This window comes from Rhodanobacter sp. T12-5, from assembly GCF_008329435.1.
In the GTDB taxonomy this organism is placed as follows: domain Bacteria; phylum Pseudomonadota; class Gammaproteobacteria; order Xanthomonadales; family Rhodanobacteraceae; genus Rhodanobacter.
Genome location: NZ_NPKN01000005.1, coordinates 171819 through 287161, shown reverse-complemented (window position 1 = coordinate 287161; position 115343 = coordinate 171819). Strand labels below are relative to the sequence as shown.

Sequence of the window (115343 nt, the reverse complement as noted above, 5' to 3'; positions counted from 1 at the left end):
CTGTATCCGGACAGCTGGAACGGCGCCACCCACCCGAGTGGCAACCAGACCGGCCATATCGACTTCGACAACGAAGCGCAGGGTGCGGTGCAGAACCCGAACCGTCCGGGCGTGGGCGGCTTTGCATTCGACACCAGCAGCCACAGCAGCGGCAGCGAAAGTGGGACAACGCGCGGTACGGAGTCCGGTGGGCTGGGCTTCGTCGAACTCTCGGCAAATGACCTCTACGCCGACCTCAGCGGTACCGTGACCACCACGCGCTGGGTGGTCGTGGATGCGACCAACACCGCCGGCCTGAGCGGCAATGCGTTCCAGAACGCGTCGGGCAACATCGGCATCAACGTCGCCTCGGGCAGTGGCAATCAGCAGGCGAACAGCCTGGCGATGGCCGTTGCACAGCCCGGCGCGGGTGGCACGGGTGGCGGCGAATAACCGCCATCGCAATGGTACAGGTGGTCGCCTCAAGCGACCGACGAGGGCGGTAGTCCGGTGGCATTGACGCCGGATACCTGTGGAACCCCCCGGCCCGTCCCCTGCGGGCCGGGGGTCTTCCTCGACAAGGAATCACCATGCGTCATCTGCTGATTGCCATCGCACTTTTTTCGCTCACCCTGGTCGGCTCGATCGCGCGTGCCGGCGAGGTACGCTTCGATGGCGTACTGCCCAACGGCGGCCTCTACGTCGGCCATGTCGAGAGCATGCAGGAAGGGCGCTACCGGAATATCGTGCGCCAGCACACCGACTACAGCTGCGGTGCGGCGGCACTCGCTACCATTCTTCGCTACGCCTATCACCTCAACGTGGACGAGAACACGGTGATCCAGGGCATGATGGGCGTGGCCGATACGAACCTGGTCAGGCAGCGCGGTTTCTCGCTGCTGGACATCAAGCACTACGTGACCTCGCTGGGCATGCGTGGCCGCGGCTACCGCATCAACGAGGCGCGCCTGCGCAGCCTGCATGTGCCCGGTCTGGTGTTGATGGACGTGCGCGGCTTTCGGCATTTCGTGGTGCTCAAGCAGGTTCACCACGACACGGTGGAGCTTGCCGACCCGATCCTCGGGAACCGCAGCATTCCGCTGGCCGACTTCGTCAAGGCGTGGCCATCGCGCGCGGTTTTCGTGGTGATCGGCAACGACTTCGACCGTCACACCGTCCTTTTGCAGCCCACCGATCACGCCAGCGCGCGTGCGCTGTTTGCCCGTCAGGGTTCGATCACCGATGCCGAATTGCTCGACTTCGGTTTCACCCATGCCGATCTTTTTTAGGAACACTGCCATGAAACACACCCGGCTCTGCCTGCTCAGTTCCGCCGCCCTGGCGCTCGGCCACTGGGGTGCGCCGGCCATGGCCACGACTGTCCCGGCAACCAGCAGGCTGGAGGAGATCGGCGATGCGGAAATGGGCGACATGCGCGGCCGTTACACCGTGGGCGACAACGCGGTTGCCTGGTTCGGCGTGAAGATGATCTCGACCTGGCAGACCGCCACCGGGCAGGTTCTGCAAGGGACGCTTGCCTTGAACATGGACTTCACCCACGACCATATGAAACCGCAGATCAGCTTCGAACCGATCGTGAGCATCACCCGCGCGGATGCTCCGCTACCGGCCTCCGCCGGCGTGGCCACGCCGTCAGTCCGCCATGTCGACGGCGCAGGCTTGGCCAACGTCGGCGGCGTGGTGCAGAGCGTGCAGGTTGCCGGCGATGGCAACCTCGCCAGCAACGTCACCCGGCTGACCGTCAGCGACGGCGATGCCGCCCCGGCCGGCGTCAGCACCGGCACACCCAGCGGTGCCGCGATGGCGGTCAGCGGCGGCAGCCGCGCCGTGGCGAGTTTCGATGGCAACAGTGCCAACCTGTTGCTCAGCATCGACGGCCAGGGCTCGGTCGAGCAATGGATCCGCAACGGCAGCGTCGGCCAGAGCGTGCAGCTCACGGCCGACAACCAGCTGATCAACAACCGCATGGAGATCGAGCTGGTCCGACAGACGGTAGCAGCCAACACCCAGCTCGCACAGAATGTTGCGCAGGCAATCAACCAGGCGCAAGGCATCGGCCTGCATTGAAACGGAGGTTCGTTCGTCGCTTGCTTCACCTCAGGGGAAAGGACATGGATACGCACCGGACATTACTCGCCAGCGCGACGGCCTGCGCGCTTCTGCTCGGCGCACCGCTGGCGGCCGCGCAGGATACCGCCGCCAGCGGCGCGGACCAGCAACAGATCAACGCGCTTGTCGACCAACTGCAGACGCTGAAGAGCAGCTACGCGCAGGAAGTGCGACGCCTGCGCGAGCTGGACATGCAGGTGCAGGCATTGCAGGCGCGCCTGGCCGGAAAGACAACACCCAACGCTGCGCTGCCCGCGCTTGCCACGCCGGCCGTTGCCGCGCCGGGCAACGACAACACGACCGGCAACGCGGCCAGCCAGGCCGGCAGCATCGCCGATGCCGAAAAAGCCAGGGAACAGACGCCCACGCGCAGCATGCAGGACGCACTGCAGCAGGAGCATGCCGTATTCGACCGCAAGCTGACCTTGGAAAACAGCCTCAGCTACAGCCACTACGATCGCAAGCAACTGACCCTCAATGGCTTCCTCGCGCTTGATGCGATCTTTCTCGGCAACATTGCCATCGAGGACGTCAAATCCGACTCGCTCACCTACAATTTCGCGGCGCGCTACGGCGTGAGTCCGCGACTCACAATGAACCTCGACGTGCCTTATCTGGCCCGGCAGACGGCCTATCTGAAAGGCGGTGCGGGCGGCTCTGCGGCAGCAATTGCCGAAGAACAGACCCGCGGCAGCGGCATCGGCGACGTCAGCCTGAGCGCGAACTACAAGCTGTTCGCCGAAACCGCATCCCGGCCGGATACCGTGCTGACTCTCGCCGTCACCGCACCGACCGGCCGCGCACCCTACGGCATCGACTGGAAGGTGCTGGAGCGTGGCGACGACAAATTCATCCGCTTCGCGGTGCCGCAGAAGCAGCCGACCGGCAATGGTTTGTGGCAAGCGAACATCGGCGTGTCGGCAGTGAAGACGATGGATCCCGCGATCGTGTTCGCCAACGTTGGCTATATCCACTCGTTCCCGCGTCGCTTCGGCGACATCGATACCGATCCGCAAACGCGCAGCCCGGGCGAAGTGAAGCTGGGCAACTCCTACTACTTTGGCGCCGGCGTGGCTTTTGCTTTCAATGAGCGCACCAGCCTGAGCCTTTCCTTCAGCGACCGGTTCAGTGCCAAGGCGTCGCTGCGCAACGGCAAGCTGCCCTGGACCAAGGTGATCGGAAGCGACGCCAATGCCGGCACCTTCAACCTCGGAGTGACTTATGCGCTGAGTGCGCATACAACCCTGGTCACCCTGCTGGGCGTCGGCCTCAGCCCCGACGCGCCGGATTACAGCCTCACCTTCAAGATTCCCTACATGTTCTGAGTCACCGGCCGCGCGCCGCCCTTCTCCGGCCGCAGTACTCCGAACGGGGCGCCTTCACGCAACTCGTCCAGCGCGATGTGGTGTTTCTTGCACAGGCGGTACACGGTGACCCGCGATACGTTGAGCCGCCGTCCGCATTCGCTGATGTTGAAGTGGCTCTCGCGCAGGCACTGCAGAACCGCTGCGCGTTCGGCCGATACGCGCATCAGATCGAGATTCGAGCGACCGATGGCAGGCAACGTTCCTTGCAGATCCAGATCGGCGGCGCTGATCAATGAACCTTCGGCGACGACAGCGGCACGTTGCACCCGGTTGAGCAGCTCGCGCACATTGCCCGGCCAGGCAAAATCGCGCATGGCCTGGCGCGCGTCGCCGCTGAAAGTGCGGGCGCGGCTTGGATGCCGCAAGCGGAAAGCGTCGAGGAAATGTTGCGCCAGGAGCTCGGCGTCGCCCTTGCGCTCGCGCAGCGCCGGCATGTGCAGACGCAGGACATTGAGGCGATAGTAGAGGTCCTCGCGAAAGCGCCCTTGCGCCACGGCCAGTTCCAGGTCCACATGGGTGGCGGCCAATACCCGCACGTCGGGCTTGATCGGCTGGCTGGAGCCCACGCGCAGCAGCGTGCCTTCCTGCAAAAGGCGCAACAGGCTGGTCTGCGCATCGAGCGGCAGGTCGCCGATCTCGTCGAGAAACACCGTGCCGCCGTCAGCCGCTTCGAAATGGCCGATGCGCCGCGCATTTGCGCCGGTGAAGGCGCCGCGCTCGTGCCCGAACAATTCGGATTGCACCAGATTCAGCGGCAACGCCCCACAATTGATCGCCACGAAGGGCCGCTCGCAGCGCCGCGACAAACCGTGCAGCGCGCGTGCGGCCACCTCCTTGCCGCTGCCGGTTTCGCCGGTGATCAGCACCGGCAGGTCTACCGGCGCGTACTTGCGCAGGCTCGCCATGGTTGTCCGCATCACCGGGCTGATCGCACCGACGATCCCGGGAACATCGGCTTTCTCGACGGCTGGCGACCAGCCGCAGCCGATCTTCGTGAGCGTCCCGATCAGCCGCTTCATGTCGACCGGCGCGGTGAAGAAGGCCGCACTGGCGCGCAGGATCCGTTCCACTTCGGGTGCATCGGCGGAAGTTTCCTGCACGACCACGGCAAGCCATGGCAACCACGGATACTCATCCATCAAGCGACCCATGGATTGGACCGTATCCGAATCGCTATGCCGCAAATCGGCCATGGCCACCACGACGTCATCGCGGCGCATGCCTACACCGTCCCGCGTCGCCACGTCGCCAATCCGTGTACGCCAACCGGCCTGAGCCAACGAGGCACACTCCTCGGCCGTCGGCTGTCCGAACCAGACGACGCAACGTCTGGATACCTGCTCGCTAGTCATGACCGCCCCCTGTCCTTCCAATGCGGTTCGGGGACGAGACACCTTGGGCAGGTGATGGACCCCCGATACTTCACGGCCGGATATTCCACCCGGCTTGCTACTGAAATGTGAACCAGATCACACAATACTCCGCGTGCGCGAGAGTTGCGTGAAGACGCTCAAGTATCCACTCGTCGCTAACCCCTTGCAATCGCGAGGTTTTTATCGTCCAGAGAAACCAGCGGAGACCGAGCCAGGCTGTCGGGTTTGCCGTACACGCCAAACCGGTGCCTCGGCGCCACGTCAGTCCAGGAACAGATCCGGCAGCAGCGGCACGCCCGGCTGCACCGCGTAAGTTTCGAAGTCGCTGACGCCGGCCTCGCGCAGGACCGTCTCGTCGATGGCGAAATGGCCGGTGTAGTCGCGCGACGGGCGGGTCAGGATGACGTGGGCGGCATCGGCGACGATCTCCGGCTTGCGGCAATGTTCGGCCTTCACGCCCTCGATCATGCCGATCGCCGCGGTGGCGATCACCGTACGCGGCCACAGCGCATTCACCGCGATGCCCAGCGGCGCAAACTCCGGGCTCATGCCCAGCACGCACAAGCTCATGCCGTACTTGGCGATGGTGTAGGCGGTATGCGGGGCGAACCATTTCGGATCGAGGTTCGGCGGCGGCGACAGCATCAGCACATGCGGATTGGCCGCCTGTTTCAGATACGGCAGGCAACTCTGGGTAACCAGGAAGGTGCCGCGGGTATTGACCTGATGCATCAGATCGTAGCGTTTCATCGGCGTGTCGGCGGTCCCGGCCAGCCAGATCGCACTGGCGTTGTTGACCACGATGTCGATGCCGCCGAAACGCTCGGCGGCCTGCGCTGCGGCGGCACGCACCTGCGTTTCCTCGCGGATATCCACCTGCAGGGCCAGCGCCTTGCCGCCGGCTTCCTCGACGGCCGCCGCGGCGGTGTGGATGGTGCCGGGCAACTTCGGATTCGCCACGCCGCTCTTCGCCGCGATCACGATATTCGCACCGTCACGTGCGGCCCGCAGCGCAATCGCCAGCCCGATGCCGCGCGAGGCACCACTGATGAACAAGGTCTTGCCGGCGAGATTGCCCATGCCCATCGACTCCGTCGCAAAAGCCGAGTTTACGATGCCGGCGTGCTCAAAGATTCATGGCTTCTGGAAACGCGGCAGGATGTCGCGCAACTCGGCCAGCCGCTGCACCGGATCGGTCAGTTCGAGCATGTGCTGCTGCTCGGCGACATCCAGCGGCAGCAGCTCGGCCAACCGAAAACCCAGCCAACTGGCATCGTCGTAGGCGCTGCGCGGGGCGTGCCGCCACTGCGGCGCCATCGTCTCGATCAGCCGTTCGAGGATGCCCTGCAGCAACGCGAATTCCACAGGCACCTGCTGCTCCGGCTCGGCGGGCCAGACTTCCACATCGCCACGCAGCATTCCATCGGAACGCACCCGCGTGCGGGCGACGCGAAAGCGCGGGCCACCTTCGGCGACGATGCCCAGCAAGCCGTTCTCGTCGCGATGAAAATCGGTGATCCTCGCCACCGTGCCGATCGCTGCCGGCGTCGCCGGTGCACCGACCTCATGTCCGTCAAGGATCAGGCATGCACCGAAACCGGTGCCATAGCGGCTGCACTCGCGCACCAGGTCGAGATAACGCGGCTCGAAAATGCGCAATTGCAACTGGCCGCCGGGGGTCAACACGGAGGCAAGCGGAAACAACGGCATTTCGATGAGCGGCGACTGGGCGACCATGTGCCCAGTGTAACCAGTGCCAGGCGGGCAGACACCCGAGCGCCGTGGTCTACATCACCGGACCATGCGTGTTGCTTCCTTCACATGGCGGCGTTTTGCTCGCACTTCCAGGGATGGCCCTGTGGGCATCCACACGTACGTCCACGCCCCCTGCTTTTCGGCACCGGTGTCTGATTGGCCGCATGCAGGGAATATCCCGGGCGATCGTCCCGCTTGGACAGGCCAACCGCTGAATCAGCGAGCCTGCGCAAGGGCATCGACGAACCGGCGCGGTGCCGCTTCGAAACCGCCGTTGGACATGAAGATCACCTGGTCGCCCGGCTGCACCTGGGCCTGCAAGATGGCGATCAGCGCATCGACCGTCGGTGCCGTCGTACCTCGCCCGTCCAGCGCCGCGATGACCTGGCCGGCATCCCACGGCAACTCGGGCCGGTGCAGGAACACCACCACGTCGGCATCGGCCAGCGACGGTGCCAGCGCTTCGGCGTGTGCGCCCTGGCGCATCGAATTGGAGCGCGGCTCCAGCGCCACCAGGATGCGGGCCTTGCCGACCTTTGCGCGCAGCCCGGCCAGGGTGGTGACGATCGCGGTGGGGTGGTGGGCGAAATCGTCATAGACGCGCACACCGTTCACCTCGCCGACCCGCTCCATCCGCCGCTTGACGCTCTCGAAGCTGGCGAATGCGGGCAGCAGCGCTTTCGGATCGGCACCGGCGGCGTGGGCCGCGGCCAGTGCGGCCAGCGCGTTCATCACGTTGTGGTTGCCCAGCAGCGGCCAGCGCACTTCGCCGATCAACTCGCCATCGCGTTGCACGCTGAAAACCGAACCGTCGGCCTCGCTCAGCGTGGCCTGCCAGTTGCCGCGGCCTATGCCGAACGTTTCCACCGGCGTCCAGCAACCCATGGCCAGCACTTCGGCGAGACGCTCGTCGTGCGCGTTGACGATCAGCCGGCCGTTGCCCGGCACGGTGCGCACCAGGTGATGGAACTGGCGCTGGATCGCCGCCACGTCGGGGAAGATGTCCGCATGGTCGTATTCGAGGTTGTTGAGGATCGCGATGCGGGGGCGGTAATGCACGAACTTGCTGCGCTTGTCGAAGAACGCGGTGTCGTATTCGTCCGCTTCAATGACGAACGGCGCAGCCAAAGGCTGCACGACACGCCCTTCTCCCGCCGGGGGAAGGTGGCGCGCAGCGCCGGAAGAGGGACTCTGGGCGGCGTGCGGCCCTACTCCCCCCAGCCGCGCCGACACCCCGAAATTCCCCGGCACTCCGCCGACCAGGAACCCCGGTGTCATCCCTGCGCTTTCCAGCAGATGCGCCAGCAGGCTGGTCGTGGTCGTCTTGCCGTGCGTACCGGCCACCGCCAGCACGTCGCGATCGGCCAGCACCGTCTCGCCCAGCCACTGCGGCCCGGAGACGTAGCGCAGGCGCTGATCGAGCATGTATTCGACGGCAGGGTTGCCACGAGTCATCGCGTTGCCGACCACGACGAGATCCGGTGCCGGTTGCAGATGATCGGCCGCGTAGCCGCTCATCAGGCCGATGCCGAGCGCTTCCAGTTGCGTGCTCATCGGTGGATAGACGTTGGCGTCGGAACCTTCGACCGTGTGGCCGAGTTCGCGCGCCAGCGCGGCGACACCGCCCATGAAGGTGCCGCAGATGCCGAGGATGTGCAGACGCATGTGGGCGATCCCTTGAAAACCGCTCGCGCAGGAGCGGAAATGCTCAGCCGTTCGCCGTGGCCGATTCGCTTCGCAGCGCCTGCTTGACCCGCGCGGTGACCTCGCCCAGCTCGCCGACGCCATCGACGATCTGCAGCTTGCCACGGCGGGCATAGAAGTCCGCCACGGGCGCGGTCTGCTCGGCGTAGATCGCCAGGCGCTTGCGCACGGTGTCGGGGTTGTCGTCGGCGCGGCCTTCGGCCTTGAAGCGGATCTCGCAGCGGCCGATGATCACCTCGCTGGGCACCTTGAGCTTCACCACGGCATCCAGTGGCTGGCCGATTTTCGCCAGCAATTGATCAAGCGCGTCAGCCTGGGCCAGGTTGCGCGGATAGCCATCGAGGATGAAGCCGGCTTTCGCGTCATCCTGCGCCAGCCGGTCTTCCAGCATGCCGAGCAGGATATCGTCGGAAACCAGCTGGCCGGCATCCATCACCGCCTTGGCCTTCAACCCCATGGGAGTGCCGGCCGCCACGGCAGCGCGCAACATGTCGCCAGTCGAGATATGCGGCACACCCAATTCCGCCTTCAGCAGGGCAGCCTGCGTGCCTTTGCCCGAGCCGGGCGCACCAAGTAGGACGAGTCGCATAATGCTCCACAAGTTTGGCGGGCTGCCGCACACTGCAGCAGCCCGCCAGATTCCCAGAATTGACCGTCAAATTAGCGGCTGCACCCGATGCCGTCAAACAGCGCCCTTTGCCTGTGTCCGCCAAGTGCCTGTCGCCAAAAGGATTTGCGGCCGACCAACGCCCCCACCAACCCATCGAGGATAGCCATGAGCCCGACCCGCCGCCCGCCAGCCATCACCGGCAACCTGTTGTACGCCCAGTCCGGCGGTGTCACTGCGGTGATCAACGCCACCGCCGCCGGCGTGATCGAGGCCGCCCGCAGCAAGGGCGTGAAGGTGTACGCCGCGCGCAACGGCATCCTCGGCGCGTTGCGCGAGGACCTGATCGACACCTCAAGGGAATCGACCGCCGCGATCGCCGCGCTGCGCCACACCCCCGGCGGCGCGTTCGGCTCGTGCCGCTACAAGCTGAAGTCGCTGGAGGAGAACCGCGCCGAGTACGAGCGGCTCATCGAGGTGTTCCGCGCGCATGATATCCGCTGGTTCCTCTACAACGGCGGCAACGATTCGGCCGACACCGCGCTCAAGCTGTCGCAGATCGGCAAGACGCTCGGCTACGACATCCGCTGCATCGGCGTGCCGAAAACGGTGGACAACGACCTGGCCGTCACCGACTGCTGCCCCGGCTTCGGCTCGGTGGCGAAGTACACCGCGATATCCACGCTGGAGGCCAGCCTCGATGTCGCCTCGATGGCCGAGACGTCGACCAAGGTGTTCATCCTCGAAGTGATGGGCCGCCACGCCGGCTGGATCGCCGCTGCCGCCGGGCTCGCCGGGGAAGGCGTTGACGCGGCACCGCACATCATCCTGTTCCCCGAGAACGCGTTCGACGAAGCGGCGTTCCTGGCCAAGGTGGAGGCCACCGTGAAACGCGTCGGCTGGTGCACCGTGGTCGCTTCCGAAGGTGTGCGCAATGCGTCCGGACAGTTCCTCGCCGAAGCCGGCACGCGCGACGCGTTCGGCCATGCGCAGCTCGGCGGCGTGGCACCGGTGCTGGCAGCGTTGGTGAAGGAAAAACTCGGTTACAAATACCACTGGGCGTTGCCCGACTACCTGCAACGTTCCGCGCGCCATGCCGCGTCGAAAGTCGATGCCGAACAGGCGTATGCGGTCGGCAAGGCGGCGGTCGACTACGCGCTGGCCGGCATGAATGCGGTGATGCCGGTGATCGTGCGCAGCTCCGACGCGCCCTATCGCTGGAAGCTCGAGCCGGCCGCACTGGCGAAGATCGCCAACCGCGAGAAGAAAATGCCGAAGAACTTCATCACCCGCGACGGCTTAGGCATCACCGCCGCGGCACGGCGCTACCTCGCTCCGCTGATCCGCGGCGAAGCACCACTGCCGTACGGCAAGGATGGTCTGCCGAAATACGTGCAGCTGAAGAATGTGGCGGTGGCGAAGCAGCTGGCAGGTTTCACGCGCTGAACTCGTGGCAGCCACTTGCTGAGTGCCACCTGAAACCGGACGCAGCGTATCGGGCTGCGTTCAGCCGCACATTCCTACGATCCGCCGTGTCCCGTCGCTCGCCGCCTTGTTGCGGCACGATGCCCACGGAGGAGACTGGAGATGAAACTCGTCAACCGCCTGCTCATTGCACTCGCCCTGGCCACCACCGGCAGCTTCGCGCTCGCAGCCCCGGGCCACGGCGATCACGACCGGCATGGTCAGGATCATGATCGCCGTGGCCATGATCGTGGATACGACCGGCACCACGACGATCGCCGCGGGTACGATCATCGACGCCATGACCGGCGCGATCATGACTGGCGCGATCGTGACGGCTGGCGTCATGACGATCGCCGCTATGGCTACGACCGTGGCTATCGCCACGCCGACCGACGTTATTACTCGCGTCACGGCCATTGGGAGCGCGGCCACCGATACTACGGCCCGACCTACGTCGTGCGTGACTACGGCTACTACCGCCTGCGTCCGCCACCGCGCGGCTACCACTGGGTACGTGCGGACAACGACTATCTGCTGGTCGCCATCGCCACCGGCGTCATCCTGGACATCGCGCTGCAGTAAATCCGCCGTCGCATGAACCGCCGAGGGCCATGCATTCGTGCATGGCCCTTTTCGCTGCATGGCGCTGCGCCGCACAACAGTCCGCGCAACAACCTCTGCCTATACTCCCCGGGACCGCCCATTCCGGACGGCCACTTACAACCCATGGGGAGGCTCCGATGCTGCAGCAGTATGGCTGGTGGATCGTTCTGGCGTGTGCGGTGGTGGCGGTTTTGTATGGCGCGTTCTCCGCGCGCTGGATCCTGGCGCAATCGCCGGGCAACGAGCGGATGCAGGAAATTGCCGCGGCGATCCAGGAAGGCGCACGCGCCTACCTCAACCGTCAGTACACCACCATCGGCATGGTCGGCGTGGTGTTGTTGCTGCTGATCGGGTTCTTTCTCAACTGGCCGACCGCGATCGGCTTCCTGCTCGGTGCGGTGCTGTCGGGGGCGGCCGGCTACATCGGCATGAACGTCTCGGTGCGCGCCAACGTGCGCACCGCCGAAGCGGCGCGGCGGGGCTTGAGCCCGGCGATGGACGTGGCGTTCCGCGGCGGCGCGATCACCGGCATGCTGGTGGTGGGCCTCGCCCTGCTCGGCGTCGCCGGCTACTGGCTGGTGCTCAACCGCATGGGCATCACCGGTGAAACGGCCCTGCATGCACTGGTGGGCCTGGCGTTCGGCAGCTCGCTGATCTCGATCTTCGCGCGGCTTGGCGGCGGCATCTTCACCAAGGGTGCAGACGTCGGTGCGGATCTGGTCGGCAAGGTCGAGGCCGGCATCCCGGAAGACGACCCGCGCAACCCGGCGGTGATCGCCGACAACGTGGGCGACAACGTCGGCGACTGCGCCGGCATGGCGGCGGACCTGTTCGAAACCTATGCGGTGACGGTGATCGCCACCATGCTGCTGGGCGGCCTGATGTTTGCCGACAACCTGCAGGCGATGCTGTACCCGCTGCTGCTGGGCGGCGTGTCGATCATCGCCTCGATCATCGGCACGCTGTTCGTCAAGGTGAAGGAAGGCGGCTCGATCATGGGCGCGCTGTACAAGGGAGTGGTCGTGTCGGCGGTACTTTCGGCGATCGCGTTCTGGTTCGTCACCGGCTCGCTGCTGCCGCAGGGGCTGACCGCGGGCGACGGTCATCTGATCACCTCCGGCCAGCTTTTCTGCTGCTCGCTGATCGGACTGGTCCTGACCGGCGTGATCGTGTGGGTCACCGAGTACTACACCGGCACCCAGTTCAAGCCGGTGCAGCACATCGCCGAGGCATCCACCACCGGCCATGGCACCAACATCATCGCCGGGCTGGGCGTGTCGATGAAATCGACCGCGCTGCCGGTGATCGCGGTCTGCGCGGCGATCTGGGGTGCCTACCACTTCGGCCAGTTGTACGGCATTGCGATCGCCGCCACGGCGATGCTTTCGATGGCCGGCATGATCGTGGCGCTGGATGCCTACGGCCCGATCACCGACAACGCCGGCGGCATCGCCGAGATGGCCGACCTGCCGCCGGAAGTGCGCGGCGTCACCGACCCGCTGGATGCGGTCGGCAACACCACCAAGGCGGTGACCAAGGGCTACGCGATCGGCTCGGCCGCGCTGGCCGCGCTGGTGCTGTTCGCCGACTACACGCACAACCTCGACGCGATGGGCGCGACCCGGGCACTCACCGCCGGCATACCCTACACGTCGCTGACGTTCGACCTGTCCGACCACATGGTGATCATCGGCCTGCTGATCGGCGGTCTGATCCCGTACCTGTTCGGCGCGATGGCGATGGAAGCGGTCGGTCGTGCGGCCGGTGCGGTGGTGGTCGAGGTGCGCCGGCAGTTCCGCGACATCCCCGGCATCATGGCCGGCACGGCCAAGCCGGAGTATTCGCGGGCGGTCGACATGCTGACCAAGTCGGCGATTCGCGAAATGATCGTGCCGTCGTTGCTGCCGGTCGCCGTGCCGATCGTGGTCGGCCTGCTGCTGGGCCCGAAGGCGCTCGGCGGCGTGCTGATCGGTACCATCGTCACCGGCCTGTTCGTGGCGATCTCGATGACCACCGGCGGCGGCGCGTGGGACAACGCCAAGAAATACATCGAGGACGGCCACCACGGCGGCAAGGGTTCGGAGGCGCACAAGGCCGCGGTCACCGGCGACACCGTCGGCGACCCGTACAAGGACACCGCGGGTCCGGCAGTGAATCCGTTAATCAAAATCATCAACATCGTCGCACTGCTGCTGATCCCGCTGCTCTAGCCGAAGCGACTCGCGCTCGGCACCACCAAACAGAAATCCCGCCTGCATGGCGGGATTTTTGTCTGGCGCCGGCGCAACGCGAGTCAATCCGACTTTAGTCACGGGCGGCCGTACGATCGTGCGGTTACGCTCGACTGAAAGCGGGCCACGCCCGCCACGTCCATCAGGTTCACTCGCGCACACGGGGAGCACACGATGAAAGCGATCTGGCTGACGCTGGCACTCGGCGTCACACTGGCGGGCATGAACAACGCCCACGCCCGCGACAAGACACCCGCACCCGCTTCCTCGACGTCCCCGTCCAGCGACGATCCGTTCCTGTGGCTGGAGGACATCCGCGGCACCCGTTCGATGGACTGGGTGAAGAAAGAGAACGCGGTCACCACCAGGCAATTTGTCGACAACGCCGAGTTCACCAGGACCCGCGACGGCATCCTCGAGGTGCTCGATTCGGACGCACGCATTCCGTACGTCAGCCGGATGGGCAGCCATCTCTACAATTTCTGGCGCGACAGGACGCATCCGCGCGGCATCTGGCGGCGGACCACGCTGGCCGAGTACCGCAAGGCGGAGCCGAAGTGGGAGGTGCTGCTGGACATCGACGCGCTGAACAAGGCCGAAGGCAAGCGCTGGGTGTTCAAGGGCGTGCAGTGCCTGAAGCCGGCGTTCGAGCGCTGCCTGATCTCGCTGTCGCCCGATGGCGGCGATGCCGTGGCCGTGCGCGAGTTCAACATCCCGCACAAGAGCTTCGTGAAAAACGGCTTCGAGCTGCCGGTAGCCAAGACCGAGACCGGCTGGATCGACGACAACGCGATCTACGTCGGCACCGACTTCGGCCCCGGCTCGATGACCGAATCGAGCTATCCGCGCATCGTCAAGGAATGGAAGCGCGGCACGCCGCTGTCGGCTGCCACCACGGTGTACGAAGGCAAGCCGAGCGACCTCGCGATCAGCGCCTATCACGATCGCACGCCGGGTTACGAACGCGATTTCGTTTCCGTGGCCAAGGATTTCTATCACAGCGAGTTGTACCAGCGCAGCGGCGGCACGCTGATCCGCGTCGAAGTGCCCACCGACGCCAATGCCGATGCCCACCGCGAATGGCTGCTGGTGCAGACGCGCTCGCCATGGACGGTCGGCGGCACCACCTATCCCGCCGGTGCACTGCTGGCAACCCGGTTCGACCATTTCATGGCCGGCCAGCATCACTTCACCGTGCTGTTCGAACCGGACGCGCATACCTCGCTTGATTCGTACGCCTGGACGAAGAACCACCTGATCATCAACCTGATGGACGACGTCAAGAGCCGGCTGGAAGTGCTGACGCCGCCGCAGATGGCGACTGCCGACGGCAGTTGGCGGCGCGCGGCGATGCCCGGCGCGCCGGCGATGAGCACGATCAGCGTACTCGATACCGACCCCGACCACAGCGACGAATACTGGCTCAACGTCAGCGGCTTCCTCACCCCGTCGTCGCTCGAGCGCGGCATGCTGGATAGCGTCGCCGCGGAAACAATCAAGCAGGAGCCGGCATTCTTCGATGCTTCCAGATTCACGGTCAGCCAGCACTTCGTGAAGTCGAAGGACGGCACCCGCGTGCCGTATTTTGAAATCGCCCCGAAGGACATGAAACCGGATGGCTCCAACCGCACCCTGCTGTACGGCTACGGCGGCTTCGAAGTTTCGTTGCAGTCGCACTACAGCGGCAGCATCGGCCGCGCCTGGCTGGAGCGCGGCGGCGTCTACGTGGTCGCCAACATCCGCGGCGGCGGGGAGTACGGCCCGCAGTGGCACCAGGCTGCGCTGAAGGCGAACCGCCCGCGCGCGTACGAGGATTTCGCCGCGGTGGCCGAGGATCTGGCCAAGCGCGGCGTGACGTCCGCGCAGCATCTCGGCGCCGAAGGCGGCAGCAACGGCGGCTTGCTGATGGGCAACATGCTGACGATGTACCCGCAGCTGTTCGGTGCGATCGCCTGCGAAGTGCCGTTGCTGGACATGAAGCGCTACACGCACCTGTCCGCCGGCGCGTCGTGGATGGCCGAGTACGGCAATCCGGACACCACGGACTGGAACTTCATCAAGACCTTCTCGCCCTACCAGAACGTGAAGAAGAACGGCGACTACCCGCCGGTGCTGTTCTACACCACCACCAGCGACGACCGCGTCGGTCCGGTGCAGGCGCGCAAGATGGCCGCGAAGATGCAGGCGATGGGCCTGCCGAACGTGTGGTTCTACGAGAACCTCGAAGGCGGCCATGGTGCCGGCGCGGACAACAAGCAGTCCGCGCACATGCATGCGATGGCGTACGACTTCCTGTGGGATCAGCTGAAATAGGCCACCAACGGATTCATGCCGTAACCGTGAGCCGGCCGTTGCCGGCTCATGTCATTCAGGCGACCGGCGCAGGCCGTGAAGTAAGCTTCCCGACTCGCCATCGCCCACCTCGCCGCCATGCACCCACGCACCACCACGATCACCCCCGAACTGCGCGAATGGATTCTCGCCACGACCCGCGCCGGCCACGGCGTGCCGGACGTGCTGCAGCTGATGAAGGACAGCGGCTACGATCCACGCCAGAGCCGCAGCATCGTCGCCGAAGTGCTGAAGCTGCCGTTGGCGACGCTGCAGGCGAGCACCGACAAGGGTGCGCCGAAAGGCAAGCGCACTCGGCATCCCGAGGCTCCCGAAGTGATCGTTGGCGGGCATGCCGTCGGCGTCTCGCTCAGCGTGGACGCACCGGCCCTGCGCGTGCTCGACGGCCTGCTCACCGAACACGAATGCGCCGAGCTGATCGAGCTGGCGCGGCCGCGGCTGCAGCGCGCACTCACCGTCGACAGCGACGGACAGCACCAGATCGATCAGCGGCGCACCAGCGAAGGCATGTTCTTTGCCCCGAACGAACTGCCGCTGATCGGCCGCATCGAGCAACGCCTCGCCGAGCTGCTTGGCGTACCGGCGAATCACGGCGAAGGCCTGCAGATCCTGCATTACCTGCCGGGCCAGGAATACGAGCCGCACTTCGACTGGTTCGACCCCGAACAGCCCGGCTACGGCGCCATCACCGCCGTCGGCGGCCAGCGCATCGCCAGCGTGGTGATGTACCTCAACACCCCCGAACAGGGCGGCGGCACGGCGTTCCCCGAGATCGGCCTGACCGTCACGGCACGCCGCGGATCGGCCGTGTATTTCGCCTATGAAGGCGGCGACCGCAGCTCGCTGCATGCCGGCCTGCCGGTATTGCAGGGCGAAAAGTGGATAGCCACCCGATGGTTGCGCGAGCGTCCCTACAGGAAGCCTGAACCGGCATGATCCACGGCGGCCGGCGCATCGCGGTTGCTGCGATGCAGCAGCGTTTGGCGTATCCTTGCAAGTCAACTTTTCCCTCCGTACCAAGGACATTCCATGGGTCTGCATCTTGTCTCCGCCGGTCGCAACGTGCCGGACGAAATCAACGTCGTCATCGAAATCCCGAAGGATGCCGAGCCGGTCAAGTACGAAGTGGAGAAGGAAAGCGGCGCGATTTTCGTCGACCGCATCCTCTCCACGCCGATGCGCTACCCCTGCAACTACGGCTACGTGCCGGGCACGCTGGGCGGCGACGGCGATCCGCTGGACGCGCTGGTGATCCTGCCGCTGTCGCTGATCCCCGGCTCGGTGATCCGCTGTCATCCGGTCGGCATGCTGAAGATGAGCGACGAGGCCGGCAGCGACGAGAAGCTGATCGTGATCCCGTCACCGAAGGTATTTCCGGGCTACGCGCACATCAGCGACATGAAGGGCGTCTCGCCGCACTGGCTGGAGCGCATTGGCCACTTCTTCGAGCACTACAAGGATCTGGAGAAGGGCAAGTGGGTCAAGGTCGAAGGCTGGGTCGGCGCCGACGAGGCGAAGGCCGAAATCGTGGCCGGCATCGAGCGTTACCAGGCGAGCAAGCCGAAAGTGTGACCGGGGCGATCGACGGCGCGCCACCGGAACCCGTGGCGCGCCGTTTTCGTGTCTGCCTTGCCGTCGTGTTTCAGCCGCGCTTGAGCAGTTCGCGCAGGTCGATCAGCGCCGCATTGGCGCGCGAGACGTAGTTCGCCATCACCAACGAATGATTCGCGAAGAAGCCGAACGGCGAGCCGTTCAGCACCATCGGGCTGTGCAATGGCCTTTGCGCGTCCTCCAGTTCGCGGATCACCTGCTGCAGGCTGACATCCGCGTGTTTGCTGCGCAGGATCGGACCGAAGTCGTGCTGAAATGCCTTCAGCTGTTCCAGCAGGGTCGAGGTATAGCCGCGCGCTTCGTAGAAGTTGTCGTCGACCTTCGTCCATGGCGTCTTGACCATGCGACCGCCATCCGGCGCGCGAACCGTGCCGGCAATGGCCGGCTCGGCCGAGGCGTCCACGTCACCGACACGGATCTGGCCCACGCTGGCCGACAATCGCTGCGACAGCGAGCCCAGCCGCGACGAGGCCAGTTGCAGGTAATCGGCCAGATTGTCGGCGCGCGCGTAGAAGTGCGCGTTGCTGCCCTCGGCATCGCCAAGTCGCCCCAGATAGCCGTCCAGATGTCCGATCGCCTTGCGGTACTGGCTCTCCGAACTGGGCAACAGCCAGCGGTCGTTCGGGCTGTTGAGCAGCGGATCGGCCTCGGCCAGGTCCTTGTCCTCGGTCGACTGCGTCTGCGAGCGGCTGAAATCGTTGCGCAGCGCGCGCACCAGGTCCCGCGAAGCGGTCAGCGAGCCGAATTCCCAATTGGGGATGTTGTCCATCAGCACACCGGGCGGCAACTTGTCGTTGCTGAGGTAGCCGCCGCGCTTGTCGAGCAGCGTGCGCACCGAGGTGATCAGGGTGACCGTGGTAGTCGCGCCCACGCTGACCGGACGCTTCAATTCCCGCATCTGCGCCTGGGTCGCGGCCACCGGATCGAACAGCGGCGGCTCGGTATCCCACCACCACATCAATGCCGCCACGAACAACACCACCAGCGCGATCAGCGCCAGCACAGCACGGCGCATGCCGCGCCGCGGCAAACTCGACGTGTCCTGGGTTTGCATCGGGGCAACTCCTGAAGGGGTGATGCAAGCTTACATGCGGCCATGCATGCGTCGTGAACAAGTTGCGCGCAATCAGCGCTCCCACGGCGGATGCTCGCCGAACCGCTCGGCCAGGAAATCGACGAACGCACGCACCCGCGGCGGCACCAGCCGTCGCTGCGGCATCACCGCGTGGATGCCGGTGGTGGCGATGGGAAACTCCGGCAGCAGCACCTGCAACTGGCCGCTGCGCAGTTGCTCGTGCACGTGCCAGACCGAATGCATGGCGATGCCGAGGCCTGCCACCACCGCATCGCGCAACATGACGCCCTGGTTGCTCTCGAAGCGACCCTGCACCCGCTGCACGACCTCGCGGCCCTTGCGGTCGCTGAAGCGCCACACGTCCTGCCGGCCCTGGCTGCCGACCAGCAGCAGGCAATCGTGTACGGCCAGATCGGCCGGCGTGCTCGGCGTGCCGTGGCGTTGCAGGTAAGCCGGTGATGCGCACAGCACGCGCCGGTTGGTCGCCAATTGGCGTGCCACCAGGGCGGAATCGCCCAGCGCGCCGACACGGATGCCTAGGTCGAAGCCGGAGCCGACCAGGTCCACGACCTGGTCGTCGAGATTCACGCTGAGTTTCACCCGCGGATGCATGGCGAGAAACTCCGGAAGCAGCGGAGAGATGTATTGGCCGCCGAATGCAGCCGACATGGTCACCCGCAAGCTGCCGCTGACTTCGGTGGCGCTGCGGCGCAGGCCGCCGGTGAGCGATTCCAGATCCTCCACCAGCGCGCGGCCCTGCTCGGCCAACTGCATGCCTTCGGGCGTGGCGTGCAACCGGCGCGTGGTCCGGTGCAGCAGGCGCACGCCCAGCTCGCGCTCCAGCCGCTTCAGGCGCTGGCTGGCCACCGCCACCGAGAGGTCGAGGCTGCGTGCGGCCGCGCTGATCGAACCCAGATCGAGCACGCGCAGGAACAGGGCGAGGTCGCCGATGCGGTCCATGACTATCAATTATTCGTTGACAATGATTAGCTATCTTGGTGGTTTTTGACGAAAAGGCAAATCCTTAAGCTGGCGCATCGTTTCCTCAGGATGGTCGCCATGCACTCCCCTACCGTTCGCCCACGCACCCCGCTGGCGCTGTATGCGCTGACCGCTGGTGCGTTCGGCATCGGCACCACCGAATTCGTGATCATGGGCCTGCTGCTGCAGGTCGCCGCCGACCTGCACGTGAGCATTGCCGCTGCCGGCCTGTTGATCTCCGGCTATGCGCTGGGCGTGTTCGTCGGCGCGCCGCTGCTGACCGCGGCAACCAGCCGTCTGCCGCACAAGACCGCGCTGGTCGCGCTGATGATCATCTTCACCGTCGGCAACCTGGCCAGCGCGCTGGCGCCAAGCTACGCGATGCTGATGCTGGCACGGGTGATCACTTCGCTCGCCCACGGCACCTTCTTCGGTGTCGGCGCGGTGGTGGCGACCAACCTGGTGGCGGAGGACCGCAAGGCCTCGGCGATCTCGATCATGTTCACCGGGCTGACCGTGGCGACCCTGCTCGGGGTGCCGGCCGGCGCCTGGCTGGGCCTGCACTTCGGCTGGCGTGCCACGTTCTGGGCGGTCACGGCGATCGGCGTGCTGGCCACCGTGATCATCGCCGCGCTGGTGCCGACCGATCGTGGCGAGCACGCTCCGATGAAGTTCGTCGAGGAGCTCAAGGGCATCGCACATCCGCAGGTACTGCTAGGCCTGCTGATCACCGTGCTCGGTTTCGCCGGCGTGTTCGCGGTGTTCACCTATATCCAGCCGATCCTCACCCGCGTTACCGGCTTCGCCGACGGCGCGGTGTCGCCGATCCTGCTGGTGTTCGGCGGCGGCATGGTGGTCGGCAACCTGCTCGGCGGCCGGCTTGCCGACCAGCGGCTGGTGGCCACCCTGCTGGGTTCGCTGGCCGCGCTGGCGATCGTGCTTGGCGCGATGACGTTCGCGCTGCACAGCAAGCCGGCGATGATCGCGTTTGCCGCCGTGTTCGGCATCGTCGCCTTCGCCACTGTGGCGCCGCTGCAGCTGCGCGTGTTGCAGAAAGCCACCGGCGGCGGCGTGCTGGCGTCGAGCTTCAACATCGCCGCGTTCAACCTCGGCAACGCGATCGGTGCGTGGCTGGGCGGCGCGGTGATCAGCCACGGCCCGGGCCTGGGCGCGGTGACCTGGGTGGCGGCGCTGGTACCGGTGCTCGGTTTCGCGGTGGCGTTGTGGAGCGTGCGGCTGGATACACAGCCGTCACGACGGATCGCCACCGTGGCTTGCGCGGAAACCATCCTCTGAATTGGGACACTCTCATGGAATATCGCCATCTCGGCCACTCCGGCTTCAAGGTGCCCGCCCTCGGCTTCGGCGCCGGCACGTTCGGCGGCAAGGGGCCGCTGTTCAGCGCGTGGGGCAACACCGATGTCGACGAAGCGAAGCGGCTGGTCGACATCTGCCTCGACGCCGGCGTGAATCTGTTCGACAGCGCGGACGTCTATTCGGATGGTGCGTCGGAAACCATCCTTGGCTCGGCACTGAAGGGTCGACGCGAGCAGGCGATCATCTCGACCAAGCTCACCCTTCGCGCCGGCGACGGCCCGAATGACGTCGGTGCCTCGCGTCATCATCTGATCACCGGCGTGGAGCGTGCGCTGAAACGGCTCGGCACCGACTACATCGACCTGCTGCAACTGCACCACTTCGACGCGATGACGCCGGTCGAGCAGGTGATGTCGACGCTGGACGAGCTGGTACGCGCGGGCAAGGTGCGCTACCTCGGCGCGTCGAATTTCTCCGGCTGGCAGCTGATGAAGTCGCAGGCCGCTGCCGACCGGCATGGCCGCGCGCGTTTCGTGGCCAACCAGACCTACTACTCGCTGGTCGGCCGCGACTACGAGTGGGAGCTGATGCCGCTCGGATTGGACCAGGGCATCGGCGCGATCGTGTGGAGTCCGCTGGGCTGGGGCAGGCTCACCGGCAAGATCCGCCGCGGCCAGCCGCTGCCGCCCGGCAGCCGTCTGCACGACACCACCGGCTTCGCGCCGCCGGTGGACGAGGAACGCCTGTATCGCGTGGTCGATGCGCTGGACGCGGTCGCCGCGGAAACCTGCCGCACCGTTCCGCAGGTCGCGCTGAACTGGTTGCTGCAGCGGCCGACCGTGTCCAGCGTGCTGATCGGCGCGCGCAACGAACAGCAGCTGCGCGACAACCTCGGCGCGGTCGGCTGGGCGCTCGACGCGGCGCAGGTCGCGCGGCTCGATGCGGCCAGCGCGGTGATGCCGCCGTATCCTTACTATCCCTACTGGAACGGCATGTTCGCCGAGCGCAATCCGCCGCCGGTGCCGTTCAACGTCGCCACGGAGCCGCAAGCATGAAAGCCGTCGCACTCACCCGCTACCTGCCGATCGACGACCCGCAATCGTTGCTCGATGTCGAACTGCCCACACCCACGCCCGGCGCACACGACTTGCTGGTGCGCGTCGAAGCGGTGTCGGTGAATCCTGTCGACACCAAGATCCGTTCGCCCAAGCCGCAGGTCGAGGCGCAGCCGAAAGTGCTCGGCTACGATGCGGCCGGTGTCGTCGAGGCGGTCGGTGCATCGGCCGCGGGTTTCCAGCCGGGCGATCGCGTGTATTACGCCGGCGACGTCACCCGTTCCGGCAGCAACGCGCAGTTCCAGCTGGTCGACGCGCGGCTGGTCGGCCATGCGCCGAAGTCGATCGGTGCCGCCGATGCCGCCGCCTTGCCACTGACGCTGCTCACTGCATGGGAACTGCTGTTCCAGCGCATGCCGTTCGACAGCGAGCACGGCGGCCAGGGCAAGTCGCTGCTGATCATCGGCGGTGCCGGCGGGGTCGGCTCGATCGCGATCCAGTTGGCGCGCCGCGCCGGCTTCACGGTGATCGCCAGCGCATCGCGCGACGAAACCATCGACTGGTGCCGATCGATGGGCGCGCCACACGTGATCAATCATCGCCAGCCGCTGGCCGCGCAACTGCAGGCGCTGGGTTTCGAGCAGGTCGATGCGGTGCTCAACCTGGCCGACACCGATCACTACTGGGACGCGATCGGCCAGTTGCTGGCGCCGCAGGGCCACGTCGGCCTGATCGTGGAGCCCGTCGGTGCGCTGAAGATCGGCGATCCGTACAAGGCCAAGGCCATCGGCATCCATTGGGAAATGATGTTTGCGCGACCGCGCTTCAAAACGGCCGACCAGGCCGAGCAGGGCCGCATCCTGGAGCGGGTCGCCGGCTTGATCGACGCCGGCGAATTGCGCAGCACACGCACCGAAACACTGGCGCCGATCAATGCAGCGAATCTGCGTGAGGCACATCGTCGGCTGGAATCAGGCAGCACGATCGGCAAGCTGGCACTGGCCGGCTGGTGAATCCCGTTTCGCGGATGGGCGTGCCTGCGCGCCATCCGTCGCGATCAGCCGGGCTTTCGCGCGGGTTTGGCCGGCGACGGCTTGGCCGGCTCGCCCTTCTTGCCGAGCTGCTCCAGCAGCGTGTTCATGTCCTCGGCGTGCTCTTCCTCCACCGCCAGGATGCCTTCCAGCACCCGGCGCGTGGTCGGGTCGTCGGCGCCGATGTAATTGATCATCTCGCGATAGCTGTCGATCGCGATTCGCTCGGCGACCAGGTCCTCCTTGATCATGTCGACCAGATCCTCGCCCTCGACGTAGTCGGAATGGCTGCGGCTGAGCAGGCCTTCCGGCGACAGGTTCGGCTTGCCGTCGAGCTGGGTGATGCGCTCGGCAATCTGGTCGGCATGGCCCTGTTCTTCGTTGGCATGCTCGAGGAACTCGGCCTTGATCGCCTGCGAGTTGATGCCCGACGCCATGTAGTAGTGGAACTTGTAGCGCAGCACGCAAACCAGCTCGGTCGCCAACGCGTGATTGAGCAGCTTGACCACGGTCTCGCGATCGGCGCTGTAGCCCGCGGTCATCGCGCCTTTGTCGATGTCCTGGCGCGCGCGCTTGCGGATGTTCTCGATATCGCTGACGAACGGCTTGGTCTTGGCCATGGCTTGCTCCTGCGCAGGTGGAAAGGGACCCGGGCAGGACATCAGCGTGCCAGTGCCAACGAGACCTCGCCAGCGTAGAAACGCGCATGAAAAAGTCAGGTGAAGGTCAGTCCGTCCGCGGCGACAGAGCACATCGCGCCATGCCGTTCATCGTGCAGCGAACCGCTCCGCCCGCTCGATGATCCCTTGCAAACCCGGCAAGACCGTCTCGATCTCGGCGGCGTGTCGGCGCCACTTGTCGGGCGCGGGCGCGGAAAGGGTGAAACGCGACAACGGCAGGGTGGCATCGAGCGGACGATCCCAGTCGAACCCCAGCGCCGCACACACGCGTGCCACTTCCGTCGCCGGGTCGGCGAGCATGGCGTCGTAGCGCACCACGTGGCGACGGTCGGCCGGGAGTGCCTCCAGATCGTCCAGCAGGATGCGCGTGGTGGTGCCCCATTGCGCGGCGACGATGTCGGGCAGCGAGCGCCCGCTCAATTCACGCCAGCCGGGTACCAGCAGCAGCGACCATGGCGGCCCCTCCCAACCGGGCAACTGCGGATAGGTACGAAAGCGACCCGACTCCCAGGCGTCGAGCATGCTGCCCAGCGTCTGGCGCGGGTCGCGATGCAGGTAGACGAAGTGCGCCTCCGGGAAGATCTTGGCCAGGAACGACACGCGCAGCGCGTTCTTCGGGGTCTTCTCCAGCAGGCGTACCGGCGATGCTTCCGCCGGACGGCCATCGCGGTCGCGCAGCTCGGCGTGAAAACGCCGCCGCAATTCCGCCACGAGCGCCGGCGTAGCCGCCGTCGCATCGAGCCGGTTGGAATCGAAATCGCGGCTGGCGGGGTGCAACTCCTGCAGGCCCTCGATCAGCGCATGGCTCTCATGCCCGATCGTGTAAAGGCCCGGTGCCTGCGCCAGCGTCTCGAACAGCAACGTCGAACCCGCGCGTGGCGGCGAAATGACAAAGACCGGGCGGTCGAACAGCGGATCGCGTCCGCGCCGATCGTCACGCGCCTGGAGCATCGTCGGCGCAACCGGCAGTCGTGGTTCGCTGGCATCCGCAACCGCGCCGCCCCGATCGGCCAGCGCCACCTGCAGGATCATTCCCCGCAACGTATTCATGAACAGCGCGCCGTTGACCATCTGCAGCGACACCGCGTAGCGCTCCATGTCGTCCGAGAACGCATCGAGCGCTTCGCGGTAGGCCGGCCAGCCGGCTTGGTCGGTGCCGTGCTGCGCCCACAAGGCCTGCCACACATGCAGGAAACGTATGGCGATCTGGTGCGCCGGCTGCAGCTGCGGGTGCGCACGCACCTCGCCAAACAGAAAGCCGACATGTTCACGCAGCTCCCACGGCGTCATCACCACCGGTACGTTGACTGCCTCATAACGCAGTGGCGACTGCGCTCCGGCCTGCGGCGCAACGGCTTCCGCGCGCCAGCCGTCGAAGCTGCCATGGCCGGGCGCGCGACCGCGCCTGACCAGATCGGCGAACGGTTCGCCGCCGACGGTGTCGGCCACCAGGTGGATGCGTTCATCGTCGGCCGCATTGATGACCTGGTGCCGGCGCCAGGTGTCGAAGATCCAGCACTCCCCCGGCCCCATGTTGACCTCGGCATCCCCACACAGGAAGCGCACGGTGGGCCGGGTCACGATCGGCACGTGCACGCGCACGCGCTCGCGCCAGTAGTAGTTGATGTCGGCATGCGGGCTGACCTCGGCCTGGCCGGTCAGCTTCATCAACCGCGTGCGTCCCCATACACCACCGATCCGCGCCAGCACCTGCATCAGATACGGGCATTGCGCGAGATACGGGGTCGGGAGCATCGCGCCGGCGACGGCATCGTTGTCGGGGTCGCCGCCGGCCGAGATCAGCGGCAGGGCGTAATTGCCCGGGAATTTCTGTGGATGCTCGCGCCAGTGTTCGCTGCCCAGGGCGGCGATTTCACGCGCCAGTGCATCGGCATCGAACTGCAACGGCAACTGGACGAACGGCACCTGCAGCTTCATCGGGCAACCTTTACTCGGATCGGTACACACGCGCACCGGCGGCGCGAATTATTCAGCGGAGCTCTCCGCCATGCCGGCATCGGCGCGACCGCCGCCTCGACATCGCGAGCGGCGGCGGGGTCGCACAGAACGGATTCGGGCGCACATCGAAAATCAGCGGCGCAAGCCCAACGAAACTCGCTCCGCCCGAGGCATTATCGCGCACCGGGACACTGGATGGCGGCGCCGGTCGATCGACAGGAACGGGAGCTTGGCGGGGTAGCGGACTGCCGGCGCCGTGGATACTACGGGGCAGAACGCACCTTGGCCGATTGATGGCCGCGCGGCAGGAAGGCGCGCAGGAACATGTCGACGCCAGCCCGCGCCGTGGCCTCGATTTCCGCGCTATAGCTCTCGGGACATTCGGTGCAACCGAACATCTGGCGCATCATCAGATTGCCCTTGATCAGGGTAAGGAACTGCATGCTGGCGCGCGGCACGTCATCGATGTCCAGTTGACCGGCGTCAACGGCCTGCTGCAGCAGGCGTTCCATCAGGCCATGCGTACGCGTCGCGCCCTCTTCCCAGATCAGCTTGCCGTAACGCGGATTGCCCTGACGGCAGTCGCTGAGGATGGCGCGGAAGGTACCCACGGTCTCGGCATTGCAATCCAGGTGGGCGTGGGTCAGCGCCACCCGCAGCAACGTCTCGCGAATGTCGACCTGCGGATCGAAGAAATAGGTTTCCTCCGGCAACAGGTCCTGGATGCGCGAACGGATCACTTCGCGGAACAGGTTGTCCTTGTCGCCGAAATGGCTGTACACGGTGAGCTTGGAGACGCCAGCGTCGGCCGCGATCGCGTCCATGCTGGTACCGGCAAACGCATTGCGTATGAACAATGCCTTCGCCGCGATCAGAATGGCGGCACGCTTCTCCATGTCCTTGGGGCGGCCGGGGCCCTGAGGTCTGATTTGCGCGCTGGTATTCATGCCTCCCACCTTAACAAAAGAGAATTCGAGCTTTATTATACGCAACGGTTCATTTATTTTCCAGACGGGTGCCGACCGGCGACCCGGAGCCCTCCTTGCGCATGTCCGGACGGTGACGTTCGTCAGTTGTCCGCGATGACTTCCGGCACTTCGTGGGTCGGCGCGCAAGCGGCAGGCTTGTCCATGTCCAGGCGTGTCATTGTAGGACGGGGCTGCAGCACTTATCCTTTTTGACCTTTTGGATCCGTACAGGACACGAGCAGATGGCGATGAATATCGAGCAGGCGCGGACGAACATGGTGGAAAACCAGGTGCGCCCGTGGGAAGTGCTGGACGGCCGCGTGCTGGACGTCATCGGCCGCGTGCGTCGCGAAGATTTCGTCGCCGCCGAACACCGCCAGCTCGCGTTCGCCGATCTGTGCCTGCCGTTGGGCCACGGTGAAGTGATGATGAAGCCGGTGGTCGAAGGGCGGGTATTGCAGGCCTTGGAGCTGCTGCCCACGGACCACGTCCTGGAAATCGGTACCGGCTCGGGTTTTCTGAGTGCGTGTCTGGCAAGCCTGTCGGCGCAGGTCACCAGCATCGACATCCATGCGGACTTCACCACCTCGGCGGCACAGCGATTGCAGGCCGCGGGCATCGGCAACGTCGCTCTCGTCACCGGTGACGCCGTCAGGGAATGGCAGCCGGGCGCGTTGTTCGATGCGCTGGTGGTGACCGGTGCGGTATTCGAGATTCCGCCGCACTGGTTGACCTGGCTGAAACCCGGCGCACGCGCGCTGGTCGTGCGCGGCCAGTCGCCGGTGCAACACGCCACCTTGTTGACGCAGGAAGGTGCCGGCCGCTATCGCGAAGAAATACTGTTCGAGACCGACCTGCCGTATCTGACCCATGCCGAGCCGCCGCAGCGGTTCGTCTTCTGACTTTGATTCTTGCGAGGCACTCCATGCGTTTGAAGCTGCTCACACTGGCCATGGTTCTGGCCGCCATTTCGCTGCCGAGCCACGGCGAAGACTTGCTGGACGCTTACCGTGAGGCGCGCGCCAATGATCCGGTGCTTTCGCAGGCCGATGCCAACCGGCTCGCCATCGGCGAAGGCGTCAATCAGGCACGCGCATCGTTGCTGCCCCAGGTCTCGGCCGGCCTGACGCTGAGCCAGACCAACGGTGGTGGCGGCACCACGTTCCAAGACCCGAACAATCCCGGCCAATTCATCAGTACCAGCCAGTTCGGGCATACCCGCACGCGCAGCATCAATGGCCAGCTCAGCCAGACCATTTTCGACTTCAGCAAATACGCCAACCTCAAGGCCGCGCACTCCGCGTCGGCTGCGCAAGACGAGCTGTATGAATCGGCGGCGCAACAGTTGTATGCGCGCGTGGCAGCAGCCTACTTCGGCGTATTGACCAGCGAAGACGCATTGACCTACGCGAAGGCGAACGAGGACGCCTTCCGCCAGCAATACGAGCAGTCCGACCAGCGCTTCAAGGTGGGCCTTTCGGCCATCACCGACGTGTACCAGGCCAAGGCTTATTACGAAGCGGCCAAATCGCAGACCATCGCGGCCCAGAACGCGCTGAACGATGCGCGCGAGGCGCTTACCCAGATCACCGGCAAGCCGACCGGCGAGCTCAAGAAGCTGCGCGACGATCTGCCGATGCAGCCGCCCTCGCCCGCCGACCAGGACAGCTGGGTCAAGCAGGCGCTGCTGACCAATCCCGACCTGCTCGCGCAGAAAAACAACGTGGAGACGGCCGAACACAACATCACGGCGGCCCGCTCCGCGCATTTGCCGACGATCACCGCCAACGTCAGCTACGGCAAGAATGCCAGCTGGTATCAGAACGCCGACATCCACGACAACCGGCCCGGCTCCACCACCGTCGGACTGACCCTGAACGTGCCGATCTTCTCCGGCGGCCTCATCCACTCGCAGGTCCGCCAGTCGATCTATCAGCGCGACGCCGCCACCGACGCGCTGGAATCGCAGCGCCGCCAGGTAGTCCGCGACACGCTCAACTATTACCGCTCGGTCATCGCCGGCATCGCCCAGGTCGAGTCGGCCAAGGCCTCGGTGGTGTCCGGTCAGAAGGCGCTCGAGGCGACCCGTGCCGGCTTCGAGGTCGGCACCCAGACAATGACCAACGTGTTGCTGGCGATCCAGACCCTGACTTCGTCGGAAAGCAGCTACTCGCAGGCGCGGCACCAGTTCATCCTGAACAAGCTGCTGCTGAAGCAGACGGCCGGAACTGCCGACATCAAGGACATCGAGGCGATCAACGCCTTGCTGCAGTGACCTGATCGCGTCGACCTCCGCGCAAACGGCCGGGATCATTCCCGGCCGTTTGCCGTCGGCAACCGGCGTCTGCGGACTACTCCTGCAAAAGCGTGTCGATCAGTTGCATGACCCGCTGCACCGCACCGCGCTCGCGTTCGAAAACCTGCTGCGCCGCCCGCCCCATGTTCTCGCGTCGGAGCGGATCGAGCAGCAACTGCAAGGTGACCGGACCGAGCCGGGCCGCGTCCGGCACCCGTTCGGCGCCGCCTTGCTGGATCAGGCTGAGCGTGATCTCCTCGAAATTGAACGTATGCGGCCCTACCAGCACCGGGATCGACAAGGCTGCCGGCTCCAGCACGTTGTGACCGCCGATGGGCACCAGGCTGCCGCCCACGAAGGCCACCTCGCTCGCCGCGAAAAAGGGCATCAGCTGACCCATCGCGTCGATCACGAACACCTGGTGCGTCGACAGCGGCAAGCGGTCGGCGCTGTGCGTGGCGACGCTGAAGCCCAGACTGCGCACCGAATTTTCGACCACGCGGAATCGCTCCGGATGTCGCGGGGCCAACAGCAGCAGTGCATCGGGTAACCGCTTGAGTACCTGCAGGTGCGCTTCCAGCACCGCCAGCTCCTCGCCCTCATGCGTGCTGGCCGCGATCCATACCGGCCGCCGCAGCCCCCAGTGTTCGCGTATCGCGGCGCCGGCAGCGACCGCGCCATCGGGGATCGGCATGTCGAACTTCATGTTGCCGGTCACCACGATCTGTTGCGGATCGGCTCCCAGCAAGCGATAGCGCGCTGCATCCGTACGCGACTGCGCGGCAATCAGCCGCGCGCAGCGCAACGCCGAGCGCAGCAGGCTGCGCAGCGGCTTGTAGCCACGCAACGAGCGTTCGGACAGCCTCGCGTTGACGATCATCAGCGGTATCCCGCGACGGCGGCAGGCGAAATACAGGTTCGGCCAGATCTCGGTTTCCACGATGAGCGCCAGTCGCGGCCGAATCCGCCTAAGGAAGCCACTCACCGCGAACGGCAGGTCATACGGCAGGTAGACATGGAACACGCTGTCGCCGAACAGCTGATGCACCCGCGCCGTACCCGTGGGTGTCACCGTGGTGATCACCAGCGGCGCGTTCGGATAATCGCGCCGCAGCGCCTTGATCAGGGGTTCGGCCGCATTCACTTCGCCCACCGAAACCGCGTGCACCCACAGGCTGCCCCTGAAACCGGGTGCCTCGAAGAAGCCGAATCGCTCGGGCCAGCGGCGGTGGTACGGCCGTGACCGCAGCCCGCGCGCCAACAGGCGCAACACCAGCAGCGGGGTCACCAGAAACATCGCGAAGGTGTAGAGGTAGCGCAACGTGGGTGCCTTTCCGTTCAACGCGGCAGTATACGAGAGCGGGGAATGGGGAATGGGGGAACGCATCGACAGCGCCAGGACGGTCCGGACGCAGCAGGCGTTGTGTCGCAGCAAGCTGCCGCCTCCGTTCGTCCCGCATTCCCGCCTCCACTACAATGTGCACGATGCCCGGCATGCCCCGCCCCACCTTCACCCGCTCACTGCTTGCGCCGCGCCATTGGCCGGCATGGCTGGGCGTGGCCATGATCTGGCTGATCGCGCGGCTGCCGCAACGCGCACTGATGTGGCTCGGTCGCTGCCTCGGCGCGCTGGTATTGCGGATACCCTCCGCGCGTCGGCATATCGCCGAGGCGAACATCGCGCTGTGCTTCCCCGAGCTCGATGCTGCCGCCCATCGCGCGCTGGTCGACGCCAATCTGCGCGACATCGGGCTGATGCTGGTGGAGTTCGCGCTCGGATGGCTGGGCAGCGACTTGCGCATGACGGCGATTCCCACCCGCATCGAGGGGCTGGAGCATCTCGAGGCGGCGCGCGCGCAAGGCAAGGGGGTGTTGCTGGTGGGCGGCCACTTCTCGCATCTGGAATTGTGCGCGCGACTGGTCTCGCAGCGGATCCGCATCGCCGGCATGTATCGCCGGATGGATTCGACCGTATTCGAGTGGCTGGTGCTGCGCGCGCGACTGGATTACGCCGACGCCATGTTCGAGAAGGACGACATCCGCGGCACCGTGAAGTACCTGCGCAGCGGCGGCACGCTGTGGTACGCGCCGGATCAGGACATGCGCAGCAAGGACACGGTGTTCGTGCCGTTCTTCGGCGTACCGGCAGCCACCATCACGGCGACCCATCACCTGGCGCGGCTTTCCGGTGCCGTGGTGATCCCGTTCTTCCATCGTCGCCTGCCTGGCGGCCAAGGCTACGCGCTGCGTCTCGGTGCGCCGCTGGAAAACTTCCCGGGCGCGGACGTCCTGCCCGATACCGCCCGCGTCAACGCCTGCATCGAGCAGATGGTGCGCGAGGCACCGGAACAGTATCTGTGGGTGCACAAACGCTTCAAGACGCGACCGCCCGGTCTGCCCGCGGTCTACTGATCCGCGCTGTCGCCCGGTGGCGGGCGCCGATGCAATTCGTACGATTTCGCGTATTTCAGGAACGCGTAGAACGCATGGATGCGCGCCGCGATGAAACCGGCCCAGCCAGACCGCCAGTGTCCGCGCAACAGGTAGTAGCGCAGGAATGCCACCGTCGGATACGCCACCATGCGCAGCCGCAGCCAGCCGATCTCGCGCCTGGCCAGGTCGGCCTGCTGCAGACTGGAATAACGGTTCGCCTTGGCCACGCGACCGGCGATGTCAGGTTCGCCGTAGTGATCGATCACCACGTCGAGCACGCCCACCGGGCCATCCACCTGCACTTCCTCGTGCACCTCGTGGCCGCTCATCCGCGCGCGCTGCCGGTCGAACAGGCGCACGTAATGGTTGAGCCGGCCGCGCCGCGACTGCCAGCGCCAGAATTGCCACTCGCGCCGCCACAACTGGTAGCCCGCGTGCGCCGGTGCCCGCAATGCCTGCTGCAGCAAGGCCGCGGTGTCTGCCGCGAGCGATTCGTCGGAATCCAGCAGCAGCACCCAGCGATGGCTGGCCAGGTCGATCGCCGCCTGTTTCTGTGCGCTGTAGCCGGCGAACGGCTGGGTGTGGACGCGCGCGCCGTGGTGCGCGGCGATCGCCGTGGTGGCGTCGGTCGAGCCGGAGTCCAGCACCACGACCTCGTCGGCCCAACTCACCCCGCGCAGGCAGGCATCGAGGGTGCCGGCGCTGTTGAACGTGGTCACCACCACCGACAGCAGCTCACGTCTCATCGCATGTATCCCGAGGGGGTGCTTTTTTGAGGAGTCTGGCAGGGATGCCGGTTTCTGCCGTGCCGGCAGGGATGCCGGCGACAAATAAACTTGCGCACCACAACCCGAGCAGCCAGGCGAACAGCAAGCCCCACCAAGCCGAATAGAAGGCCAAATGAGTGTTCAACGGAAACAGCATCACGCCCAGTGCCAGCGTGACCGGGAAAGCACGTGTACGCGCCGCCGCGCCAACCCGACGCCACGCGCGCCACGCCAGCACGAAAGCTGCCAGCCACAACAACAGGCCGATCGCACCGGTCTCGGTGAGGATTTCCAGCACCAGCTGATGCGCATGGCATGCACCTTCGTCCACGCCGCAGGCTTCGGCAGAAACCACGAAATGATCGTTCGCCGGTGCGTAATGCGGATAGGCATAACGGAACCCGCGCACGCCGACGCCATTGAATGGATGCGCCGCGATCATCCCGACGCTGGCATGCCAGATGTCGAGCCGGCCGCTGAGTGCGGTGTCGATGGATTGATCGGTTCCCTGAACCATCAGCATGCTGCGCTCCATCCGGGCATGGAAGCGTTCGGACGTTTTCCACGCCAGGCTGCCGGCGAGGGCAAGAAGCACCGCGGCGACCAAGCAGAATCCGGCAAAACGCAGCGGCGACCTTGCCTCGTGCCAGGCGAATCCGAGTGCCACCAGCGCGTAGCACAGCCACGCCGCGCGCGAGCCGGCCAGCAACACCGGCCCCAGCATCAGCACGAAAGCCAGCAACAATCCGGGCAGGCCCCAGCGCCGCCGCGCGACCCACAACGCAAACGGCGACAGCACCGCGAGGGTCGGGCCCAGCTTGAGGTTGTCCGCGCCGAAAATGCCCGAAACGCGTTCGGCCTCGGCATGGCCGCCCAGGCTCCAGCCGGTCAGCGCCTGCAGCCACGCATCGATGCTCCACAGAGCCAACACCACGGCAACGGCCACATAGAGTGCCTGCAACTTGCTGTCACGACGGATCGCGAAACACGCATACAACCCCAATGGCGCGTAGCGCAGCAGTCCCGCGACGGTGCTCCAGCTCTTGCCCGGCATGATGGCGTCGAACGCCGACAGCAGCGCCGCACCGACATAAGCCGCCAGCAGCCAGAGCAGCAGGCGTGCACCGGGATGCTGGCTCAACGCTTGCGGCTCGCGCGCCAACAGCAGGGCGACTCCGAGCAGGCACAACAAGGTGCCCAGTTCGGAGCTGCGGCCCAGCGGCAGCAGCGCGATCACCAGCCAGAACGGCAGCAACGGCGAGCGCAGTGCAGCCTTGAGTGAGGTGCCGAAGGAATTCATGCGCGGACCGGACGAAGACGATCCCGCATTGTAGGCGAGCGCGAACGCCGTGGTGTTTCAGCCTGCCGTGACTTCTTCGTACAGCGCCAGGGTGGCCTGCTGCATGTCGACCAGACGGTAGCTCTGCAGTGGCGGAATCGGCGGCGCCACGCGCAACAACTCGGCGGCCCGCTCGACCAGCCGTTCGCGATCGCCCGGCGGCACGCGGCCCGCCGGATACAGCTCGGCCAGCAGCTCGCCCACCCCGCCGTGCGCGTAGCCGAGCACGGGCCGGCACAGCGACAACGCCTCGATCACGGTGCGGCCGAACGACTCGGGCTGGTTCGACAGCTGCAGCACCAGCGCCGATATCGCATAGACATCACGGATGTCGCCGCGTGGCGGCGACATCGCGACCTGCGAGGTCACCCCGCGTGCGCGCGCCAGTTCACGCAACTCGGTCACGTAAGCCTCTCGGCCGGGTTCGATCACGCCCAGCAGCAGCAGGCGTACCTCGATCCCGCGGCGCTTGAGGTCGGCCAGCAACTCGATCGCATCATGGTGGCCTTTCAGGCGCGTGCCGCGTGCAGGCAGGGTCAGCAGCGGAGCGCCGGCCAGCATCGGGTATTCGGCGAAAAATGCCTTGCTCCAGGCCTCGTCCGGACGATGGCCATACGGGAACGCTACCGGATCGATGCCGCGCGGAATCACCCTTACCCGCGACGGTTCCAGCCAGCGATAGTGACTGAGCACGTAATCGCGCAGCGGCTGCGAGACGGCGATCACGCGCTCGCCGCGCATCAGGATGGCGCTGTAGCTGCCCGGCGAATTCAGCCCGTGTACGGTGGTGACGAAATGCGGCCGCGGCGTCATCCCCTTCAACGCCCACCAACCCAGCCAGGCAGGCAACCGCGAGCGGGCATGCACGATGTCGGGGCCGATCTCGCGCAATACCCGCCGCAACGGGCCGAGCTGAAACAGGGTGCGCAACGATTTGCGGCCCAGGTCGAGCGCCACGTGTTCGCTGCCTTCGGCCTGCAACTGTTCCACCAACCGGCCGCCAGCGGATATCACGATCGAGCGGTGGCCCGCCTGGACCAGCGCGCGGGCAATCTCCAACGCCGAACGTTCGGCGCCACCGGAGTGCAGCGCGGGGATCAGTTGGACCACAGTCAGCAGCTTGGCGGGAACGGCAATGCTGGACATGAGCTCTGGACTGGCGGATTTCATTCTCTGGAGGCAAGCAAAAACAGTGCCGCCAGCGCTTGGCGTACCGGCGAACGGTCAGTCGCGCAACACGTAGTGCGCGCCACAGTAGGCACAGGCTGACTCGCCGCCATCGTCGACGATCGGCAAATAGACCTTCGGGTGCGAATTCCACAGCTCCATGCCGGGCATCGGGCAGGACAACGGCAGGTCCGCGCGCGTCACTTCATAACGATTTTCGGCATTTGCCGGCACCAGCGGCACCGCCGCGGAAAGAGTGGGCGACATCAGTGAACTCCATACTGGACAGCGGACCACAAATGGTAGCAGGCTGCAGGCTTCCGTCGGGGGACGGCAGGGACGGGGAAAACAAGCGGGGCCTATGCCGCCAGATCGCGTGACCCCGGGAAAGTGGGTTGTACATCATCCTCGTTCCGGTGCCGGCACCGGACCAACTGGTTACGGGAGCAGACCATGGATTTCGGGAAAATCATCGACCGCATCAAGAACATCCTGACCACGCCGAAAACCGAATGGCCGGTCATCGCCGCCGAACCGGCCACGGTGAATGGCCTGTATACCGGTTACATCGCGATCCTTGCGGCACTTCCGGCGATCGCCAGCTTCATCAAGGGCAGCCTGATCGGGCACAGCCTGTTCGGCGTCACCGTACGCAGCCCGGTCGGCATGGGCATCGTCGGCATGCTCCTGCAGTACCTGCTGGCGCTGGTACTGGTCTACGTGATGGCACTGATCATCAATGCCCTCGCGCCCACCTTCGGCGGCAAGAAGGACATGGTGCAGGCGCTCAAGACCATCACCTACGCGTGGACGGCCAGCTGGATCGCCGGCATCGCGGTGATCCTGCCCTGGATCGGCATGCTGATCCTGATCGTGGGCCTGGTCTATGCCATCTACCTGTTCTACCTCGGCCTGCCCAGCACCATGAAATGCCCGGCGGACAAGGCCGGTGGCTACACCGCGGTCAGCATCGTCATCACCGTCGTGCTGGGCTGGATTTTCGCCTTGATTGTCGGCAGCGTGGTCGGCACGGCCGCGATAAGCGGCGCGCACATCAGCAACAGCAGCGGCGACGTCACCATCGATAGCAACAGCACGCTCGGCAAGCTCGCCGCGATGGGCCAGCGCGCCGAGCAGGCAGGCAAGGACATGGAGTCCGCGCAAAAGTCCGGCGACGCCGCCGCGCAGCATGACGCGATGGGCAAGATGATGGGCGCGGTATCGGGCACCAGCGGCACGGTCGAAGCGCTAGCGCCGGATCGGATCAAGGCGTTTCTGCCCGACAGCCTTGGCGATCTCAAGCGCACCAGCGTGTCCGCCGAACGCAACAATGCGATGGGCATGCAGATTTCGCAGGCCAGCGCCGACTATCGCGGCGACAACAATCAGCATATTTCGCTGGAAGTGTCCGACACCGGCGGCGCCAAGGGCTTCATGGCGATGGCTGCCGCGATGGCACCGGAAGAGGAGAAGCAGACCGAACACGGCTACGAGAAGACCTACACCGCCGACGGCAACATGGTCCATGAATCATGGGACGACCAGTCCAAATCCGGCGAGTACAGCGTGGTCGTCGGCAAGCGCTTCACGGTGAAGGCGACCGGCAGCACCGACAGCATCGATCAGCTGAAACAGGCCGTCGCCAGCATCGATCTCGGCAAGCTGGAATCGCTCAAGGACGCCGGCGTGAAACCGGACTGACCCCGATCGCACCATCGACACAAAAAAAGCCGCGCCATCACGGGCGCGGCTTTTTCATGATGGATGGAGCTCACTTCAAGGCGCTTTCGGCACCGAGCCTTCAGTGGTGATGCGGATGTTGACCGCATCGCTGACATTCGGCACGTACGCACCCACGCCGAAGTCCGAGCGCTTGATGCTGGCAGTGGCATCGAAGCCGATCGACTGCGCCTTGCTCATCGGATGCGGGCCGATCTTGTTCAAGGTGGCGTCCAGCACCACCACCTTGGTCACGCCATGCACGGTGAGGTTGCCGGTGACCTTGAACTTGTTGCCGCCCAGCGGTTGCACGGCGGTGCTCTTGAACGTCACCACCGGGTACTTCTCGGCGTTGAAGAAATCCGGCTCCTTCAAATGCTTGTCCAGCGCTGGCACGTGGGTGTCGAGCATGGCCAGCGGCAAGGTCACCTGCACGCTGGAGGCGGCCGGATGCTGCTCGTCGAACACCAGCGTGCCCTCGCCCAGGCCGAAATCGGCAGTGGGATTCGAGTAGCCGAAGTGGTTCCAGCTGAACAACACCATCGTGTGGCTCGGGTCGAGCTTGTAGGTGACCGGAGCGGCCTGGACCGATACGGCGGCGCCGAGCAGGCCGGCGAGCGCGAGATACTTCAGTGCACGCATGGGAATGACTCCTTGGAGGATCGTGGATGGCACTTTGCGTCAGGCGATCTTGCAGGCTTCGTCGAACGCAAGGCGGGGGCTGCGCGGAAACAGGTTGCGGCTGGCGTCGCCGTAGCCGATGCTGATCAGAAAATTCGACTTGATCGCGGTACCGGCAAAAAACGCCGCGTCCACGCCGGCATTGTCGAAACCGGACATCGGTCCGCAATCGAGCCCGACCGCGCGCGCGGCCAGCAGCAGGTAGGCGCCCTGCAGCGTCGCGTTGCGGAATGCGGTGGTGTCGATCAGCGGCTGGTTGCGGACGAACCAGCTGCGCGCGTCGGCATGCGGGAAAAGCTTCGGCAGCTGCTCGTAGAACTCGTGATCGGTGGCGACGATCGCGGTGACCGGCGCCTCCATCGTCTTCGCGCGATTGCCTTCGGACAGGAAGGGCTCCAGCTTCGCTTTCGCCTCCTTCGACTTCACGAACACCACGCGCATCGGCGAGGAGTTCGCGCTGGTCGGGCCGAACTTGGCCAGTTCATAGATCCGGTGCAACTGCTCGTCGCTCACCTCCTTCGGCAACCAGGCGTTCAACGTTCGGGCGCTGCGGAACAGCTGGTCAAGGGTGGCCTCGGAAAGCAGCTCGCTCATGGGTATCCTCTGTCGAAAGCGCGCCGACGGTGGCGGCATGGTCTGCAAGTGTATAGGCCGTCGCGTGGGAACAGATCACGGCTTTGGGGAACGTACTGTGTTCATGGGAGAAACAATGCCGCGATGCCAGCTGCCATGGTGAAACTGCACGGCGAATGCTGGGTGATCACCGACGCCGCTGCCGGCAACCAGCGCCAGGCGCTGGCGCTGGCCGAACACCTGCAGATGCCGCTGCGTCATCTCGTACTGGAACCCCGCGCGCCGTGGTCGTGGCTGGCGCCGCGACTGGCGCTCGGCGGAGCGCTCGCGCTGCCTGCGGCCCAACGCGGCTCGTTCACGCCACCGTGGCCGTCGGTGGCGATCGGCTGCGGTCGCAGCGCCGCGCTGTTCACGCGGATGCTGCGCGGCCTGTCCGGCGGGCAGTGCTACACCCTTCAAATCCTCAATCCGCGCATCGATCCCGCACACTGGGACACGGTGATCGCACCACGACATGACCATGTCGAAGGCCCCAATGTGCTGCGGCCGCTGGGCTCGCTGAATCTGGTGGGTGACGAGTGGCTGGCCGACGGCCGCGACTCCTGTCCCGGTTTCGCCGAATTGCCGCAGCCGCGTGTCGGTGTACTGCTTGGCGGCCCGCGCAAGGGCATCGCGCTGGATGCCGGTTACGCCAGCCAACTGGCTGCGCGGTTGCTGGAGCGCCAGCGCGTCGGAGGTGGCAGCCTGCTGGTGCTGGCTTCGCGACGCACACCTTCCGCATTGATCGAGGTGTTCCGGCTTGCACTGGAAGACATACCCGGCCTGGTCTGGGCTGGTCGCGACGATGGCCGCAACCCGTATCCCGGCGTACTTGGCTGGGCCGACCGGCTGATCGTCACGCCCGATTCGGTGAACATGCTCAGCGAGGCCTGCGCCGTCGGCTGCCCCGTGCAGACATTCGTGCGCGCACCGCTGCCGGCAAAGCTCGCGCGTTTCCATCAGGCGCTGCACGATGCCGGATTGCTGCATGCCATGGATGAAACCGTGTCGATCGCGCGCGCGCCGCCCTTGCGCGAAACCGCCGCCATCGCCGCTGCCTTGCGCGAACGGATCAGCGCCCGCGCGGGCAACTCATGATCCCTCGCGCACCCAGCTCAACTGCCCGGATGCCAGCAGCGCATCCAGTTGCGCTGCAAACGGGAAGCGCATGATTTCAGCGGACAACGGCGCGGTGGCGACCAGGCCGACACAGGCGTTGCGCCCGTCCTGCTTGGCGCGGTACAGCGCCAGGTCGGCCAGTTCGATCGCCGCATTGAAGGTCGTCCTGTCGACATCAAGCGCGAGCGGATACATGCTGAAGCCGATCGAACAGGTCAGCTGAATCCTGCCCCCACGACCGTCCGGGAAATCCCTTGCCGCGATATCGCAGCGCAGGCGTTCGGCGACGGTGCACACGTCGGCGACCTCGACGTCCTGCAGCAGCAGCAGGAATTCCTCCCCGCCCCATCGCACGGCGATGTCGCCTTCGCGCCGCGACGCCATGAACAGATGGCCGAGTTCGCGCAGTACCGCATCGCCGGCCGCATGACCGTAGCCGTCGTTGACCAGCTTGAAGTAGTCGACATCGATCTGCACCACGCCGATCGGATCGCCGCTGGCGAGCATCTCGGGCAACCGCGCCAGCAGGTAGCGGCGATTGTTCAGTTCGGTCAAAGCGTCGGTGTGGCTTTCCTCGGTCAGCACCAGGTTGCTGAGGCGCAAGCGTTCGAGCGCATGGGCGAGCTCGTCGGTACGCTGCGCGACCTGCGTCTCCAGCCAGACATTGCGACGGCGCTGCCGGCGCATGCTCCAGCCGACCAGCAGGAAGATCAGCAGACACGCCAGCACGATCGCTGCCACGCGCACCACGGTGCGTTCGTACCAGTACGGCTTGACCTCGATCCGCAGGTCGGCCTCGGGCCCGAAGCCCGGCGCACCGGAAACCGCGGCGGCAACGCGGAACCGATAGGAGCCTGGTGGCAGGTGGGTGTAGAACGCCACGCGTCGCGCACCGACTTCCTGCCAGCTCTTGTCGTAGCCTTCCAGCCGATAGCGAAAGCGCAATGGGCTGATACCCAGATACGGGGCGGTGTAGCGAATCGCCAGATCGCGCACGTCACGCTGCGGATCGAATGTTTCGTCGTAAACAGCGGGATCGTCGTGCCCGCTGGACTCGATCATCGCCGATGGCGACTTCAGCGGTGCGTCCAGCACACGCGTATCCAGCCCGAGTGCGCCATCGGTGGTGCCGTACCAGATGACATCGCCGTCGACGAGGCTGCGCGCGCCGGCACCGCCGTTGCAGCAATGCATGTTGTGCAGGCTGGTGGTCCGTTCCTCGCCGGCAAGCAACTGGGGCACCACCCGACGCGCCGGCGAACCCGGCAGTGGCAGTTGCGCCAGCGGCATGCGCCACGCCCCGACGATCGTGCCCACGTAAAGCTGTCCGCCGACAAGGTCGAGTGTCCAGGCGTTGTCGCTGGGCAGGCCATCCTTCTGTCTTGTCATGCGCAGCCGTCCATCCTGCATCACGCCGATGCCGGCATCCATGGTCGCGACCCCGAGCATGCCGGGCTTCAACATGGCCAGGCGCGAGACGAAGTGGCCGCGCAGCGGTTCGGCCCAGGCCGGCTGCTGCAACTTGCCGGCGCGCCATTCGCGCACGCCGTCCTCGGTGCCCAGGTACAGATGATCGGGGCCCAGCGGCAGGATCGAACGGATGGTCGCGGCGGCCACCGAAGCTCCGGGGTCGACGCGATCGAGCTTGCCCGCACGCCAGTGGTACAGGCCGCCGGAGGTCCCGATCCAGAAATCGTCATCCGCCACCTCGCGGATGTCGTTGACCTGCCAGCGATCCAGGGCGGACAGCGCGGCCGGGGTGACGTTTTTGCCTTTGTCGTAAACCGCCATGCCCGCCCGCGTGCCGATCCACAGGCGGCCGCGATGGTCGTAATACAGCTCGTACGCGGACGGGTTCGGCAGGCCGCTGCCCGGAATCAACGGGTGCACGCGCTTGCCATCGAACCTTTCCACGTCGGAATTGGTGCCGAATACGATGTCGCCGCCCGGTGCGCGCGCGATACTCCACAGCATCGAGTCAGTCATGCCGTCGCGGGTGGAGATGTTTCGCATCCAGCCGTTCCAGGCCCGGTACAGCCCCCCGATGTGGGTACCCAGCCACAGACTGCCGGCATGGTCCTCGAACAGCACCTGGACCCAGGGATGGTGCGCGATGTCGTCGTCGCTCACGCGTTCGAGCACGGCATCGGGCCGGCGTCGATACAGCGCCGGCACGGTGCCGATCCACAACGCGCCATCGCGATCGGTCAGCAGGCTTTCGATCGACGTGGTATCGAGGACCGAATCCAGGCCGGACGCAACGAGGCGGGTGCCATCCAGCCGCTTCAGGCCAAACGACGTACCCAGCCACAGCTCACCGCCGGCGGCGGCAATATGGGTGATCGGCACCGGTCGGCCGTCCGCGTGATCCTGGCGGAAGCATGTCATGGCCGACGAACCGGCCCCGGCATCGAGTCGGCAGACACGATTCAGGCCACCGATCCACAGCACTCCGCCCTCGCGCAGCAGGCTGAAGGCCGGCCCGTCATAGCCGGGAACAGGCACGACCCTGCCATCGCGTACGCGCTCCAGGCCTTGCGCGGTGGCCAGCAAAGGCGTGCCGTCGCCGGCATCGATGATGGCGTTGATCCCTTCTCCGCCCAGCGCGGTGAACTGCCCGCCGCGTTCCCGCAACAGGCCGCGCGCACCACCGAACCAGACCTGTCCGACCGGGTCTGCCCAAACGGCGGAAAGCATGCTGGTGTCGACCCCGGCGCGAGTCCGGTCGAACGTGACGAAGCGCACGCCGTCGAAGCGCGCTACCGCGGACTGGGTGTTGATCCACAGGAAACCGGCCCGATCCTCGGCCATGCCGAGCACCGTGATCTGCGGCAAGCCCTGCTCGACGCTCCAGTGATCGAGGACGAAGCTGCTGAACGGCATCCGCGGGTCCATGGCCGCGGCCGGCCGCATGCCGGACAGGCAAGCCACGATCGCGAACAGGATGATGTGCAGCCGCGGTGTCATGCTTTCCCTTGCTGCAAGTTGCTGGACTCTCCGGCTCCCCCGAACTCCTGGCCGGCTCCGGCCGATCTTGCCCCTCGACAAGGTGTCAGACAAGCGGTGTCGATGAAAATCCCGCCTGCGCACCCCTCAGCGCGCGGATGCGGCGGGCGTTTCAGCCGGCAACGGCGTCGAAGGCGAAACCGAGTGCATCGGTGACTTCGCGCACGCTGGCGCACAACTGTTCCAGTGCCGCGTCGCGCGGGGCGATGCGTGAGCGCAGGTCGAGCGTGCAGGCCAGCGCACGCTGCAGCAGCATGGCATGCGCCGTCCCCAGGGTCGCCGCCTGATCGGGATCGAGCAATCCGGCGACGCGGCATGCTTCGATCATGCCGGCGTTGGATGTGACACCCAGCAGTTCCGGCCGTCCTGCCGCATGCGCCAGCACCATGCCCTGCAGTGCGAATTCGATGTCGAGCAGGCCTCCGTGGCCTTGCTTGAGATCGAGCTGGCGTTCGTCGGAACGGTCGCGCTCGGCCCGCCAGCGCTGGCGCATGCTGCTGACATCGGCCCGCACCGTGGCGTGCTCGCGCGGCACCGTCAGGACCTCGCGGCGGACCGCTGCCAACTGGCCATTGAGCGCCACATCGCCGGCGACCGGGCGGGCGCGCAGCAACGCCTGATGCTCCCACGTCCATGCACGGCTTTGCTGGTACGCGACGAAAGCATCCAGGCTGCTGACCAGCAGGCCTTTGGAGCCGTCCGGGCGCAGTCGCGTGTCGACTTCGTACATGCGCCCGGCGCGGGTCAGCACGGTCAGCCAGTTCATTACCCGCTGGGCCAGTCGCTGATACCAGCGAGCGCCTTCCAGCGGACGCGGGCCGTCGCTCATCAACGCAGCGCGCCGACCGTCGTAGACGAACACCAGATCGAGATCCGAGGCAAAGCCGAGTTCCTCGCCACCAAGGCTGCCGTAGCCGAGCACGGAGAAGCCCGACCCTTCGCCGGGTAGCCGGCCATGCTGCGCGATCAATTCGCGCTCTGCCAGCGCCAGCACGGCGCCGACCACCGACTCCGCCAGTGCGGCCAGCCGGCGTGCGGTGGCGACCGCATCGGCACGGCCATCGTTGAAAGCCAGTCCAAGCCGGAATGCGGTGGACGCCCTGAATTCGTTGATCCGTTCAAGCTCGGCTTCCGCCTCGCGCTCATCCAGCGTGCCCAGCACGCGGACGATTTCCGCGGCGATGTCGGCGCGCTTGAACGGCAATTGGTCGATGCGCGGGTCGAGCACGTCGTCCAGCAGCAGCGGCTGGGCGATGACACGCTCGGCCAGGAACGCGCTGTCGGCGAACAGCCTCACCAGCCGACGCCGCGCCGCCGGCTGTTCTTCCAGCAAGGCCAGGTAGGACGAGCGCCGCGCCACCGCCTGCATCAGCCGGCACAAGCGCAGCAAACTGGCCACCGGCGCAGCGGTGGCACGAGCCGCGTCGAACAATTGCGGCATCAGGTGATCGAGCCGCTCGCGCGAGCGCGCGGACATCGCACGCACCGCCGCGGCCTGCGGCAATTTCAACAACGTATCGGCCAGCTCGACGCCGGGCACGAAGCCGGAGGCTTCCAGCGTGGCCACATCCAGCGATTCGTCGCAGGCGCGCTGCCACAACACCATGTCCGCCGCCGGCACGCTCGCCGCGCGGCCGCCTTGCGGCATCAGCACCGCAGCGAATTCCTCGCTGACGATGGCGCGGTGCTTCGCCAGCGCGGCGTTCAACGCATCCCAGCCGGGGTAGTCCAGGCTCAGCGCGAGACGTTCGCGGCTGAGCGCATCGTCGGGGATGTCGTGGGTCTGCGCGTCACGCAGCATCTGCACGCGATTTTCGACCCGGCGCAACAACACGTACGCTTCGCGCAACATGCGCGCGCGCGCCGCGGCAATGTGGCCGCGCGCCTCGCAAGCGGTCAGCGCCGGCAGCAGGCCGCGCACGCGCAGGCTCGGTTCGCGGCCGCCGCGGATCAGCTGGGTCAGCTGCACGATGAACTCGATCTCGCGGATGCCGCCGGGGCCGAGCTTGAGGTTGTCGGCCAGGTCCTTGCGCGCGACCTCTGCGTCGATCAGCGCCTTCATCTCGCGCAAACCGGCGAACGCGGTGTAGTCGAGGTATTTGCGGTAGACGAACGGGCGCAGCAATTCCTGCAGTTGCTTGCCGGCGGCGCGGTCGCCAGCCACCGGACGCGCCTTGATCCAGGCATAACGCTCCCAGTCGCGGCCCTCGCTCTGGTAGTACTGCTCCATCGCGGCGAACGACAGCGCCAGGCGGCCGGCATTGCCGAACGGACGCAGGCGCAGGTCGACCCGCGCACAGATGCCATCCATGGTCGGCTCGTTGAGCAAGCGCACGAGCTGGCGGCCGAGCCGGATGAAATACTCGCTGTTGTCCAGTGGCCGCGCGCCATCGGTTTGCCCGGCATGCGGATACGCCAGCACCAGATCGATGTCGGAGGAGAAATTCAGCTCGCTGCCGCCGAGCTTGCCGAAGCCGATCACGAGCAGCCGCTGCAACGCACCGTCGGCGGTACGGCTGCGGCCGTAACGCGCAGCCAGCGCACGTTCGGACCATGCCAGCGCCACATCGAGCAAGCCCTCGTACAGCACGCTGGTGGCCGACAGCGTCTCGGGCAGTTCGTCCAGCCCATTGACGTCGCGAAACACCAGCCGCAACGCCTCGGCGTGCCGAAAGCGACGCAACGCAACCATGCTGGCGGCCTCGTCCTCGGGCAGCTTCAGCGCGTCGATGCGGCTGCCGGCGTCGTTGCCGGAGCGCAACCGCTCCAGCCCGGCCGGGGCCAGCAGCTGCGGCTGGCGGCACCACACGTCGAACGCGAAATCGCTGGCCAGCAGGGTGCGACGGATCCGTTCAGCGACGCCGGCGTCATCGTGCAGTGGCACACCGGCGGCGCGGCAACGGGCAGCCAGGTCGCCGTAGCGATCATCGATCAACGCACGCAGTGCGGGGGATTCTTGGAGAGGCATCGAGCCATTGTGCCGCAGTGCGGGCAAGCTGCCGAGCCGCCGGCATCCGTTGCCGCAATCACCGGTGCACCGTCGGCGCGGCGGAGCGTTGAACAACCGGTACGCAAGCCCGAAACTCGCCGCTCTCCCGCCTACGCGCGGTTCATCCAAGCGCCATTACATTTGAGTGTCCGCACCATGACAGCAACTGCAGGACCCGCATGCCCCTGAATTTCGCAAATCCGCCCGGCCGTTGGCGCGGTCCGGTTTCACGCGTCGCGCTGGTGCTGTTGCTGGCGCTGGCGTTCGTGTTGCTGACCGGCCTGCTGGATGGCGGCGTTGGCGTGACACCGACGCGGATCTTCGATCAGCCACGGTTTCCCCTGGCCAACGCCTGGCCGGGCCTGCTGCTGGCCGGTGTGCTGCTGGCGCTGAGCCGACGGCTGCTGTTGTCGTTCGGACTGGCGTTTCTGCTGCAGGGGCTGATCTACGGTGCCGACGAGCTGAAGGTGGCCAACCTGGGCACGCCTTTGCTGCCGGACGACTTCCGCATCGTCGGCCAGTTGCAGAACGGCGGCATGCATCTGCTGTCCGGTTACCTGCCGCACAGTCCATGGCCGTACCTTGGCCTGCTGGTCGCGCTGGCGCTGGTCGCGCTTGCGTGGCGGGTGGAACCGCCGCTGTTTCAGCGCCGCACCGGTGGCCGGCGACTGCTGGCCGGCAGCGTGCTGGCCGCGGCCCTGCTCAGCATGCTGGTCGGGCTGCCGGCATGGGGTCGCATCTACAACGCCAAGGTGCTCTGGCTGGAACCGTGGTCGGCCACTTCCACCACGATCCATTCCGGCCTGATCAGCTCGCTGATGCTGTTTCATCTGCAATATGGAAAAGGCCAGCACAAGCCTGACCGCAAAGCCGCCACACAATTGATCGAGCAGTCCGCGCCCGCCCTGCTGCAGTCGCTGCAGGCCCCGATGGCCAGCGACGAATTGCCGGACATCGTGGTGGTGCAGAGCGAGTCGCTTTTCGACCCCACCATCATGCGCGGCTACGAGCACAGCCACTTCACGCCAAACCTGCACCGACTCGCCGCGCACGGCACCAGCGGCAAACTGCATGTGCCCACCTTCGGCGGCGGCACCATCCGCACCGAGTTCGAGGTACTCACCGGGTTGTCGCTGCGCTACTTCGACAACCTGCAGTTCCCCTACCTGCAGATGAGCCACAAGGCGCTGCCGGGACTGGTGCGCACCCTCAGCCGGCACGGCTACAGCACGCTGGCGCTGCACGGCAACGACCCGGCCTTCTGGAACCGCACCACCGCATTCAAGGCGATCGGCTTCGACCGCTTCGTGTCGCAGTCGTCGTTCCCGCCGGGCGCGCCGAACGACGGCAAGTACATGGCCGACAGCGCGATGACCGACGAGATCATGACCCAGCTGAAAGACAGCGGGCCGCCGCAATTCATCTTCGCCATCAGCATCGAAGCGCACGGTCCGTACGACGTCGAGCCCGCCCACGCCGCGGAGCGCGATGCGATCCCGGTGCCGGATGGCATCAGCGGTCGCGACAAGCTGGAACTGCAGACCTATCTCTACCACCTCAAGCATGCCGACGCCGAGCTCGGCCGGCTGGTGAAACTGCTCGCCCAGCGCGAACGGCCCAGCGTGGTGCTGTTCTACGGCGACCACCTGCCCGCGCTGAGCAACAGCTACCACATCACCGGTTTCGTCGACGGCGGCGACATGCTGAGCCAGGCCGGCGTGTGGCTGCTGGTCGATCCAAAGCACCCCGGGAAACGCGCCCAGGTCGACACCGCCTCATGGCTGCTGCCCGGCAAGCTGCTGGCGCGTGTCGGCATCCACGACGACCCGTATTTCGCGCTGACCGCATTGATCGGCCCGCAACTGGCCGCACTCACCGAAGCTCCCGGCGCGCCGCCACCGGTCGAAGGCAGCGATCAGCAAAAACTCGACCAGGCCATGGCCAGCGTCGACCAACTGCGCATGGACGGCAAGCTGGACAAGTTGTGGCCGGCGCCGCTGGCAGCCGCCGCCGCACATGACGATCGACCGCCGTTGCAGGCGTCCGGCACTGCGGTCGCTGCGCCGGCCCATTGAGTTCCCGACGCGCGAACAGCGGTCCGGTTTCGATGGTGGTTTCCAGCTGCGCGGCACCGACCGACCGCAAAAAGAAACCCCGCCAGGGCGGGGTTTCTTTTTGCGCAGGCTCTTGACGAGCAGCGCGGTCTGGGATGGCGGCTTCTTGATTAGAAGTCCATGCCGCCCATGCCACCCATGCCGCCGCCCATGCCACCGCCGCCATGGCTGTGGCCTTCGTCCTTCTTCGGCAACTCGGCAACGATCGCTTCGGTGGTGATCGCCAGGCCGGCGACCGACGCGGCGTGCTGCAGGGCCGAGCGGGTCACCTTGGTCGGATCCAGGATGCCCATCGCCACCATGTCACCGAACTCGCCGGTGGCGGCGTTGTAGCCGAAGTTGCCGGTGCCTTCCTTGACCTTGTTGAGGATCACGGACGGCTCTTCGCCGGCGTTGGCGACGATTGCACGCAGCGGCGCTTCCAGCGCGCGGCGGGTGATCGCGATGCCCAGATCCTGGTCGGTGTTGTCGCCCTTCAGGCCTTCGACCGCCTTCAGCGCGCGGATCAGCGCAACGCCGCCGCCCGGGACCACGCCTTCTTCGACGGCTGCGCGCGTGGCGTGCAATGCATCTTCCACACGTGCCTTCTTTTCCTTCATCTCGATCTCGGTGCCGGCACCGACCTTGATGACCGCCACGCCGCCGGCCAGCTTGGCCACGCGCTCCTGCAGCTTCTCGCGGTCGTAGTCGGAGGAGGTCTCCTCGATCTGCGCCTTGATCTGGCCGATGCGCGACTGGATCTTCTCCGCGTCGCCGGCACCGTCGATGATCGTGGTGTTTTCCTTGGTGATGACGATGCGCTTGGCGCGACCCAGATCGTTGATCGTGGTCTTCTCCAGCGACAGGCCCACTTCCTCGGACACGACCTGGCCGTTGGTCAGCACCGCGATGTCTTCCAGGATCGCCTTGCGACGGTCACCGAAGCCCGGCGCCTTGACGGCGGCGACCTTGACGATGCCGCGGATGGTGTTGACCACCAGGGTGGCCAGCGCCTCGCCCTCGACTTCCTCGGCCACGATCAGCAGCGGCTTGCCGGCCTTGGCGACGGCTTCCAGCACCGGCAGCAGCTCGCGGACGTTGGAGACCTTCTTGTCGTGGATCAGGATGTACGGATCGTCCAGCTCGACCTGCTGCGACTGCTGGTTGTTGATGAAGTACGGCGACAGGTAACCGCGGTCGAACTGCATGCCCTCGACGACGTCGAGCTCGTTCTCGAGGCCCGAACCTTCCTCGACCGTGATCACGCCTTCCTTGCCGACCTTCTTCATCGCGGTGGCGATGATGTCGCCGATGTTGGTGTCGGAGTTGGCCGAGATCGTGCCGACCTGGGCGATTTCCTTGTCGTTCGCGGTCGGGTTGGAGAACTTCTTCAGCTCGCCGACGGCAGCGCTCACCGCCTTGTCGATACCGCGCTTCAGATCCATCGGGTTGATGCCGGCGGCAACCGCCTTGAGGCCTTCCTGGATGAACGCCTGGGCCAGCACGGTGGCGGTGGTGGTGCCGTCACCGGCGACGTCGGAGGTCTTGGAAGCGGCTTCCTTGACGATCTGCGCGCCGAGGTTTTCGTACTTGTCGGCCAGTTCGATCTCTTTCGCGACGGACACGCCGTCCTTGGTGATCGTCGGCGCGCCGAAGCTCTTCTCGAGCACGACGTTGCGGCCCTTCGGGCCGAGGGTGACCTTGACCGCGTTGGCCAGGGTGTTCACGCCTTTCAGCATGCGAGCGCGGGCGTCTTCGCCGAAACGTACTTCTTTAGCTGCCATTTTCGTAAACCTTTAGAAAAGAGTTGAGAGGAGTGAGAAACGAGAGAGAGCGAAGCAGAAAGCGAGGTGGAGTGATCGCGACGGGCGCGCTCTACTCACTTCTCGCTCCTCTTCACTCATTCCTGCCTTTTTAGCCTTCGATCACCGCCACGATGTCGTCTTCCTTCAGGAAGACCAGTTCTTCGCCGTCGATCTTGATTTCCTGGCCGGCGTACTTGCCGAACAGCACCACGTCGCCGGCCTTCAGCGACATCGGGCGCACCTTGCCATCGGCCATGATCAGGCCGGTGCCGGCGGCGACGACCTTGCCGCGGGTCGGCTTTTCGGTGGCGCTGTCGGGGATGACAATGCCACCGGCAGAGACGCGCTCTTCTTCGAGACGCTTGACGATGACGCGGTCGTGCAACGGACGCAGTGTGCTCATGGATGACTCTCCAACTGACTTGATTGAGGTGGGACAAGGCTTTCAAGGCCCGATCGACAGGCTTGTTAGCACTCATGGTAAGTGAGTGCCAATTTTACGGATACAGCACCCCGCCGCAAGCTCTTTGAATCGGGAACGAACAGCTAATTGGGTGGGCGAGGGCCGGTTTCAAGGGCTGGCGCAGAGACAAACTGCAGCGCCTCGGTGGGTGCGGCCTCAGCCGCGACGCTTTTGACCTGGCCCATCCACGAAGCCCCGAGTGAAGTCACTCCCCCCAGATGCCAAGGGAAAACCCGCTTCGCGCTAAGCTGGCCGGCATGTCCGAGCCTGTTTTGCTTTGCTATTGCTGTTGTCCCGACGCCGCCAGCGCGCGGGCACTCGCCGAGGCACTGGTCGGCGAGAGGCTGGCGGCCTGCGTCAGCCACCTGCCCGGCGTCCGCTCAACTTATCGCTGGCAAGGCGAGGTGACCAGCGACAGCGAGGAGTTGCTGCTGATCAAGACCACCGCCGGGCGCTTCGACACGCTGAAGGCGCGACTGTTGCAATTGCACCCCTACGAACTGCCGGAACTGATCGCGGTGCCGGTGACGCACGGTCATGACGCCTATCTGGACTGGGTGCGTGCCAACGCCGCAGGGTGAGACGCGGCGACTGGGCCATAATGCCCGTCCACCCGCGCGGCGCGCGGGCCACACTGTTCCCGGAGTCGTGATGCGTTCGTTGCTTGCCCGCCCGATGGCCGTACGCCTGCTGATCGGGCTGAGTCTGCTGCTTGGCATGTTGCCTGCGTTCGCGCAGGGCACGGACGACCTGCTGCCGGTCACCGAGGCGTACAAACTGAGCGCGGACGCCGCCACGCCCGGCGTGCTGAAACTGCACTGGACGATCGCGCCGGACTATTACCTCTACCGCGGCCGCATGAAGTTCAAGGGCGCCGATGGCGTCACGCTGGGCGAAGCGCAATTGCCCGACGGCGAGAAACACCACGACGAATACCTCGGCGACGTGGAGACCTACCACCACGGCATCGACGCCAGCATTCCGTACACCGCGGCTGCCGGCACCACCCGGCTGAAGCTGAGCGTGCAATACCAGGGTTGCCACGAAGTCGATCCGAAGATCTGCTATCCGCCGCATACCGAACAGCTCGATCTGCCACTGCCGAGCGGCGGCACCGGCGCAGCTGCTGCTGGCGCCGTTTCGCTCGACGCCGCACTCAGCCGGCTCGGCAGCAACAAGCCTGCTGCCACCGCGGGCGTGACCGGTGCGCCGCTGCCGGCCGAACAGGCATTCCGCTTCGAAGCGCTGGCGCAGAGCCCGCACCAGTTGCTGCTGCGCTGGACGATGCCGCCGGGCTATTACCTGTATCGCGACCAGACCACGCTGAAACTCGAAGACGCCGCCGGCCTCGGCCTGAAGCCGGCATGGCCGGCCGGCACCGCGCACCACGACGAGCATTACGGCGACGTCACCGTGTACTTCGACCAGGTCGAGTTGCCGGTCGCCGTCGAAGGCGATCTCGCCGGCCGCAAGCAGCTGACGGTCGAGGCCAGCTTCCAGGGCTGCCAGGACGATGGTCTGTGTTATCCACTGATGACCCGCAGCGTGAACCTCGATCTCGGCAGCGGCACCATCGCTACTGGCCAGACCACCGGAACCGCGCCGGAACTGCCTCCAGCGGCCAGTCCGGTACCGCTGCAGCTCAGCCTGGTCGCTGCGCTGCTGTTGGCGCTGGGTGGCGGACTGGTACTGAACCTGATGCCCTGCGTGCTGCCGGTGCTGTCGATCAAGGCGGTCAGCGTGCTGGAAAGTGGCGAAAACCGCGCCACCGCGCGCCGCCATGCCTTGTTCTATACCGCCGGCGTGGTGTGCAGTTTCGCCGCACTGGGGCTGGGCATTCTCGCTCTGCGCAGCGCCGGCCATGCGCTGGGCTGGGGCTCGCAACTGCAGCAGCCGCTGCTGGTCGGTCTGCTGGCCTGCGTGATGTTGGCGGTCGGTCTGTCGATGTCCGGCGTGGTGCAGTTCGGCGCCTCGCTGGGCAATACCGGTGCCAGCCTCGCCGCCCGTTCCGGCCCCGCCGGCGATTTCTTCACCGGCGTACTGGCGGTGGTGGTGGCCAGCCCGTGCACCGCGCCGTTCATGGGCAGCGCGCTGGCGTATGCATTTGCCGCGCCGATGCTGTCCGCGCTGCTGGTGTTCCTGGCGCTCGGCATCGGGCTGGCGCTGCCGTTCCTGGCGGTCGGCTTCGTGCCCGCGCTGGCGCGCCTGCTGCCACGGCCGGGACGCTGGATGGAAACGCTGAAACAGGTGCTGGCGTTCCCGATGTACCTCACTGCGGCATGGCTGGTATGGGTGCTGGCGAACCAGCGCGGCGCCGACGCGGTCGGCCTGATCCTGGTTGCGATGGTGCTGCTGGCGATGATGCTGTGGTGGTTCGAACGCAGCCGCTCGCACGGCGCGGCCAGCAAGATGGCGGTGGCGGTGCTGGCGATCGCCATGGCCGTGCCGATGTACCTGCTGGCCCACGTGCCGCCGCCCTTGAAAGCCGCCATCGCCGAGGAGGGCGTGGTCGCCTACAGCCCGGAAAAACTGGCTGAACTGCGGGCGGCGGACACGCCGATTTTCGTCGACATCACCGCCGACTGGTGCGTCACCTGCAAGGCAAACGAGCACATCGTGCTCGACACACCGAATTTCCGCGATCTGCTCCAACGCACCGGTGCGGTCTACATGAAAGGCGACTGGACCGACGTCAACCCGACCATCAGCGCGTTTCTGCAGCAATACCACTCGCCTGGCGTGCCGCTGTATGTCGTGTTTCCGAAGCACGGTGGCCCCGGCAGGCAACTCTCGACGGTGCTGACCTCCTCGCTGGTCGAGCAAGCGCTGACGGAAGCGGCTCAATGATGCTCGGTCGGAGCAACTGGCTGATTCTCGGCCTGGCGGTGCTGGCGGCCGCCATAGGCGGCTATGCCGAGCGTCGAGGCCAGCCGGCTGTCTCCGACCATGCGTCGACAAGCTTCGTCGGCCAGCCCATGCCCGCCATCGACCTGCCAGATCTCGACGGAAAGCTGCACCGGCTGAGTGATTATCGGGGGCGCCGCCTCGTACTGAATTTCTGGGCCAGCTGGTGCGCACCGTGCGTCGAAGAGATGCCGGCGCTCGATCGGATATCGCACAAATTCGGGGAACGTGCGCCGATCGTGATCGGTATTGCCATGGACGATCCCGCGCATGTTCGAGCCTTTTTGGCAGCACATCCGGTCCATTATCTCGTCCTGATCGGCCGGATGACGACGCCAGACACGTCATTGCAGCTCGGCGATGTCGGCCAGGTATTGCCATATAGCGTCTTGATCGGTGCTGATGGGCGCATTTCGGCAATCCATGAGGGGCCTCTCGACGATTCCCGACTCGACCAGTGGCTGAAACCGGCGCAAGGCGGGCACTGACCGCCCGATCGACATACGCTTCCGCACGGAACGCAAGGCTTCTCCGTCAAACATCGCCGATCTGCAGTGAACTGGACAACATCGCCCGCTGCGCGCACACTGCGTCCGGTTCCGGAGTTGCCGGACGCCGCAGGACGATTCGGTGGCAAAGATCCTGGTCCTGCATGGACCCAACCTCAATCTGCTGGGTGCGCGCGAGCCGCAGATCTACGGCCGCGAAACCTTGACCGACATCAACCAGGGGCTAGCCGAGCGTGCGCAGGCCGCCGGGCATGAGTTGGTATGGTTCCAGTCCAATGCCGAGCATGAGCTGATCGGGCGCATCCACCAGGGCCGCGACGACCGCACGGCGATGATCCTGTGCAACGCCGGCGCCTACACCCACACCAGCATCGCGCTGCGCGACGCCTTCGCTTCGGTGGCGATCCCGTTCATCGAGGTGCATTTGTCCAATGTTTTCGCGCGCGAACCGTTCCGCCACCACTCGTACCTGTCCGACCTCGCGGTCGGCGTGATCTGCGGCTTTGGCGGCGACAGCTACCGGCTGGCGCTGGACGCGGCGCTCCAGCGGCTGCAGGCGCCAGTGCCCGGCACCGCGTGAACCAGGCCATGGTGCCTGCCCATCCGTTTATTTCCAGCCACCTCGGTGGCATGACTGACAAAGGCTGATCCGATGGATTTGCGCAAAATCAAGAAGCTGATCGACTTGCTCGAGGAATCCAACCTCGCCGAACTCGAAATCAAGGAAGGCGAAGAAGTCGTCCGCCTGTCGCGCGTGCCGAAGAACGCCGCGCCAGTCGCGGCCGCACCTGTTGCCGTGGCCGCTGCCCCCGCGCCGATCGCTGCCGCGCCAGTAGCCGCCGTGGAAGCGCCAGCCGCCAGCGCACTGCCCGCCGGCCATGTGGTGAAGGCGCCGATGGTCGGCACCTTCTATGCCTCGGCCACGCCGGGCACGCCGGCCTTCGTCAAGATCGGCCAGCAGGTCAAGGCCGGCGAGACGCTGGGCATCATCGAGGCGATGAAGATGTTCAACCAGATCGAAGCCGACGTGGCCGGCACCGTCCAGGCCATCCTGGTCGAGAACGGCCAGCCGGTGGAATTCGACGAACCCATGTTCGTGATTGCCTGAGGCCGCCCGGATGCTCGAGAAGGTCGTCATCGCCAATCGCGGCGAAATCGCGCTGCGCGTATTGCGCGCCTGCCACAGTCTGGGCATCAAGACGGTGGCGGTGCACTCCACCGTGGACCGCAACCTGAAGCACGTCGGCCTGGCCGACGAGTCGATCTGCATCGGCCCGGGACCGTCGGTCGACAGCTACCTCAACATCCCGCGGATCATCGCGGCGGCGGAAATTACCGACGCCCAGGCGATCCATCCGGGCTACGGCTTCCTGTCCGAGCGCGCCGATTTCGCCGAACAAGTCGAACAATCCGGCTTCATCTTCATCGGCCCGACCGCCGAGGTGATCCGCCTGATGGGCGACAAGGTCGAGGCGATCCGCGCGATGAAGGCCGCCGGCGTGCCGTGCGTGCCAGGTTCCGGCGGCCCGCTGGGCGAGGATGTCGATACCAACATCAAGATCGCCCGCGAGATCGGCTACCCGGTGATCATCAAGGCCGCCGGCGGCGGCGGCGGCCGCGGCATGCGCGTGGTGCGCACCGAGGCGCACCTGGGCAATTCCATCGTGATGACCAAGCAGGAGGCCAAGGCGGCCTTCGGCAACGACGTGGTCTACATGGAGAAATTCCTGGAGAACCCGCGCCACGTGGAAATCCAGGTGCTGGCCGACGGCCAGGGCAATGCGATCCACCTGGGCGAACGCGATTGCTCGATGCAGCGCCGCCACCAGAAAGTGGTCGAAGAGGCTCCTGCGCCGGGCATCACGCCGGAGCTGCGCGCCCAGATCGGCAAGGTCTGCGTGGATGCCTGCATCCGCATCGGCTACCGCGGTGCCGGCACGTTCGAGTTCCTGTTCGAGAACGGCCGCTTCTACTTCATCGAGATGAACACCCGCATCCAGGTCGAGCATCCGGTGACCGAGCTGATCACCGGGGTCGACCTGGTCCGCGAGCAGTTGCTGATCGCCGGCGGCGAGAAGCTGTCGATCCGGCAGGAAGACATCGCGATCCGCGGCCACGCGATCGAGTGCCGCATCAACGCCGAGGACCCGGAAACCTTCATGCCCAGCCCGGGTACGGTGAAGCGTTTCGAGGCACCGGGCGGCCCCGGCGTGCGCGTCGACACACACCTGTACGACGGCTATCGCATCCCGCCGAACTACGACTCGATGATCGGCAAGCTGATCGTGCACGGCCCCGACCGAGCCACCGCGATCGCGCGCATGCAACTGGCGCTGGCCGAGACGGTGATCGAAGGCGTCAAGTGCAATATCCCGCTGCAGCAGAAAATCATGGCCGATGTCGGTTTTCAGCATGGCGGGCAGAACATCCACTACCTCGAAAAGCGGATGGCCGAGCAGAAGGAACACAAGGCGAAGAGCGAGGAGTGAGTGGGGAGGAGCGAGAAGTGAGAGACAGCGGACAGCTCCGGCCCGCCTGTCAAAAAACCCGGTCTCTCTCCTTCGCCCTCGGCACACTCGCCACGTTTCCTGCCCCTCTCTCTCTACTCACTCCTGCCCACTCACTTCTCCCATGCCTTTCCTCGAACTTTCCCTGATCGTCCGCATCGAACAGCAACCCGGCGCGGAGGAAGCGCTGGACGATCTCGGTGCGCTGTCGATCACGTTGCAGGACGCCGATGCGGAGACTGCGGACGAGCAGGCGATCTTCGAGCCGGGCGTGGGCGAGTTGCCGCTGTGGCCGACGATCACGCTCAACGCGTTGTTCGATGAGCACGCCGACCGCCGCGGCCTCAGCGCCGCACTGGGTGAGTTGCTGCCGTGGCTGGAACCCGATCAACTGCGCTTCAACGACGTCGCCGACCAGGATTGGGAGCGCGTCTGGATGGATCAGTTCAAGCCGATGCCATTCGGCAAGCGGCTGTGGATCTACCCGTGGAACATCGAACCGCCGGCCGACGATGACCTCGTGGTGGTGCGCCTCGATCCCGGCCTCGCCTTCGGCAGCGGCACCCATCCGACCACGGCGCTGTGCCTGCAATGGCTGGACGGACTCGACCTAGCCGGGAAGACGATCACCGACTACGGCTGTGGCTCCGGCATCCTGGCGATCGCTGCACTGAAGCTCGGCGCGGCCAGCGCCATCGGCGTCGACAACGACCCGCAGGCACTCATCGCGTCGGCCGACAACGCCGAACGCAACGACGTGGCCGATCGCCTCGCGCTGTTTCTGCCCGAAGACGTCGTCGCCGAAGAAGCCGACGCGCATGGATGCGCTAGTGCTGCGGGCGCAGGATGCGCAGGAGCAGCCGACGTCTTCATCGCCAACATTCTCGCCGGCCCGCTCGGCGAGCTCGCACCCACTTTCGCCGCCGCCGCGAAACCCGGCGCACCGTTCGCGATCTCCGGCATCCTCGCCGGTCAGCAGGACGAATTGCTGCAGCGCTACACCGAATGGTTCGACGAGCTGCGCGTGGAGACCCGCGAGGACTGGGTGCGCATCAGCGGTCGCCGCCGCGGCTGATTTTCCTGTTCGTGAAACCCTCGTGTTGCCGGCGCGAATGGTCAATCCGACAGACAGGATTTCCCCGCAGCCCGAGCCGCCAGCGCTGCAGGGTCACGCTTGCCGGCTGCTAGACTCGCCACTCACCGATCCAAAGCGGCCTGCATGTATACCCAATGCCCCGAATGCCTGTCCGTGTTTTCGCTGGACGCACAGACGCTCGCGAAGGCGCACGGCCATGTCGGGTGCGGACACTGTGGCGCAAGCTTCGACAGTCTTGCGACGCTGACCGAACAACTGCCGCCCGAACCTTTCGTCGAGCTGCCGGTGAACGAACCCGCGTTCGAGCCGCCCGGCCTCGACCTCGTCGTCTACCGGCCACGCCCGGATCCTCCTGCCGTCATCGAAGAGGAAACCTCGGCCGCCGAGGCAGCGGCGCCGGCGGCGTCGGACTTCTCGCAACTGGTAATCGCACCGCGTTTCGCTCGCGAGCCGCGTGCGCGCAAGCCGCGACGATCGCATGGGCGTGACCACCAGCGGCAATCCAGTGCGTCGCGGCGCTGGCCATGGGTCGTCGTATGCACCGTGCTGGCGATGTTGCTCGTGGTCCAGCTCGCCTGGGCCCAGCGCGACATGCTGATTCGCGACCCGACTGTCGGGCGCTGGTTGCGCGATACCTGCAACGTCCTTCGCTGCGAGCTGCCCCTGGTCGCCGCGCCGCGACAATTGCGCTTGCTCGCCAGCAACGTGCAGGCGCATCCCAGCGTGCCCGGCGCCTTGATGATCAGCGCCAGCATTCGCAATGACGCCGCATTCACGCAACCGTATCCGGTGCTGACCATCACCTTGTCCAATGCACAAGGGCAAAGGGTAGCGATGCGCCGGCTGCAGCCTCGCGAATACCTCGACGACGAGGCGATCCTGCAGCGCGGGCTGGCGCCAGGCTCCAGCGCCGTCCTGCTGCTGGAGGTGAAGGATCCCGGCGACAAGGCCGTCGCGTTCGAGTTCGGTTTCGAGTAGCACTTAAAATTGTCGGCCTGCACGGGTAGACTCGGCCTTCTGCCCGGCGTGCCGACTTCGCTCGACACGCATCGCCATCCGCAGCACCCGCCATAACCATGCGCACCGGCCCAAGCAGCCGTTGCCCCGTACGTGAGGAAGATGCCCGTGAACGCCGTAAGACTGCCTGCTGCCGAGGCTGCAAAACTGACCTCGTCGCAGAGCACCAGTTCACAGGCGGGACATTCGCAGAGTGCGTTGAGCGAATGCGTCAGCCGCACCGTGCGTCGCTATCTGGCCGACATCGGCGACACCGAATGTGCCGAAGGCCTGCATGCGCTGGTATTGCGCGAGGTCGAATTGCCGCTGTTGCGCGAGGTGCTGGCTTTCCACGAAGGCAACCAGAGCCGCGCCGCCAGCGCGCTAGGCATCAATCGCGCCACGTTGCGCAAGAAGCTGGCCGCGCACGGCCTGCTCTGAGAGGTTGTGACCATTCAATCTTTCAGGCCGGCCAGGGGATCGTCGGTCGCGGATCGGGCACGCAGGCGCCGGACTCGCGATAGAAGAAAACCCCAGGAAGCGGTTTTCTTCACGAGCGTTGAGCCGCGCCAAAACGCCAACTCATCCGGACGGCTATAATCAGCGGCTTTCCCGTCATGGAAACCCGCTCATGTCCACGCCCCAGCTCGTCCCGGTCCGTCGCGCCCTGCTCAGTGTCTCGGACAAGACCGGCCTGATCGATCTGGGTCGGCGCCTGGCCGCCAAGGGCGTTGAACTGCTGTCCACCGGCGGCAGCGCGAAGGCGCTGCGCGAAGCCGGCATCGCGGTGACCGACGTCAGCGACGTCACCGGTTTTCCCGAAATCATGGATGGCCGCGTCAAGACGCTGCACCCGAAAGTGCACGGCGGCCTGCTCGGCCGGCGCGGCACTGACGACGCCGTGATGGCCGAACTCGGCATCGAGCCGATCGACCTGTTGGTGCTGAACCTGTACCCGTTCGAAGCCACCGTGGCAAACCCCGGCTGCACGCTGGAGGACGCAATCGAAAACATCGACATCGGTGGCCCGGCGATGCTGCGCTCGGCGGCGAAAAACTGGAATGATGTCGGCGTGCTGACCTCGCCCGATCAATACGAAAGCGCGCTGGCCGAGATCGAAAACCAGGGCGGCCTGACCCGTGCCACCCGCTTCAAATTGGCGGTGGCCGCGTTCAACCGGGTGGCGAATTACGGCGGTGCGATCAGCGATTACCTGTCCGGTCTGGAACTCAACGAGACGCACGACGCCATCGCCGGCCACGCCACGTTCCCGGCCCAGGTCAACAGCCGCTTCGTGAAACTGATGGATCTGCGCTACGGCGAAAACCCGCACCAGCAGGCTGCGTTCTACCGCGACCTCGAACCGGCACCGGGCACCCTGGCCACGTTTCGCCAGTTGCAGGGCAAGGAGCTTTCCTTCAACAACATCGCCGACGCCGACGCCGCGTGGGAGTGCGTGCGCAGCTTCAGCAAGCCGGCCTGCGTGATCGTCAAGCACGCCAACCCGTGCGGCGTGGCAGTAAGCATGGACGGGATCGGCAAGGCCTACGACCTGGCATTCCAGACCGATCCGACCTCGGCCTTCGGCGGCATCATCGCGTTCAATCGCGAGGTGGACGGCGCGACCGCGCGCGCGATCGTCGAGCGCCAGTTCGTCGAGGTGGTGCTGGCACCGGGCTACGCCGACGACGCGCTGAAGGCATTCACGAAGAAGGGCAACGTGCGCGTGCTGGTGATCCCGCCGCCGGCCGATGGAAACCTGCAGCACGCGCACCCCGGCAACAGCTCCAAGCGCGTCGGTTCGGGCCTGCTGATCCAGAGCGCCGACACCGGCATGATCGGCGCCGCCGACCTGAAGGTCGTCACTCGCCGCGCGCCGACCGAGGCGGAGATCCACGACCTGATCTTCGCCTGGAAGGTAGCGAAGTTCGTCAAGTCCAATGCCATCGTGTACGCCCGCGATCGCCAGACCATCGGTATCGGCGCCGGCCAGATGAGCCGCGTCTATAGCGCGAAGATTGCCGGCATCAAGGCCGCCGACGAGAAGCTGGAAGTGCGCGGTTCGGTGATGGCCTCCGATGCATTCTTCCCGTTCCGCGACGGCCTCGACGCCGCCGCCGAAGCCGGCATTCGTGCCGTGATCCAGCCCGGCGGATCGATGCGCGACAGCGAAGTGATCGCCGCCGCCGACGAGCACGACATAGCGATGGTGTTCACCGGAATGCGCCACTTCCGGCATTGATGGCTGTGAAGCATTCCTTGTGCGAGCGGCTTCAGCCGCGATGGTTTCCGCCGGTAGCGCCAGAGCATCGCGGGCTGAAACCACTCCCACAGGAGGTGTCGCTCACGCGTTGTTGAAGCCTGTCGTTCCAGCATCGACGTCTCTGGGCTGGAGGCGGTCATGCGCTACGAACTGTATTACTGGACCGGCATCCAGGGCCGCGGCGAATTCGTGCGGCTGGCACTGGAGGATGCCGGCGCCGACTATGACGACGTGGCGCGCGAACAGGGTGACGACGCCATCGTGCGTTTTCTCGACGGCGCCCACGACGGCGCGTTGCCGTTTGCCCCGCCGTTCCTCAAAGCTGGCCGGCTGGTGATCGCGCAGACCGCAACCATCCTCCACCATCTCGGCCCGCCGCTCGGCCTGGTGCCGGACAGCGAGAGCCGCCGGCTGTACGCGAACCAGTTGCAGCTGACCATCGGCGACCTGGTCGCCGAAGTGCACGACTCCCATCATCCGATCGCCGGTGGCCTGTATTACGAGGACCAGCGCGTCGAAGCCGGACGACGCGCGGCGGATCTGCGCGAGACGCGGCTGCCGAAATTCCTCGACTACTTCGAGCAGGTGCTGGAGCGCGGCGGCGGTCGTCATGCGCTGCACGAACACAGCTACGTCGACCTCTCCCTGTTCCAGCTGATGGCCGGACTCGACTATGCGTTTCCGCGCGCGATGCAACGCATGGCACGCGAACTGCCACTGCTGCATGCGCTGAAACAACGCATCGCCGAACGACCGCGCATCGCCGCCTACCTCGCGTCACCGCGGCGGCTGGCGTTCAACGAGAGCGGCATCTTCCGCCATTACCCGGAGCTGGACGATCCGGCGTAGCCGTGCTCAGAACAACGCGATCACCATCGCCCCGGCCACGATCAACACGCCGCCGACCAGCAGCGGCCAGCTTGGCCTTTCGCCCAGAAACACCAGCCCCAGCACGATCGCCAGCGCCACGCTGAGCTTGTCGATCGGGGCCACCTTGCTGACCGGCCCCAACTGCAGCGCGCGGTAGTAGCACAGCCACGACAAGCCGGTGGCGATGCCGGACAGCACCAGGAACACCCAGCTGTTGAGTGGCAGGCCGGTGGGCTTGGCCCATTCCTGGCGCAGGCTGAGAATACCGGCGGTGACCACGAGGATCACCACGGTGCGGATGAAGGTGGCAAGGTTCGAGTTGATACCGACCACGCCGAGCTTGCCGAACAACGCGGTCAACGCCGCGAACAGCGCCGAGCCCAGTGCAAACAGCAGCCAGCTTTCGCGCAGTTGCATTGCTGTCCTCCGTTCGATGTCGACACGCTCTCGTCCGGCATCGCGCCGACCAGACGACCCGGCGTCAGTGACCGTCGTCCGAGTTCGACCCGCTCGAATCCGCATCCGCCGGCTTGCTCTTGCCCCACTCCAGCACCTTGTACATCACCGGCCGCACCGGCTTCTGGCCATGCTCGTCGACCAGCCGGCCTTCGGGATCGACCATATAGGTCTGCGGGATGCCGTTCTTCGGCGTCACCACCACCATGTAGACACGACCATTGCGGCTGTATTCCTGGATGCTGTCGTCGCCCTTCTGGCGCACCCTGACCTCGGGCAGCGAAGGATCCCGGTCAGCGGCGACGCCGCGGGCGGGCGGCGCCGGCAATGTCCGCGGCTTCAGATCGGGCGGAGCCACCGCCTTCACGCCCGGATCGTGGATGCCGGGTGGCGGAGGCACGTTGCTCGCGCCGGACGACTGCGCAAACGCAGCCGGCACAAGCAGGCTTGAAAGGAGCATGGCGCCGGCGGCACCCAGCAGGACGGCGGTTTTCATGGCGGCAACCTCGGTCGGGAAGCAGAGCATAGCAGCGCCCTTGCCGGGCATTCGTGAAGCGCGACGTTTCGCCGTGCATGCGAGAATGGCGCATGCCCAAACTCATCCTGATCGACGGCTCCTCCTACCTCTACCGTGCATTCCACGCCTTGCCGCCGTTGAGCAACGCGCACGGTGAACCGACTGGCGCGCTTTTCGGTGTGGTCAACATGCTGCGTGCCACGCTGAACGCCAAACCGGACTACCTGGCGTTCGTCTGCGACGCGCCCGGGCCGACTTTCCGCAATGACATGTACGACCAGTACAAGGCACATCGGCCGCCGATGCCGGACGACCTGCGCGTGCAGGTCCAGCCGATGCTGGCGATCGTCGGCGCGCTGGGCTTTCCGATCCTGTGCGTGCCCGGCGTCGAGGCCGATGACGTGATCGGCACGCTGGCGGCGCAGGCACAGGCGCTCGGCATCGATGTGCTGGTTTCCACCGGCGACAAGGACATGGCGCAACTGGTGGGGCCGCACGTCACCCTGGTCAACACCATGAGCAATACCGTGATGGACAGCGCCGGCGTGGTGGAGAAATTCGGCGTGCGGCCGGACCAGATCGTCGACTTCCTCGCGCTCACGGGCGATACCGTCGACAACGTGCCGGGGGTGACCAAGTGCGGCCCGAAAACCGCCGCCAAATGGCTGGCCGAATACGGCTCGCTGGACGGCGTGATCGCCAACGCCGACAAGGTCGGCGGCAAGATCGGCGAAAGCCTGCGCGAGGCTTTGCCGCGACTGCCGTTGTCGCGCGAGCTGGTGACGATCAAGACCGACGTGCCGCTGGAGTTCAGTCCCGTCGACCTGTCCCAGCGCGATGCGGATACCACGCAATTGCGCGAGCTGTATACGCGTTACGAGTTCAAGGCGGCGCTGAAGGATCTGGACTCCGCAGCAGCGACGGTTGGGAGCGACTCCAGTCGCGATACCCTCGCCGCGACCGAGCCAAAGAATGCCGCGGCTGAAGCCGCTCCCACAGATTCGGCTCCCGGTGAGTACGAGCTGGTCACCACGCAAGCGGCGTTTGATGCCTGGCTGGAAAAACTGCGCCGCGCCGAGCTGATCGCGTTCGACACCGAGACCACCAGCATCGACGCGATGCGCGCCGACATCGTCGGCATCAGCTTCGCCGTGGAGCCCGGCAAGGCGTGCTACATCCCGCTCGGCCACGACTACCCCGGCGCACCGGCGCAGCTCGACCGCGACGCCGTGCTCGCCGCGCTGAAACCGGTCTTCGAGGACGCAGCGCGACCCAAGCTCGGCCAGCATGCGAAGTACGACATCAACATCCTGTCGAACTACGGCATCGTGGTGCAGGGCCTGAAGCACGACTCGATGCTGGAGTCCTACGTCTGGAACGCCACCGCCACACGCCATGACATGGATTCGCTGGCGAAGAAATACCTCGGCTACGAGACGATCAAGTACGAACAGGTCGCCGGCAAGGGCGCGAAGCAGATCTCGTTCTCGCAGGTGGACCTGGACACTGCCTGCCGCTATGCCGCGGAAGACGCCGACGTCACCCTGCGCCTGCACCATGCGCTGTGGCCGAAGCTGGAAAGCGTGCCGTCGCTGCGCAAGGTCTACGAGGACATCGAGATCCCGCTGGTGCCCGTGCTGGCCGGCATGGAGCAGCGCGGCGTGCTGATCGACGGTGACGCGCTGCGCCGGCAGAGCCAGCAACTGGGCAAACGCATGCTGGAATTGCAGCAGCAGTCGTATGCGCTGGCCGGGCGCGAGTTCAACCTCGACTCGCCCAAGCAGCTGCAGGCCGTGCTGTTCGACGAGCTCGGCCTGCAGGCGAAACTGAAGACGCCGACCGGCCAGCCGTCGACCAACGAGGAGGCGCTGGAAGCGATTGCGGACACGCATGAACTGCCGCGGCTGATCCTCGACTACCGCGGCCTGGCCAAACTGCGCAGCACCTATACCGACAAGCTTTCCGGCATCGTCAATCCGCGCACCGGCCGCGTGCACACCAGCTATCACCAGGGCTCGGTGGCGACCGGACGGATCTCCTCGTCCGACCCGAACCTGCAGAACATTCCGGTGCGCACCGAAGAAGGCCGGCGCATCCGCCAGGCGTTCGTCGCGCCGCCGGGCTGGCAGGTGATGGCGGCGGACTACTCGCAGATCGAATTGCGCATCATGGCGCACCTGTCCGGCGACGAAGGCCTGCTGCGCGCGTTCCACTCCGGTGGCGACGTGCACCGCGCCACCGCCGCGGAAGTGTTCGGCGTACCGCCGGAAGAGATCACCGCCAACCAGCGCCGCGCCGCCAAGGCGATCAACTTCGGCCTGATGTACGGCATGAGCGCATTCGGCCTGGCGCGCCAGCTCGGCGTCGATCGCGGCGAGGCCGGCGATTACATGGGCCGCTATTTCTCGCGCTACCCCGGCGTACGCGCCTTCATGGACGCCACGCGCGAGCAGGCCCATCGCGACGGCTACGTCGAAACCATCTTCGGCCGGCGGCTGTACCTGGAGAACCTCACCTCGCGCAACCAGGGCCTGCGTCAGGGTGCCGAGCGCGCCGCGGTGAATGCGCCGATGCAGGGCAGCGCCGCCGACATCATCAAGCGGGCGATGATTGCGGTCGCCGCCTGGGCAGCAAACCGGGACGACGTACGCATGCTGATGCAGGTGCACGATGAGCTGGTGTTCGAGGTGCGCGCGGATGCGGTCGACGAGGTGCGCGCCGCGGTGACCGAACGGATGTCCGGCGCTGCGGAACTGGCGGTGCCGCTGCTGGTCGATGTGGGTGTCGGCGCCAATTGGGACGAGGCGCACTGATTACTTCGGGTTAACTTTTCATGAGAATGAATTGTTTCTGAATTTTCTTCGATGCTCTTGAAACTTTTCCTGCCAAGCGCCATCTAATCCTTCGGATGCACGCAATGGCATCCGCGGCTGGTTCACCTCCCTGGACCGCCACAGGCGCAAACCTCTCCCCTGGGTCTTTGCGTCTGCCCCGCCCCGGAGGCTCCCCCTAGCCTCCGGGGCTTTTCTTTGCCTGCGTTTCCGGCGCCTGTACACTTTCTGCACATTGCCGCCCGGCATACTTGATCCACATTCATCTAGGGGAACAACCATGCGCGCAGGTCTTCTCATTGCCGGCATCATCCTTGTGATTGCCGGTATCTGGATCACCGTCGGCAACGGCAGCTACAAGCAGACCGATACTGTGGCCCAGCTGGGTTCGGCCAAGATCGAAGCCACCCACACCAAGTCCGTGCCGCAATGGATCGGCATCGCCGGCATCGTTCTCGGCGGCCTGCTGGTGGTCGGCGGCATCGCCAGCAAGAAGCGCTGAGCAACGCCCTGGTCCATGAAAACCGCCGCCTCCGCGGCGGTTTTCGTTTGCGCCCACTACAATGGGTGCGATGGATGTCTCGTATCTGATCGATCCGCTCAACGAGGCGCAGCGCGAAGCCGTCTGCGCCCCGCCCGGCCACTATCTGGTGCTGGCCGGTGCCGGCTCCGGCAAGACCCGCGTGCTGACCCACCGCATCGGCTGGCTGACCCAGGCCGAACGCGTGCCGCCGTGGGCGATCCTCGCCGTCACCTTCACCAACAAGGCCGCCGGCGAGATGCGCGCGCGTCTGGATGCCCTGATTCCCGGCGGCATCCAGGGCCTCACCGTCGGCACGTTCCACGGCATCGCCCATCGCCTGCTGCGCCGCCATTGGCGCGAGGCCGGCCTGCCCGAAGGCTTCCAGATCCTCGATTCGGACGACCAACTGCGGCTGGTCAAGCGCGCCATCGCCGGATTGGGCCTGGACGACGCAAAGTATCCGCACCGCCAGGCCACCTGGCAGATCAACCACTGGAAGGACGAAGGCAAGCGCCCGGACGGCATCGAACATCGCGACCATCCGGTAACGCATACCTTCGTCAGGATCTACCAGGCCTACGAAGATGCCTGTCGCCGCGCCGGCCTGGTCGACTTCGGCGAACTGCTGCTGCGCGCGCACGAGCTGTGGTTGAAGAATCCGGCCGTGCTGGAGCACTACCAGCAGCGCTGGCGGCATCTACTGATCGACGAATTCCAGGACACCAACACGCTGCAGTATGCGTGGATCCGGGTACTTGCCGGGGCTACCGGCAAAGTATTCGCGGTCGGCGACGACGACCAGTCGATCTATGGCTGGCGCGGTGCGAAGGTCGAGAACATGGCGCAATTCCTGCGCGATTTCCCCGGCGCGCGCACGATCAAGCTGGAACAGAACTATCGCTCCACCTCGACCATCCTCAAGGCTGCCAACAGCGTGATCCAGCGCAACGGCAGCCGCCTCGGCAAGGAGTTGTGGACAGCCGGCGACGACGGCGAGCGCATCGCTCTCTATGCCGCCTACAACGAGCAGGACGAGGCGCGCTTCGTGATCGAGCGCATCCGTGAGTACATCGACGAGCACGGTTCGGCCAGGGACTGCGCGATCCTTTATCGCTCCAACGCTCAGTCGCGCAACTTCGAGGAGCAACTGGTCCAGCGCAACATCGGTTACCGCGTCTACGGCGGCCAGCGCTTCTTCGAGCGCGCCGAGGTCAAGGACGCGCTGGCCTACCTGCGTCTCACCGCGAACCGGCACGACGACGCCGCGTTCGAGCGCGCGGTGAACACTCCGCCACGCGGCATCGGCGACCGTACTCTGGATACGCTGCGCCGCCGTGCGCGCGGCGAAAACACGTCGATGTGGGAAGCGGCGCTGATCGAATTGAGCGGCGGCAGTGAGCTGGCCGGACGGGCGAAGAATGCGGTGAAGGCGTTTCTTGCGCTGATCGACGAGATGGCGCGCGCTTTCGCGGGACTCGGCAATGGGGAATCGGGAGTGGCGGAAGCCGAGACGGCCACCACACCGCCCGCGCAAGCACTTCCCATTCCCCTTTCGCCATCCCCCGCTCCCTCCCTGACCCTCGCCGAACAGATCGACCACGCGATCACCCACACCGGCCTGCGCGACTTCTACGAAAAGGATTCACGAGGCAACGGCGAAACGCGGGTGGAGAACCTGGATGAACTGGTCAACGTGGCCAGCCGCTTCGAGCGTACCGCCGAGGACATCGATGCCGGCCTCGGCGAACTGTCCGCGTTCCTGTCGCACGCCACCCTGGAAGCCGGCGAGAACCAGGGCGAGGCGTGGGACGACTGCGTGCAGCTGATGACCCTGCACTCGGCCAAGGGGCTGGAGTTCCCGGTGGTGTTCCTGGTCGGCATGGAGGAAGGCCTGTTCCCCAGCCAGCGCTCGGTCGACGACGAGGGGCGGCTCGAAGAGGAGCGCCGGCTCGCCTACGTCGGTATCACCCGCGCCCGCGAAAAGCTCGTCGTCACCCACGCCGAATCGCGCCGCATGCACGGCACCGAAATGTTGGCGCGGCCGTCGCGCTTCCTCGGCGAGATGCCGGCCGAACTGATCGACGAGGTGCGCCCGCGCGTGCACGTCACCCGCCCGCTGTACGCCGGCCGGCCGCACGAGATCTCGCCATCGCTGGAGGAATCGCTGCCGGTGAAGCTCGGCCAGCGGGTCAGCCACCCCAGCTTCGGCGAAGGCGTGGTGATCAGCGCCGAAGGCAGCGGCGCACATACGCGACTGCAAGTGAATTTCGAGGCCGCCGGCAGCAAGTGGCTGGTGGCGGCGTACGCGAATCTCACCGCGTTGTAGCCGTCGCGGGAACAGCGTGCGCCGGGGCAAGTTCCGCCAGCACATGCGTGACGGCATCGACCACGGCCCGGGGCTGGTCCAGCTCGATGTCGTGGGACGAGTCGGCCACCATTTGCAGCTCGCCCCGGGTCGACGTCGCCACGATACGTCGCTGGGTCTCGCGGCGTGCCGACTCCAGTTGCTGACGCACATCCGCAGGCGCATCGGCGTACGTATCCGAGGCTCTGAGCACGACCAGCGGCATGTCGCCATGCGACTCGCCCTCGGGCACCGACGGCGCGAATATCCGCGTGTTCTGCGCCAACTCCGAACGCAAGGTGTGCCAGAACGCCGGACGCAGCTTGCGCGCCCGATTGGCCGCCGCCACTTTCGCGCTCTCCCATGGCGCCGGCCCACCGATGCATCCGGCCAGTGCAGGCGGTGGATTGGCCAGCTCGTTGCGCTCGGCCCCCTGCTCGCAGCGCCCGATGAACGCATCTCGCTGCGACGCCGTGGTCGCGTCGTCCTTCATCCATTGCGCGGGAAGGAAATGGCCGAGATCCTGCGCCGGCGGATCGACCAGTACCATGGCCGCCACATCGCCGGGATGGACGTCGGCATAGCGCCGCACGATATTGGTACCCAGCGAATGCCCTACCAGCACCAGTGGCGTGTGCAGGCCGGCCGCGCCAATCAGCGCATGCAGGTCGGACACGTCGGCATCGAGCCCGCGCGGCAGCGGCCCGTTGTCACTGAAACCGTAGCCGGCACGGTCGTAGGCGCATACGCGCGCATGCTGCGCCAGCATCGGTTGCACGCGAAACCAGTTGCTCGAGTCGGCATGCGAACCGGCCTCCAGCAATACCGTCACCGGCCCCTTGCCGCTGCAACGCAGGTTGAGGCTGCGACCCTGGCCAATGACGATGCGCTTGCCCGGCCGGGCATAGCTGTCCGGCGTCCTCGTGGGTGCCGAAGGCGTGGCTGCCGCCGAAACTGCCAGCAAGCCGATGCAGGCCACGCCAAAAATACCCAGGTTCTTGCGCGCCATAAGCGCCTCCGGTCTGATTTCGCCTTGGGACACGGACAAGCAACGGAAGTTCGCAGCCAGGCGTCCAAACCACGCCACGGCATCGGTCGGTCGCGTCGAGGCCACAGCGTTGCTGGCACTACTCCGTACCAGCCGCTGCGCGAAATACCCGCCATTGCGGTAGCTGCCTGCGTGCGGGAGAGGGTTCGCGGCAACAGCCGGGACCACCGTACGCGATCTGGTTCGCCCGGCACGGATGCGTTGTGCTTGTCCGGGTTGGGCCAAGGCAATAGGTTGCGCGTGCGTCCGACGCGCGCTGCTGCGACATTCATCCACATCAAGTCAACACGACGACGGCGTATGCTGACGTGCAGCTCCTGCACGGATCCAACGCATGCTCCGCTCTGCCGCAAGCACGACGCTCAAAGGCATTCCTGCACCGCAGCGCCCGCTGCGGCGGCTGACACTTGAACTGTTCGGCATCATCGCCCTGAAGATCGCAGCGCTGACGCTGATCTGGTGGGTGGTGTTCGCGCCGCAGCCAAAGCCCGACGTCAGCGCGAGTGCGATCGCGCAGCGACTCGCTCCCACGTCCCACGCCACGCCGGAAGCCCGCCCATGATCATCGACACCGATGTCGTCACGCTGTCGCGCCTGCAGTTCGCGCTGACCGCGCTGTATCACTTCCTGTTCGTGCCGCTGACGCTGGGTCTGGTGTGGATGCTGGCGATCATGGAGAGCGTCTACGTGATGACCGGACGCGAAGTGTGGAAGCGCATGGTGCAGTTCTGGGGCGTGCTGTTCGGCATCAACTTCGCGATGGGCGTGGCCACCGGGGTGACGATGGAGTTCCAGTTCGGCATGAACTGGGCGTACTACTCGCATTACGTCGGCGACATCTTCGGCGCGCCGCTGGCGATCGAGGGGCTGATGGCGTTCTTCCTGGAGGCCACGCTGATCGGCGTGTTCTTCATGGGCTGGGATCGCATTTCGCGGATCAAGCATCTGCTGGTGACGTGGTTCCTTGCGCTGGGCACGAGCCTGTCGGCGCTGTGGATCCTGATCGCGAATGCGTGGATGCAGCATCCGGTCGGCTCCGAGTTCAGCCCGCAGACGATGCGCATGGAGGTGACCTCGTTCCCCGAGGTGTTTTTCAATCCGGTGGCGCAGGAGAAATTCGTGCACACGGTGAGTGCCGGCTACGTGCTCGGCGCGATGTTCGTGCTGTCGATCAGCGCTTGGTATCTGCTGCGCGGGCGCAATGTGGATTTCGCCAAGCGCTCGATGACGGTGGCGGCAAGCTTCGGGCTGGCCGCGGCGTTGTCGGTGGTGGTGCTCGGCGACGCCTCCGGCTACACCGTGTCGCTGAACCAGAAGATGAAGATGGCGGCGATCGAGGCGATGTGGCGCACCGAGCCGGCGCCGGCCTCGTTCACCTTGTTCGGCATTCCCGACGTGCAGCAACGCACCACCCATTACGCGCTCAGGATTCCCTGGGTGATGGGCCTGATCGGCACCCGTTCGGTCGACCAGACGATGCCCGGCATCGCCGAGCTGGTGGATGCCGCCAAGGGCCGCATCGGCACCGGCATCAAGGCCTACGACGCGATGCTGATGCTGCGCCAGGACAAGGACAACGCGCAGGCCAAGGCAACCCTGGCCGCGCACGACAAGGACCTGGGTTATGCGTTGCTGCTGAAAAAATACGTCGACGATCCGCGCCAGGCCACCCCGGAAGATATCCAGAAAGCCGCCGACAGCACGATCCCGAATGTGCCCGTGTTGTTCTGGGCGTTCCGCATCATGGTCGGCTGCGGCTTCTATTTCATCGCGCTGTTCGCGTTTTCGTTCTGGAAGGCCAGCACGCGCAAACTCGACAGCCAGCGCTGGTATCTGCGCCTGGCGCTGTGGAGTCTGCCGCTGCCATGGATTGCGATCGAGCTGGGCTGGATCGTTGCCGAATACGGACGCCAGCCATGGGCGATCGAAGGCGTGCTGCCGACCGCGCTCGGCGTGTCCTCGGTGAGCGCGGGCCAGGTGCTGACTTCGCTCGGCGGGTTCGTGTTCTTCTACACCGCGCTGGCGATCGTCGACGTGTTCCTGATGCTGAAGTTCACCCGCAAGGGGCCCGATGGCCTGGGCATCTGGCCGCAGGGAGAACGCCATGTTTGATTACGCCACATTGCGAGTGCTTTGGTGGGCCATCCTGGGCACGTTGCTGATCGGCTTCGCCATCATGGACGGCTTCGACTTCGGTGTCGCCGGCCTGCTGAAAGTGCTGGGCCGCGACAACGAGGAACGCAAGGTGCTGCTGGAAGGCATCGAGCCGACCTGGGAGGGCAACCAGGTGTGGTTCATCGTGGCCGGCGGCGCGACGTTCGCGGCGTGGCCGATGCTTTACGCGGTGTCGTTTTCCGGCATGTACTTCGCCATCGCGCTGGTGCTGCTGGCGCTGATCCTGCGTCCGGTCGGCTTCAACTTCCGCGGCAAGATCCACGATCCGCGCTGGGCGTCGCTTTGGGACTGGGTGCTCAGCGGCTCCGGCGTGGTGGTGATGCTGGTGTCGGGGGTGGCGTTCGGCAACCTGTTTCTCGGCCTGCCGTTCCGTTTCGACGATGACCTGCGCATGAGCTGGCAAGGCGGCTTCTTCGAGCTGCTGCATCCGTTTGCCCTGCTGTGCGGGTTGGTGTCGCTGAGCATGTTGCTGGCCCACGGCGCGTGCTTCGCCGCGCTGAAGGCCGATCACGCGATCGCCGAGCGCGCGGTGGGCATCGCACGCTGGATGACGCTGGTATTTGCCGCGCTGTATGTGCTGGCCGGCGTGTGGCTGGCCTACGGCATTCCCGGTTACGCGATCGCCGGGTCGGTGATCACCGACGGGGTCTCCAATCCGCTGTACAAGCAGGTGGCGCATGGCAGCAGCTGGTTTGCCAGCTACATGCAATACCCGTGGTTCTGGATTGCGCCGCTGCTGGCGCTGGCTTCGGCGGTCGGGGTGCAGGCCTTGATCGGCCGGCGCGGCATCGCAGGCTTCATCGCCAGCAGCCTGATGGTCGGCAGCACGATCGCGTCGGCCGGCTTCGCGCTGTTTCCGTTCCTGTTGCCGTCCAGCCTCGACCCGCGCTCCAGCCTCACCGTGTGGGACGCTTCGTCCAGTCGCGGTACCTTGCAATTGATGCTGGTGGTCACCGCGATATTGCTGCCGATCATCGTGATCTATACCAGCTGGGTCTACCGGGTGATGCGCGGACGGATCACGCTGGAGCAGGTGCGCAAGGCGCACGGCGGGTATTGAATTTGCAGGAGCGCACGCAGCGTTTCACACGAACACGAGGTAAGCCGGCATGTGGTATTTCTCATGGATTCTCGGACTGGGGCTGGCCTGCGCCTTCGCCATCCTCAATGCGATGTGGTACGAGGTGCGGGCCACCGACGAGGCGAATCTCCAGCGCGAAGATTCGCAGTTGCCGGACGAGTTGACCTGACTGCGCCCCCGGCCTTGCGCCGTTTACCCTGAGCGCAGATCCGCAGGATCGAAATCGAAGGCAGCAGCCTTTCGATTTCGCTGCGCTCAAGGTGAGCGCTGCAAGGCAGCTGGCCGCGCGGCCAGCAGCGCCTCGATCGCCTCGGCCTCTTTCGGCATGGCCGCGCTCAGCACTTCGTTGCCATCGCGGGTCACCGCCACGTCGTCCTCGATGCGGATGCCGATGCCGCGCCAGCGTTCGGCCACCGAGCGATCGTCCGGCGCCACATACAACCCCGGCTCGACGGTCAGCACCATGTCCGGCTCCAGCAGGCGCGATTCGCCGCCGACCCGGTAATCGCCGACGTCGTGCACGTCCAGCCCCAGCCAGTGGCCGGTCTTGGCGGGGAAGAAACGCTGGTAGCTGCCATCGGCGATCGCCGCGTCGGCGTCGCCCTTGAGCAGGCCGAGTTCGCACAGGCCTTCGGCCAGCACACGCACCGCCGCCGTGTGCGCCGCACTGAACGGTCGGCCCGGCCGCACCTCGTCGATCGCCGCCAACTGGGCGGCCAGCACCACTTCGTACAACGCCCGCTGTTCGCGGCTGTAGCGACCGTTGAGCGGAAACGTGCGACTGATGTCGGACGCATAGCAGTCCAGTTCGGCGCCGGAATCGATCAGCAGCAGCTCGCCGTCGCGCAGCGCCGCGCGATTGCTCTGATAATGCATGACGCAGGCATTCGCGCCACCGGCGACGATCGGCGAGAACGCCGGCACGGCGCCACTGCTGCGCATCACGCGCAGCAGCTCGGCCTCGACCTCGTATTCCAGCCGGCCGGGCATGGCGACCTGCATGGCGGCGAGGTGTGCGTCTACTGCGATAGCGGCCGATGCGCGCATCAGCTTCAGCTCGGCCCGCGACTTGTACAGTCGCAGGTCGTGCAGCAGATGGCCGAGCGCAACGAATTCCTTCGGCACCACGCCGCCACCGCGCAACTGGCGCAGCTTGCGCATCCAGCCAAGCAGTTGCGCGTCGAACTCCGGCTCACGGCCAAAATGGCAGTACACGCGGGCGCGGCCTTCGATCATGCCGGGCAGGATGTCGTCTATGTCCTCGATCGGGAACGCATCGTCCATGCCGTAACCGGCCACCGCCTGCTCGGTGCCGATCGTCTGTCCATGCCAGCGCTCGCGCGCGGGATCGCGCTCGCGGCAGAACAGCACGACCTCGCCATGCTTGCGCCCGGGTAGCAACGCCAGCATCGCACCAGGCTCGGGAAATCCGGCCAGGTAATGGAAGTCCGAGTCCTGCCTGTATGGCCATGCAGCATCGGCGTTGCGCATGCGCTCGGGCGCTGCGGCGACCAGCACCACCGCATCGTCGCCGGCCATCTGCATCAGTTGGGCGCGGCGACGTGCGAATTCGGCGGTGGTGATTGCCAGCGCGGTCAGCTTCGATGCGCTTGAGCTCAATGCAAGGTCTCGCGGGCAGGGTTGTCGCCGGAAGCACATTCGGTGTGAAGCAGCATCGCGGCAACCCGCACGAATTCCTGCACTTCGATCAACGCATCCTCGTCCTCGTCTTCGCGGTCGAAATCAAACGATGAGGCGGCGATCGTGGCGAGATCGCGCAGAACTTCCTGCGCCTCCTCCGACAGTTGCGCATGCGCGCTGGCGCCGGCCAATCCGAAGCCCCCGAGGAAACCGCGGCACCAGTCGACCATGGCCTCGGCGCGCTCGGTCAGCGGACGATCGTCCGCCGGCAGCAATGGCTCGAACCCCAGCTCCGGATCGGCCAGCTCGGTTTCGCATTGCCGAACCAGCCGGTCCAGCAGCGCCTGGTCGTCCGGCCCGGGGCTGACCACCTCGCCCTCGAGCTGCAGCGTGGCCAGCACGGAATGGCCGTGCAAGGAGCCGCCGCCTGCCAGGTAACCGCACAGGGATCCATGCAGTTCACTGGCTTCGGTGCCCAGCTGCAGGCGCATGATCAGCGCGTCGATATCGTCGTGGCCCACAAGCCCGGTAGCCGTCATGGCGATGCTCCTTCAAGGAAGGTCGCCAGTTTAGTGCAGCCGCCGTATCCACCGGAAAGTCGCTCGGTCGCCCGGGCTGACTTCTTCCGGCGTCCTGCTATAGTTTCGGGCATGAGTACGCCCGCTCCCGTGCATCCCGATCCTGTCCATCAAGAATTGGCCGCGCTGGGCCAGCAGCTCGATCGCCTGCTCGATACCGTGCGCCGGCTCACCGAGGAAAATCGCAGCCTGCGCCAGAGCCAGGAGCAACTGTCCGGCGAACGCGCCGGCCTGCTGGCACGCAACGAGCAGGCTCGCAGCCGCGTCGAGGCGATGATCCAGCGGCTGAAATCGCTTGAAAGCAACGGTTGATAGAAACCATGTCCAGCAGTGAACCGGTCGCACTGCGACTGATCGACCGCGAATTCCTTATCGCCTGCGCGCCGGAAGAACGCGAGGGCTTGCTCGAAGCAGCCGGCTTTCTCGATCGAAAGATGCGCGAGCTGCGCGCGAACGCGAAGGCACCGAGCTTCGAGCGGCTGGCCGTGCTCACCGCGATCAGCGTGACCCACGACTTGCTGACCTTGCGCAAGCAGCACGATGGTCAGGAGCAACGTCTCAGCGCCGGCCTCGCCGCGCTGCGAAGCAAGCTCGATGCCGCTTTCGACGGCGACCCGCTGAAGCGCTGAAAGGGTTGCCGCCTCGCGGCAACGAGGCGCATTCAGACGCCGGCTTGCCGGCTGAACCAGCGCTGTCATTCGCCAGTGGCACATTCCCGGGCAAGCGCCTAAAATCGGACCCGGCGTTTTCTGCGATGTGCGCCAGCACACTCTTACATTTGCCTTGTTCCTAAATACGGCCCCGGGTCGGCTTCACATCGGCTGTTGTGCATGTCCGCCACGTGCGGAAAGCCTCGAGGCCATGTAGCCCTCCCACCTGATCCATCTTGGATCAAGGTCGTTTGGTGGGCAGCGGCATCGCGGTTGACGCCACCTCATTCCCCATGCCCCGTTCGTCCGGCGACGAACGGGGCGGAACCAAGACGGAGCTACGCGAAACGTGGACGCCCCCGCCCGACGCCGCGAGCTTCGCCAACGCCTCGCCGACCAACGCCGTGCCCTGCCCCCGGCCGAACGCATCGCTGCCGCGCAGGGCCTGCGCCGCAGCCTCGAACAACTGCCCGAATACCTCACCGACGCGCGCGTGGCCGGCTACTGGGCCAGCCACGGCGAGTTGCCGCTGAACCTGGCGATCGCGCCGCTGGCCGGCCGCGGCCAGCAGTTCCTGCTGCCGGTGATCGGCGCGGACAAACTGCTGCGCTTCGCGCTGTGGCGATCCGGCGACGCGGTGCAACCGAACCGCTACGGCATTCCCGAGCCGGTCGAACCGGGCGAGCTGCTGGAGGCATTCCAGCTCGACCTGGTACTGGTGCCGCTGCTCGGCTTCGACCGCCGCGGCAATCGGCTCGGCCACGGCGGCGGCTACTACGACCGCAGCTTCGCCTTCCTCAACGAACAGGTGCGCCCGACCGAACCGCTGCTGGTCGGCATTGCCTACGCGTTCCAGGAACTCCCCGCTGTCGACGAGGAAGACTGGGACGTGCCGCTCGACTTCGTCGCCACCGAGCGCGAACTGATCGACTGCCATCCGGAGGCTGATGCATGAACCACTGGCTGATGAAGTCCGAACCGGACGCGTTCTCGATCGACGACCTCAAGCGCAAGAAACGCGAGGCTTGGGACGGCGTGCGCAATTACCAGGCGCGCAACTTCATGCGCGACGGCATGCGCCCGGGCGACAAGGTGTTCTTCTACCACTCCAATTGCGCCGTGCCCGGCATCGTCGGCCTCGCCGAAGTGGCTACCGACGCGTATCCCGATCCCAGCCAGTTCGATCCGAAGAGCAAGTACTTCGATCCCGGCAGCTCACGCGACAACCCGCGCTGGATGCTGGTCGACGTGAAGTTCGTGAAGAAGCTCAAGCGCACGATCAGCTTGGACGAAATGAAGAACGATCCCGCGCTCGCCGACATGCCGCTCCTGCGCAAGGGCAACCGGCTGTCGGTGATGCCGGTCGACGCCGCCCACTGGAAGTACATTCTCGGCCTGGAATAACCCAGCCTCTCTGTGGGAGCGCAGCCTGTGCGCGAGGCTCTTCGCCACGTAACGGAAAGCCTCGCGCACAGGCTGCGCTCCTACACACGAAGGCGGACGGCAGCCATAATGCGGTTTTTCACCGAGGCCGCATCCCCATGAGCAACGCCAACGAAAAGCGCCAGGCCGGTGAGGCCGCCATCCGCTACGTCGAGGACGGCGCCATCGTCGGCGTCGGCACCGGTTCCACCGTGGCGTTCTTCATCGATGCGCTGGCCGACTTGAAGGATCGCATCCAGGGTGCGGTGTCCAGTTCGGAACAGTCCACCGCGCAGCTGAAGAAACTCGGCATCCCGGTGCTCGACCTCAACGCCGCCGGCCCGCTGACGATCTACATCGATGGCGCCGACGAGTGCGACCCGCACAAGCGGCTGATCAAGGGCGGCGGCGCGGCGCTCACGCGCGAGAAGATCGTGGCGGCAGCCAGCGAGAAGTTCGTCTGCATCATCGACTCGAGCAAGCAGGTCAAGCTGCTCGGCAAGTTTCCGGTGCCGATCGAGGTGATCCCGATGGCGCGCAGCCTGATCGGCCGTGAAATCATCAAGCGCGGCGGCCAGCCGGTGTGGCGTGACGGCGTGGTCACCGACAACGGCAACTGGATCATCGACGTGCACAACTGGCAGATCGCCGACCCAGCCGCACTGGAAAGCGAACTCAACCAGTTGCCAGGCATCGTCACCGTGGGCCTGTTCGCGCGGCGGCCGGCCGACGTGGTGCTGGTGGGTGATCGCGAGATGTGATGCTGCTGGAACCGGTGGCGATCAACAACGGCGAATCCGCCATCCGGTTCCCGCTTCCGCTCACCCCTCCGGTGCCGGTCTGCGCGACTTGCGCAACCTGATGTGCCGCCCCTTGAAGCTCGCCTCGCGCAGACGCCTGCCATGGGCGGCCAGGATGTCGCCGCGGGTGATGATGCCGACCATTTTGTACGGCGCATCCTGACTGATCACGATCAGCCGCCCCACCTGTTCGCCGACCATGTGATCGGCCGCTTCACGCAGCGAATGGTTTTCCTTGACCATTACCGGTGGACGCGTGACCAACTCGCCTACCGTCAGCGTGTAATGCCATTGTGGGTCGAGCAGCGAGCGGCGCGTCAGCACACCTTGCAACTGGCCGGCTCCGTCCACTACCGGGAAACCCTGATGCTGTGCTTCCGGTGTGCCTTCGCCCAGCCAGCGACGTACTTCGGCCAGGGTCTGGTCCGCGCGCAACGAATGGACGTTGCGGGCACAAGCCGTACCCACGTTCACCTGGTCCAGATAGTCGGCCGCATACTCCGAAGGCACACGCACGCCGCGACGGGCGATCTTCTCGGTCATGATGGTGTTGCGCATCAACAGCGCCGATACCAGGTAGGCAGCGGTGCAACCGCCGAGCAGCGGCAGCAACACCGCCATCTGGCCGGTGGTCTCGAAAGAGAACACCACTGCCGTCAGCAGCGCGCGCGACGCGCCGGCGAAGATGGCCGCCATGCCGACCAGGCCGGCGATTCGCGGGTCTACACCGAGCTGCGGCGCCAATGCGACCAGCCCGATGCCGAGCAGCGCGCCCAACGCGCCACCAATGGTGAACAAAGGCGCCAGCGTGCCGCCGGAGGTACCGCTGCCCAACGCGATCGCCCACGAGACGAACTTCATCACGCACAGGAACGCCAGCGCCGTCATCGTCAGGTGACCGGTGAGGATGTCCTCGATATTGGTGTAGCCCACACCCAGCGTCAGTGGGGCGAAGTAACCCACGACACCGACCGCGATGCCGCCCAGCGCCGGCCACCACATCCAGTGGATCGGCAACTTCTCGAAGGCATCCTCGACGCCATACACGAGGTGGGTGACGCCAATGCTGATCAGACCCAGCAGAGCGCCGATCAACACGTAGCACAGCAGCGCCAAGCTGCCGGGCGTGGCCATCGCCTCCATCGCGAAGATCGGCGTCGAGGAACCCTGCAATACGTAATGCACCATGGTGGCGGTGACGGCAGCCAGCGACACGGGAATCAGCGAGCGCGGGCGCAGCTCGAACAGCAACAGCTCCACCGCGAGCACCACGGCCGCGATGGGCGAGCCGAACACCGCTGCCATGCCCGCCGCCGCGCCAGCCGCCAGCAGCACCTTGCGCTCGCCCCCGGTCACCTTCAGCAACTGACCGACAAACGAACCCAGCGCGCCGCCGGTGGCAATGATCGGACCTTCCGCGCCGAAGGGGCCGCCGGTGCCGATCGCGATCGCCGAGGAAATCGGCTTCAGGAACGTGATCCGCGGCGGGATCTTCGACTCGTTCAGCAGCACCTGCTCCATCGCCTCGGGAATGCCGTGGCCGCGGATCGCGCTGGAACCCCAGCGCGCCATCACGCCGACCAGCAGGCCACCGATCACCGGCACCAGCACGACCCACCAGCCAAGATGATTGTTTGCCGGTGAACTGAACGCGGTGGACACCGTGCCGTAGAACGCCAGATTGGTCACCAGACCGATCAGCGACTTCAACAGCATCGCGATGAATGCCGCCGCCACGCCGAGCACGACTGCCACCGCGGTGATCCGCAAGATGCGCCGGTCCACCAGGGTCGAACGGCGCGGCATGCGTGTGGCATCCAGCGTCACGCTCATCGCGGGGGCGAGCGGCAGTGCGTCGGTGCTGCCTTCCGTGCGCACGTTGGCGTGCCCGACGGAGTTGTCAGTGGCTGGCGTCATGAGAGTTTCGTGGAAGGTAAAGGCGGGGATTTTACGCCGATGGGCGGTATAACCGAAGGGGTAGAGGGCATATTTTGTTGTATTGCAGCACGCATTGTGGACAGGGGCTGCATTTGCACTTCGCCGAGGCTGGAAACGGGCTGGCTTTCGACTGCGCAGGCAGGGCTGTGCCGGATCGGGAATGCTGGAGCGAACATCGGCGCAGCCGATGACCCGAAGAGCGAGATACGGGACGTGCCGCGTGGGGGACCAGGATTGTTTGGCCCATCCATGGGCCAAACCCCGCTTCGCGGGGCCAGCCTGCGGCTGTCCAATTTTGTTCCAGACAAAATTGTCGAACGTGGTTGACTCCTGTACCCCCAGCCAAAACAAAAGACCCGCCACAAGGGCGGGTCTTTTGTTTTGGCTGGGGGACTAGGATTCGAACCTAGATAGACAGCGTCAGAGGCTGTTGTCCTACCGTTAGACGATCCCCCAATGACACGCGGGACGGTGCGCTCTGACCTGTGGCACCGACCCGTAAAACGGGGTTTAGCGTTTCGAGAACTGGGTGGCGCGACGTGCCTTGTGCAGACCGACCTTCTTGCGCTCGACCTCACGGGCGTCGCGGGTCACGAAACCGGCCTTGCGCAGCGGCGACTTCAGCGTCTCATCATATTCGATCAGCGCGCGGGCGATGCCCAGACGGATCGCGCCGGCCTGACCGGTGATGCCGCCACCGGCGACCGTTACCTTGATGTCGAACTTGCCGGTGCTTTCGGTCAGTTCGAGCGGCTGGCGCACGATCATGCAGGAGGTCTCGCGGCCGAAAAAGGCCTCAAGCGTCTTGCCATTGACTTCGATCGTGCCATTGCCCTTGCGCAGGAACACGCGGGCGGCGGAGGTCTTGCGGCGGCCGGTGCCGTAATTCTGCTGGATCGACATAGTGATTCCTTAGATTTCCAGCGCCTGCGGCTGCTGTGCGGTATGCGGATGCTCGGCACCGCCGTAGACCTTGAGCTTGCGATACATCTCGCGGCCCAGCGGGTTCTTCGGCAGCATGCCCTTGACGGCGATTTCGATCACGCGCTCCGGGTAGGTCGCCAGCAGATCCTTCAGACTGGTGGTCTTCAGGTTGCCGATGTAGCCGGTGAAGCGGTGGTATTTCTTGTCGTCCAGCTTGGCACCGGTGACATGCACCTTCTGCGCGTTGATCACCACGATATAATCGCCGGTGTCGCAATGCGGGGTGTATTCCGGCTTGTGCTTGCCGCGCAGGCGACGTGCAATTTCGGTCGACAGGCGACCGAGCGTCTTGCCCGCGGCATCGACCACGAACCAGTCGCGCTTGACGTTGTCTGCATTGGCGCTGAACGTTTTCATTTCAAATACCTGTTTGCCGCCGTCAGGCGGTACGCGTCATCGGTGGATCAAAGGCGCGAGATGATAGCGGAGCCGTCACCCATGGCGCAAGCCCACCGACCGGCGGGCTGTGAGCTGGCAATGATAGCATGATGACCATGCCGCTTGAAAAGTCCCCCCCGCACGCGTCTGTGGGCCGCATTGCCGAGCTGGCCGACCAATGCGTGCAATGCGGGCTGTGTCTGCCGGTTTGCCCCACTTACGCGCTGGACCGGAACGAAGCCGAATCGCCGCGCGGGCGCATCGCGATCGCCTCCGCCTTGGCCCGTGGGCTGGTCGACCCCACCGCCGGGCTGCGCGAACACCTGGATCACTGCCTGGGTTGCCTGAACTGCGAAAAGGTGTGCCCGGCCAACGTGCAGTACGACGAGCTGTTGATTGAAACGCGCGCGATGCTGGGGCCGGCATCGCGCCGGCCGCGGCGCCTGTTGAAGCTGCTGAAGCGGCCGCGGCGTCTGCGCGCACTGCGCCGAGTCGGCAGCTGGATCGCGCTGCCGCGCTGGAAAAGCCTCCTGTTGCGCTCGCTGCCGCGCCATTCCGCCTGGCGCGCCGCGCTGCTCAGCCTGCCCGCGGCCATCCCGGCCCCGCCGGTCCGTGCCGACGACGATCATGCCGGATCGACGCGGCTGGCATTGTTTCCCGGCTGCGTGGCGAGCGTCGAAGATGCCGAGGCGCAACAGGCGGCGATCACCCTGCTGCGAGCCGCAGGCTTCCAGGTCAGCGTGCTGCCCGCGTTCTGCTGCGGCGCGATGGACCTGCATGGGGGCGAGAGCGGTGCCGCGGAACGCGCGGCGCAGCAGGTGCGTCAGGCGTGGACGACGAGCGGGGCAAGCCAGTTGCTCACGATCACTCCCGGTTGTCTGGGCACACTGCGCCGCGCCCTTCCCGGCGTGAGCGTGATCGATCCGCTGGAACTGCTGGCGAAGCACGCCGAAAGGCTGCATTTTCGACCGTTGGCTCAACGCGTCGCGCTGCACCTGCCGTGCACGCAGATCAATGTGGCGCGCAGCGAGGCGGCGCTGCTGCAACTATTGCGCTGCGTCCCCGGGCTGGAAACCGTGCCGCTGCCGCGCCCGCCCCATTGCTGCGGTGCCGCCGGCAGCCATCTGCTGGAATTCCCCGAACGTGCGGCGCGGTTGCGCGACGAGACCTTGCGGCAAGCCGCCACGCTGGCGCCGCAACAGTTGTTGTCGTCCAATATCGGCTGCCGTCTGCATCTGGCGGCCGGCATGGAGGCGCAACAGCTGGATTGGTCGAACCAGCATCCGCTGAGCCTGCTGGCTCGACAACTGGAATGGCCAGTCGCGACCACCCCTTGAAGCAGGAGTATTCATGGACATCCGCATACTGAGTCGCCTCGATCGCCTGCTGGACAGGTGCGAACGCGCACTGGAGGCCATCGCCGGTTCGCCGCTCGCGCAACGCCGCTCGCCTGCCAACGGCATCGCCGAAGTGGAGATGGACGACACCGACCGCCGTCATGCCGCCGGCCTGATGCGCGTCAACCACACCGGGGAAGTCTGCGCACAGGCGCTGTATTTCGGACAGGCCGCGCTTGCGCGCCATACGGACAACCGCGAACACCTGCTGCACGCGGCTGCCGAGGAGACCGATCACCTCGCCTGGTGCGCCGAGCGTCTGCAGCAACTGGACAGCCGCCCGAGTCTGCTCAATCCGTTGTGGTATGCCGGCAGTTATGCGATCGGCGCAGCCGCCGCATTGGCCGGCGATCCGGTCAGTCTGGGCTTCGTGGTGGAAACCGAGCGTCAGGTGGAAGCGCATCTGGCCGAGCATCTCGAACAGCTGCCGGCGCAGGACGAACGTTCCCGCGCCGTGTTGACGCAGATGCAGTCGGACGAGATCCGCCATGCGCAGGCGGCGCAGCAACGCGGCGGCATCGAACTGCCATTTCCGCTGCCGCAGCTGATGCATCTCAGTTCGATGGTGATGAAGACGGTGGCTTATCGCGTGTGACGCCGATCCCACAGGAAGCCCTCCAGAAAAAACCCGCCTTCCGGCGGGTTTTTCGTCACATCAGGTTGCGCCCGTGGAACAGCTCCTCGATCTCGCGCCGCAGCAGCGACTCGATGCGCTGGCGCTCCTTGAACGACAGATCGTCGGCGTGCGAATCGAACAGGTACGTGTCCAGGTCGAAGTCCTTGATGTGCATCTTCGTGTGGAACATGTTTTCCTGGTACACGTTGACGTCGAACATCTCGTACTTCTGGCGGATGTGCTTGGCCAGGTAATCCTGCACCGAGTTGATCTTGTGATCGATGAAGTGCTTCTTGCCCTTCACGTCGCGGGTGAAGCCGCGCACGCGGTAGTCGCACACCACGATGTCCGACTCGAAACTGTCGATCAGGTAGTTCAACGCCTTCAACGGCGAGATCACGCCGCAGGTGGCCACGTCGATATCCGCGCGGAACGTGGCGATGCCGTTGTGCGGATGCGTTTCCGGATAGGTGTGGACGGTGATGTGGCTCTTGTCCATGTGCGCGACGACGGCACCGGAAATGGTGTCGCGACCGAGCTTCTCGACCACCGGCTCCTCGGAGATCAGCATGGTCACCGAGGCACCCTGCGGGTCGTAGTCCTGGCGCGCGATGTTGAGGATGTTGGCGCCGATGATCTCGGCCACGTCGGTAAGAATCTGGGTCAGGCGGTCGGCGTCGTACTGGTCATCGATGTATTCGATGTAGTTGCGCCGCTGGTCCTCGGACACCGCGTAGCAAATGTCGTAGATGTTGAAGCTCAGCGCCTTGGTCAGGTTGTTGAAACCCTGCAGGCGCAGGCGGGGGAGTGGTTTGACCACGAGCGACTCTCCATGACCGAACGCTCGGCCAGCAGTAGAGGCGGGTTAGCGACAAGGGTCCCCGCAGAATGGTATGGAGCACAGGCGAAGGCCTGTACGACCCTTGTGAACGAGTGCGATGACATCACCGCATCCGGAAGACCGCGAAGTATGCGGCATACTGCAAACAATTTGAACCTGCGGCAATCGGCCCGGGTTTGCCATAATGCCAAGCCTGTGCATCGGTTACGTTACGCATGCCGCGTTCGCGCGTGACCGCCGCTGAAAGACAACCACCCTGTAGGTGATGACCGTGGCGCAACTCAAGTATCAGCTTCAACAAGCCTTCGAGCGCTCGCAGGCCCCACTCGGCTTCGCACCTGACCCCGCCTCGATGGAACGTTTCCTGGCGCTGTGCCACCGCCGTCGCTACCCGGGGAAAACCGCGATCATCCGTCCGGGCGATCCGGCCAACACGCTTTATTACGTGGTGGATGGCTCGCTGGCCGTATGCACCGAGGACGAGCAGGGGCGCGAGCTGATCCTCGCCTACATCAGCCGTGGCCAGTTCATTGGTGAAATGGGCCTGTTCGTGGAGCAGGCACAGCGCGAGTCGATGGTGCGCACGCGCACCCCGTGCGAGATGGCCGAGATCAGCTACGAACGCCTGTTCCAGTTGATGGAGGGTCCGCTGCGCGAGGAATGTCCGAAGATCCTTTTCGCGATCGGGGCGCAGCTCACCAACCGCCTGCTGCGCACGTCGCGCCAGGTCAGCCGGATGGCCTTCATGGACGTCACCAGCCGGATCTCCCGCACCCTGCTCGACCTCTGCCAGGAACCGGATTCGATGACCCATCCGGACGGCACTCAGATCCGCATCTCGCGCCAGGAAGTGAGCCGCATCGTCGGCTGCTCGCGCGAAATGGTCGGCCGTGTGCTCAAGCAGCTCGAGGAACAGCGCTTGATCGACGTCGCCGGCAAGACCATCGTGGTGCGCGGCACGCGCTGAGCGTCCAGCCCGCCTGCGCCGGGGCCGGGGCCGGCGTCGTCTGAACCGGTTTTTTACGGGTGCCGGCCGAGGATGAATCCCCCGCCACCGGCCTGCGAGACATCGCTTGGATTACGGACAGTTCTTCGTCTTCGTCGGTGTCGGCCTGCTCGCCCAACTGGTCGACGGCGCGCTGGGCATGGCCTACGGACTGGTCTCCAACTCGATCCTGCTGGCGCTGGGTTTGCCGCCGGCACTGGCCAGCGCCACCGTGCATACCGCCGAAGTGTTTACCACCGGAGTCTCCGGCGCCTCGCACGCGTGGTTCGGCAATGTGCGCTGGAAGCTGTTCTGGCAGTTGGCCATCCCCGGCGCCGTCGGCGGCATCCTTGGCGCAACTTTCCTGGCCAGCGTGCCGGGCGAAAGCATACGTCCGTTCGTCAACGTCTACCTGCTGGTTCTTGGCGCCATGGTGCTGCTGCGGGCCTTCGGCAAACGGCTGGTCCGCCATCAGGTGCAGCACAGCGGCGTGCTCGGTTTTTTTGCCGGCCTGCTCGATGCGATTGGCGGCGGCGGCTGGGGACCGCTCGCCACCAGCACGCTGATTGCCCGCGGCGGTGCCGTGCGCAGCACGATCGGCTCGGTCAACGCGGCCGAATTCGTGGTGACCGCATGCGTCTCCGCCACGCTGATATGGCACGTCGGCATCGATCGCTGGTCGATCGTGCTGGGCCTGCTCACCGGCGGCGTGATCGCCGCGCCGTTCGCCGCGTGGCTGGTACGGCACTTGCCCGAACGCGCCGTGATGGGGGCGGTCGGCAGCCTGATCGTGCTGATCAGCCTGGGCCAGTTGCTGCAGATGGTCGTGTAGCCACACCTGGATTCGGAGAGTGGCGCATCAGAACCACTCGACCCGGGTCACGGCACGGCCAAGCGCCTTCTCCATCTTCTTGCACAACGCCGGCGTGCTGTTGACCAGTACCGCCTCTGCGGCGAGCTTGAGCATCGCCGCGTCGTACATCGAATCGCCATACGCCATCTGCCACTCGGTGACACCATGCCCGGCCAGTGTCTGCACCTTGCGTTGGCCCACGTTGTGATGCAGCAACCGCATGCCGAGCCAGCCTGGACGCAGCCGGGAGGCCAGCACCTCGAGGCCGGTCAGTCCCAGTTGCTGCAGGATGCCGCTCGCCAGCGTGTGTTCGCAGCCGGTGACCACAATCACCCGGTCGCCCGCGGCCTGATGCCGACGCAGCGCCTGCAGTCCGTCCCGGCAGAACTGCTTTGGCCGCCGCACGAGAGTGGCGGCAAACGCATTCGCGACGCCCTGGTAGCGCTGCTCGCCCAATCCCAGCAAGGCGATGCGCACCAGCGTTCGGATCGGCAGGTGGCGCGAAAACGGCAACTGCAGCAGCAACAGCGGGGCGCTCAGCAAGGCCAGCAACTTCCGCCATGACGAATGACGGTAACGATCGCGCATGAACAGGGCAAACGAATCGCCGTGAACCAGCACGCCATCGAAATCGAACAGCACCACGCGCGGCGACACCGCATCCGCGCCCGCCGCCAACGGCGGCGCCTCCCCTGTCAGCGCAATGGTCACGGCGTGCCGAACAACCGTCGCAGTTCGCTGCCTGGATCTTCCGCGCGCATGAACGCCTCACCGACCAGAAACGCCTGGATGCCGCCTTCGCGCAGGCACGCGACGTCTTCCGGGGTGCGGATGCCCGATTCGGCCACCAGGATCCGGTCGTACTCGATCAGCGCCTGCAACGCCAACGACGTCTCCAGCGACGTCTCGAAGCTGCGCAGGTTGCGGTTGTTGACGCCGATCAGTGGCACCGGCAGCGCCATCGCGCGCTCCAGCTCGTCCTCGTCGTGAACCTCGCACAGCACGTCGAGGTCGAGTTCGGCGGCCAGCAGCGACAGCTGCAACAGCACGTCGTCGTCCAGCGCGGCGACGATCAGCAGGATGCAGTCGGCGCCGATCGCGCGGGCTTCGTACACCTGGTAAGGATCGATGATGAAATCCTTGCGCAGCAGCGGCAGCGAGCAGGCCGCGCGTGCCTGCTGCAGGAATGCTTCGCTGCCCTGGAAGAAGTCGCTGTCGGTCAGCACCGACAGGCACGCAGCGCCGGCCGCCTCGTAACTCTTCGCGATCGCAGCCGGATCGAAGTTGGCGCGGATCACTCCCTTGCTCGGGCTGGCCTTCTTCACCTCGGCGATCACTGCCGGCAGGCCGGCCTCGATCTTGGCCTCGATCGCGCGGGCAAAACCGCGGGTGTCCGCTTGCTCTGCAATGCGCGCCGTCAGTTCGGATAACGGCACCTTGTTCCGGCGCTCGGCAATCTCATCCGCCTTGCGCGCAAGAATGCGATTGAGGATGTCAGTCATGGCATCTCGCTGATCTGGGTGGGGACGCGTTCCGTGCGCGGGGTGGTCCGATCCTGCCACTTCGTCGGACTTCACGCACCCCTCGGTGATTTCCCGCCGCGCGCGACAAGCCGCTTCGTGGTGGACACGAAGGCCTGCATTTTCGCATGTGCGGCGCCGCTGGCAATCGTGGCGCGGGCAAGCTCGATGCCAGCGCTGATCGACCCGGTCACGTCAGCGGCGTACAGCGCCGCGCCGGCGTTCAGGCAGACGATGTCGTGCGGCACGCCATGCTGCCCCGCCAACGCTTCCAGCAGCATCGCCTTCGACTCGATGGCGTTCGCCACACGCAAGTTGCGGCTGGACGCCATCGCCAGACCGAAATCCTCCGGCTCCACTTCGTATTCGCGCACCATGCCATCGCGCAGTTCGCCGACCAGGGTCGCCGCGCCGAGCGAGATCTCGTCCATGCCGTCGCGCCCCCACACCACCAGCGCGTGCCGCGCGCCGAGCGCCTGCAGCGCGCGCACCTGGATGCCCACCAGGTCGGGATGGAACACGCCCATCAGGATGTTCGGCGCACCGGCCGGGTTGGTCAGCGGGCCCAGGATATTGAACAGCGTGCGCACGCCCATTTCCTTGCGCACCGGTGCCACAACCTTCATCGCCGGATGATGGTTCGGCGCGAACATGAACCCGATGTCGGTCTCGGCCATGCACTCGGCGACCTGTGCCGGCGTGAGCTCGATCGACGCTCCGAGCGCTTCCAGCACGTCGGCGCTGCCGGATTTCGACGACACGCTGCGGCCACCGTGCTTGGCCACCCGCGCGCCGGCCGCCGCCGCCACGAACATCGACGCGGTGGAGATGTTGAAGCTCGACGCACCGTCGCCGCCGGTGCCGACGATGTCGATGAAGTGGTCGTGTGCGGGCGCGTCCACCTTGGCCGACAGCTCGCGCATCACCCGCGCCGCGCCGGTGATCTCGCCCACAGTTTCCTTCTTCACGCGCAGGCCGGTGACGATCGCGGCGGTCATCAGCGGGCTCACCTCGCCGTTCATGATCTGCCGCATCAGCGCGATCATTTCGTCGTGGAAGATCTCGCGGTGCTCGATCGTGCGCTGCAGGGCCTCCTGCGGCGTGATCGTGATATCGCGCCCGCTCCTGTCGAAATCCGGTGTGTTCATGCGGCCAGCCGCAATGGCAGTCCGAGGAAATTGCGCAGCAGGTCATGGCCGTGCTGGGTCAGGATCGACTCCGGATGAAACTGCACGCCCTCGACCGCCAGCGTCCTGTGGCGCAGGCCCATGATCTCGTCGATCGAGCCGTCGGGGTTCTCCGTCCACGCGGTGACTTCCAGACAATCCGGCAACGACGCCTGCTCCACCACCAGCGAGTGGTATCGCGTCGCCTCGAACGGGTCCGGCAGGCCGGCAAATACGCCCTGCCCGCGATGACGCACCGGCGAGATCTTGCCATGCATGATCTGCTTGGCCCGGATCACCTTGCCGCCAAACACCTGGCCGATCGCCTGGTGGCCGAGACACACGCCGAACACCGGAATCTCGCCGGCCAACTCGCGCAGCACGTCCAGCGACACGCCCGAATCGTCCGGCGTACCTGGCCCCGGCGAGATCACGATGTGCGAAGGCTTCAGCGCGCGAATGCCGGCAACGTCCAGCACGTCGTTGCGCACGACCTGAACGGACTGCCCCAGTTCACCCAGGTACTGCACGAGGTTGTAGGTGAAGCTGTCGTAGTTGTCGATCATCAGCAGCATGGGTAACTCAACCTGTCGTCATGTGAAGGTGGGACATCCTGGATGCCGTGCCCACGCCGGCACCGCTACTCCAATGCTGAAGTGCCCGTCGTTTCTCCAACCCCGATCATTGTGCCGGACAGCGAGCGGTAGCTCCAACCGACGGCGGCGGAAGCGGCGGGAGCAGGTCCCCTTGCAGGGGCACCTCACAGCTCAAACCGGCACCAAGGGTTTCCGCGTAGAAGTCGAATTTCTCGTCCGCGCTCGCCGACGCGGGTTCGCACAGGCTGGCTGATTTTCAGCACGGTCCACAGGTCCGTTTGCTTCGCCAGATGCCTGCGTCGGCGATGACGAAAATTGTGACGCAAATCACTGTTTTTTGACCGCTCATGCACGAAGGCCTGACTAGGCTTGCGACGGCCTCAACTACCGAGGCTCAGGGAACAGGGCATGCATCCCATGGCCTCAGGGCGTCACGCCATGAGGCATTTCACACGGTCATGACGCGCCCATTGCGCCGTGGCCGTGTCAGCGATCAGGACAGCTTGCCAATGACGCCCTACCGATTCCTTCTCGCCTTCGCGAGTGCCGCTGCATCGTCGGCTATTGCCATTGCTTTTCTGTACGGCTATGCCGAGCACCTGGGCCTGGTCGACCGCCCCAACGAACGCAAGAAGCACGTGGGGAATATCCCCGTGATCGGCGGCGTCTGCGTATTTCTCGGCGTGATCACGGGCGCGTTCGTCGCTGGGCAATTCCATCTGTTCGGCAATTACGTGCTGGTAACAGCTGCCGTCCTGGCGCTGATCGGCGCGCTCGACGACCGCATGGACTTGAGCGTGCGCGCACGGCTGCTCGTGCAGAGCGTCGCGGTGCTGACGGTGATCGTCTGCACCGGCGTGCACATTCATACGCTGGGACATTTGTTCGGCGTGGAAATGGAACTGGGCCTACTCGGCATACCGCTCACGCTGATCGCCGTCATCGGTCTGCTGAACGCATTCAACATGATGGACGGCATCGACGGGTTGGCCGGCATGCTGGCACTGGTAAGTGTGGGGACCATTGCGGTCTACCAGGGATCATCGCCCTGGCCTGACCTCTCGCTTCCGCTGCTGCTCGCGGCGGCGCTGTTGCCGTACTTGGCCGTCAACCTCGGCCTGATCGGAAAGAAGATCTTCCTGGGCGATGCAGGCAGCATGGTCGTGGGCTATCTGCTGGCCTGGACGCTCATCAAGCTGAGTCAGGACGCTCCAACGCATTTGTCGACCATCGACGTGCTCTGGTGCGTGGCGTTGCCTGTGCTGGACACCCTGGCAGTGATGATCCGCCGCATCCGCGAGGGCAAGTCGCCCTTCAAACCGGATCGCGGCCACATTCATCACCTGATGCTGAACGCCGGACTGACCCCGCGCGCATCACTGGTCGTGCTGGTCACCTTCGCGATCGCACTGGCTTATCTGGGAACCTTCACACGTACCTTCACGGCAGGCAGCAACCTGCTCGCATTCGGTGCATTGGCTCTGATCTACATCGCGGCGCATCGACGGGTCTGGCTGAAACAACAGCTCGGCCAAGGCGTGCCCGGTGTCGTCCCCGGTGTCGTCCCTGTCCCCATGTCCGCATCCGCTCCGTTCATTTTCATCGAACGACGGACGGCCCGATCCTCATCGCAAATGGCACATGCCTACCAGCGACGCCGCAGCGACCTGCAGCGCGTTGCGTGACACGTGTAACGGAATGATCAGCCCAACAAGAGACCCGAGTTGCCATGTGCGCGCGCGCAGGCATGAAAGCCGTCCGGCGAAGCTGTCCCTTCACACCCAAGGGAGGCGCAGCGTTCCTTGCTGCGCCTCGTTGCCACGCGAATGGCGGGTCGATATCAGTTCGTGATCCGGGGAAGCCGTGGCACGACTCGCTATGCCGATTACGGTGTTGGGGAAATCGTATTGCCAGCCACCTGGATATTCCAGGTCGTGCTGACCACTTCCAGATCGCGGGCGCCCGAAATCAATGTGTAGATCGACTTGTTGTGGGCATAGAACCCGCGTGTGCTGTTGTACGTGATCTTGTTGTCGAGGATTTTCACATCGTGGCTGGTACTCCTCATGGAGATCCCGAACAGCCAGTTTTCTGTAATGAAGTTACCCGCAAACGTCATGCCGGACGCAGCATTGCTGTAGATGCCAAATCCATTATTGCCCTTGATCGTGGTCCATTTGACGACTACCCCGCTCACATTGGGCTGCACTTCTATGCCACTGCCCGCGTTGCCGGTCACATGGCTGCCTTCGATGCGAATGTCCTTGGCCGAGCCTTGGGTCGACGGCTCGATGTCGATGCCTGCCTGCGGTTTGGTGCCATTGGTATTGCTGAACGTGCTGTTGACCACATAGACCCGTTGCACCGGACCGAACGACAAACCCTGCCGCCGATTGTTGTTGGAGACCACGTTCCTGACCGTCACGTCAGTGGACTTCACGACACTGCTGCCACTGCCGATGGCGCCGATGTACAGGCCGTCGCCCCAGCAATCGGAAACCTTCAGGTCGTGCACGTAGACCTTGCTGGAGGCCAGGATATCGATGCCAAAGCCCCATTCGCCGGTAGTGCCCTGGTGTTTGGCTCGCTCGCCAACGACTGCGCCACCGCTGATCTCGACATCCGTCACTCGCCATGCCTTGATCACATAGGAACGCTGGCTGCTATTGGGAATGGCGACCAGTTGCGCCCCGGTACTCAGCTGCAGGTGGACATGCGAGCGCAAGTTGATCGAACGCAGCGCGTCGATCATGTAGGTACCGGCAGGTACGGTGATCGTGCCGCCGCTCGACGGCAACGAGTCGATCGCCGCCTGGAACGCGCGCGTATCGTCGTGCTGACCGTCGCCCTTGGCCCCGGCATTCCGAACATTGATGGTCGTGCTGCCGATGGATACGCTCGGCGTGGCGGACCACCAATTGGCTGCCGATGCCGGCACGGCGACGACGCTCAACGTCAGCGCCATTCCCGCGAGAATCAGCGAGCGGGAAACCCTGTTGCGTGGGCTCTTGCCGAGAAAGTTGCTGGAGAACCCGCCGACGGGCCCGGTTATCGGAGTAATCGCATTGGACATCATAGTCACCCTCGTTGTGAAGAAAGCCTTCACCTAAAGAATGCATACTTTTCACGCTGGAAAGGTGCAAACCCGAGTGACCTGTTTCACACTACGAGCAATCACTTATCGATCATCCATTGCGCTGAAACCGGCAATTTGTTACGCACAAATCGGAAGTGCGGACTCGCTGTTCCGCAGCCGTGTTGAAGCTGACAGAGAGCGAGCGCATTGAACTTGAGCATCAGGCTGATGCCGACGAAAAACGTGCGGATTCCGCCCGTCATGCAAAACTGATCCTGCTGCTGGCGGACGGCTGCAGCTGGAACGAGATCCGCACGAGGCTTCATTGCAGTGACAGCTACATTGCACGATGGAGCAAGCGATTCCAGGCCGAGCGGCTGGCGGGGCTCTATTCCAAATATGCAGGGCGCGAGCCATACAAAGTCACCCATCGCCTGGAATCCCGCGTACTGACACGCACCATCCGGCACCTTCCCGCCGACGGCTCGGGTCGGTGGTCATCACGCAAGTTGGCAGCCGAACTCGGCGGCACCATCTCGCATACAACGGTGGCGCGCATTTGGGCCAGACACGGCATTACACCGAAGCGCCTCGAAAGTCGCCCGGTTCCCGATCAACTTCCTTTCGACGCCGGGGCCGCCGACATCGTCGGCCTGTATCTCAGCCCACCCCAACATGCGGCGATATTCAGCGTCAGCGGGATCCATGCGGACACAGCGGATACCCGTGACGTCAGATCACCTCGCATCAGGCGACATCAAGGCGCGGATGATCATGGAGGCGCGCAGGCGCTCTACGCGACCTTGAAAAGGCGCCGAGCCAATACAACCACTTCCGCGCCAATGAATCGTCAAACCTCTGCGGAGTTTGCAGCCTTCCTTGCCGCCGTCGCAGCGGGTCAACCGGATGACACGGAAATCCACGTCATCGCCGATAACCCTGCAGCCGGAAAGACACGCGCAATCACTGCAATGATGGCCGACCACCCAACCGTGCACATGCACTTCACCGCCACCCATGACGCATGGCTCGATCAGGTGGAAAGAAGCCTGGCAGAGATGGAGGGCGAGCTGAACGTTCAGGACGAACGACAACCGACGCTCGGACTCAAGCAGAAGCTCATGCGCCAAATACGACGCAGGAACCGGCGTCCTCACCCGACAAAATGGAGCTACCTCAAGGCAATCCAGGCGCAATCAAGTGATGATCGCTCGCGAAGCCGTGGTCGGTATGGATAGTTCTTGCCAGCGCATTGACGGTTCGCGGCGCAAGACATGCCTGGTGCAAGGCGTCGTCAAGCCGTGCGCATGAAAATCGGCCAGGTCAACCGTTCGGCACCATGCCCGAACCAGAACGACCGTCACTCTCCACCCGCACACCACTTACGCCCGCGGTGCATGCCGCAAGCGTGGCAAACGCCGACAACTTGCTGCGCGCCACGCGCAAACGGCAGCCCTCGTCAACCCGCTTTCAGGTCCGGACGTGCAAAGCTCATCGGTGATGCCCTAACCGCAGAGTTGACTGACCATGGAGCGCACTTGAAAATTTCCTGTGCCTGCTGCGAATAGACCTCCCGCGAAAGCGTCGGCTCGTTCCCAGGGCTCAACATGAGCGCAAGCGCGTTGGCAACCGCGGTGGAGAGACCGTCTCCAGTGGGAATCCGCAGTGCCGAGGGCAATCCGATCTCATCAGCGAAGTCACGGCACTTGGGGTGGTAATCCACGATGGCCAGTGGAATACCCTGCAGATACGCAACAATGGCTCCATGCAGACGCACGCTGACGAAAGCGTCGCATTCGCCTATGGCCTGAACCATGGACAAAGGGCTCATGCCCCGATAGCGTCGTACCCGGGCAGGAATACCACGCTGAAGAAGGTTCCGCTCCAAGGTTGAAGACAGTGCGTAATCTCCGTGTGCCGGGTGTTCGTTGAGACTGAAGATATCCACCTGTAGCGGGCGCAAGGCCGCCAGTCTTCCCAACTCACGGGTCAGTGCCGACAACAAGGCCTGTTTGTCTGGCGCAGCATAGTTGTTGTTGGTGACGTTGTAATTGCATGGCGCGACGCCAATGCGAATCGGACCACTCCGGGGCGTATCTGCAACTGCCACGGGCGGCAGCAGACCCGCCAGGTCGCGTCCGAGATGAGTCTTTTCAGCGACTCCCATTTTGACGGCAAGATCATACGACCGCTTGTCGCGCACGGCTATGTAATCGAAGCGGCTGACGAAATCCGCAATATCATCCTCCGCCTCTGCATTATCAATCGGCCCGATCGACACGCCGACTGCAGCCAGCTTCAACTTGCCTGCCTTCTGTGCGGAAACCATCATCCGCCGGCGAAACGAAGTTCTGGATGAACCACCTATCACCGAACCGCCGCCCATTACCAACACGTCCGAGCCGGAAAGTGCGCGGGCGAAACTGCAGAATCGGCTGACCTGACCGAACGGGCCCGATGTTCCGTAGAGGCGCGCTGGATACCAACAGGGCATGGTGTAACGTGCGTCGACGCCCTGTATCGCCGGACATACCAGCCTGGGATCGCCACCCCAGTATTTTCGCGCTGCCGCGGTACAAACCACGCCGAACAAATCGTCGCCGAAGTTGTTCATGCCGTAGTAGCCGGTGAAAGTGGTTCGAAGCCTAGAATCGTCTATCACGAAAATTCCTTTGCTGATCGACCGAACAGAAGACCGGACGAACGGGGATGTGGTCAAAGATTATCCATTGAGTACCACAACCACCGCGCAAAGTTTGCGAAGACCGAAAGGCGCTCGACGAACAGGCGATGTTGATCGCGCCAGGCAAACCGCCCAGACGGCAACGACGGCAATCCCTGCAGGCAGCCGTCAGCCCAATCGTCGGCATTCCTGGCGGATCAGGCCCACGTTCGTGGGCGAAAGCCGATGCGCATTGCGAGACGTCGCAATGCGCATCCGCCAAAGTACGCCACTCGTCCTGCAATGCATCGCCAGTGAAGCGATGCATGAACAACTGACGGCGCCACGGAAATGGCGTGGCGAAAAGCCCACGCCATTTCCGCAACCAGTTACCAGTTCAACCATGCATCAGTCACGAGCATCGCTTTGCCATCGGTGAACCTGACTTTCCCTCAGGGCTTTGGAGAGATGGTGTTGCCGGACACCTGGATATTGCGGGTCGATTTCATCACTTCCACATCGCGAGGACCCGAAACCAATGTGTAGATCGACTTGTGGTGCGCATAAAACCCGCGCGTGCTGTTATACGTGATCTTGTTGTTGTTGATCTTCGAGTCGTGAGTGGTTGACCTCATGGCGACCCCAAACAGCCAGTTTTCCGTAATGCTGTTATTCGCAATCGAGACATTGGATGCAGCGTTGGTGTACACGCCAAATCCCTTGTTGCCCTTGATCGTGCTCGATGTGACCACCACTCCGCTCACATGTGGCTGCACTTCTATGCCGCTGCCCGCGTTGCCGGTCACATGGCTGCCTTCGATGCGAATGTTCGCGGCCGAGCCTTGGGTGGAAGGCTCGATGTCGATGCCTGCCTCCGGTTTGGTGCCATGGGTGTTGCTGAAGGTGCTGTTGACCACATAGACCCGTTGCACCGGACCGAACGACAGACCCTGACGTCGATTGTTGTTGGAGACCACGTTCCTGACCGTCACGTCAGTGGACTTCACGGCCCTGCTGCCTTTGCCCATGGCGCCGATGTACAGGCCGTCACCCCAGCAATCGGAAACTTTAAGGTCGTGCACGTAGACCTTGCTGGAGGCCAGGATATCGATCCCAAAGCCCCATTCGCCGCTTGAGCCACGATGCTTGGCGCGCTCGCCGACAATTGCGCCGCCGCTGATCTCGACGTTGTTCACCTTCCACGCCTTGATCACGTAGGAACGCTGGCTGCTGTTGGGGATGGCCACGAGTTTGGCCCCCGAGCTCATTTTCAGGCGCACGTGCGAGCGCAGGTTGATCGAGCGCAGCGCGTCGATCATGTAGGTGCCGGCAGGTACGGTGATCGTGCCGCCGCTCGACGGCAACGAGTTGATCGCCGCCTGGAACGCGCGGGTGTCGTCGTGCCGGCCGTCACCCTTGGCCCCGGCGTTGCGAACGTTGATGGTCTTGCTGCCGATCGATACGCTCGGGGTGGTCGACCACCAGTTGCTGGCCGAAGCCGGCACCGCCACCAGGCAAAGCGCCAGCGAGGCGGCAGCAAGACCCAGGGATCGGCGGACATGTGTGTTGCCGCGTCGCGCAGAGTGGGTGTCGACGAGTGCGGTGTCTCTTTTTTTCTGATCAGTCATTGTTTGCATTGTTTGGAGCCTTTGAATTTTGGGCAAAAATCGGCCTTCACACTTTCGTGTGTTCATGTCAGCCGATTGGGCCGAATGGATAAGGGCGCTACTAGCAGGGAACAAATTCCGTTTTCACGAAGTTGTCGCATCCAGGCGAGCAAACTGGTGTCCGTAGCTCCATGCCGAGCAGGATGGAAGTTGTTTGTGACGTGCGGAGCACGCGCGATCCTACGGCTATCCGGAGGAGCGCAGTCTGGCGTTGTTTCTAGCCAGGAGGGTTACTTGTCGAGGCTCGTTTCCACATGGATACGAGGGCGAGTGCGTGTCTCGAAGCGTGGCGGCTGGTGGACACGCCGACGAACCATACAAGTTGAAAAGCAGGCTGAAAACCCGAAAACTGAACGTGATGCGGGCTCTCCACGAACGTTCGCGCCCGCTTTAACTTCATCTTTAAACTTACTGCACAAACCAGCGTTACATGGTCGACAACGCGATGCGTTGTAGACCATGGCGTAAGCGCGTGCGCGCTCGGACTGACTCGACGAAATTCACAACTAACTGAATATTTCACAACGACCGGAAAATTATTGGCCTCAGCGGCGCCGAACCCCGGCTGGACTCTTGCCATTCACGCCGCCAAGCCGTGAAAAATCATTCGCCTACTCCGGCCGGTCTGTCGTTGCAGCGACATTCACAGGTGCACCGGCGCTTCGACTTCGCCGCTTGCGCAGGCACGTGAACGGGACAGGGGCCTGCATTCGACCCCAGCCGGATGCCCCGCAGGTCGTTTGCCACCCCCTACGCGTGCGGCCGACAAGGCCCTCGCCGCCGCAGGCGCAGCACGAGATTCCGACGCGTCCTGGTGGCCATGCCCACGGTGCTGGAAACAGCGTACTCGGTCCGGCTGAGCAGCCCCTCTCGCAGCAACTTGCGGCGCAACCTGCCCCTGGCGCGCTGGACCGCGGCAAAGTCGTCGCTGAGCCCGGTGTCATCGCCCGCTTCGCGCTCGGTCCAGAGCACCAGCACCTGATCGACCTTGGCACAGCGATAGCCGGACAAGACGATCTGCGACCACAGCAGACAGTCCTGTGAGTTCCGGAAGTCCTCGTCGGAGTGGAACGGCAGGTCGCGGCGCAGTACCACCGAGGAAGTCGGAAACGGATTGCGCAGCAGCAACGTGCGCCGGCCGACGATCTCCACGCGCACCGGCAGTTGCAGGGGGCACCGCCGTGCCTCGTCGACTCACCAGCGCCCGGTGCGCGATCAGCGCGATGGCGGGGTCCGCTTCCAGGGCCTCCAACTGCAACTCCAGCTGGCGTGGTCCGGCCCAAGTATCGTCGGCATCGCTTCAGTCTGGCTCTGATCTGTGATGGATGGGTCCAAACCTCGCCGCCAGGAAACAGTTCAGGGTTGTGGTTTGGACGTCAGGCGCCGTCTAGAGAAGAGGAGCGCAGGTTCATGAGAAGTCAAATAATCACTTGATAAGTGACGTAATAGCAAAACACGCCGCTGGCGGCCAGCAGTCCACTCGCCAACAGCAATGGATGTCTCAGCGGGGGGAAACGTGAGAAACAGAAGATAGCAGCGACAATGAGAGATGCCGCCTCCCACGGACCGAGAAGATAGCGGTTGGAGAAGTTCCCCCAGCCCACGGTGAAAAACGGCAGCAACATCACCGAATACACCGCCATGCTCTGCTTGATTCGCGTACTGAAAGGCTCACGGACCATTCGCGAAAGGAGGTAAGGCAGGAAATACCAGAACATGGCAAAAACCGCGAAATCGATCCGCACCCCAGCGCGGTAATCGCTGCCAGCAACATAGGCCATGACCGCGTTGTACAGCGACGGCACGAAAGCGCGAACCATGATCATGGTCAACCCCGAGCAGTACGCCACGAACGCCGTAACTGCCACGACGCGTTGAACACGCATGTTGAACAGGAGCAACGGAGCAAAAGCGAGATAAAGCAAAGAGGAATAGTGAAACCCGCTCGCCAATACCCCATAAACAACAAAACTTCGCCACTGTCGATGATGGAATGAAAGCAGCGCTGCGAATACCAGAAGCGACGCCAAACCCTGCCGTACGGCGTTGATGGAACCATTGACGAACATCGGTGACAGGAACAGGAACATCAGCCCCGCGATGAGAAACGTAAGGTAACCGCGCGTTCCTCCCAGGTAATGGAAATAACGGCGCGCCGCCATTGCCGCCGTCAGCAGGGAGATACCAAAAAGTGACGCCTGATAGCCGGCGATACTCATGCCGGTGGCACTCAGCAGCCGCGTCACCAGGGCAAAAATCGGCTCGAACCGAGTCTCGACGAACGCGTCACGCATGCTCAGGAAAACGCCGGCATAGATCCGCGTGTCGGTACCCACGGTGAGTGGACGCAAGGCGACAACCGAGTCTGCGATCAGGCAGGCCGAAAATATCAGCAGCAAGCTCAATACCATGCGGGCGTTCGCGGCGCTTGAATCGCCATCGTCGTAGTAGGGAGCGTCTGAAATCTGCGAGTTCATGGTCGTGATGGAGTCCCGGGGTTTGGTTCAATGCCGATTTATCGAACGGCAATCCGCCGTTGCGGCACAGGGTTCGGCAACAACTCGGCATAGACGTCGAGCGTTTGCCGGATCACCAGTCGTTCGTCGAAGTCGGCCAGCGCACGCGCACGCGCGTTGCGCCCCAGCCGGGCAAGCAGCTCGCGGTCATCGTCCAGTGCGGCGATCCGGTCAGCCAGCGCGCGCGCGTCGCGCGCCGCCACCCGAAGGCCGTCGACACCGTGCTGCGTCACCACCTCGCGGCAGCCGGGAAGATCCGTGGTGATGATCGCCAGTCCGCAGGCTGCGGCCTCGATCAGGCTTTTCGGCACACCTTCGCGGTAGTAGCTTGGCAAAACCATCACGTCCATGGTGTTGAACAGCGCAGGCATGTCGTCGACATGACCAAGCCACTGCAGCAAACCTCCGTCGCACCACTGGCGAACCTGAGCCGCATCCACCGAGCGAGGATTGCCGGGATCAGGCATGCCGGCCAGGACAAACTCCACGTCCCTGCCCTGCTCTCGCAGAAGCCGCGCGGCATCGACGAATTCCTGGATACCTTTTTCCCATAACAGGCGCGCCGCCAGCACCACGCGCAGGCGACCGCGCCCCCGAGGCGGAACAGCCGGCTGGAAACGGGTGGTATTGACACCGGAACTGCGAATGACGCGGATCCTGTCCCTGCTCGCCAGGCCTGCGGCAACAAACGCCATGGCGTCGTCCGGGTTCTGCAGGACGAGCAGCGACCGCGATCCACCGAGCGAAACCCTCAGCATCGCCTTGACCAAGGGGCGCAGTGCCCGCGCCTTGAAATGGTCGCTGGTAAAGACGTAGCCCATCCCGGCCACTGCATTGACGACGGCCGGAACGCGTGCCGTGCGCGCCGCCAGTGCGCCGTAAATCGCGCACTTCACGGTAAAACTGTGCAGTACCTCGGGGCGTTCGCGGCGCAGTATTACTGCCAGTTGCCGGAGCGTCGCCGCTTCGCGCAGGGGATTCAGGCTGGCGCGGTCCATGGGCAGCGTCAGCCAGCGCAAGCCATGCGCGGCAAAGCGCACACCGAATTCTCCGGGCGGCGACAGCATCACCACCTCGTGACCGTCCGCCTTGACCTGCAGTGCGGTCGCCAGGCGAAAGTTGTAGAGGTACCAGTCGGTGTTGGCAAAAAAAATGAACTTCATGTCGTCCCGGATCCTTGACCGACATCGCCTCGTCGCGAACGATCAGCGACCGGCTCGATCGATATGGCGCTCATGGTTGAAACCTGTTACCCGAAGCGGTGACGCCAAGGGCTCCATCGTCGATCCGCAGGTTGTGCGCGCCCTCAGTCATTTTTGCGGTCCTGAGCGACGCAACAAGTTTGCGGAGAAAATTCGCGCTGTTGCCGGTCAAGGTGTTGCCGGTGATGCGGACATCTGCCGTTCTGGAAGAAATCACCACGCCAACAAGTCCGTTGCCGGTAATGACGTTTTCCGAAATCGCGAGCTGCCTTGCACCCACGCCGAGTACGCCGTAGCCGTGGTTGTCCTGAATCCTGCAGTTCTTCACCACCACGCCGCTGACGTTCGAGTGGATCTCCATCCCGCTGCCCTGGTTGCCGGTTATCGTGCAGTCGCTGAAGGTGATGTCCCTGGCCGGCCCCTGTCCCTGCGGTTCGATGTCGACGCCCGCCTGCGGTTTGGTGCCATGGGTATCGCTGAAAGTGGAGCGAGTCACGGTGACGCCCCGGACCGGACCGATGGAAAGGCCCTGGCGCCGATTGTTGGTGGAGACCACGCGATCGAGCGTCACGTTGGTCGACACGACCACACCGGCGCGACGACCGATCCCGCCGATCCAGATGCCGTCACCCCAGCAATCGGAGACATGCGTGCCGACGACACTGACGTTGTTCGAGGCCTGGATGTTGATGCCATACCCCCATTCGCCCGTGGTGCCGCGATGCCCGCTGCGCTCGCCGACAATCTGTCCACCGGTGATCCGCACGTTGTTCGCCCGCCAGACCTTGATCACGTGCGAGCGCTCAAGATCGTTTGCGATGGCGCGGAGCGTGGCCGCCGGCGCCATCTGCAAGTGCATGTTGGAACGCAACCGGAGCGGGCGCGCGGCATCGATCATGTAGCTGCCGTCCGGAATCGTGACGGTGCCGCCCGCCGCCGGAAGCGCATCGATAGCCGCCTGGATGGCGGCGGTGTCGTCGTGCACACCGTCACCCAGCGCACCCTTGTGTCGCACGTCGATCGTCGCAGCCTTCGAATCGGCCGCGGACGCCTTGCCGCGCGCCGCCACCGGCAGCGCCAAGGCGGGCAGCGCCACAGGCACGATCAAAAACAACGAACGGCGCAGGAACGCGCGCCGGCCGTCGGATATCTCCGCCATGCCTTTCGCCGTGCTCATTCTGCCGACCCCTCATTCACGCCGACGACCCTCGAACCGCTCGTGCGGCTCAGCAACCACGGCAACATGACCGCGAGCAGGTAGAATTTCGAGGCGAAGTACTTGTTGTCCAACCGGCTGCGATGGGATTCCAGCCAGTGCGCGGCACCGGGCAGCAACGCCCGTCCCTCCAGGGCGAACGCGTGCACCTGGTCGAAGCGTTGCCTGGCCAGCCCGCACAGGTCGAAGCGAAAGGAACCCTTCGCGGTCATATACGGCAGATGCTGGAACCGGCTTTCGATATGCCTGCGTACCAGCACCTTGTTGACGCCGCCGGGGCCGATCAGGCGATCATCCGGAAGGTGATGGAAAACCCAGTCCCGCAAGCGCGCATCGCAGAACGGATAGCCCACGCGCAACGACATCGCGCGCGCGGTGTACATGCCTTTGGCAAAGGCATTGGACTCCACGATCGCTAGCGATATCCGGCGCACCGCCTCCGCCGAATCGACCGCATCGATGTCGTCGCGATACGTTCCAAGCCGTTTCCGGGAACGAGCCGCGACCGGGCGGCCGAGCAAGTCGTCCACTTCGGCATCGGTGAAACGCGAACCTGGGAAAAGCCGTTCAAAGCGACCCATCTGCAGCGTGCCAAGGGCATAGCAACATTTGAAACTCCGGCGAACCGGACCGATCCTGAACAACCACGGCGGCAGCGGCATGCCCCAGGCCAGCATCGATATCATGCGCTGCCGTCGACTCACCGGCGCACCGAAATAGACGTCCGAACCCAGTCCGTCGATGATTCCGTCACCACCGCGGATGCCCACTTCCGTAGCCATGTCGGCATAGGACAACAGGGCAAAGTCCGCTGCCAGCAGCGGCATCTCCGGCACCATTGCGAGGTAGCGGTCGTAGGCCCGGCCCGGATCGCAGATCAGCATTTCGTGGCGCAGACCGAGCTCCCGCGCCACGCGACGTGCGGAAGCTACCTCGTTCTCCTCGGGCCCCCCAAGGTAGGTAAAACACGTGGTCCGCGGGCTGACTTCGGCCACGGCGATGGCCAACGAAGTGGAATCCTTGCCACCGCTCTGCAACAACCATGGCGACTGCATGTCCTGCGTGGAACGCAATACCGCATCGCACAGCAGGCGATGGTAGGTCTTCAGCAGTTGCGCATCGTCCACGGCGGCAGCTGCCGGCCTCGATGACGCGTCGGACGACTGAAGTGCGAAGTGAAACCGCGGCTGGTCGTACAAGTCCTGCGCCGGATCGAAGCCCAGGGTCGCCACTTTGACGTCGCTGTAGATGGAATGAGGCGGATAGACAAATCCGTTGCGCAGCAGATCAGCCATCGATACCGGGTCCAGCAGGACATTGCCGCCGCGGCGATCGTCCAGCATCGAAAAGTCCACCTCCTGCCCACCCAGGTAGGGCGACGCGGCGATCTGAACACGCGACCCGGTCTCCCCGGCATCCAGCGTCGCGTCTGTCTTCGGTTGCATATGAGCCATCGTCGGATCATCGAATTCGCGCGGCGAAAAGACAGCCGCAAAAGGCGCATGGTCGTTTTCTTCGCGGGGCATTCCTTCGCTGACGGAGGGGCTGGGTCGACGGGATATGACCTGGCTTCCCGCCGGACATTTAGCGCGTTTCACGCTGAACCCTCATCGTCCAGCCACGCTCACCGATTCATCACGAACGGATCGGCGAAAAGTTGGGGTCGGCATTTTTCTGGTCATGGAAAGGGGCTCTTTTCAGTGGGCAACACGAGTTTGGTCGGAGGCTGCCTTCAGGCGACTGAGCAACCACGGCAACGTCATCGCCAGCAGGTAGAACTTCGATGCGAAATACTTGTTGTGCCATCGGCTGCGATGGCGTTCCAGCCAGTCCGGAGCGCCCGGGAGCAGCTCCTGCGCCTGCGCGGCGAACGCGTGCACCTGATCGAAGCGCTGCTGCGCCAGCCCACATACGTCGAAGCGGAAGGAACCCTTCGCCGCGACGTAGGGCAGGTTCTGGAAGTGCTGGGCGATATGCCGCCGCACGAGTACCTTGTTGACCCCGCCGGGGCCGATCAGGCGGTCATCCGGCACCTCATGGAATACCCAGTCGCACAAACGCGTATCGCAATACGGGTAGGCCAGATGCAGGGCCAAAGCTTTGGCGGTATACATCCCCTTGGCGAAGATCGCGGACTCCAGAATCGTTGCCGACACCCTGCGCCTTGCCTCCATCGAAGATGCTTGCGCGATATCGGCACGGAAAATTTCAAGTCGACGCCTGGACAGCGCGGCCGTTTCGCAGCCCAGCAACCCGTCGACCTCCGCATCGGTGAAGCGCGAGCCGGGGAAAAAGCGTTCGAAGTCGTCCATCTGCAGCGTGCCCAGGGCATAGCACAGCCCGAAGCTGTTGCCGACCAGGCGCCATTCGAGCACCGAAGACGGCAATCGCACCCCTCGCGCCAGCATGGCCAGGGCTCGATTCTGCCAATGGGCAGGCACACCGAAATACGGATCGGAACCCAGCGCGTCGATGATGCCGTCGCCGCCGTTGGCGACGATCTCGGTCGCCAGATCGATATAGGAAAGCGCGGCGAAATCCGCGGTCAACAAAGGCATCCGGGGCACGCTCGCCAGGTAGCGGTCATAGCTCCGGCCCGGATCGCAAACCAGCGACTCGTGACGCAACCCCAGCTTTCGCGCCACGCACCGGGCGGATTCGACCTCGTTCTCTTCGCTCCCGCCAAGATAGGTAATGCAGGTCGTCTGCGGCGCGGCTTCCGCCACCGCAATGGCCATCGAGGTGGAATCCTTGCCGCCACTCTGCAGCAACCATGGCGATTGCATGGTGGCGGTCGAACGCGCCACCGCTTCGCACAGCAATCGATGATAAGTCTTCAGCAGTTGCGCATCTTCCACGGAGTCTGCGGCAGGCCGCGGCTGCGCCGCGGCCGACTGTCGTGCGAAATGAAATACGGGATCCTGATGCAGGTCCTGGGCCGGATCGAAACCGGTGATGGCAACTTTCACGTCGCCGAAAATCGTGTGCGGCGGATAGACGAACCCATTGCGCAGCAGATCGGCGATCGATACCCGATCGATCGGGGCCCTCCCGCCGGCGTGTCCGTCGAGCGCCGAGAAATCGACTTCACCCGCATGCGGCGACACATTGATCTGGATCCGGGGCCTGGCGCGCGTGCCGGAACCTCCCTGCCGAATCTGTACATCGGGCGTGTTCATTTTCTTGCCAACGGCCGGCTCAGTATTCATGGTGCCCCCGGGATGGATTTCCCCATCCGGCTGAGCAGCCACGGCAAGGTGACCGCCAGCAGATAGAACTTCGAAGCGAAATACTTGTTGTCCAGACGGTTGCGGTGGCTCTCCAGCCAGCACACGGCGCCGGGCAGCAATGCTCGGCCCTGCACGGCAAATGCGTGCACCTGGTCGAAGCGCTGCCGGGCCAGCCCGCACAGGTCGAAACGGAAGCTCCCCTTCAGGCGCACGTAGGGCAGGTGCTGGAAATGCTGGGCGATGTGCTCGCGCACCAGGACCTTGTTGACGCCTCCCGGTCCCATCAGCAGGACGTCCGGTACCTCGTGGAAGATCCAGTCGCACAACCGGGTATCCCGGTACGGATAGGCCAGCGACAGCGACAACGCGCTGGTAGTGAACATGCCCTTGCCGAAGGTCGCCGCCTCGACGATCGTCGCCGCCACGCGACGCTGCGCCTCAAGCGACGGCGCCGCCTGGATATCGGCGCGAAACAGTTCCAGCCGTTGCCTGGAGCGGTCGGCGAGCTTGCGACCGAGCAGCGCATCCACCTCGGAGTCGCTGAAACGCGAGCCGGGGAAGCAGCGTTCGAACGTGTCCATTTGCAATGTTCCCAGCACATAGGACAACCGGAAATTCCTGCTGAAGAGACTCGACTCCACGATGCCGCGTGGCAGCCGCAGCCTGAGCGCCAGCAGAGCCTTCAACCGTTGGCGCCAATGGATGGGCATGCCGAAATAGTTGTCCGATCCCAGGGCGTCGACGACGCCATCGCCGCCATTGGCAGCGATTTCGGTCACCAGGTCGGCGTAGGAGAGCATGGCGAAGTCGGCGGTCAGCAACGGCATGGTCGGCACCATCGCCAGATACCGGTCGTAGGCGCGGCCCGGATCGCATACCAGCGCCTCATGGCGAAGGCCCAGCTGGTTGGCGACGAAGCGGGCGGAATCGATTTCGTCCTCCTCGCGCCCGCCCAGATAAGTCATGCAAACGGCGTCCGGCCTGGCCTCCGCCACCGCGATGGCGATCGAGGTGGAATCCTTGCCACCGCTTTGCAGGAACCACGGCGAACGCATGCGGGCGGTCGACATCGAAACGGCGTCGCACAACAAATCGTGATAAGTCTTCAACAACGACTCGCATCCCGACGCGTCCATCCGCGGCCGCGAGGCCGACGCCGACTGGTAGCGGAAATGGAATTGCGGATCGCGACAAAGGTCCTGATCTTCCTCGAAGCCGGAAATGGCGAACTTCACGCTTTGGTAGATCGAGTGAGGCGGATAGACAAAGGCATTCCGCAACAGGTCCGCGATGGACACCGGGTCGAGTTCAGCCGCATCGCGCGCTTGATGATCGAGCGGCGAGAAATCCACGGACGCCTGGCACTCCCGCGCAAATATCTGGACGTTGTCGCCGTGGCCGGCCAATCCGGGCACATTTTGTTCATGCCGCAGCGAAGCGTTCATTTCGCCACCCGCCGAACCGCGCAGCCGCTGTGGCGGGACGTCGCCGACGGCAACCCGCCCGTCGTGCATGCCGCCTTCGCCGTAGCCGAAACTTCCGTGCAACACGCTTCCGAGGTTATGGCCATGATCTGGTTCTTCGCATGTTTGCGTCATGACGTCTTGTCACGTTGTGCTGGCTGGAGTCTGGCCGCGGCCCGGCGCCGTGCGAACGTGATGACGCGACGCCGCGCGTAGCGCACCAGGCCGATCCAGTGGAGGAGTTGCCACTGCGTCCGGCCGATCAGGCCTTGCGCATGCAGCTCCCGCCGTACGTCCACGGCAGCCGCGTACATGGCAGCGAGGTCGCCACTGAGGCCGCCCGCGCCAAAGGGCTCCTTGTGCCATGAAGCCAGCACCTGATTGATGCGTGCGCATCGATAGCCATGGAGGAGAATCTGCGCCCACAGCAGAAAATCCTCCGCGCGCTTGCGGCTCTCATCGAAGCGGAACGGCAAGTGCCGGCGCAACACGATCGAAGCCGTCGGAAACGAGGCGCGAATTCGCAGCAAGTGGCGACCGGCCACCTTCACCTTCAGCGGATAGGTCAGCGCCGGGGCCGGTGCGTCGCGCGTCTGCACGTTCATCGGATGGGCAAGCAGGGCAATTTGCGGATCGCGCCTCAGCACATCCATCTGGAGCTTGAGCTTGTGCGGGTGCCAGGTATCGTCCGCGTCGAGAAAGGCGATCCAGGTCTGGGTCGCATGTTCCCAGCCCAGGTTGCGCGCACCGGAGGGACCTCCATTGCGCGGCATCGAAAGCACCTTGATCCAACCCTCGGGATACTGCCGGGCAAGTTGTTGCAGGCACTCAAGCGTCCCGTCACCGCTGCCGTCATCCACCAGCAGCACCTCCGCCGGCCGCAGGAGTTGGGCCGCGACGGAGGCGACAGCGCTGGCGATCGTGTCAGCACAGCGAAAGCACGGAACCACCACGCTCACCGGTGCCACCGGGGCGATTTCGGTGCGCGGGTTCCAGGAAGCGGAATGTTCCGCGAATTCCATCGGCCTGTTGCCTTGCATGCGATTCATTTGGCTCACTCCGGGACCCCCTTCGAGCAGCAAACGAACGCGCCCGAAAGATCCGCGAGGAAACCAGCGGGGACCAGTATTACTGCGCCCACGACGAGCGATAGCCGGTGGGCAGCGCGCGACGATTGCCACGTGCGTGTGAGTTGTTGCACTGAGGTCAAGGCGGCGTCTCCCGATTCGCGTAGAAGCGACGAACACCGACATATGTAGCCAGCAGCAACACCGTCTCGCCAACCACAGTGGCGGCTGCGGCACCCATTTCGTGGTACGTCGGGATCAGGATCAGATTGAGAAGCACCACCACGACGGCGCAAAGGCCCATCGTGAATACCCGATATCGCATATGCCGCTCGGTGAGCAATGCCGATCCCACACCAGCGGACAGAAAACGGATCGGAATGCATACCGCCAGCGCAAGCAAAACCGGCACCACTGGTCGGTATTTTTCACCGAAAGCCAGTGGCACCATCCACGGCGCGAAAAGCATCACCATCGCGCCCAACAACACACCCGAGATCAACATGGCGAGATTGCCATTTCGATAAACCAGCCAGAACTTCGCAGTGTCATGCACGGCCCAGCGATGCAGTTTGGAGAGCAGGAATTTCTGGTAGAGCGTTGCCGGGATCAGATAGATCGCCGTCATCACAGCCAGAGCGATCCCGAAAATGCCGGCCTCGATATTCCCATCGATGTACTTGAGCAGCACCGTGCTGATCTGGAAGAAGACCGGGTACAGCACGGCGGCCAGGCCATAGGCCCACGCCTGCGACCACAGCTGCATCGGGCCGGGCGTAGGGCGGATATCGCCCGTCGGCGCGGGACGCCGGCCGTGCCCATGCAGGCGTATATCGCCGCGCAGCATCGCGAACACCTGCGGTGCTGCGAGCAAGGTCACCGCCAGCGAAACTACCCCGTAACCGGTAGCCACGAAGTGCACGGCCAGCGTTGGCACCACCAACAACATGGCTGCCACCAGCAAGCGGCTGCCCGGAGCGATCAATTGCCACAGGGCCAATGCCGAGTGACGTTCCTCCAGCCGCAACTTGCTGCCGAGCAGCGCTGCAGCCAGGGTGGCCAGCACCATCGGCAGCAGCAGCAGCAAGGTCACCCTGGAGTCTGCCGGTGCGCCGGTGAAGGCCCACATCGTGATGAGCGCCAGCGTCAGCAAGGTGGTCGTCGTCAGGAATTGCCGTGACGAACGTAGCCAGCGGTCGGCCGCCCATCCTTCGGCGCCATACACCTTCAACCAGAACTGCGACACTCCGAAACCTGCCAGCGGCGCGATGATGCTCACCATGGCCAGCGAAGAGGTGAAAAGGCCGTAGAACGCCGGACCCAACTCGTGCGCAAGCAGCGCCTGCGTGAGAAACGCCATGCCTGCGCCGAGCGCGGTCGCAATCCAAAGCATGGAGATGGCGCCCAGCGCGGCGCGCCAACCTTTCGGAAGGACGACCAGACGTCGAATGCTGGACTCCAGCGCAGACATGTCGCGCTCAGCCCCCCGCCGGAAGAAGGGAGCCCGCGGTTAACGATTGCGGAAGCAGCACACGTATCCGCAGATGGCCGCTGCAATCGGCTTCGTTGCCGGTGCGTCGGGCGGACCAACCGCCACCCCCGCCGAACCCGACACGCAGCCGATGGCGCCCTCGCCCCATGCGCGGCCTGGCGATGCGTCCACCGCAGCCGGCACCCAACAAGGTGACTTTCGCGATCATGAGGACACCTGGCATTGCTGGATCATGGGTACGGATTCCGCTGCGTCGATTACGACTTGGCCGACGCGTACGCGTAATAGGCATAGGCGTAATGACCTGCGCTGCGCTTCTCGACCAGGTTGAAGATGGCCCCCTTGATGGCGACTCCGTTCTGCTCGAAGCGCTGCTTGGCCAGGGCGACCTCGCGCGGCTGATTGACGCCGAACTGCACCACCAGCAGGCTGGTACCGACGTAATGTCCGATCACGGCGGCATCGGTGACGGCGAGGATCGGCGGCGTGTCGATGATGATCAGGTCGAAGCGCGGCTTCAGGCTTTCCAGCATCGAAGTGAACCTCGCGTGCATCAGCAGCTCGGAGGGGTTGGGCGGTATCTTGCCGCGTGGAATGAAAAACAGCTTGTTGACGCCATCGACGCTGCGCAGGACCTGCGGAAGATCGGCCTGGCCGGAAATCAACTCGGACAGCCCCTGCTCGGCCTTGCCGCCGACCACCCTGTGCAGCGTGCCCTTGCGCATGTCCGCGTCGATCAGCAGCACTCGCTGGCCCGCCTCGGCACTCACCGCGGCCAGGTTGGCCGCGACGAAGCTCTTGCCGACGCCGGGCCTGGAACTCGAGATCAGCAGCAGATTGTTCTTGGCTTCCAGTCGCGCGAAATGAAGGCTGGTTCGCAGACTCCGCAATGCCTCGGTCGCCATGTCGGCCGGAGCGCTGAGCGCCAGCAGGCTCTGCTTGCTGGCGGCACGGCGATGGCCGACGATCCGCAAGGCGTTTGCACGCTGCAGTTCGCTGCGCGGAATGGAGACATACACGGGCAGCCCCAGGCGTTCGATGGCAGCCGGATCCTCGACACCGCGGTTGAGCAGCTGACGAAGGAACACCAGCCCGACCGCAAGCAGGCCTCCGAATATCGTGCCGCCCAACACCAGCAGGACTCCCCGCGGCCAGACCGGCTGGGACGTATCCGTGGCCGCGTGATCGATCACGCGCACGTTGCCTACCGTGCCGGCGCGGGCGATGTTCAGTTGCTGGGCCTGATTGAGCAGGTTGGTGTAGGTCTGGTTGCTGACCTGGACGTCGCGCGCCAGGCGCAACATCTGCTGCTGGGTATCGGGCAGCTTGCCGACCTGTTTCTGCAACGCGGCCTTCTGCCCTTCCATGTCGCCGATCTGTTGCGCCAGCGCCTTGTACGCCGGGTGCTCCGGCGTAAAGTGATGCTGCATGTCGCTCATCTGCATGTGCAGTTGCCCCAGGCTCGCATCGATCGCCACGATCTGATCCAGCAGTGCCTTGGTCTGCATGCTGATGTCGACCGAGTGCGCGCGGGTCTGGAAGGTGTTCATCGCCTGCGTTGCCTGCTCCAGCTCAAGCCTCACTTTCGGCAATTGCTCCTTCACGAACTTGAGACTGCTCGCCGCCTCCGCCGAGTTGCGGTCGACGTTCTGGCGTACATAGAGCGAGCTGATCTGCTCGAGCAACTGGGTGGCGAGCACCGGATCGGCGCTGCGGTAGTCCAGCTCGATGATGCCCGAGTCCTTGCCCTGCTCGGTGGCGACGAGCTTGCCTTGCACCTTGGAGATCAGCGGAAGCTGCGCGTGCTTGACCACGTCGAAAGCGGTTCCCGGGTTGGCCCGAAGCGTCTTCACCTGCATCGTTATGCCGTTGGCGGTTGCCGACTCGCCCACCCAGCCGGTCAGCAAAACTTCGTTGTCGTCGTTGCTCAGTACATAGGCGCCGTTTTCGCCGGCGACCAGGTGCAGCGGCTGGTCCAGCAGATCCTTCGGCACGTCCAGCTGAAAGATGTCCAGTTGCGCGCCGCCCCAGTCGTAGCGGCTCAGGCCGCCCAGCGGAGGCGCGACCATGCCGGGGCTGGCTGGCGTGAAGTGGCGCGCGATGTAACCGCCCACCACCGGGAAGTGCTCCGGCTCGCTTTCCACATCCAGCTTGAGATTGCTGATGGCCTGCCCGACCACCGTGCGCGAGGTAAGCAGCGCGATCTCGGTAACCGCCTGCGAGGTCGATATGCCGAGCGTCTGCACGACGTCATCCAGGCCGGGCAGGCTCGGCGTGGTCTTCTCGACCTGCACGACGGCACTGGCCTGGTAGATCGGCGTGGCCAGCACCGCATACAGCACCGAAGCGACGAAGAAGAACAGGGTGATCGCGCTGATCAGCCATTTGTGATCGAGCAAGGTACCGAGGATGGCCCGCAGGTCGATATCATCGTCGCGCGGCGAAAAAGTTTGCCTGGTGGTCATGGAAGCCGGTCCTTGAAAGGGGGGAAGTTCACAGATAGCGAAGCCAGCTGTCGACGCCTCGCTCGATGAGGCCAAAGACGTTTTCAAAAACCCGCCGGGGCTGCCGGTAAGGGTCGGGCACACTTTCGAAGTCGCTCCACTTGCCCAGCAGGAACATCTTTCCGCTGGCTTCCGGTGCCAGCCGTGCGGTGGCTGCCAGGTGCCTGCGCTCCATGCCCAGCACCAGGTCGGCCTCCCGCAACATCACGGCATCGACCTGGCGCGCGCGGTGTCCGGAGGCGTCAATGCCACGTTCCTTCAAGATCGCCATGGCATGGCCTTCGACCGGATGTCCCACCAGCGCGCCCAGCCCGGCGCTGCCGACCTGGATATCCCGATCGGCAAGTTGCCGGCGCAAGAGATATTCCGCCGTCGGGCTGCGGCAGATATTGCCCACGCAAATGATCAGGATTTTCTTGAACACATCGACCCACCGCCCTGTCATGACTTGAAGCAGCCGCCAAGTCCTCGCGCATCGACTTCTGTCGACACGCGCTGGCGCAGGCTGGTGCCGATGACACGCTGCGGCATTCATCCGGCTGATGTTCTTGGCGCGCATCGACGTTGCCACTCTACATTCGGTTAAAATCGGATAATCAAATTAGACATGAAATTCACGGACCGATCGTCCGTGCTGGAAGAATAATGACATTTGATTCACGCCATATTCGCGAAAGCGGCCAGTTTAATATCGCCAAGGTGAAGCTTTCGCGAAGCTGCCGAAGAGAAAAAAACGGCGTCGCCGACCGCCGTATCGCCCGCACGGATGCAGGGTAAAACGGCTGCAGCACCGCCGCCAACGAGGCCGAAGTGGGCCGGTATTTACCATTTTTTTTAATGGCTTGTAGCGCTTCCGGCACCTCCCCCGAAGAACCTGAAATGTGCGGCGCCGGGTCCGTTTCATAGAGATGAAGAGTACCTGTTAAGAAAATACGCTCTCTTCACGCTCAATGTGCGTTTCTGTATCCCCTTTCCGCTATCCAAATGAACAGCTTTCATTAGGCTCACATCGCCCTCCGATACAGGTCACATTCTCCTGCGATCGGACGACGACAATGAGTCAAGGGTGGGGGAAAGTCGTGTCGGAAAATGCAATTTGACGAGGTGGGAAAACAAGCTTGCCAATGCGCCTTTTTGGGCATGGCTTCCCTTTGCTTGAATACAGGTATCGGTCTGGAGGTCAACCCATGAAGCATTTCATTTTGGCGGGGTTCGCATTGTCGGCTTTACTGTTGCACGGCTGCGCCATAGTGCCTGGTCAACACATGTCCACGCGGTCGCTCACCAACGGCAACTCCCCCGAAAGCGGGCACGTAAAACTGGTGTTGATCACGCCAGACGTACTGACCAGTACCCAGGCCGGGACGTCGAACCAGCCGATTGCGCCTGAACTGGTCAGCTACCAACCGCAGCCCTACCAGATCGGTCCCGGCGACTCGCTCTACATCACGGTATGGGACCATCCCGAGCTGACCTCGCCGGCGGGATCGCAACAGCAGACGGTCGCCAACGGCCGCCTGGTGAGATCCGATGGCTCGCTGTTCTATCCGTACATCGGCAACATCAAGGTCGCCGGCATGACCATCGAGGAGCTTCGCCAGACGATCAGCAGCAAGCTCGGCAAATATGTCGAGAATCCGCAGGTCGATGTCAACGTGGTCGGCTACGGCAGCCAGCGGATCACCTTGCGGGGCGCGTTCACGAAAACCGACCCGCAGCCGATTGGCGCGGTGCCGATGACGCTGAACCAGGTGGTCGGCAGTGCCGGCATCAACACCGATCTGGCCGACCTTTCGGACCTGGTGCTGACGCGCGACGGGAAGGAGTACCACATCAACCTCAATACGCTCGGCCAGGGGAAAGGCGCCACCTCCGGCGACATCTACCTGAAACCCGGCGACGACCTGTTCCTGCCGTACAACGAAAGCAGGGAGGTGTACGTCATGGGCGAGGTGATCAGGCCGCAGGCGATCACGTTCAAGACCAGCATGAATCTCACCCAGGTGATCGGACGCTCAGGCGGCCTCAATCCCATAACCTCCGACAGCAAGGCGATCTACGTGATCCGTGGCGTGGCGAACCTGCAGGAGGAGCCGGCCACGGTGTTCCATCTCAATGGGCATTCGCCCGCCGCGTTCGCGCTGGCCGACAATTTCGTCATGCGGCCGGGTGACGTGGTGTGGGTCGGGCCTTCCGGCGTGACCGAATGGAATCGCGTGCTGAGTCAGCTGCTGCCGATATCGAGTGTCATCGGCACCGCCGCGCTGGCGAATCAGCGAGGTCTCTGATTGCAACTGCAAGCGACTCCCTGATCCAGTCCCATCGAGGCTTCATGGCACCCTTTCAGCAAGGGCTACGCCATGAAGCCTTTGTTTCGTTTCGCGGACGCAGCTCGGCTTTACATGGCCGCATGGACGTCCATTTCGATTGATGAGATCAGCGCGCCATTCCGGCGCCCTGCGGGCGCGGCGCCAGCATTGACGCCGACAGCCCCGCGTAGACCAGTGGCGATGGCAGCGGCCGGCCGAGCGCGAGATTCGCACAGGCCTCGCCCATCGCCGCGCTGGTCTGGATGCCGTAGCCGCCTTGCGCGGCGACCCAGAAGAAACCGGGCGCATCGGCCGCGAAGCCGCCGACCAGGTCGCCGTCGGCGATGAACGAACGCAGGCCGGCCCAGGTCCTGCGCGGGCGGCGGATGGTCATCGTGGTCGCTTCCTCGATGCGGTGGATGCCCAGCGCGATGTCGTATTCCTCCGGCTGCACGTCGTGCGGCTCGACCGGATCGGCGTTGGCGCAGGAACCGAGCAACAGGCCCGCGTCGGGCTTGAAGTAGAAGCTTTCGTCGAAAGCGTGGACGAAGGGCCAGTGCGCGGTGTCGACATGTTCCGGCGGATCGAACACGAAGGCCGAACGCCGTTTCGGCATGATGCCGAGCGGGGCCACGCCGGCCAGCACGGCGACCTGGTCGACCCAGGCGCCGGCAGCGTTGAGCAGCAACGGCGCGCGGAACACCTGCCCACCGTCGTCGATCTGCCAGCCGTCCGCACCATGGCTGATCGCGCGGATGTCGACGTTGAGGCGCAACTGGCCACCGCGCGCGCGCAGGCCGCGCAGGAAGCCCTGGTGCAGCTCGTTGACGTCGATGTCGGCGGCGCCGGGCTCGTGCAGGCCGATCTGGGCAAACTCCGGTTTCAGCACCGGCACGGCGGCCTGCACGCGGGCGGCGTCGTGCAATTCGATGTCGCGGGTGAACGGCACGATCGCCTCGTACATCGCACGCACCCCATCTGCCTGCGCGGCACTGCCGATGATCGTCGCGCCGCGCGGGGTGAGAATCGGGTGCTCGGCAAACCCCGCAGGCGGTTGCGCCAGGAACGGCCGGGTCGCACGGGTCAGCGCGCGTACCTGTGCCGAGCCGTAGGTTTCGCTGAACAGCGCCGCCGAACGACCGGTCGAATGCATGCCGGCATACGCTTCGCGTTCCAGCACCAGCACGCGTGCATGCGGCGCCATGAAATACGCGGCCGAGGCGCCGGCCATGCCGGCACCGATCACGATCACGTCGGCATCAATCACGCTCATGGGAAACGCTCTTGTAGTTGGATTCGTTCGACGCTGTACACCTGTAGACCTGTGGGAGCGACTTCAGTCGCGATGCTCTTCGGGCGGCGCAAACATCAGGAGCATCGCGGCTGAAGCCGCTCCCACAAAGGCGGAGCCTGCTCATGCGGCGTCGCGCCGCGATTGCCGCGTCACCACGCTGGCGGCGGTGACGTCGGCAGTGACGTTGCCCAGCGTGGCCAGCGCGTCGGGAATGGTGTCGACCGCCAGCATCAGGCCGAGCGGGCTCAGCGGCAGGCCCATCGCCTGCGCCACCGGCAGGTTGGTGGCGATGAAGGTGACCTGGCCCGGCAAGCCGACCGAGCCGAGGCTGATCACCACCGCCAGCAGTGCACCGGCGACCAGTTGCGCGGTGGACAGGTCGACGCCGTAGGCCCACGCGATGAAGGCCGCCGAGGTCATGTACTGGACCGGGCTGGTAAGGCGGAACAGGGTCACCGCCATCGGCAACACCAGCGCGGCGACCGGCTTCGGGTAACCGAGCCGCCGGTCCGCACTTTCCAGCATCGCCGGCAGCGAGGCGAGCGAGGATTGCGTGCTGATCGCCACCGCTTGCGCCGGCAGCAGTGCCAGCGCGAAACGACGCAGGCGCTCGCCGCCGAAAATCACCGCCACCGGCAACATCATCACGGTGACCGCCAGGTACAGCAGGCACTCCACCAGCACATACACGCCGAGCGCGCTGAGCATGCCCAGGCCCGAGCGGGCGCACACCGAAAGGATCAGCGCGAACACGCCCAGCGGCGCGACCCACAAAACCCAGCGCACGATCACGATCATCGCGTCGGCGATCGCCTGGAAAAATTCCATCAGCAGCGCACGCCGTTCCGGCGCAAGCCGGGTCAGCGCAAAGCCGAGAAACAGCGCGAACACCACCAGCGGCAGCATCGCGCTCTGCGCTGCAGCCATCACCGCGTTGTTGGGCACGATCGCGACAAGTGCGTCGACCCAGCTGATCGGTGCGACCTGCGCCGCCGATGGCAAGGTCGCATGATTGAGCGCCACGGTCAGTTCCGGGCGGTGCGGGAACCAGGAAAACACCAGCGGCGCGGCCAGCGCCGCAAACAGCGCGCCACCGGTCAGCACCACGACGAACACCACGATCGCACGCCGTGCGATGCGGCCGGACGCGGCCGCGTCGCTGGCGGTGTTCACGCCGACCACCACCAGCGCCAGCACCAGTGGCACCACGGTCATCTGCAGTGCGTTCAACCACAGCTTGCCGATCGGCTGCGCCACGTTGGCCACCTGCAGCGCCAGCAACGGGTTCTGGTTGGCCAGCAGCAGGCCGATCGCCGCGCCGACGGCCAGCCCGATGAGGACGCGCGTGGTCGCGCTCATGAAGCATCACCGCTCGCGTCGACGCGCGGCAACTTCCAGTCGGCGCGCAACCGCTTGTACTGGGCCTGCGGCAGCAGCACGAACACCGGATGATCCTGCGGCTTCAGCCACGCCAGCAGCGATTGCATCACCGCCGGCGTCATCGCGGTGCAGCCGGCGGTTGCATCGGTCGGCGACTTCCACAGGTGGGCGAAGATGCAGCTGCCCGCCTGCGGCCTCGCCTGCGGGTTCTGCTCGATCACGAAGCCCATGCGGTAGCGCTGGTCGCCGTTCGCATGGAGGTCGCGCCGCATCGGTTCGGTGGAGCCCTTCACCGCGTCGGCGCCGACCACCTTCGCATCGACGATGCGGTTGTAGTGCGCCGCGCCGCTGACGTCGACGCAATATTGGGTGGCATTGAGCGCGAGGTACGGCATCGCGGTATCGACGCTGGCGGCGTAGCCGAAGGTGTCGCCGATGCGGAATACGCCGGCCGGACTGCGGTTGTCGCCTTCGCGTTTGACCGGGCCGCCGGCATCATTCTGCGGCGCGTTCATCCCGAGGCCCCAGCCGGCGCCGTTCTTGCCGATCGTCACCGGCGTGGCGGCGCGCACCTCGCGCCAACCTTCGCCGTCGCGCACGAACGTGCGCAGCGTGCCGTGGTCGGCATTCCAGTCGGCGGTGGTGACCAGCACCATCTGGCGGGCGTCGTGCCATGGCGTGGTCGCCGCAGCGGCGTGCGCGGCGCCGGCAAGCGTGACGACGAGCGCCAGCAAGGCAACGGTTCGACGGTAAACAATCATGAATTCTCCATCCGGCAGATCATCGTCACGCGATACGCTGTTGTTGGACCTAGAGCCCGCATCGCGGGCGAAGCTTTCCCGATTCCCGGCGGCTACGGCTCCAGCATCAGCTGGATGCGATCGAGGTTGGCCAGCAACTGTGCATGGCGGTCGCCGCCACCTTCACACAACTGCACGAACACGCCGTCGAGCAGGTGCTGCAGCGCCGACTGGTACAGCAACGGCTGGATGTACGGCAGTTCGTCGTGCGCCGACACCACCAGTGCGAGGTCGGCCAGCGTGCGC

General features: G+C 64.9%; 101 protein-coding genes, 1 tRNA gene and 1 other RNA gene (2 of these 103 cut by a window edge). 50 read left to right on the top strand and 53 right to left on the bottom strand.

Features of this window, described 5'->3' with window-relative positions; translation table 11 throughout:
• From CIW53_RS12365 to CIW53_RS12350, 4 genes are all read left to right on the top strand, one after another.
• Positions 1-432: the end of an adhesin gene (locus tag CIW53_RS12365; RefSeq protein WP_149365023.1), read on the top strand. 831 nt of this gene lie to the left of the window's left edge; the window shows 432 of its 1263 coding nt (coding positions 832-1263); its start codon lies beyond the left edge, outside the window; its stop codon occupies positions 430-432.
• A 137-nt stretch (positions 433-569) separates the two neighbouring features.
• The gene (locus CIW53_RS12360; protein ID WP_149365022.1) at positions 570-1268 is read left to right on the top strand and encodes a C39 family peptidase; all 699 of its coding nucleotides are present in this window, start codon (positions 570-572) and stop codon (positions 1266-1268) included.
• A gap of 10 nt (positions 1269-1278) precedes the next feature.
• Positions 1279-2067, top strand: coding sequence for a hypothetical protein (locus CIW53_RS12355; protein WP_242451882.1), 789 nt, complete (start codon positions 1279-1281; stop codon positions 2065-2067).
• 44 nt (positions 2068-2111) lie between these two features.
• Positions 2112-3434, top strand: coding sequence for a hypothetical protein (locus CIW53_RS12350; protein WP_149365021.1), 1323 nt, complete (start codon positions 2112-2114; stop codon positions 3432-3434).
• Here the strand turns inward: CIW53_RS12350 and CIW53_RS12345 are convergent.
• The 5 genes from CIW53_RS12345 to CIW53_RS12325 all read right to left on the bottom strand — a co-directional run bounded on the left by CIW53_RS12345 (position 3422) and on the right by CIW53_RS12325 (position 8897).
• Positions 3422-4828, bottom strand: coding sequence for a sigma-54 dependent transcriptional regulator (locus CIW53_RS12345; RefSeq protein ID WP_149365020.1), 1407 nt, complete (start codon positions 4826-4828; stop codon positions 3422-3424). The two genes, CIW53_RS12350 and CIW53_RS12345, sit on opposite strands and share 13 nt — an antisense overlap.
• Positions 4829-5110: 282 nt before the next feature.
• Positions 5111-5929, bottom strand: coding sequence for an NAD(P)-dependent oxidoreductase (locus CIW53_RS12340; protein WP_149365019.1), 819 nt, complete (start codon positions 5927-5929; stop codon positions 5111-5113).
• A gap of 54 nt (positions 5930-5983) precedes the next feature.
• A complete protein-coding gene (locus tag CIW53_RS12335; protein WP_149365018.1) occupies positions 5984-6586 on the bottom strand; it encodes an LON peptidase substrate-binding domain-containing protein in 603 nt (200 codons plus the stop codon).
• A gap of 234 nt (positions 6587-6820) precedes the next feature.
• Positions 6821-8269, bottom strand: coding sequence for a UDP-N-acetylmuramate:L-alanyl-gamma-D-glutamyl-meso-diaminopimelate ligase (mpl, locus tag CIW53_RS12330; protein ID WP_149365017.1), 1449 nt, complete (start codon positions 8267-8269; stop codon positions 6821-6823).
• A gap of 43 nt (positions 8270-8312) precedes the next feature.
• The gene (locus CIW53_RS12325; RefSeq protein ID WP_149365016.1) at positions 8313-8897 is read right to left on the bottom strand and encodes an adenylate kinase; all 585 of its coding nucleotides are present in this window, start codon (positions 8895-8897) and stop codon (positions 8313-8315) included.
• Positions 8898-9083: 186 nt separating this feature from the next.
• Here CIW53_RS12325 and CIW53_RS12320 point away from each other — a divergent pair, with 186 nt between their 5' ends.
• From CIW53_RS12320 to ppa, 6 genes are all read left to right on the top strand, one after another.
• A complete protein-coding gene (locus CIW53_RS12320) occupies positions 9084-10361 on the top strand; it encodes a 6-phosphofructokinase (protein ID WP_149365015.1) in 1278 nt (425 codons plus the stop codon).
• Positions 10362-10502: 141 nt separating this feature from the next.
• Positions 10503-10964: an RcnB family protein gene (locus CIW53_RS12315; RefSeq protein ID WP_149365014.1), complete on the top strand. Its 462-nt coding sequence runs from the start codon at positions 10503-10505 to the stop codon at positions 10962-10964.
• A 158-nt stretch (positions 10965-11122) separates the two neighbouring features.
• Positions 11123-13195, top strand: a complete 2073-nt coding sequence (locus CIW53_RS12310) for a sodium-translocating pyrophosphatase (protein ID WP_149365013.1) — start codon at positions 11123-11125, stop codon at positions 13193-13195.
• A gap of 195 nt (positions 13196-13390) precedes the next feature.
• Positions 13391-15529: a prolyl oligopeptidase family serine peptidase gene (locus CIW53_RS12305; protein WP_149365012.1), complete on the top strand. Its 2139-nt coding sequence runs from the start codon at positions 13391-13393 to the stop codon at positions 15527-15529.
• A gap of 117 nt (positions 15530-15646) precedes the next feature.
• Complete coding sequence (locus tag CIW53_RS12300; RefSeq protein ID WP_149365011.1) at positions 15647-16504, top strand: 2OG-Fe(II) oxygenase; 858 nt, start codon at positions 15647-15649, stop codon at positions 16502-16504.
• Positions 16505-16597: 93 nt separating this feature from the next.
• The gene (gene ppa, locus CIW53_RS12295; RefSeq protein ID WP_149365010.1) at positions 16598-17140 is read left to right on the top strand and encodes an inorganic diphosphatase; all 543 of its coding nucleotides are present in this window, start codon (positions 16598-16600) and stop codon (positions 17138-17140) included.
• Between the two features lie 70 nt (positions 17141-17210).
• Here ppa and CIW53_RS12290 read toward each other — a convergent pair whose 3' ends face one another.
• A complete protein-coding gene (locus CIW53_RS12290) occupies positions 17211-18233 on the bottom strand; it encodes a DUF2333 family protein (RefSeq protein WP_149365009.1) in 1023 nt (340 codons plus the stop codon).
• 72 nt (positions 18234-18305) lie between these two features.
• Positions 18306-19214, bottom strand: coding sequence for a LysR family transcriptional regulator (locus CIW53_RS12285; RefSeq protein WP_149365008.1), 909 nt, complete (start codon positions 19212-19214; stop codon positions 18306-18308).
• A gap of 99 nt (positions 19215-19313) precedes the next feature.
• Between CIW53_RS12285 and CIW53_RS12280 the strand changes: the two genes are divergently transcribed.
• Genes CIW53_RS12280 through CIW53_RS12270 form a run of 3 tightly spaced genes read left to right on the top strand, consistent with a single transcriptional unit; the run spans position 19314 to position 22620 of the window.
• Positions 19314-20531 (top strand): MFS transporter, encoded by a 1218-nt coding sequence (locus tag CIW53_RS12280; RefSeq protein WP_149365007.1) that lies wholly within the window; start codon positions 19314-19316, stop codon positions 20529-20531.
• Between the two features lie 14 nt (positions 20532-20545).
• On the top strand, positions 20546-21607 hold the full coding sequence (locus CIW53_RS12275) for an aldo/keto reductase (RefSeq protein WP_149365006.1): 1062 nt from the start codon (positions 20546-20548) through the stop codon (positions 21605-21607).
• Positions 21604-22620, top strand: coding sequence for a zinc-binding alcohol dehydrogenase family protein (locus tag CIW53_RS12270; RefSeq protein WP_149365005.1), 1017 nt, complete (start codon positions 21604-21606; stop codon positions 22618-22620). The genes CIW53_RS12275 and CIW53_RS12270 overlap by 4 nt, the downstream gene beginning before the upstream one ends.
• Positions 22621-22664: 44 nt before the next feature.
• On the opposite strand, the gene CIW53_RS12265 is transcribed toward CIW53_RS12270, so the two are convergent.
• The 3 genes from CIW53_RS12265 to CIW53_RS12255 all read right to left on the bottom strand — a co-directional run bounded on the left by CIW53_RS12265 (position 22665) and on the right by CIW53_RS12255 (position 26224).
• Positions 22665-23258, bottom strand: a complete 594-nt coding sequence (locus CIW53_RS12265; RefSeq protein ID WP_149365004.1) for a DUF892 family protein — start codon at positions 23256-23258, stop codon at positions 22665-22667.
• Positions 23259-23405: 147 nt separating this feature from the next.
• Positions 23406-25256, bottom strand: a complete 1851-nt coding sequence (locus CIW53_RS12260; protein WP_149365003.1) for a sulfotransferase — start codon at positions 25254-25256, stop codon at positions 23406-23408.
• A gap of 284 nt (positions 25257-25540) precedes the next feature.
• Positions 25541-26224 carry a TetR/AcrR family transcriptional regulator gene (locus tag CIW53_RS12255; RefSeq protein WP_149365002.1) on the bottom strand — a complete coding sequence of 228 codons (684 nt, stop codon included), beginning with the start codon at positions 26222-26224 and terminating at the stop codon, positions 25541-25543.
• Positions 26225-26487: 263 nt separating this feature from the next.
• On the opposite strand from CIW53_RS12255, the gene CIW53_RS12250 reads away from it, so the two are divergent.
• Positions 26488-27147: a protein-L-isoaspartate O-methyltransferase gene (locus tag CIW53_RS12250; protein WP_149365001.1), complete on the top strand. Its 660-nt coding sequence runs from the start codon at positions 26488-26490 to the stop codon at positions 27145-27147.
• Positions 27148-27170: 23 nt separating this feature from the next.
• Positions 27171-28520, top strand: a complete 1350-nt coding sequence (locus CIW53_RS12245) for a TolC family outer membrane protein (protein WP_149365000.1) — start codon at positions 27171-27173, stop codon at positions 28518-28520.
• 76 nt (positions 28521-28596) lie between these two features.
• Here the strand turns inward: CIW53_RS12245 and waaA are convergent, their stop codons facing one another.
• A complete protein-coding gene (gene waaA / locus CIW53_RS12240) occupies positions 28597-29862 on the bottom strand; it encodes a lipid IV(A) 3-deoxy-D-manno-octulosonic acid transferase (RefSeq protein ID WP_149364999.1) in 1266 nt (421 codons plus the stop codon).
• A 173-nt stretch (positions 29863-30035) separates the two neighbouring features.
• Here waaA and lpxL point away from each other — a divergent pair, with 173 nt between their 5' ends.
• Entirely contained in the window at positions 30036-30953 is a 918-nt protein-coding gene (gene lpxL, locus CIW53_RS12235; RefSeq protein ID WP_242451881.1) for an LpxL/LpxP family Kdo(2)-lipid IV(A) lauroyl/palmitoleoyl acyltransferase, read from the top strand.
• Here lpxL and CIW53_RS12230 read toward each other — a convergent pair.
• From CIW53_RS12230 to CIW53_RS12215, 4 genes are all read right to left on the bottom strand, one after another.
• Positions 30947-31720: a glycosyltransferase family 2 protein gene (locus tag CIW53_RS12230; RefSeq protein ID WP_149364997.1), complete on the bottom strand. Its 774-nt coding sequence runs from the start codon at positions 31718-31720 to the stop codon at positions 30947-30949. The genes lpxL and CIW53_RS12230 overlap by 7 nt on opposite strands.
• Positions 31710-33041: an O-antigen ligase family protein gene (locus CIW53_RS12225; RefSeq protein WP_149364996.1), complete on the bottom strand. Its 1332-nt coding sequence runs from the start codon at positions 33039-33041 to the stop codon at positions 31710-31712. The genes CIW53_RS12230 and CIW53_RS12225 overlap by 11 nt, the downstream gene beginning before the upstream one ends.
• A gap of 57 nt (positions 33042-33098) precedes the next feature.
• Positions 33099-34226, bottom strand: coding sequence for a glycosyltransferase (locus CIW53_RS12220; RefSeq protein WP_149364995.1), 1128 nt, complete (start codon positions 34224-34226; stop codon positions 33099-33101).
• A 78-nt stretch (positions 34227-34304) separates the two neighbouring features.
• The gene (locus CIW53_RS12215; protein ID WP_149364994.1) at positions 34305-34514 is read right to left on the bottom strand and encodes a zinc-finger domain-containing protein; all 210 of its coding nucleotides are present in this window, start codon (positions 34512-34514) and stop codon (positions 34305-34307) included.
• Between the two features lie 186 nt (positions 34515-34700).
• On the opposite strand from CIW53_RS12215, the gene CIW53_RS12210 reads away from it, so the two are divergent.
• Positions 34701-35948, top strand: coding sequence for a Yip1 family protein (locus tag CIW53_RS12210; RefSeq protein WP_149364993.1), 1248 nt, complete (start codon positions 34701-34703; stop codon positions 35946-35948).
• 75 nt (positions 35949-36023) lie between these two features.
• Here the strand turns inward: CIW53_RS12210 and CIW53_RS12205 are convergent, their stop codons facing one another.
• Together CIW53_RS12205 and CIW53_RS12200 are read right to left on the bottom strand one after the other, a co-directional pair.
• On the bottom strand, positions 36024-36608 hold the full coding sequence (locus tag CIW53_RS12205; RefSeq protein ID WP_149364992.1) for a YceI family protein: 585 nt from the start codon (positions 36606-36608) through the stop codon (positions 36024-36026).
• A 39-nt stretch (positions 36609-36647) separates the two neighbouring features.
• Positions 36648-37241: a malonic semialdehyde reductase gene (locus CIW53_RS12200; protein WP_149364991.1), complete on the bottom strand. Its 594-nt coding sequence runs from the start codon at positions 37239-37241 to the stop codon at positions 36648-36650.
• Positions 37242-37364: 123 nt separating this feature from the next.
• Between CIW53_RS12200 and CIW53_RS12195 the strand changes: the two genes are divergently transcribed.
• Positions 37365-38357, top strand: coding sequence for a mitochondrial fission ELM1 family protein (locus tag CIW53_RS12195; RefSeq protein WP_242451880.1), 993 nt, complete (start codon positions 37365-37367; stop codon positions 38355-38357).
• Here the strand turns inward: CIW53_RS12195 and CIW53_RS12190 are convergent.
• Entirely contained in the window at positions 38352-41345 is a 2994-nt protein-coding gene (locus CIW53_RS12190; RefSeq protein ID WP_149364990.1) for a ligand-binding sensor domain-containing diguanylate cyclase, read from the bottom strand. The genes CIW53_RS12195 and CIW53_RS12190 overlap by 6 nt on opposite strands.
• A 151-nt stretch (positions 41346-41496) precedes the next feature.
• Positions 41497-44352, bottom strand: coding sequence for a bifunctional [glutamate--ammonia ligase]-adenylyl-L-tyrosine phosphorylase/[glutamate--ammonia-ligase] adenylyltransferase (gene glnE, locus CIW53_RS12185; protein ID WP_149364989.1), 2856 nt, complete (start codon positions 44350-44352; stop codon positions 41497-41499).
• Between the two features lie 200 nt (positions 44353-44552).
• Between glnE and CIW53_RS12180 the strand changes: the two genes are divergently transcribed.
• Positions 44553-46448: an LTA synthase family protein gene (locus CIW53_RS12180; protein ID WP_149364988.1), complete on the top strand. Its 1896-nt coding sequence runs from the start codon at positions 44553-44555 to the stop codon at positions 46446-46448.
• 149 nt (positions 46449-46597) lie between these two features.
• On the opposite strand, the gene groL is transcribed toward CIW53_RS12180, so the two are convergent.
• Positions 46598-48250, bottom strand: a complete 1653-nt coding sequence (groL, locus tag CIW53_RS12175; RefSeq protein WP_149364987.1) for a chaperonin GroEL — start codon at positions 48248-48250, stop codon at positions 46598-46600.
• Between the two features lie 130 nt (positions 48251-48380).
• The gene (locus CIW53_RS12170) at positions 48381-48674 is read right to left on the bottom strand and encodes a co-chaperone GroES (RefSeq protein ID WP_007806603.1); all 294 of its coding nucleotides are present in this window, start codon (positions 48672-48674) and stop codon (positions 48381-48383) included.
• Positions 48675-48991: 317 nt separating this feature from the next.
• Between CIW53_RS12170 and cutA the strand changes: the two genes are divergently transcribed.
• The 11 genes from cutA (at position 48992) to CIW53_RS12115 (ending at position 59858) form a co-directional block, all read left to right on the top strand.
• Entirely contained in the window at positions 48992-49315 is a 324-nt protein-coding gene (gene cutA / locus CIW53_RS12165; RefSeq protein ID WP_149364986.1) for a divalent-cation tolerance protein CutA, read from the top strand.
• Positions 49316-49385: 70 nt separating this feature from the next.
• Positions 49386-51581 carry a protein-disulfide reductase DsbD gene (locus CIW53_RS12160; RefSeq protein ID WP_149364985.1) on the top strand — a complete coding sequence of 732 codons (2196 nt, stop codon included), beginning with the start codon at positions 49386-49388 and terminating at the stop codon, positions 51579-51581.
• The gene (locus CIW53_RS12155) at positions 51578-52126 is read left to right on the top strand and encodes a TlpA disulfide reductase family protein (RefSeq protein WP_242451879.1); all 549 of its coding nucleotides are present in this window, start codon (positions 51578-51580) and stop codon (positions 52124-52126) included. The genes CIW53_RS12160 and CIW53_RS12155 overlap by 4 nt, the downstream gene beginning before the upstream one ends.
• Before the next feature lie 142 nt (positions 52127-52268).
• Positions 52269-52727 carry a type II 3-dehydroquinate dehydratase gene (aroQ, locus tag CIW53_RS12150; RefSeq protein WP_149364984.1) on the top strand — a complete coding sequence of 153 codons (459 nt, stop codon included), beginning with the start codon at positions 52269-52271 and terminating at the stop codon, positions 52725-52727.
• A 72-nt stretch (positions 52728-52799) separates the two neighbouring features.
• A complete protein-coding gene (accB, locus tag CIW53_RS12145) occupies positions 52800-53255 on the top strand; it encodes an acetyl-CoA carboxylase biotin carboxyl carrier protein (protein WP_149364983.1) in 456 nt (151 codons plus the stop codon).
• A 10-nt stretch (positions 53256-53265) separates the two neighbouring features.
• Complete coding sequence (accC, locus tag CIW53_RS12140; protein ID WP_149364982.1) at positions 53266-54636, top strand: acetyl-CoA carboxylase biotin carboxylase subunit; 1371 nt, start codon at positions 53266-53268, stop codon at positions 54634-54636.
• A gap of 142 nt (positions 54637-54778) precedes the next feature.
• Entirely contained in the window at positions 54779-55729 is a 951-nt protein-coding gene (prmA, locus tag CIW53_RS12135; RefSeq protein ID WP_149364981.1) for a 50S ribosomal protein L11 methyltransferase, read from the top strand.
• 144 nt (positions 55730-55873) lie between these two features.
• Positions 55874-56728, top strand: a complete 855-nt coding sequence (locus CIW53_RS12130; protein WP_149364980.1) for a zinc-ribbon and DUF3426 domain-containing protein — start codon at positions 55874-55876, stop codon at positions 56726-56728.
• Between the two features lie 141 nt (positions 56729-56869).
• Positions 56870-57187 (top strand): helix-turn-helix domain-containing protein, encoded by a 318-nt coding sequence (locus CIW53_RS12125; protein WP_242451878.1) that lies wholly within the window; start codon positions 56870-56872, stop codon positions 57185-57187.
• Between the two features lie 190 nt (positions 57188-57377).
• Positions 57378-58988 (top strand): bifunctional phosphoribosylaminoimidazolecarboxamide formyltransferase/IMP cyclohydrolase, encoded by a 1611-nt coding sequence (gene purH, locus CIW53_RS12120; protein WP_149364979.1) that lies wholly within the window; start codon positions 57378-57380, stop codon positions 58986-58988.
• Positions 58989-59147: 159 nt separating this feature from the next.
• Complete coding sequence (locus CIW53_RS12115; RefSeq protein ID WP_149364978.1) at positions 59148-59858, top strand: glutathione S-transferase; 711 nt, start codon at positions 59148-59150, stop codon at positions 59856-59858.
• A gap of 6 nt (positions 59859-59864) precedes the next feature.
• On the opposite strand, the gene CIW53_RS12110 is transcribed toward CIW53_RS12115, so the two are convergent.
• Positions 59865-60296, bottom strand: coding sequence for an EamA family transporter (locus tag CIW53_RS12110; protein WP_149364977.1), 432 nt, complete (start codon positions 60294-60296; stop codon positions 59865-59867).
• A gap of 64 nt (positions 60297-60360) precedes the next feature.
• Entirely contained in the window at positions 60361-60831 is a 471-nt protein-coding gene (locus tag CIW53_RS12105; protein WP_149364976.1) for a DUF2782 domain-containing protein, read from the bottom strand.
• Between the two features lie 92 nt (positions 60832-60923).
• On the opposite strand from CIW53_RS12105, the gene polA reads away from it, so the two are divergent.
• The 3 genes from polA to CIW53_RS12090 all read left to right on the top strand — a co-directional run bounded on the left by polA (position 60924) and on the right by CIW53_RS12090 (position 66532).
• Entirely contained in the window at positions 60924-63665 is a 2742-nt protein-coding gene (polA, locus tag CIW53_RS12100) for a DNA polymerase I (RefSeq protein ID WP_149364975.1), read from the top strand.
• 298 nt (positions 63666-63963) lie between these two features.
• The gene (locus tag CIW53_RS12095; RefSeq protein ID WP_149364974.1) at positions 63964-64185 is read left to right on the top strand and encodes a hypothetical protein; all 222 of its coding nucleotides are present in this window, start codon (positions 63964-63966) and stop codon (positions 64183-64185) included.
• A 70-nt stretch (positions 64186-64255) separates the two neighbouring features.
• Positions 64256-66532 (top strand): 3'-5' exonuclease, encoded by a 2277-nt coding sequence (locus CIW53_RS12090; protein ID WP_149364973.1) that lies wholly within the window; start codon positions 64256-64258, stop codon positions 66530-66532.
• Here the strand turns inward: CIW53_RS12090 and CIW53_RS12085 are convergent.
• On the bottom strand, positions 66519-67559 hold the full coding sequence (locus tag CIW53_RS12085; protein ID WP_149364972.1) for an alpha/beta hydrolase: 1041 nt from the start codon (positions 67557-67559) through the stop codon (positions 66519-66521). The genes CIW53_RS12090 and CIW53_RS12085 overlap by 14 nt on opposite strands.
• A gap of 373 nt (positions 67560-67932) precedes the next feature.
• On the opposite strand from CIW53_RS12085, the gene cydP reads away from it, so the two are divergent.
• From cydP to cydX, 4 genes are read left to right on the top strand one after another with little or no spacing between them, the layout of a single operon-like run.
• On the top strand, positions 67933-68160 hold the full coding sequence (cydP, locus tag CIW53_RS12080; RefSeq protein ID WP_149364971.1) for a cytochrome oxidase putative small subunit CydP: 228 nt from the start codon (positions 67933-67935) through the stop codon (positions 68158-68160).
• On the top strand, positions 68157-69710 hold the full coding sequence (locus tag CIW53_RS12075) for a cytochrome ubiquinol oxidase subunit I (protein ID WP_149364970.1): 1554 nt from the start codon (positions 68157-68159) through the stop codon (positions 69708-69710). The genes cydP and CIW53_RS12075 overlap by 4 nt, the downstream gene beginning before the upstream one ends.
• Positions 69703-70833, top strand: coding sequence for a cytochrome d ubiquinol oxidase subunit II (cydB, locus tag CIW53_RS12070; RefSeq protein ID WP_149364969.1), 1131 nt, complete (start codon positions 69703-69705; stop codon positions 70831-70833). The genes CIW53_RS12075 and cydB overlap by 8 nt, the downstream gene beginning before the upstream one ends.
• Before the next feature lie 49 nt (positions 70834-70882).
• Complete coding sequence (cydX, locus tag CIW53_RS12065; RefSeq protein WP_149364968.1) at positions 70883-71023, top strand: cytochrome bd-I oxidase subunit CydX; 141 nt, start codon at positions 70883-70885, stop codon at positions 71021-71023.
• An 86-nt stretch (positions 71024-71109) separates the two neighbouring features.
• Here the strand turns inward: cydX and CIW53_RS12060 are convergent, their stop codons facing one another.
• Both CIW53_RS12060 and CIW53_RS12055 read right to left on the bottom strand, forming a co-directional pair.
• A complete protein-coding gene (locus tag CIW53_RS12060) occupies positions 71110-72474 on the bottom strand; it encodes an aminopeptidase P N-terminal domain-containing protein (RefSeq protein WP_149364967.1) in 1365 nt (454 codons plus the stop codon).
• On the bottom strand, positions 72471-73034 hold the full coding sequence (locus CIW53_RS12055; protein WP_149364966.1) for a UPF0149 family protein: 564 nt from the start codon (positions 73032-73034) through the stop codon (positions 72471-72473). Before CIW53_RS12055 ends, CIW53_RS12060 begins: the two co-directional genes overlap by 4 nt.
• Positions 73035-73145: 111 nt before the next feature.
• Between CIW53_RS12055 and CIW53_RS12050 the strand changes: the two genes are divergently transcribed.
• The 6 genes from CIW53_RS12050 (at position 73146) to rpiA (ending at position 75906) form a co-directional block, all read left to right on the top strand.
• Positions 73146-73385 (top strand): TIGR02449 family protein, encoded by a 240-nt coding sequence (locus CIW53_RS12050; RefSeq protein ID WP_149364965.1) that lies wholly within the window; start codon positions 73146-73148, stop codon positions 73383-73385.
• 8 nt (positions 73386-73393) lie between these two features.
• A complete protein-coding gene (locus tag CIW53_RS12045; RefSeq protein ID WP_149364964.1) occupies positions 73394-73702 on the top strand; it encodes a cell division protein ZapA in 309 nt (102 codons plus the stop codon).
• 114 nt (positions 73703-73816) lie between these two features.
• Positions 73817-74003, top strand: a non-coding RNA gene (ssrS, locus tag CIW53_RS12040) — 6S RNA.
• A 69-nt stretch (positions 74004-74072) separates the two neighbouring features.
• Complete coding sequence (locus tag CIW53_RS12035) at positions 74073-74678, top strand: 5-formyltetrahydrofolate cyclo-ligase (RefSeq protein WP_149364963.1); 606 nt, start codon at positions 74073-74075, stop codon at positions 74676-74678.
• On the top strand, positions 74675-75127 hold the full coding sequence (locus CIW53_RS12030) for an EVE domain-containing protein (protein WP_149364962.1): 453 nt from the start codon (positions 74675-74677) through the stop codon (positions 75125-75127). Before CIW53_RS12035 ends, CIW53_RS12030 begins: the two co-directional genes overlap by 4 nt.
• Before the next feature lie 137 nt (positions 75128-75264).
• The gene (gene rpiA, locus CIW53_RS12025; protein ID WP_149364961.1) at positions 75265-75906 is read left to right on the top strand and encodes a ribose-5-phosphate isomerase RpiA; all 642 of its coding nucleotides are present in this window, start codon (positions 75265-75267) and stop codon (positions 75904-75906) included.
• A 60-nt stretch (positions 75907-75966) separates the two neighbouring features.
• Here the strand turns inward: rpiA and CIW53_RS12020 are convergent, their stop codons facing one another.
• The 4 genes from CIW53_RS12020 to rplM form a co-directional block, all read right to left on the bottom strand.
• A complete protein-coding gene (locus tag CIW53_RS12020) occupies positions 75967-77862 on the bottom strand; it encodes a chloride channel protein (RefSeq protein ID WP_149364960.1) in 1896 nt (631 codons plus the stop codon).
• A gap of 403 nt (positions 77863-78265) precedes the next feature.
• Positions 78266-78339, bottom strand: a tRNA-Gln gene (locus CIW53_RS12015).
• Between the two features lie 54 nt (positions 78340-78393).
• Positions 78394-78786, bottom strand: coding sequence for a 30S ribosomal protein S9 (rpsI, locus tag CIW53_RS12010; protein ID WP_149364959.1), 393 nt, complete (start codon positions 78784-78786; stop codon positions 78394-78396).
• 9 nt (positions 78787-78795) lie between these two features.
• Positions 78796-79224, bottom strand: a complete 429-nt coding sequence (gene rplM / locus CIW53_RS12005) for a 50S ribosomal protein L13 (RefSeq protein ID WP_149364958.1) — start codon at positions 79222-79224, stop codon at positions 78796-78798.
• A gap of 131 nt (positions 79225-79355) precedes the next feature.
• Here rplM and CIW53_RS12000 point away from each other — a divergent pair, with 131 nt between their 5' ends.
• Complete coding sequence (locus CIW53_RS12000; protein ID WP_242451877.1) at positions 79356-80582, top strand: (Fe-S)-binding protein; 1227 nt, start codon at positions 79356-79358, stop codon at positions 80580-80582.
• A gap of 13 nt (positions 80583-80595) precedes the next feature.
• The gene (gene coq7 / locus CIW53_RS11995; protein WP_149364956.1) at positions 80596-81237 is read left to right on the top strand and encodes a 2-polyprenyl-3-methyl-6-methoxy-1,4-benzoquinone monooxygenase; all 642 of its coding nucleotides are present in this window, start codon (positions 80596-80598) and stop codon (positions 81235-81237) included.
• A gap of 55 nt (positions 81238-81292) precedes the next feature.
• Here the strand turns inward: coq7 and speD are convergent, their stop codons facing one another.
• Positions 81293-82078, bottom strand: coding sequence for an adenosylmethionine decarboxylase (speD, locus tag CIW53_RS11990; RefSeq protein WP_149364955.1), 786 nt, complete (start codon positions 82076-82078; stop codon positions 81293-81295).
• A gap of 286 nt (positions 82079-82364) precedes the next feature.
• Between speD and crp the strand changes: the two genes are divergently transcribed.
• Together crp and CIW53_RS11980 are read left to right on the top strand one after the other, a co-directional pair.
• Positions 82365-83066: a cAMP-activated global transcriptional regulator CRP gene (crp, locus tag CIW53_RS11985; RefSeq protein WP_149364954.1), complete on the top strand. Its 702-nt coding sequence runs from the start codon at positions 82365-82367 to the stop codon at positions 83064-83066.
• A 106-nt stretch (positions 83067-83172) separates the two neighbouring features.
• The gene (locus CIW53_RS11980) at positions 83173-83916 is read left to right on the top strand and encodes a sulfite exporter TauE/SafE family protein (RefSeq protein ID WP_149364953.1); all 744 of its coding nucleotides are present in this window, start codon (positions 83173-83175) and stop codon (positions 83914-83916) included.
• Between the two features lie 27 nt (positions 83917-83943).
• On the opposite strand, the gene CIW53_RS11975 is transcribed toward CIW53_RS11980, so the two are convergent.
• From CIW53_RS11975 to CIW53_RS11960, 4 genes are all read right to left on the bottom strand, one after another.
• On the bottom strand, positions 83944-84642 hold the full coding sequence (locus CIW53_RS11975; RefSeq protein WP_242451892.1) for an HAD family hydrolase: 699 nt from the start codon (positions 84640-84642) through the stop codon (positions 83944-83946).
• 2 nt (positions 84643-84644) lie between these two features.
• Positions 84645-85439: an indole-3-glycerol phosphate synthase TrpC gene (gene trpC, locus CIW53_RS11970; protein ID WP_149364952.1), complete on the bottom strand. Its 795-nt coding sequence runs from the start codon at positions 85437-85439 to the stop codon at positions 84645-84647.
• Between the two features lie 71 nt (positions 85440-85510).
• The gene (trpD, locus tag CIW53_RS11965) at positions 85511-86605 is read right to left on the bottom strand and encodes an anthranilate phosphoribosyltransferase (protein ID WP_149364951.1); all 1095 of its coding nucleotides are present in this window, start codon (positions 86603-86605) and stop codon (positions 85511-85513) included.
• Complete coding sequence (locus tag CIW53_RS11960; RefSeq protein WP_149364950.1) at positions 86602-87198, bottom strand: aminodeoxychorismate/anthranilate synthase component II; 597 nt, start codon at positions 87196-87198, stop codon at positions 86602-86604. The genes trpD and CIW53_RS11960 overlap by 4 nt, the downstream gene beginning before the upstream one ends.
• A gap of 530 nt (positions 87199-87728) precedes the next feature.
• On the opposite strand from CIW53_RS11960, the gene CIW53_RS11955 reads away from it, so the two are divergent.
• The gene (locus tag CIW53_RS11955; protein ID WP_207105464.1) at positions 87729-88904 is read left to right on the top strand and encodes an MraY family glycosyltransferase; all 1176 of its coding nucleotides are present in this window, start codon (positions 87729-87731) and stop codon (positions 88902-88904) included.
• 200 nt (positions 88905-89104) lie between these two features.
• Here the strand turns inward: CIW53_RS11955 and CIW53_RS11950 are convergent, their stop codons facing one another.
• Positions 89105-90292, bottom strand: coding sequence for a right-handed parallel beta-helix repeat-containing protein (locus CIW53_RS11950; RefSeq protein WP_172969658.1), 1188 nt, complete (start codon positions 90290-90292; stop codon positions 89105-89107).
• A 185-nt stretch (positions 90293-90477) separates the two neighbouring features.
• On the opposite strand from CIW53_RS11950, the gene CIW53_RS11945 reads away from it, so the two are divergent.
• Positions 90478-91533, top strand: a complete 1056-nt coding sequence (locus tag CIW53_RS11945; protein ID WP_197736654.1) for an IS630 family transposase — start codon at positions 90478-90480, stop codon at positions 91531-91533.
• Positions 91534-91754: 221 nt separating this feature from the next.
• On the opposite strand, the gene CIW53_RS11940 is transcribed toward CIW53_RS11945, so the two are convergent.
• From CIW53_RS11940 to CIW53_RS11880, 13 genes are all read right to left on the bottom strand, one after another.
• Positions 91755-92957, bottom strand: a complete 1203-nt coding sequence (locus tag CIW53_RS11940; RefSeq protein ID WP_149364947.1) for a polysaccharide pyruvyl transferase family protein — start codon at positions 92955-92957, stop codon at positions 91755-91757.
• 452 nt (positions 92958-93409) lie between these two features.
• Positions 93410-94585: a right-handed parallel beta-helix repeat-containing protein gene (locus tag CIW53_RS11935; RefSeq protein ID WP_172969657.1), complete on the bottom strand. Its 1176-nt coding sequence runs from the start codon at positions 94583-94585 to the stop codon at positions 93410-93412.
• A 789-nt stretch (positions 94586-95374) separates the two neighbouring features.
• Positions 95375-95782: a hypothetical protein gene (locus CIW53_RS11930; protein ID WP_149364945.1), complete on the bottom strand. Its 408-nt coding sequence runs from the start codon at positions 95780-95782 to the stop codon at positions 95375-95377.
• Between the two features lie 260 nt (positions 95783-96042).
• Entirely contained in the window at positions 96043-97101 is a 1059-nt protein-coding gene (locus tag CIW53_RS11925; RefSeq protein WP_149364944.1) for an EpsG family protein, read from the bottom strand.
• Positions 97102-97139: 38 nt separating this feature from the next.
• On the bottom strand, positions 97140-98303 hold the full coding sequence (locus CIW53_RS11920) for a glycosyltransferase family 4 protein (RefSeq protein WP_149364943.1): 1164 nt from the start codon (positions 98301-98303) through the stop codon (positions 97140-97142).
• A gap of 70 nt (positions 98304-98373) precedes the next feature.
• Complete coding sequence (locus CIW53_RS11915; protein ID WP_149364942.1) at positions 98374-99519, bottom strand: right-handed parallel beta-helix repeat-containing protein; 1146 nt, start codon at positions 99517-99519, stop codon at positions 98374-98376.
• A complete protein-coding gene (locus tag CIW53_RS11910) occupies positions 99516-101003 on the bottom strand; it encodes an asparagine synthase-related protein (protein ID WP_172969656.1) in 1488 nt (495 codons plus the stop codon). The genes CIW53_RS11915 and CIW53_RS11910 overlap by 4 nt, the downstream gene beginning before the upstream one ends.
• A 252-nt stretch (positions 101004-101255) precedes the next feature.
• Positions 101256-102737, bottom strand: coding sequence for an asparagine synthase-related protein (locus CIW53_RS17955; RefSeq protein ID WP_277949638.1), 1482 nt, complete (start codon positions 102735-102737; stop codon positions 101256-101258).
• A gap of 26 nt (positions 102738-102763) precedes the next feature.
• Complete coding sequence (locus CIW53_RS17950) at positions 102764-104335, bottom strand: asparagine synthase-related protein (RefSeq protein WP_172969654.1); 1572 nt, start codon at positions 104333-104335, stop codon at positions 102764-102766.
• A 47-nt stretch (positions 104336-104382) separates the two neighbouring features.
• Positions 104383-105300 (bottom strand): glycosyltransferase family A protein, encoded by a 918-nt coding sequence (locus CIW53_RS11895; RefSeq protein WP_172969653.1) that lies wholly within the window; start codon positions 105298-105300, stop codon positions 104383-104385.
• A gap of 157 nt (positions 105301-105457) precedes the next feature.
• Positions 105458-106789: a polysaccharide biosynthesis C-terminal domain-containing protein gene (locus tag CIW53_RS11890; RefSeq protein ID WP_149364937.1), complete on the bottom strand. Its 1332-nt coding sequence runs from the start codon at positions 106787-106789 to the stop codon at positions 105458-105460.
• A gap of 278 nt (positions 106790-107067) precedes the next feature.
• A complete protein-coding gene (locus CIW53_RS11885) occupies positions 107068-109275 on the bottom strand; it encodes a polysaccharide biosynthesis tyrosine autokinase (RefSeq protein WP_149364936.1) in 2208 nt (735 codons plus the stop codon).
• Between the two features lie 28 nt (positions 109276-109303).
• Complete coding sequence (locus CIW53_RS11880) at positions 109304-109738, bottom strand: low molecular weight protein-tyrosine-phosphatase (RefSeq protein ID WP_149364935.1); 435 nt, start codon at positions 109736-109738, stop codon at positions 109304-109306.
• A gap of 841 nt (positions 109739-110579) precedes the next feature.
• Between CIW53_RS11880 and CIW53_RS11875 the strand changes: the two genes are divergently transcribed.
• Entirely contained in the window at positions 110580-111602 is a 1023-nt protein-coding gene (locus CIW53_RS11875) for a polysaccharide biosynthesis/export family protein (RefSeq protein WP_197736653.1), read from the top strand.
• 148 nt (positions 111603-111750) lie between these two features.
• Here the strand turns inward: CIW53_RS11875 and CIW53_RS11870 are convergent, their stop codons facing one another.
• The 4 genes from CIW53_RS11870 to CIW53_RS11855 all read right to left on the bottom strand — a co-directional run.
• Positions 111751-112896 (bottom strand): FAD-dependent oxidoreductase, encoded by a 1146-nt coding sequence (locus CIW53_RS11870; protein ID WP_149364933.1) that lies wholly within the window; start codon positions 112894-112896, stop codon positions 111751-111753.
• Positions 112897-113037: 141 nt separating this feature from the next.
• On the bottom strand, positions 113038-114276 hold the full coding sequence (locus CIW53_RS11865; protein WP_149364932.1) for a dicarboxylate/amino acid:cation symporter: 1239 nt from the start codon (positions 114274-114276) through the stop codon (positions 113038-113040).
• Complete coding sequence (locus tag CIW53_RS11860; RefSeq protein ID WP_149364931.1) at positions 114273-115058, bottom strand: L,D-transpeptidase family protein; 786 nt, start codon at positions 115056-115058, stop codon at positions 114273-114275. The genes CIW53_RS11865 and CIW53_RS11860 overlap by 4 nt, the downstream gene beginning before the upstream one ends.
• Positions 115059-115150: 92 nt before the next feature.
• A protein-coding gene (locus CIW53_RS11855) for a MurR/RpiR family transcriptional regulator (protein ID WP_149364930.1) crosses the window boundary here: on the bottom strand, positions 115151-115343 show its 3' end. The gene runs 665 nt beyond the window's last position; the window shows 193 of its 858 coding nt (coding positions 666-858); its start codon lies beyond the right edge, outside the window; the stop codon is at positions 115151-115153.

What these genes read in the sequence shown, in the direction of transcription:
- CIW53_RS12360 (WP_149365022.1), top strand. Translation starts at nt 570, where the DNA reads ATGCGTCATCTGCTGATTGCCATCGCACTTTTTTCGCTCACCCTGGTC.
- CIW53_RS12355 (WP_242451882.1), top strand. Translation starts at nt 1,279, where the DNA reads ATGAAACACACCCGGCTCTGCCTGCTCAGTTCCGCCGCCCTGGCGCTC.
- CIW53_RS12350 (WP_149365021.1), top strand. Translation starts at nt 2,112, where the DNA reads ATGGATACGCACCGGACATTACTCGCCAGCGCGACGGCCTGCGCGCTT.
- CIW53_RS12345 (WP_149365020.1), bottom strand. Translation starts at nt 4,828, where the DNA reads ATGACTAGCGAGCAGGTATCCAGACGTTGCGTCGTCTGGTTCGGACAG.
- CIW53_RS12340 (WP_149365019.1), bottom strand. Translation starts at nt 5,929, where the DNA reads ATGGGCAATCTCGCCGGCAAGACCTTGTTCATCAGTGGTGCCTCGCGC.
- CIW53_RS12335 (WP_149365018.1), bottom strand. Translation starts at nt 6,586, where the DNA reads ATGGTCGCCCAGTCGCCGCTCATCGAAATGCCGTTGTTTCCGCTTGCC.
- mpl (WP_149365017.1), bottom strand. Translation starts at nt 8,269, where the DNA reads ATGCGTCTGCACATCCTCGGCATCTGCGGCACCTTCATGGGCGGTGTC.
- CIW53_RS12325 (WP_149365016.1), bottom strand. Translation starts at nt 8,897, where the DNA reads ATGCGACTCGTCCTACTTGGTGCGCCCGGCTCGGGCAAAGGCACGCAG.
- CIW53_RS12320 (WP_149365015.1), top strand. Translation starts at nt 9,084, where the DNA reads ATGAGCCCGACCCGCCGCCCGCCAGCCATCACCGGCAACCTGTTGTAC.
- CIW53_RS12315 (WP_149365014.1), top strand. Translation starts at nt 10,503, where the DNA reads ATGAAACTCGTCAACCGCCTGCTCATTGCACTCGCCCTGGCCACCACC.
- CIW53_RS12310 (WP_149365013.1), top strand. Translation starts at nt 11,123, where the DNA reads ATGCTGCAGCAGTATGGCTGGTGGATCGTTCTGGCGTGTGCGGTGGTG.
- CIW53_RS12305 (WP_149365012.1), top strand. Translation starts at nt 13,391, where the DNA reads ATGAAAGCGATCTGGCTGACGCTGGCACTCGGCGTCACACTGGCGGGC.
- CIW53_RS12300 (WP_149365011.1), top strand. Translation starts at nt 15,647, where the DNA reads ATGCACCCACGCACCACCACGATCACCCCCGAACTGCGCGAATGGATT.
- ppa (WP_149365010.1), top strand. Translation starts at nt 16,598, where the DNA reads ATGGGTCTGCATCTTGTCTCCGCCGGTCGCAACGTGCCGGACGAAATC.
- CIW53_RS12290 (WP_149365009.1), bottom strand. Translation starts at nt 18,233, where the DNA reads ATGCAAACCCAGGACACGTCGAGTTTGCCGCGGCGCGGCATGCGCCGT.
- CIW53_RS12285 (WP_149365008.1), bottom strand. Translation starts at nt 19,214, where the DNA reads ATGGACCGCATCGGCGACCTCGCCCTGTTCCTGCGCGTGCTCGATCTG.
- CIW53_RS12280 (WP_149365007.1), top strand. Translation starts at nt 19,314, where the DNA reads ATGCACTCCCCTACCGTTCGCCCACGCACCCCGCTGGCGCTGTATGCG.
- CIW53_RS12275 (WP_149365006.1), top strand. Translation starts at nt 20,546, where the DNA reads ATGGAATATCGCCATCTCGGCCACTCCGGCTTCAAGGTGCCCGCCCTC.
- CIW53_RS12270 (WP_149365005.1), top strand. Translation starts at nt 21,604, where the DNA reads ATGAAAGCCGTCGCACTCACCCGCTACCTGCCGATCGACGACCCGCAA.
- CIW53_RS12265 (WP_149365004.1), bottom strand. Translation starts at nt 23,258, where the DNA reads ATGGCCAAGACCAAGCCGTTCGTCAGCGATATCGAGAACATCCGCAAG.
- CIW53_RS12260 (WP_149365003.1), bottom strand. Translation starts at nt 25,256, where the DNA reads ATGAAGCTGCAGGTGCCGTTCGTCCAGTTGCCGTTGCAGTTCGATGCC.
- CIW53_RS12255 (WP_149365002.1), bottom strand. Translation starts at nt 26,224, where the DNA reads ATGAATACCAGCGCGCAAATCAGACCTCAGGGCCCCGGCCGCCCCAAG.
- CIW53_RS12250 (WP_149365001.1), top strand. Translation starts at nt 26,488, where the DNA reads ATGGCGATGAATATCGAGCAGGCGCGGACGAACATGGTGGAAAACCAG.
- CIW53_RS12245 (WP_149365000.1), top strand. Translation starts at nt 27,171, where the DNA reads ATGCGTTTGAAGCTGCTCACACTGGCCATGGTTCTGGCCGCCATTTCG.
- lpxL (WP_242451881.1), top strand. Translation starts at nt 30,036, where the DNA reads ATGCCCCGCCCCACCTTCACCCGCTCACTGCTTGCGCCGCGCCATTGG.
- CIW53_RS12230 (WP_149364997.1), bottom strand. Translation starts at nt 31,720, where the DNA reads ATGAGACGTGAGCTGCTGTCGGTGGTGGTGACCACGTTCAACAGCGCC.
- CIW53_RS12225 (WP_149364996.1), bottom strand. Translation starts at nt 33,041, where the DNA reads ATGAATTCCTTCGGCACCTCACTCAAGGCTGCACTGCGCTCGCCGTTG.
- CIW53_RS12220 (WP_149364995.1), bottom strand. Translation starts at nt 34,226, where the DNA reads ATGTCCAGCATTGCCGTTCCCGCCAAGCTGCTGACTGTGGTCCAACTG.
- CIW53_RS12215 (WP_149364994.1), bottom strand. Translation starts at nt 34,514, where the DNA reads ATGTCGCCCACTCTTTCCGCGGCGGTGCCGCTGGTGCCGGCAAATGCC.
- CIW53_RS12210 (WP_149364993.1), top strand. Translation starts at nt 34,701, where the DNA reads ATGGATTTCGGGAAAATCATCGACCGCATCAAGAACATCCTGACCACG.
- CIW53_RS12205 (WP_149364992.1), bottom strand. Translation starts at nt 36,608, where the DNA reads ATGCGTGCACTGAAGTATCTCGCGCTCGCCGGCCTGCTCGGCGCCGCC.
- CIW53_RS12200 (WP_149364991.1), bottom strand. Translation starts at nt 37,241, where the DNA reads ATGAGCGAGCTGCTTTCCGAGGCCACCCTTGACCAGCTGTTCCGCAGC.
- CIW53_RS12195 (WP_242451880.1), top strand. Translation starts at nt 37,365, where the DNA reads ATGCCAGCTGCCATGGTGAAACTGCACGGCGAATGCTGGGTGATCACC.
- CIW53_RS12190 (WP_149364990.1), bottom strand. Translation starts at nt 41,345, where the DNA reads ATGACACCGCGGCTGCACATCATCCTGTTCGCGATCGTGGCTTGCCTG.
- glnE (WP_149364989.1), bottom strand. Translation starts at nt 44,352, where the DNA reads ATGCCTCTCCAAGAATCCCCCGCACTGCGTGCGTTGATCGATGATCGC.
- CIW53_RS12180 (WP_149364988.1), top strand. Translation starts at nt 44,553, where the DNA reads ATGCCCCTGAATTTCGCAAATCCGCCCGGCCGTTGGCGCGGTCCGGTT.
- groL (WP_149364987.1), bottom strand. Translation starts at nt 48,250, where the DNA reads ATGGCAGCTAAAGAAGTACGTTTCGGCGAAGACGCCCGCGCTCGCATG.
- CIW53_RS12170 (WP_007806603.1), bottom strand. Translation starts at nt 48,674, where the DNA reads ATGAGCACACTGCGTCCGTTGCACGACCGCGTCATCGTCAAGCGTCTC.
- cutA (WP_149364986.1), top strand. Translation starts at nt 48,992, where the DNA reads ATGTCCGAGCCTGTTTTGCTTTGCTATTGCTGTTGTCCCGACGCCGCC.
- CIW53_RS12160 (WP_149364985.1), top strand. Translation starts at nt 49,386, where the DNA reads ATGCGTTCGTTGCTTGCCCGCCCGATGGCCGTACGCCTGCTGATCGGG.
- CIW53_RS12155 (WP_242451879.1), top strand. Translation starts at nt 51,578, where the DNA reads ATGATGCTCGGTCGGAGCAACTGGCTGATTCTCGGCCTGGCGGTGCTG.
- accB (WP_149364983.1), top strand. Translation starts at nt 52,800, where the DNA reads ATGGATTTGCGCAAAATCAAGAAGCTGATCGACTTGCTCGAGGAATCC.
- accC (WP_149364982.1), top strand. Translation starts at nt 53,266, where the DNA reads ATGCTCGAGAAGGTCGTCATCGCCAATCGCGGCGAAATCGCGCTGCGC.
- prmA (WP_149364981.1), top strand. Translation starts at nt 54,779, where the DNA reads ATGCCTTTCCTCGAACTTTCCCTGATCGTCCGCATCGAACAGCAACCC.
- CIW53_RS12130 (WP_149364980.1), top strand. Translation starts at nt 55,874, where the DNA reads ATGTATACCCAATGCCCCGAATGCCTGTCCGTGTTTTCGCTGGACGCA.
- CIW53_RS12125 (WP_242451878.1), top strand. Translation starts at nt 56,870, where the DNA reads ATGCCCGTGAACGCCGTAAGACTGCCTGCTGCCGAGGCTGCAAAACTG.
- purH (WP_149364979.1), top strand. Translation starts at nt 57,378, where the DNA reads ATGTCCACGCCCCAGCTCGTCCCGGTCCGTCGCGCCCTGCTCAGTGTC.
- CIW53_RS12115 (WP_149364978.1), top strand. Translation starts at nt 59,148, where the DNA reads ATGCGCTACGAACTGTATTACTGGACCGGCATCCAGGGCCGCGGCGAA.
- CIW53_RS12110 (WP_149364977.1), bottom strand. Translation starts at nt 60,296, where the DNA reads ATGCAACTGCGCGAAAGCTGGCTGCTGTTTGCACTGGGCTCGGCGCTG.
- CIW53_RS12105 (WP_149364976.1), bottom strand. Translation starts at nt 60,831, where the DNA reads ATGAAAACCGCCGTCCTGCTGGGTGCCGCCGGCGCCATGCTCCTTTCA.
- polA (WP_149364975.1), top strand. Translation starts at nt 60,924, where the DNA reads ATGCCCAAACTCATCCTGATCGACGGCTCCTCCTACCTCTACCGTGCA.
- CIW53_RS12095 (WP_149364974.1), top strand. Translation starts at nt 63,964, where the DNA reads ATGCGCGCAGGTCTTCTCATTGCCGGCATCATCCTTGTGATTGCCGGT.
- CIW53_RS12090 (WP_149364973.1), top strand. Translation starts at nt 64,256, where the DNA reads ATGGATGTCTCGTATCTGATCGATCCGCTCAACGAGGCGCAGCGCGAA.
- CIW53_RS12085 (WP_149364972.1), bottom strand. Translation starts at nt 67,559, where the DNA reads ATGGCGCGCAAGAACCTGGGTATTTTTGGCGTGGCCTGCATCGGCTTG.
- cydP (WP_149364971.1), top strand. Translation starts at nt 67,933, where the DNA reads ATGCTCCGCTCTGCCGCAAGCACGACGCTCAAAGGCATTCCTGCACCG.
- CIW53_RS12075 (WP_149364970.1), top strand. Translation starts at nt 68,157, where the DNA reads ATGATCATCGACACCGATGTCGTCACGCTGTCGCGCCTGCAGTTCGCG.
- cydB (WP_149364969.1), top strand. Translation starts at nt 69,703, where the DNA reads ATGTTTGATTACGCCACATTGCGAGTGCTTTGGTGGGCCATCCTGGGC.
- cydX (WP_149364968.1), top strand. Translation starts at nt 70,883, where the DNA reads ATGTGGTATTTCTCATGGATTCTCGGACTGGGGCTGGCCTGCGCCTTC.
- CIW53_RS12055 (WP_149364966.1), bottom strand. Translation starts at nt 73,034, where the DNA reads ATGACGGCTACCGGGCTTGTGGGCCACGACGATATCGACGCGCTGATC.
- CIW53_RS12050 (WP_149364965.1), top strand. Translation starts at nt 73,146, where the DNA reads ATGAGTACGCCCGCTCCCGTGCATCCCGATCCTGTCCATCAAGAATTG.
- CIW53_RS12045 (WP_149364964.1), top strand. Translation starts at nt 73,394, where the DNA reads ATGTCCAGCAGTGAACCGGTCGCACTGCGACTGATCGACCGCGAATTC.
- CIW53_RS12030 (WP_149364962.1), top strand. Translation starts at nt 74,675, where the DNA reads ATGAACCACTGGCTGATGAAGTCCGAACCGGACGCGTTCTCGATCGAC.
- rpiA (WP_149364961.1), top strand. Translation starts at nt 75,265, where the DNA reads ATGAGCAACGCCAACGAAAAGCGCCAGGCCGGTGAGGCCGCCATCCGC.
- CIW53_RS12020 (WP_149364960.1), bottom strand. Translation starts at nt 77,862, where the DNA reads ATGACGCCAGCCACTGACAACTCCGTCGGGCACGCCAACGTGCGCACG.
- rpsI (WP_149364959.1), bottom strand. Translation starts at nt 78,786, where the DNA reads ATGTCGATCCAGCAGAATTACGGCACCGGCCGCCGCAAGACCTCCGCC.
- rplM (WP_149364958.1), bottom strand. Translation starts at nt 79,224, where the DNA reads ATGAAAACGTTCAGCGCCAATGCAGACAACGTCAAGCGCGACTGGTTC.
- CIW53_RS12000 (WP_242451877.1), top strand. Translation starts at nt 79,356, where the DNA reads ATGACCATGCCGCTTGAAAAGTCCCCCCCGCACGCGTCTGTGGGCCGC.
- coq7 (WP_149364956.1), top strand. Translation starts at nt 80,596, where the DNA reads ATGGACATCCGCATACTGAGTCGCCTCGATCGCCTGCTGGACAGGTGC.
- crp (WP_149364954.1), top strand. Translation starts at nt 82,365, where the DNA reads ATGACCGTGGCGCAACTCAAGTATCAGCTTCAACAAGCCTTCGAGCGC.
- trpC (WP_149364952.1), bottom strand. Translation starts at nt 85,439, where the DNA reads ATGACTGACATCCTCAATCGCATTCTTGCGCGCAAGGCGGATGAGATT.
- trpD (WP_149364951.1), bottom strand. Translation starts at nt 86,605, where the DNA reads ATGAACACACCGGATTTCGACAGGAGCGGGCGCGATATCACGATCACG.
- CIW53_RS11960 (WP_149364950.1), bottom strand. Translation starts at nt 87,198, where the DNA reads ATGCTGCTGATGATCGACAACTACGACAGCTTCACCTACAACCTCGTG.
- CIW53_RS11955 (WP_207105464.1), top strand. Translation starts at nt 87,729, where the DNA reads ATGACGCCCTACCGATTCCTTCTCGCCTTCGCGAGTGCCGCTGCATCG.
- CIW53_RS11950 (WP_172969658.1), bottom strand. Translation starts at nt 90,292, where the DNA reads ATGTCCAATGCGATTACTCCGATAACCGGGCCCGTCGGCGGGTTCTCC.
- CIW53_RS11935 (WP_172969657.1), bottom strand. Translation starts at nt 94,585, where the DNA reads ATGACTGATCAGAAAAAAAGAGACACCGCACTCGTCGACACCCACTCT.
- CIW53_RS11925 (WP_149364944.1), bottom strand. Translation starts at nt 97,101, where the DNA reads ATGAACTCGCAGATTTCAGACGCTCCCTACTACGACGATGGCGATTCA.
- CIW53_RS11920 (WP_149364943.1), bottom strand. Translation starts at nt 98,303, where the DNA reads ATGAAGTTCATTTTTTTTGCCAACACCGACTGGTACCTCTACAACTTT.
- CIW53_RS11915 (WP_149364942.1), bottom strand. Translation starts at nt 99,519, where the DNA reads ATGAGCACGGCGAAAGGCATGGCGGAGATATCCGACGGCCGGCGCGCG.
- CIW53_RS11910 (WP_172969656.1), bottom strand. Translation starts at nt 101,003, where the DNA reads ATGCAACCGAAGACAGACGCGACGCTGGATGCCGGGGAGACCGGGTCG.
- CIW53_RS17955 (WP_277949638.1), bottom strand. Translation starts at nt 102,737, where the DNA reads ATGAACACGCCCGATGTACAGATTCGGCAGGGAGGTTCCGGCACGCGC.
- CIW53_RS11895 (WP_172969653.1), bottom strand. Translation starts at nt 105,300, where the DNA reads ATGAATCGCATGCAAGGCAACAGGCCGATGGAATTCGCGGAACATTCC.
- CIW53_RS11890 (WP_149364937.1), bottom strand. Translation starts at nt 106,789, where the DNA reads ATGTCTGCGCTGGAGTCCAGCATTCGACGTCTGGTCGTCCTTCCGAAA.
- CIW53_RS11885 (WP_149364936.1), bottom strand. Translation starts at nt 109,275, where the DNA reads ATGACCACCAGGCAAACTTTTTCGCCGCGCGACGATGATATCGACCTG.
- CIW53_RS11875 (WP_197736653.1), top strand. Translation starts at nt 110,580, where the DNA reads ATGTCCACGCGGTCGCTCACCAACGGCAACTCCCCCGAAAGCGGGCAC.
- CIW53_RS11870 (WP_149364933.1), bottom strand. Translation starts at nt 112,896, where the DNA reads ATGAGCGTGATTGATGCCGACGTGATCGTGATCGGTGCCGGCATGGCC.
- CIW53_RS11865 (WP_149364932.1), bottom strand. Translation starts at nt 114,276, where the DNA reads ATGAGCGCGACCACGCGCGTCCTCATCGGGCTGGCCGTCGGCGCGGCG.
- CIW53_RS11860 (WP_149364931.1), bottom strand. Translation starts at nt 115,058, where the DNA reads ATGATTGTTTACCGTCGAACCGTTGCCTTGCTGGCGCTCGTCGTCACG.